The 114587-nt window shown below is 64.2% G+C and carries 112 protein-coding genes, 1 tRNA gene and 1 pseudogene (2 of these 114 cut by a window edge); 39 read left to right on the forward strand and 75 right to left on the reverse strand.

The window, feature by feature from the left end:
* The 8 genes from leuC to PTE31013_RS08405 all read right to left on the reverse strand — a co-directional run.
* On the reverse strand, window positions 1–458 hold the beginning of the coding sequence (gene leuC / locus PTE31013_RS08370) for a 3-isopropylmalate dehydratase large subunit (protein WP_150612359.1). Its footprint begins 952 nt before the window's first position; 458 of the gene's 1410 nt are visible here — the first part of the coding sequence; its start codon is at window positions 456–458; its stop codon lies beyond the left edge, outside the window.
* 281 nt (window positions 459–739) lie between these two features.
* The gene (gltA, locus tag PTE31013_RS08375) at window positions 740–2041 is read right to left on the reverse strand and encodes a citrate synthase (protein ID WP_150612360.1); all 1302 of its coding nucleotides are present in this window, start codon (window positions 2039–2041) and stop codon (window positions 740–742) included.
* A 29-nt stretch (window positions 2042–2070) separates the two neighbouring features.
* Entirely contained in the window at window positions 2071–2343 is a 273-nt protein-coding gene (locus PTE31013_RS08380; RefSeq protein WP_150563035.1) for an FAD assembly factor SdhE, read from the reverse strand.
* A gap of 10 nt (window positions 2344–2353) precedes the next feature.
* Window positions 2354–3058, reverse strand: coding sequence for a succinate dehydrogenase iron-sulfur subunit (locus tag PTE31013_RS08385; RefSeq protein ID WP_150612361.1), 705 nt, complete (start codon window positions 3056–3058; stop codon window positions 2354–2356).
* A 12-nt stretch (window positions 3059–3070) separates the two neighbouring features.
* Window positions 3071–4846 (reverse strand): succinate dehydrogenase flavoprotein subunit, encoded by a 1776-nt coding sequence (gene sdhA, locus PTE31013_RS08390; protein ID WP_150612362.1) that lies wholly within the window; start codon window positions 4844–4846, stop codon window positions 3071–3073.
* A 3-nt stretch (window positions 4847–4849) separates the two neighbouring features.
* Window positions 4850–5215, reverse strand: coding sequence for a succinate dehydrogenase, hydrophobic membrane anchor protein (gene sdhD, locus PTE31013_RS08395; RefSeq protein WP_150612363.1), 366 nt, complete (start codon window positions 5213–5215; stop codon window positions 4850–4852).
* A 1-nt stretch (window position 5216) separates the two neighbouring features.
* Window positions 5217–5630 carry a succinate dehydrogenase, cytochrome b556 subunit gene (sdhC, locus tag PTE31013_RS08400; RefSeq protein WP_150612364.1) on the reverse strand — a complete coding sequence of 138 codons (414 nt, stop codon included), beginning with the start codon at window positions 5628–5630 and terminating at the stop codon, window positions 5217–5219.
* 187 nt (window positions 5631–5817) lie between these two features.
* Entirely contained in the window at window positions 5818–6660 is an 843-nt protein-coding gene (locus PTE31013_RS08405) for a GntR family transcriptional regulator (protein WP_150612365.1), read from the reverse strand.
* 340 nt (window positions 6661–7000) lie between these two features.
* On the opposite strand from PTE31013_RS08405, the gene PTE31013_RS08410 reads away from it, so the two are divergent.
* The 7 genes from PTE31013_RS08410 to PTE31013_RS08440 all read left to right on the forward strand — a co-directional run bounded on the left by PTE31013_RS08410 (window position 7001) and on the right by PTE31013_RS08440 (window position 15548).
* Window positions 7001–7984: a malate dehydrogenase gene (locus tag PTE31013_RS08410; protein ID WP_150612366.1), complete on the forward strand. Its 984-nt coding sequence runs from the start codon at window positions 7001–7003 to the stop codon at window positions 7982–7984.
* Window positions 7985–8203: 219 nt separating this feature from the next.
* Window positions 8204–8512 carry a hypothetical protein gene (locus PTE31013_RS08415; protein WP_150612367.1) on the forward strand — a complete coding sequence of 103 codons (309 nt, stop codon included), beginning with the start codon at window positions 8204–8206 and terminating at the stop codon, window positions 8510–8512.
* A gap of 43 nt (window positions 8513–8555) precedes the next feature.
* A complete protein-coding gene (locus PTE31013_RS08420; RefSeq protein WP_150612368.1) occupies window positions 8556–9053 on the forward strand; it encodes a hypothetical protein in 498 nt (165 codons plus the stop codon).
* Between the two features lie 213 nt (window positions 9054–9266).
* The gene (gene acnA, locus PTE31013_RS08425; protein ID WP_150612369.1) at window positions 9267–11975 is read left to right on the forward strand and encodes an aconitate hydratase AcnA; all 2709 of its coding nucleotides are present in this window, start codon (window positions 9267–9269) and stop codon (window positions 11973–11975) included.
* 212 nt (window positions 11976–12187) lie between these two features.
* The gene (locus PTE31013_RS08430; RefSeq protein WP_246174256.1) at window positions 12188–13675 is read left to right on the forward strand and encodes a DNA-3-methyladenine glycosylase 2; all 1488 of its coding nucleotides are present in this window, start codon (window positions 12188–12190) and stop codon (window positions 13673–13675) included.
* A complete protein-coding gene (locus PTE31013_RS08435) occupies window positions 13672–14235 on the forward strand; it encodes a methylated-DNA--[protein]-cysteine S-methyltransferase (protein ID WP_150612371.1) in 564 nt (187 codons plus the stop codon). Before PTE31013_RS08430 ends, PTE31013_RS08435 begins: the two co-directional genes overlap by 4 nt.
* Before the next feature lie 134 nt (window positions 14236–14369).
* Entirely contained in the window at window positions 14370–15548 is a 1179-nt protein-coding gene (locus tag PTE31013_RS08440; RefSeq protein ID WP_150612372.1) for a DUF2863 family protein, read from the forward strand.
* Between the two features lie 122 nt (window positions 15549–15670).
* Here PTE31013_RS08440 and trmB read toward each other — a convergent pair whose 3' ends face one another.
* Window positions 15671–16381 carry a tRNA (guanine(46)-N(7))-methyltransferase TrmB gene (gene trmB / locus PTE31013_RS08445; RefSeq protein WP_150612373.1) on the reverse strand — a complete coding sequence of 237 codons (711 nt, stop codon included), beginning with the start codon at window positions 16379–16381 and terminating at the stop codon, window positions 15671–15673.
* A 431-nt stretch (window positions 16382–16812) separates the two neighbouring features.
* Between trmB and PTE31013_RS08450 the strand changes: the two genes are divergently transcribed.
* Window positions 16813–17487 (forward strand): BspC domain-containing protein, encoded by a 675-nt coding sequence (locus PTE31013_RS08450; RefSeq protein WP_150612374.1) that lies wholly within the window; start codon window positions 16813–16815, stop codon window positions 17485–17487.
* Between the two features lie 32 nt (window positions 17488–17519).
* On the opposite strand, the gene PTE31013_RS08455 is transcribed toward PTE31013_RS08450, so the two are convergent.
* Together PTE31013_RS08455 and yaaA are read right to left on the reverse strand one after the other, a co-directional pair.
* Window positions 17520–18668, reverse strand: a complete 1149-nt coding sequence (locus tag PTE31013_RS08455; protein ID WP_150612375.1) for a M14 family metallopeptidase — start codon at window positions 18666–18668, stop codon at window positions 17520–17522.
* 66 nt (window positions 18669–18734) lie between these two features.
* Window positions 18735–19514, reverse strand: coding sequence for a peroxide stress protein YaaA (yaaA, locus tag PTE31013_RS08460; RefSeq protein WP_150612376.1), 780 nt, complete (start codon window positions 19512–19514; stop codon window positions 18735–18737).
* Between the two features lie 47 nt (window positions 19515–19561).
* On the opposite strand from yaaA, the gene PTE31013_RS08465 reads away from it, so the two are divergent.
* Window positions 19562–20074: a putative toxin-antitoxin system toxin component, PIN family gene (locus tag PTE31013_RS08465; RefSeq protein ID WP_150612377.1), complete on the forward strand. Its 513-nt coding sequence runs from the start codon at window positions 19562–19564 to the stop codon at window positions 20072–20074.
* Window positions 20075–20214: 140 nt separating this feature from the next.
* On the forward strand, window positions 20215–21411 hold the full coding sequence (locus PTE31013_RS08470; protein WP_281351799.1) for a pyridoxal phosphate-dependent aminotransferase: 1197 nt from the start codon (window positions 20215–20217) through the stop codon (window positions 21409–21411).
* Window positions 21412–21542: 131 nt separating this feature from the next.
* Here PTE31013_RS08470 and PTE31013_RS08475 read toward each other — a convergent pair whose 3' ends face one another.
* Entirely contained in the window at window positions 21543–22199 is a 657-nt protein-coding gene (locus PTE31013_RS08475; protein WP_150612378.1) for a glutathione S-transferase family protein, read from the reverse strand.
* A gap of 547 nt (window positions 22200–22746) precedes the next feature.
* Here PTE31013_RS08475 and PTE31013_RS08480 point away from each other — a divergent pair.
* From PTE31013_RS08480 to PTE31013_RS08510, 7 genes are all read left to right on the forward strand, one after another.
* On the forward strand, window positions 22747–24303 hold the full coding sequence (locus PTE31013_RS08480; RefSeq protein ID WP_150612379.1) for a 3-hydroxyacyl-CoA dehydrogenase: 1557 nt from the start codon (window positions 22747–22749) through the stop codon (window positions 24301–24303).
* A 16-nt stretch (window positions 24304–24319) separates the two neighbouring features.
* Entirely contained in the window at window positions 24320–25099 is a 780-nt protein-coding gene (locus tag PTE31013_RS08485; protein ID WP_150612380.1) for an oxepin-CoA hydrolase, alternative type, read from the forward strand.
* Window positions 25100–25206: 107 nt separating this feature from the next.
* The gene (locus tag PTE31013_RS08490; RefSeq protein WP_150612381.1) at window positions 25207–25965 is read left to right on the forward strand and encodes a histidine phosphatase family protein; all 759 of its coding nucleotides are present in this window, start codon (window positions 25207–25209) and stop codon (window positions 25963–25965) included.
* 128 nt (window positions 25966–26093) lie between these two features.
* Window positions 26094–27188, forward strand: a complete 1095-nt coding sequence (locus tag PTE31013_RS08495; RefSeq protein WP_150612382.1) for a phosphotransferase — start codon at window positions 26094–26096, stop codon at window positions 27186–27188.
* A 42-nt stretch (window positions 27189–27230) separates the two neighbouring features.
* A complete protein-coding gene (locus tag PTE31013_RS08500; RefSeq protein ID WP_150612383.1) occupies window positions 27231–28496 on the forward strand; it encodes an acyl-CoA dehydrogenase family protein in 1266 nt (421 codons plus the stop codon).
* Window positions 28493–29185 (forward strand): glutathione S-transferase C-terminal domain-containing protein, encoded by a 693-nt coding sequence (locus PTE31013_RS08505; protein WP_150612384.1) that lies wholly within the window; start codon window positions 28493–28495, stop codon window positions 29183–29185. The genes PTE31013_RS08500 and PTE31013_RS08505 overlap by 4 nt, the downstream gene beginning before the upstream one ends.
* 307 nt (window positions 29186–29492) lie before the next feature.
* The gene (locus tag PTE31013_RS08510; protein ID WP_150612385.1) at window positions 29493–29828 is read left to right on the forward strand and encodes a YegP family protein; all 336 of its coding nucleotides are present in this window, start codon (window positions 29493–29495) and stop codon (window positions 29826–29828) included.
* Between the two features lie 56 nt (window positions 29829–29884).
* Here PTE31013_RS08510 and PTE31013_RS08515 read toward each other — a convergent pair whose 3' ends face one another.
* From PTE31013_RS08515 to PTE31013_RS08635, 25 genes and pseudogenes are all read right to left on the reverse strand, one after another.
* A complete protein-coding gene (locus PTE31013_RS08515) occupies window positions 29885–30340 on the reverse strand; it encodes a MaoC family dehydratase (protein ID WP_150612386.1) in 456 nt (151 codons plus the stop codon).
* Between the two features lie 140 nt (window positions 30341–30480).
* The gene (locus tag PTE31013_RS08520; RefSeq protein ID WP_150612387.1) at window positions 30481–30954 is read right to left on the reverse strand and encodes a DUF1178 family protein; all 474 of its coding nucleotides are present in this window, start codon (window positions 30952–30954) and stop codon (window positions 30481–30483) included.
* Window positions 30955–31018: 64 nt separating this feature from the next.
* Entirely contained in the window at window positions 31019–31612 is a 594-nt protein-coding gene (locus tag PTE31013_RS08525; RefSeq protein ID WP_150612388.1) for an NUDIX domain-containing protein, read from the reverse strand.
* Window positions 31613–31688: 76 nt separating this feature from the next.
* On the reverse strand, window positions 31689–32000 hold the full coding sequence (locus PTE31013_RS08530; protein ID WP_150612676.1) for a DUF2818 family protein: 312 nt from the start codon (window positions 31998–32000) through the stop codon (window positions 31689–31691).
* Window positions 32001–32108: 108 nt separating this feature from the next.
* Window positions 32109–33578, reverse strand: coding sequence for an NADH-quinone oxidoreductase subunit NuoN (nuoN, locus tag PTE31013_RS08535; protein WP_150612389.1), 1470 nt, complete (start codon window positions 33576–33578; stop codon window positions 32109–32111).
* 20 nt (window positions 33579–33598) lie between these two features.
* Window positions 33599–35080, reverse strand: coding sequence for an NADH-quinone oxidoreductase subunit M (locus PTE31013_RS08540; RefSeq protein WP_150612390.1), 1482 nt, complete (start codon window positions 35078–35080; stop codon window positions 33599–33601).
* An 18-nt stretch (window positions 35081–35098) separates the two neighbouring features.
* Window positions 35099–37144: an NADH-quinone oxidoreductase subunit L gene (gene nuoL, locus PTE31013_RS08545; RefSeq protein WP_150612391.1), complete on the reverse strand. Its 2046-nt coding sequence runs from the start codon at window positions 37142–37144 to the stop codon at window positions 35099–35101.
* 17 nt (window positions 37145–37161) lie between these two features.
* Window positions 37162–37473: an NADH-quinone oxidoreductase subunit NuoK gene (nuoK, locus tag PTE31013_RS08550; protein ID WP_023596640.1), complete on the reverse strand. Its 312-nt coding sequence runs from the start codon at window positions 37471–37473 to the stop codon at window positions 37162–37164.
* Between the two features lie 9 nt (window positions 37474–37482).
* Window positions 37483–38118 (reverse strand): NADH-quinone oxidoreductase subunit J, encoded by a 636-nt coding sequence (locus PTE31013_RS08555; protein ID WP_150612392.1) that lies wholly within the window; start codon window positions 38116–38118, stop codon window positions 37483–37485.
* Window positions 38119–38197: 79 nt separating this feature from the next.
* Entirely contained in the window at window positions 38198–38689 is a 492-nt protein-coding gene (nuoI, locus tag PTE31013_RS08560) for an NADH-quinone oxidoreductase subunit NuoI (protein WP_150612393.1), read from the reverse strand.
* A 23-nt stretch (window positions 38690–38712) separates the two neighbouring features.
* Window positions 38713–39777 (reverse strand): NADH-quinone oxidoreductase subunit NuoH, encoded by a 1065-nt coding sequence (gene nuoH / locus PTE31013_RS08565; protein WP_150612394.1) that lies wholly within the window; start codon window positions 39775–39777, stop codon window positions 38713–38715.
* Window positions 39778–42090, reverse strand: coding sequence for an NADH-quinone oxidoreductase subunit NuoG (gene nuoG, locus PTE31013_RS08570; protein ID WP_150612395.1), 2313 nt, complete (start codon window positions 42088–42090; stop codon window positions 39778–39780). It lies immediately after the preceding gene.
* 29 nt (window positions 42091–42119) lie between these two features.
* Window positions 42120–43412 carry an NADH-quinone oxidoreductase subunit NuoF gene (gene nuoF, locus PTE31013_RS08575; protein ID WP_150612396.1) on the reverse strand — a complete coding sequence of 431 codons (1293 nt, stop codon included), beginning with the start codon at window positions 43410–43412 and terminating at the stop codon, window positions 42120–42122.
* Window positions 43409–43909 carry an NADH-quinone oxidoreductase subunit NuoE gene (gene nuoE, locus PTE31013_RS08580; RefSeq protein ID WP_150612397.1) on the reverse strand — a complete coding sequence of 167 codons (501 nt, stop codon included), beginning with the start codon at window positions 43907–43909 and terminating at the stop codon, window positions 43409–43411. The genes nuoF and nuoE overlap by 4 nt, the downstream gene beginning before the upstream one ends.
* Window positions 43910–44080: 171 nt before the next feature.
* Window positions 44081–45334 carry an NADH-quinone oxidoreductase subunit D gene (locus PTE31013_RS08585; protein ID WP_150612398.1) on the reverse strand — a complete coding sequence of 418 codons (1254 nt, stop codon included), beginning with the start codon at window positions 45332–45334 and terminating at the stop codon, window positions 44081–44083.
* Between the two features lie 9 nt (window positions 45335–45343).
* Window positions 45344–45943 (reverse strand): NADH-quinone oxidoreductase subunit C, encoded by a 600-nt coding sequence (locus tag PTE31013_RS08590; RefSeq protein WP_150612399.1) that lies wholly within the window; start codon window positions 45941–45943, stop codon window positions 45344–45346.
* A 12-nt stretch (window positions 45944–45955) separates the two neighbouring features.
* A complete protein-coding gene (locus PTE31013_RS08595) occupies window positions 45956–46435 on the reverse strand; it encodes a NuoB/complex I 20 kDa subunit family protein (protein WP_010807413.1) in 480 nt (159 codons plus the stop codon).
* 48 nt (window positions 46436–46483) lie between these two features.
* Window positions 46484–46843, reverse strand: coding sequence for an NADH-quinone oxidoreductase subunit A (locus PTE31013_RS08600; RefSeq protein WP_150589685.1), 360 nt, complete (start codon window positions 46841–46843; stop codon window positions 46484–46486).
* Window positions 46844–46973: 130 nt separating this feature from the next.
* Window positions 46974–47058 (reverse strand) — tRNA-Leu (locus PTE31013_RS08605).
* 143 nt (window positions 47059–47201) lie between these two features.
* Complete coding sequence (gene secG, locus PTE31013_RS08610; RefSeq protein ID WP_150612400.1) at window positions 47202–47570, reverse strand: preprotein translocase subunit SecG; 369 nt, start codon at window positions 47568–47570, stop codon at window positions 47202–47204.
* A 92-nt stretch (window positions 47571–47662) separates the two neighbouring features.
* On the reverse strand, window positions 47663–48457 hold the full coding sequence (gene tpiA / locus PTE31013_RS08615; protein WP_150612677.1) for a triose-phosphate isomerase: 795 nt from the start codon (window positions 48455–48457) through the stop codon (window positions 47663–47665).
* Between the two features lie 154 nt (window positions 48458–48611).
* The gene (locus PTE31013_RS08620; RefSeq protein ID WP_150612401.1) at window positions 48612–49616 is read right to left on the reverse strand and encodes an NAD(P)H-quinone oxidoreductase; all 1005 of its coding nucleotides are present in this window, start codon (window positions 49614–49616) and stop codon (window positions 48612–48614) included.
* Between the two features lie 418 nt (window positions 49617–50034).
* The gene (locus PTE31013_RS08625) at window positions 50035–50406 is read right to left on the reverse strand and encodes a response regulator transcription factor (RefSeq protein ID WP_150612402.1); all 372 of its coding nucleotides are present in this window, start codon (window positions 50404–50406) and stop codon (window positions 50035–50037) included.
* A 148-nt stretch (window positions 50407–50554) separates the two neighbouring features.
* Window positions 50555–50974, reverse strand: a pseudogene (locus PTE31013_RS08630) (diguanylate cyclase domain-containing protein); the annotation flags it as partial.
* A 24-nt stretch (window positions 50975–50998) separates the two neighbouring features.
* A complete protein-coding gene (locus tag PTE31013_RS08635; protein WP_150612404.1) occupies window positions 50999–52525 on the reverse strand; it encodes a PAS domain-containing protein in 1527 nt (508 codons plus the stop codon).
* Window positions 52526–52836: 311 nt separating this feature from the next.
* Here PTE31013_RS08635 and mutS point away from each other — a divergent pair, with 311 nt between their 5' ends.
* Window positions 52837–55557, forward strand: coding sequence for a DNA mismatch repair protein MutS (gene mutS, locus PTE31013_RS08640; protein WP_150612405.1), 2721 nt, complete (start codon window positions 52837–52839; stop codon window positions 55555–55557).
* Window positions 55558–55571: 14 nt separating this feature from the next.
* A complete protein-coding gene (locus PTE31013_RS08645) occupies window positions 55572–56918 on the forward strand; it encodes a hypothetical protein (protein ID WP_150612406.1) in 1347 nt (448 codons plus the stop codon).
* A gap of 152 nt (window positions 56919–57070) precedes the next feature.
* Here PTE31013_RS08645 and PTE31013_RS08650 read toward each other — a convergent pair whose 3' ends face one another.
* Window positions 57071–57604, reverse strand: a complete 534-nt coding sequence (locus tag PTE31013_RS08650) for an FKBP-type peptidyl-prolyl cis-trans isomerase (RefSeq protein ID WP_150612407.1) — start codon at window positions 57602–57604, stop codon at window positions 57071–57073.
* Window positions 57605–57857: 253 nt separating this feature from the next.
* Here PTE31013_RS08650 and PTE31013_RS08655 point away from each other — a divergent pair, with 253 nt between their 5' ends.
* A complete protein-coding gene (locus PTE31013_RS08655) occupies window positions 57858–59081 on the forward strand; it encodes a ribosomal protein uL16 3-hydroxylase (RefSeq protein WP_150612408.1) in 1224 nt (407 codons plus the stop codon).
* Window positions 59082–59256: 175 nt separating this feature from the next.
* The gene (locus PTE31013_RS24760) at window positions 59257–59493 is read left to right on the forward strand and encodes a hypothetical protein (RefSeq protein ID WP_174978493.1); all 237 of its coding nucleotides are present in this window, start codon (window positions 59257–59259) and stop codon (window positions 59491–59493) included.
* Between the two features lie 145 nt (window positions 59494–59638).
* Here PTE31013_RS24760 and PTE31013_RS08665 read toward each other — a convergent pair whose 3' ends face one another.
* The 10 genes from PTE31013_RS08665 to PTE31013_RS08710 all read right to left on the reverse strand — a co-directional run bounded on the left by PTE31013_RS08665 (window position 59639) and on the right by PTE31013_RS08710 (window position 68674).
* Window positions 59639–60430, reverse strand: a complete 792-nt coding sequence (locus PTE31013_RS08665; RefSeq protein ID WP_150612410.1) for an MBL fold metallo-hydrolase — start codon at window positions 60428–60430, stop codon at window positions 59639–59641.
* Between the two features lie 8 nt (window positions 60431–60438).
* Window positions 60439–61581, reverse strand: coding sequence for an outer membrane protein assembly factor BamC (gene bamC, locus PTE31013_RS08670; protein WP_150612411.1), 1143 nt, complete (start codon window positions 61579–61581; stop codon window positions 60439–60441).
* A 51-nt stretch (window positions 61582–61632) separates the two neighbouring features.
* Window positions 61633–62550, reverse strand: a complete 918-nt coding sequence (gene dapA, locus PTE31013_RS08675) for a 4-hydroxy-tetrahydrodipicolinate synthase (protein ID WP_150612412.1) — start codon at window positions 62548–62550, stop codon at window positions 61633–61635.
* Window positions 62551–62592: 42 nt separating this feature from the next.
* Window positions 62593–63201: a class I SAM-dependent methyltransferase gene (locus tag PTE31013_RS08680; protein WP_150612413.1), complete on the reverse strand. Its 609-nt coding sequence runs from the start codon at window positions 63199–63201 to the stop codon at window positions 62593–62595.
* Window positions 63198–64400 (reverse strand): tryptophan--tRNA ligase, encoded by a 1203-nt coding sequence (locus PTE31013_RS08685; protein ID WP_150612414.1) that lies wholly within the window; start codon window positions 64398–64400, stop codon window positions 63198–63200. The genes PTE31013_RS08680 and PTE31013_RS08685 overlap by 4 nt, the downstream gene beginning before the upstream one ends.
* 25 nt (window positions 64401–64425) lie before the next feature.
* Window positions 64426–65091, reverse strand: coding sequence for a site-2 protease family protein (locus PTE31013_RS08690; RefSeq protein WP_150612415.1), 666 nt, complete (start codon window positions 65089–65091; stop codon window positions 64426–64428).
* A 76-nt stretch (window positions 65092–65167) separates the two neighbouring features.
* Window positions 65168–65794 (reverse strand): L-threonylcarbamoyladenylate synthase, encoded by a 627-nt coding sequence (locus tag PTE31013_RS08695; protein ID WP_150589565.1) that lies wholly within the window; start codon window positions 65792–65794, stop codon window positions 65168–65170.
* A gap of 12 nt (window positions 65795–65806) precedes the next feature.
* On the reverse strand, window positions 65807–66640 hold the full coding sequence (locus tag PTE31013_RS08700; RefSeq protein WP_150612416.1) for a 3',5'-nucleoside bisphosphate phosphatase: 834 nt from the start codon (window positions 66638–66640) through the stop codon (window positions 65807–65809).
* Between the two features lie 111 nt (window positions 66641–66751).
* A complete protein-coding gene (locus PTE31013_RS08705) occupies window positions 66752–67669 on the reverse strand; it encodes an alpha/beta fold hydrolase (RefSeq protein ID WP_150612417.1) in 918 nt (305 codons plus the stop codon).
* A gap of 81 nt (window positions 67670–67750) precedes the next feature.
* Complete coding sequence (locus tag PTE31013_RS08710; protein ID WP_150612418.1) at window positions 67751–68674, reverse strand: ferritin-like domain-containing protein; 924 nt, start codon at window positions 68672–68674, stop codon at window positions 67751–67753.
* Between the two features lie 49 nt (window positions 68675–68723).
* On the opposite strand from PTE31013_RS08710, the gene PTE31013_RS08715 reads away from it, so the two are divergent.
* From PTE31013_RS08715 to PTE31013_RS08725, 3 genes are all read left to right on the forward strand, one after another.
* Window positions 68724–69248, forward strand: a complete 525-nt coding sequence (locus PTE31013_RS08715) for a gamma carbonic anhydrase family protein (protein WP_150612419.1) — start codon at window positions 68724–68726, stop codon at window positions 69246–69248.
* 211 nt (window positions 69249–69459) lie between these two features.
* A complete protein-coding gene (gene hslO / locus PTE31013_RS08720; RefSeq protein ID WP_150612420.1) occupies window positions 69460–70395 on the forward strand; it encodes an Hsp33 family molecular chaperone HslO in 936 nt (311 codons plus the stop codon).
* 120 nt (window positions 70396–70515) lie between these two features.
* Window positions 70516–70956 (forward strand): hypothetical protein, encoded by a 441-nt coding sequence (locus PTE31013_RS08725; RefSeq protein WP_150612421.1) that lies wholly within the window; start codon window positions 70516–70518, stop codon window positions 70954–70956.
* 89 nt (window positions 70957–71045) lie between these two features.
* On the opposite strand, the gene ftsB is transcribed toward PTE31013_RS08725, so the two are convergent.
* The 9 genes from ftsB to PTE31013_RS08770 all read right to left on the reverse strand — a co-directional run bounded on the left by ftsB (window position 71046) and on the right by PTE31013_RS08770 (window position 83188).
* Window positions 71046–71477 carry a cell division protein FtsB gene (gene ftsB, locus PTE31013_RS08730; protein ID WP_150612422.1) on the reverse strand — a complete coding sequence of 144 codons (432 nt, stop codon included), beginning with the start codon at window positions 71475–71477 and terminating at the stop codon, window positions 71046–71048.
* Window positions 71478–71548: 71 nt separating this feature from the next.
* Window positions 71549–72832 (reverse strand): phosphopyruvate hydratase, encoded by a 1284-nt coding sequence (gene eno / locus PTE31013_RS08735; RefSeq protein ID WP_150612423.1) that lies wholly within the window; start codon window positions 72830–72832, stop codon window positions 71549–71551.
* A 400-nt stretch (window positions 72833–73232) separates the two neighbouring features.
* Window positions 73233–74087 (reverse strand): 3-deoxy-8-phosphooctulonate synthase, encoded by an 855-nt coding sequence (gene kdsA, locus PTE31013_RS08740; protein ID WP_150612424.1) that lies wholly within the window; start codon window positions 74085–74087, stop codon window positions 73233–73235.
* A gap of 37 nt (window positions 74088–74124) precedes the next feature.
* Complete coding sequence (pyrG, locus tag PTE31013_RS08745; RefSeq protein ID WP_150612425.1) at window positions 74125–75783, reverse strand: CTP synthase; 1659 nt, start codon at window positions 75781–75783, stop codon at window positions 74125–74127.
* A 186-nt stretch (window positions 75784–75969) separates the two neighbouring features.
* Window positions 75970–76800: an alpha/beta hydrolase gene (locus tag PTE31013_RS08750; RefSeq protein WP_150612426.1), complete on the reverse strand. Its 831-nt coding sequence runs from the start codon at window positions 76798–76800 to the stop codon at window positions 75970–75972.
* 340 nt (window positions 76801–77140) lie between these two features.
* Entirely contained in the window at window positions 77141–80047 is a 2907-nt protein-coding gene (locus PTE31013_RS08755) for a DNA internalization-related competence protein ComEC/Rec2 (RefSeq protein WP_150612427.1), read from the reverse strand.
* A gap of 44 nt (window positions 80048–80091) precedes the next feature.
* Window positions 80092–80976: a TatD family hydrolase gene (locus tag PTE31013_RS08760; protein ID WP_150612428.1), complete on the reverse strand. Its 885-nt coding sequence runs from the start codon at window positions 80974–80976 to the stop codon at window positions 80092–80094.
* A 228-nt stretch (window positions 80977–81204) separates the two neighbouring features.
* Window positions 81205–81909, reverse strand: a complete 705-nt coding sequence (lolD, locus tag PTE31013_RS08765) for a lipoprotein-releasing ABC transporter ATP-binding protein LolD (RefSeq protein WP_484555852.1) — start codon at window positions 81907–81909, stop codon at window positions 81205–81207.
* Window positions 81910–81934: 25 nt separating this feature from the next.
* Window positions 81935–83188, reverse strand: coding sequence for a lipoprotein-releasing ABC transporter permease subunit (locus PTE31013_RS08770; protein ID WP_150612429.1), 1254 nt, complete (start codon window positions 83186–83188; stop codon window positions 81935–81937).
* 207 nt (window positions 83189–83395) lie between these two features.
* On the opposite strand from PTE31013_RS08770, the gene PTE31013_RS08775 reads away from it, so the two are divergent.
* Entirely contained in the window at window positions 83396–84475 is a 1080-nt protein-coding gene (locus tag PTE31013_RS08775; protein ID WP_150612430.1) for a regulator, read from the forward strand.
* Window positions 84472–86169, forward strand: coding sequence for a single-stranded-DNA-specific exonuclease RecJ (recJ, locus tag PTE31013_RS08780; RefSeq protein ID WP_150612431.1), 1698 nt, complete (start codon window positions 84472–84474; stop codon window positions 86167–86169). The genes PTE31013_RS08775 and recJ overlap by 4 nt, the downstream gene beginning before the upstream one ends.
* A 56-nt stretch (window positions 86170–86225) precedes the next feature.
* Here recJ and PTE31013_RS08785 read toward each other — a convergent pair whose 3' ends face one another.
* Complete coding sequence (locus PTE31013_RS08785; RefSeq protein WP_150612432.1) at window positions 86226–87122, reverse strand: LysR family transcriptional regulator; 897 nt, start codon at window positions 87120–87122, stop codon at window positions 86226–86228.
* A 226-nt stretch (window positions 87123–87348) separates the two neighbouring features.
* Here PTE31013_RS08785 and PTE31013_RS08790 point away from each other — a divergent pair, with 226 nt between their 5' ends.
* From PTE31013_RS08790 to lysS, 4 genes are all read left to right on the forward strand, one after another.
* The gene (locus tag PTE31013_RS08790; protein WP_150612433.1) at window positions 87349–87570 is read left to right on the forward strand and encodes a hypothetical protein; all 222 of its coding nucleotides are present in this window, start codon (window positions 87349–87351) and stop codon (window positions 87568–87570) included.
* Between the two features lie 80 nt (window positions 87571–87650).
* Window positions 87651–88755, forward strand: a protein-coding gene (gene prfB / locus PTE31013_RS08795; RefSeq protein WP_150612434.1) for a peptide chain release factor 2 whose coding sequence is annotated in 2 segments (ribosomal slippage) — window positions 87651–87731 and window positions 87733–88755 — 1104 coding nt in all. Because the reading frame shifts where the segments join, the coding sequence is not laid out codon by codon here.
* A 3-nt stretch (window positions 88756–88758) separates the two neighbouring features.
* Window positions 88759–89238 (forward strand): Ivy family c-type lysozyme inhibitor, encoded by a 480-nt coding sequence (locus PTE31013_RS08800; RefSeq protein WP_150612435.1) that lies wholly within the window; start codon window positions 88759–88761, stop codon window positions 89236–89238.
* Window positions 89239–89254: 16 nt separating this feature from the next.
* Window positions 89255–90799, forward strand: coding sequence for a lysine--tRNA ligase (gene lysS, locus PTE31013_RS08805; RefSeq protein ID WP_150612436.1), 1545 nt, complete (start codon window positions 89255–89257; stop codon window positions 90797–90799).
* 36 nt (window positions 90800–90835) lie between these two features.
* Here the strand turns inward: lysS and PTE31013_RS08810 are convergent, their stop codons facing one another.
* Window positions 90836–91438, reverse strand: coding sequence for a hypothetical protein (locus PTE31013_RS08810; protein ID WP_150612437.1), 603 nt, complete (start codon window positions 91436–91438; stop codon window positions 90836–90838).
* Between the two features lie 373 nt (window positions 91439–91811).
* On the opposite strand from PTE31013_RS08810, the gene PTE31013_RS08815 reads away from it, so the two are divergent.
* Complete coding sequence (locus PTE31013_RS08815; protein ID WP_150612438.1) at window positions 91812–92522, forward strand: glycine zipper 2TM domain-containing protein; 711 nt, start codon at window positions 91812–91814, stop codon at window positions 92520–92522.
* A gap of 108 nt (window positions 92523–92630) precedes the next feature.
* Here PTE31013_RS08815 and iscX read toward each other — a convergent pair whose 3' ends face one another.
* The 12 genes from iscX to uvrB form a co-directional block, all read right to left on the reverse strand.
* Window positions 92631–92822: a Fe-S cluster assembly protein IscX gene (gene iscX / locus PTE31013_RS08820; RefSeq protein ID WP_017234969.1), complete on the reverse strand. Its 192-nt coding sequence runs from the start codon at window positions 92820–92822 to the stop codon at window positions 92631–92633.
* 53 nt (window positions 92823–92875) lie between these two features.
* On the reverse strand, window positions 92876–93217 hold the full coding sequence (gene fdx / locus PTE31013_RS08825; RefSeq protein ID WP_017234968.1) for an ISC system 2Fe-2S type ferredoxin: 342 nt from the start codon (window positions 93215–93217) through the stop codon (window positions 92876–92878).
* A gap of 23 nt (window positions 93218–93240) precedes the next feature.
* Window positions 93241–95118 (reverse strand): Fe-S protein assembly chaperone HscA, encoded by a 1878-nt coding sequence (gene hscA, locus PTE31013_RS08830; protein WP_150612439.1) that lies wholly within the window; start codon window positions 95116–95118, stop codon window positions 93241–93243.
* Between the two features lie 86 nt (window positions 95119–95204).
* Window positions 95205–95735, reverse strand: a complete 531-nt coding sequence (hscB, locus tag PTE31013_RS08835) for a Fe-S protein assembly co-chaperone HscB (protein WP_150612440.1) — start codon at window positions 95733–95735, stop codon at window positions 95205–95207.
* Between the two features lie 198 nt (window positions 95736–95933).
* The gene (locus tag PTE31013_RS08840; protein WP_150612441.1) at window positions 95934–96179 is read right to left on the reverse strand and encodes a DUF3565 domain-containing protein; all 246 of its coding nucleotides are present in this window, start codon (window positions 96177–96179) and stop codon (window positions 95934–95936) included.
* Window positions 96145–96468, reverse strand: coding sequence for an iron-sulfur cluster assembly protein IscA (gene iscA / locus PTE31013_RS08845; protein WP_150589542.1), 324 nt, complete (start codon window positions 96466–96468; stop codon window positions 96145–96147). Before iscA ends, PTE31013_RS08840 begins: the two co-directional genes overlap by 35 nt.
* Before the next feature lie 31 nt (window positions 96469–96499).
* Entirely contained in the window at window positions 96500–96907 is a 408-nt protein-coding gene (iscU, locus tag PTE31013_RS08850) for a Fe-S cluster assembly scaffold IscU (RefSeq protein WP_150612442.1), read from the reverse strand.
* 18 nt (window positions 96908–96925) lie between these two features.
* Window positions 96926–98149 carry an IscS subfamily cysteine desulfurase gene (locus PTE31013_RS08855; protein WP_150612443.1) on the reverse strand — a complete coding sequence of 408 codons (1224 nt, stop codon included), beginning with the start codon at window positions 98147–98149 and terminating at the stop codon, window positions 96926–96928.
* Between the two features lie 31 nt (window positions 98150–98180).
* Window positions 98181–98708 (reverse strand): Fe-S cluster assembly transcriptional regulator IscR, encoded by a 528-nt coding sequence (gene iscR, locus PTE31013_RS08860; protein ID WP_150612444.1) that lies wholly within the window; start codon window positions 98706–98708, stop codon window positions 98181–98183.
* Between the two features lie 116 nt (window positions 98709–98824).
* Window positions 98825–100933, reverse strand: a complete 2109-nt coding sequence (locus PTE31013_RS08865; RefSeq protein WP_150612445.1) for a site-specific recombinase — start codon at window positions 100931–100933, stop codon at window positions 98825–98827.
* 205 nt (window positions 100934–101138) lie between these two features.
* The gene (locus PTE31013_RS08870) at window positions 101139–101615 is read right to left on the reverse strand and encodes a low molecular weight protein-tyrosine-phosphatase (RefSeq protein WP_174978494.1); all 477 of its coding nucleotides are present in this window, start codon (window positions 101613–101615) and stop codon (window positions 101139–101141) included.
* Window positions 101612–103699 carry an excinuclease ABC subunit UvrB gene (uvrB, locus tag PTE31013_RS08875; RefSeq protein WP_150612680.1) on the reverse strand — a complete coding sequence of 696 codons (2088 nt, stop codon included), beginning with the start codon at window positions 103697–103699 and terminating at the stop codon, window positions 101612–101614. Before uvrB ends, PTE31013_RS08870 begins: the two co-directional genes overlap by 4 nt.
* A 320-nt stretch (window positions 103700–104019) precedes the next feature.
* Here uvrB and PTE31013_RS08880 point away from each other — a divergent pair, with 320 nt between their 5' ends.
* From PTE31013_RS08880 to PTE31013_RS08905, 5 genes are all read left to right on the forward strand, one after another.
* Window positions 104020–105219, forward strand: coding sequence for an amino acid aminotransferase (locus PTE31013_RS08880; protein WP_150612446.1), 1200 nt, complete (start codon window positions 104020–104022; stop codon window positions 105217–105219).
* A 396-nt stretch (window positions 105220–105615) separates the two neighbouring features.
* The gene (locus tag PTE31013_RS08885) at window positions 105616–106389 is read left to right on the forward strand and encodes an SDR family oxidoreductase (protein ID WP_150612447.1); all 774 of its coding nucleotides are present in this window, start codon (window positions 105616–105618) and stop codon (window positions 106387–106389) included.
* Between the two features lie 158 nt (window positions 106390–106547).
* On the forward strand, window positions 106548–106832 hold the full coding sequence (locus tag PTE31013_RS08895) for a DUF924 family protein (RefSeq protein ID WP_150612448.1): 285 nt from the start codon (window positions 106548–106550) through the stop codon (window positions 106830–106832).
* A gap of 27 nt (window positions 106833–106859) precedes the next feature.
* On the forward strand, window positions 106860–107825 hold the full coding sequence (locus PTE31013_RS08900; RefSeq protein WP_150612449.1) for a LysR family transcriptional regulator: 966 nt from the start codon (window positions 106860–106862) through the stop codon (window positions 107823–107825).
* A 295-nt stretch (window positions 107826–108120) separates the two neighbouring features.
* Window positions 108121–109362, forward strand: a complete 1242-nt coding sequence (locus tag PTE31013_RS08905) for a polyhydroxyalkanoate depolymerase (RefSeq protein WP_150612450.1) — start codon at window positions 108121–108123, stop codon at window positions 109360–109362.
* A 111-nt stretch (window positions 109363–109473) separates the two neighbouring features.
* On the opposite strand, the gene PTE31013_RS08910 is transcribed toward PTE31013_RS08905, so the two are convergent.
* Complete coding sequence (locus PTE31013_RS08910; RefSeq protein ID WP_150612451.1) at window positions 109474–110112, reverse strand: TetR/AcrR family transcriptional regulator; 639 nt, start codon at window positions 110110–110112, stop codon at window positions 109474–109476.
* Window positions 110113–110216: 104 nt separating this feature from the next.
* Between PTE31013_RS08910 and rsxB the strand changes: the two genes are divergently transcribed.
* The gene (gene rsxB / locus PTE31013_RS08915) at window positions 110217–111110 is read left to right on the forward strand and encodes an electron transport complex subunit RsxB (protein ID WP_150612452.1); all 894 of its coding nucleotides are present in this window, start codon (window positions 110217–110219) and stop codon (window positions 111108–111110) included.
* A gap of 55 nt (window positions 111111–111165) precedes the next feature.
* Window positions 111166–111810: an endonuclease III gene (gene nth / locus PTE31013_RS08920; protein WP_150612453.1), complete on the forward strand. Its 645-nt coding sequence runs from the start codon at window positions 111166–111168 to the stop codon at window positions 111808–111810.
* A 123-nt stretch (window positions 111811–111933) separates the two neighbouring features.
* On the opposite strand, the gene PTE31013_RS08925 is transcribed toward nth, so the two are convergent.
* Together PTE31013_RS08925 and PTE31013_RS08930 are read right to left on the reverse strand one after the other, a co-directional pair.
* Window positions 111934–112527 (reverse strand): malonic semialdehyde reductase, encoded by a 594-nt coding sequence (locus PTE31013_RS08925; RefSeq protein WP_150612454.1) that lies wholly within the window; start codon window positions 112525–112527, stop codon window positions 111934–111936.
* A 91-nt stretch (window positions 112528–112618) separates the two neighbouring features.
* Window positions 112619–113515, reverse strand: coding sequence for a DMT family transporter (locus tag PTE31013_RS08930; protein WP_150612455.1), 897 nt, complete (start codon window positions 113513–113515; stop codon window positions 112619–112621).
* Window positions 113516–113718: 203 nt separating this feature from the next.
* Here PTE31013_RS08930 and PTE31013_RS08935 point away from each other — a divergent pair, with 203 nt between their 5' ends.
* Window positions 113719–114150, forward strand: a complete 432-nt coding sequence (locus PTE31013_RS08935) for a DUF1841 family protein (RefSeq protein WP_150612456.1) — start codon at window positions 113719–113721, stop codon at window positions 114148–114150.
* A 132-nt stretch (window positions 114151–114282) separates the two neighbouring features.
* Here the strand turns inward: PTE31013_RS08935 and PTE31013_RS08940 are convergent, their stop codons facing one another.
* Window positions 114283–114587 carry the 3' portion of a c-type cytochrome gene (locus PTE31013_RS08940; protein ID WP_150612457.1) on the reverse strand. It continues 109 nt past the right edge of the window, so 305 of the gene's 414 nt are visible here — the last part of the coding sequence; the start codon falls outside the window, past its right edge; it ends in the stop codon at window positions 114283–114285.

Genomic DNA, 114587 nt, shown 5'->3' on the forward strand with positions numbered 1-114587 from the left:
AGCGCGTGCTCGACCTCGGACGTGCCGATGCCGAAGGCCAGCGCGCCGAACGCGCCGTGCGTGGACGTATGCGAGTCGCCGCAGACCACCGTCATGCCGGGCAGCGTGGCGCCCTGCTCCGGGCCGATCACGTGCACGATGCCCTGACGCAGGTCGTTCATCTTGAATTGCGTGATGCCGAAGCTGTCGCAGTTCGCATCGAGCGTGTCGACCTGCAGACGCGAAATCGGATCGACGATGCCTTCCGAACGGTCGGTGGTCGGCACGTTGTGGTCCGACACCGCAAGGTTGGCAGACAGTCGCCAGACCGGCCGCTGCGCGAGTTTTAGCCCCTCAAACGCCTGCGGACTGGTCACCTCGTGCAACAGATGACGGTCGATGTAGAGCACCGTGGTGCCATCGTCCTCGGTATGCACGACATGTGCATCCCACAATTTGTCATACAGCGTCTTGGCCATGATAAAAACGCGGGGCTAGATATCGTTGTAGGAACAGACTTCGTTCCGTGAACTTTTGATTATGCCATAGCGCTTTCGCGCCGGCGGAATACGAAATCCCCGGAAAACCGGGCGGTAAACGCACGATCAACCGGGGATTTGTGCGAATCACGGCAGCTTGTGCCGTGGATTCGAATATAGCGCAACGAGGGCTCGTTGCGGCACCGCATCGCCTTGCCGTTTCGGCAAGGTTGCGGTGCCGGCACGGCAAGCAGGGGCCGTGCCGAACGCCTCCGACAGGCTTAGCGCTTGTCGATCGTCGCGACGTCGCGCGGCGTGTGGCCGATGAACAACTGACGCGGACGGCCAATCTTCTGGTCCGTCTCGCCGATCATTTCGTTCCACTGCGCGATCCAGCCCACGGTACGAGCCAGCGCGAAGATGCAGGTGAACATCGACGTCGGGATGCCCAGCGCACGCTGGACGATACCCGAGTAGAAATCGACGTTCGGGTACAGCTTGCGCGACACGAAGTATTCGTCTTCCAGCGCGATCTTCTCGAGCTGCATGGCCAGCTTGAACAGCGGGTCGTCGTGCAGGCCAAGCTCGTTGAGCACTTCGTAGCACGTCTCGCGCATCAGCTTGGCACGCGGATCGTAGTTCTTGTACACGCGGTGACCGAAGCCCATGAGCTTCACGCCCGAGTTCTTGTCCTTCACCTGCCTGATGAATTCGGGGATATTGTCCGGCGAACCGATCTGCTCGAGCATGGTCAGCGCGGCTTCGTTCGCACCACCGTGCGCCGGGCCCCACAGACACGCGATACCGGCAGCGATACAGGCGAACGGGTTGGCACCCGACGAACCGGCCAGACGCACGGTCGAGGTCGAGGCGTTCTGCTCGTGATCGGCGTGCAGGATCAGGATACGGTCAAGCGCGCGCACCAGCACGTCGTTGACCTTATAGTCTTCGCACGGGTTGGCGAACATCATGCGCATGAAGTTCGCGCTGTACGACAGGTCGTTGCGCGGATACACGAACGGCTGGCCGATGCTGTACTTGTACGCCATCGCGACGAGCGTCGGCAGCTTGGCGATCAGGCGGATGGCCGAGACTTCGCGGTGCGTCGGATCGTTGATGTCCAGCGAGTCGTGGTAGAACGCCGACAGAGCACCGACCGAACCGGTCAGCACGGCCATCGGGTGCGCGTCACGACGGAAACCGCGGAAGAAGAAGTTCATCTGCTCGTGCACCATCGTGTGACGGGTCACGGTCTTGACGAATTCGTCCTTCTGCTGTGCGTTCGGCAGTTCGCCCTTGAGCAACAGGTAGGAACTCTCGAGGAAGTCGCAGTGGGTGGCCAACTGCTCGATCGGGTAGCCGCGATACAGCAGCTCGCCCTTGTCGCCATCGATGTAGGTGATGGCGGAATTGCACGACGCCGTCGACATGAAGCCCGGGTCATACGTGAACTTGCCGGTCTGGCCGTACAGCTTGCGGATGTCGATTACATCCGGGCCCATCGTTCCCTGGTAGATCGGCAGTTCGACGCTGGGCGAACCGTCAGAGAAAGATAGGGTGGCTTTAACATCAGACGGAGTCATATCGCTTCCTCAAAAAAAATCTTAAACCCCTACACGGCACGCAAGAGCGCCAGCAGGCGCTGCACGTCCGGCCCGTCCAGATCCGCGTCGGGCTCTTTGCGCGCTAGCAGCAGATCCATCAAATCGTTGTCGCTCAAATCGAGCAACCGGGTGAGCGCGCCCACATCCTCGTCGGTCATCGAGGCTTCGTACTTCGCGAAGAAGCGTTCGAGAATGAGGTCGTTTTCCAGCAAACCGCGGCGTGCCCGCCAACGCAGGCGGGCACGTTTGACCGGATCGGACTGGTGATTGGTATCCGGCATGATCACTAGGTCAGACGGCGCGACGCACCATCAGCTCCTTGATCTTGCCGATGGCCTTCGTCGGGTTCAGACCCTTCGGGCACACATCCACACAGTTCATGATCGTGTGGCAGCGGAACAGGCGGTACGGATCTTCCAAGTTGTCCAGGCGCTCGCCGGTTGCCATGTCGCGGCTGTCCGCGATGAAGCGGTAAGCCTGCAGCAGACCTGCCGGGCCGACAAACTTGTCCGGATTCCACCAGAAGCTCGGGCATGACGTGGAGCACGACGCGCACAGAATGCATTCGTACAGGCCATCCAGCTCATCGCGCTGCTCGGGCGACTGCAGACGCTCCTTCTCCGGTGCCGGCTCGGCGTTGATCAGGTACGGCTTGATCGAGTGGTACTGGTTGAAGAAGTGTGTCATGTCGACGATCAGATCGCGAATGACGGGCAGCCCCGGCAGCGGCTTCAGAACGATCTTGTTCGGCAGGTCGTTCATGTTGGTCAGGCAGGCCAGACCGTTCTTGCCGTTGATGTTCATCGCGTCCGAGCCGCACACGCCCTCGCGGCACGAGCGACGGAACGCGATGCCTTCGTCGAGCTTCTTGAGCTTGACCAGAGCGTCGAGCAGCATGCGCTCATGTCCGTCGAGTTCGACCTCGTAGGTCTGCATGTACGGCGCGGCGTCCTTGTCCGGATCGTAGCGATAGACTTCAAAAATACGTTTCATGATCTTGCGAATCCCTTAGAACGTCCGCGCCTTCGGCGGAACCGAGTCGACGGTCAGCGGCTTCAGCTGCACCGGCTTGTAATCCAGACGGTTGCCTTCGCTGAAGAACAGCGAGTGGCGCATCCAGTTGGCGTCGTCGCGCTCCGGATAATCGCTGTGCGCGTGCGCGCCGCGGCTTTCCTTGCGGGCTTCGGCTGCGATCATGGTGGCCTTGGCCACTTCGATCAGGTTGTCGACTTCCAGCGCTTCCATGCGCGCCGTGTTGAACACCTTCGACTTGTCCTTCAGGTGAACGTGCGACACGCGCTCGGCCACTTGCTTGATCTCGTCCACGCCTTCCTTGAGCAGGTCCGACGTACGGAACACGCCAGCGTGCTTCTGCATCGTTGCGCGGATGTCGTTGGCGATGTCCTGTGCGTACTCGCCCGAACTGGAACCGTCCAGACGGCCCAGACGCGCCATGGCGTTATCACCGGCATCGGCAGGCAGCGGCTTGTGGTCGCCGTGGTGCTTCACGAAGTCGACGATGTGGTTACCGGCCGCGCGGCCAAACACCACGAGGTCGAGCAGCGAGTTCGTACCCAGACGGTTGGCACCATGGACCGACACGCAGGAGCACTCGCCTACGGCGTAGAAACCGTTGACCGGCGTCGATTCGCCCTGCTTCTGCACGACGACCTGGCCGTTGTAGTTCGTCGGAATACCGCCCATCTGATAGTGAATGGTCGGCACGACAGGGATCGGTTCCTTGATCGCGTCCACGTTGGCGAACTTCAGGGCGATTTCGCGAATCGACGGCAGGCGCTTCATGATCGTCTCGGCACCGATGTGCGAGAGGTCGAGCAGCACGTAGTCGCCGTTCGGGCCGCAGCCACGGCCTTCCTTGATTTCCTGGTCCATCGAACGCGACACGAAGTCACGCGGCGCCAGATCCTTCAGCGTCGGGGCATAGCGCTCCATGAAACGCTCGCCGTTCGAGTTACGCAGAATACCGCCCTCGCCGCGCACACCTTCGGTAATCAGCACGCCCGCGCCGGCCACGCCGGTCGGGTGGAATTGCCAGAATTCCATGTCTTCGAGCGGAATGCCCGCACGCGCGGCCATGCCAAGCCCGTCACCGGTGTTGATGAACGCGTTGGTCGAAGCGGCGTACACACGCCCGGCACCGCCAGTCGCGAACAGCGTGCACTTGGCTTCGAGCAGGTAGACGTCGCCGGTTTCGAGTTCGAGCGCCGACACGCCGAGCACATCGCCGTCTTCGTTGCGGATCAGGTCGAGCGCCATCCACTCCACGAAGAAGTGGGTCTTGGCGGCCACGTTCTGTTGATACAGCGTGTGCAGCAGCGCGTGTCCGGTACGGTCGGCGGCCGCGCAGGCGCGCTGGACCGGCTTCTCGCCGTAGTTGGCCGTGTGACCGCCGAACGGACGCTGGTAGATCGTGCCGTCCGGGTTACGGTCGAACGGCATGCCGAAGTGTTCCAGTTCGTAGACGGCGTTCGGCGCCTGACGGCACATGAACTCGATCGCGTCCTGGTCGCCGAGCCAGTCGGAGCCCTTGATGGTGTCGTAGAAGTGGTAATGCCAGTTGTCTTCGCTCATGTTGCCGAGCGAAGCACCAATGCCGCCCTGAGCAGCCACGGTATGCGAACGGGTGGGGAACACCTTGGACAGCACCGCCACCGACAGACCGGCCTTGGCCAGTTGCAGCGACGCGCGCATGCCCGAACCACCTGCGCCCACGATGACCACGTCAAAGCGGCGGCGCGGCAGCGAATTTTTAATTGCAGCCATTCTTTACACTCTCCACAGAATCTGCGCGGCATAGCCGGCACAAGCCAGCAGCCAGACGATCGTCAGCGCGTACAGCGCCAGTCGCACACCGACCGGCTTGACGTAGTCCATCCAGATATCGCGCACACCGACCCACGCGTGATAGAACACCGCGAGCAGCGTGACGAACGTGGCGAGCTTCATCCACTGATGCGAGAAGATGCTTGCCCAACCTTCGTAGGAGAAATCCTTGGCGGCGAAGAACCACACCAGCAGGATCACGGTGTACACGGCCATGATGACCGCGGTCATGCGCTGCGCCATCCAGTCGCGCAAGCCATAGTGGGCGCCGACGACCAGGCGCTTCGAACCGATATTGTTCTGTGCCATCTTAGAACGCTCCGAACAGCTTGAGGGCGACGGCCAGCGTCAACAGCAGCGACACGGCCAGGACGACCACCGCCGAATTCTTGCCAGCTTCCTTGCTCACGGCGTCATGATTGAAGTCCATGCGCAGATGGCGCACGCCAGCGCAGAAGTGCTGCAGGAAGCCCCACGACAAAGCCAGGATGACGAGTTTGACAAACCAGTGGGAGGCGATGCTTCGCAGAACGTCGAAGCTGAGTTCCGACGTGAGGCTCTGTTCGAACAAGTAAAGCGCGAACGGCAACAGAAGGAACAAGATCACACCGCTAATACGGTGCAGGATGGACACGATACCAGCCGGCGGGAGACGGTACGAGACAATCTGTCCGATACCGATATTCCTGTAGACTGGCCGCTCTTTTTTTACCACTTCAGCCATGCTAGACCCCATGTAGTTACATCAGCCCCAGATTTTAGCGCCGATTCTAGTGCGTTGCACCATACCGGTTCTAATGCTCCGGAAATTCCTGCTGGCAGCGCGCCCTCCGCCACCCCTCATACCGGCACTCTTTCAGGCACGTGCCGGCCACGACGCCGGCTCGCCCCCTGGGAAGTCACCCACCCTCTCAACTCAATTCGTTCTGGTAATGATGTTCCGTCGTCACGTACCAGCCGCGGCGCACTTCCACCGGCTTGTCGCCATAGGTGTAGGAAACGCGCTCGACGCTCAGCAGCGGAAACCCCTTCGGCACCTTGAGCAGTTCCGCGGTCATGTCGTCCGCGGCCACCGCGCGGACTTTTTCCACAGCGCGAATCATGCGCGTGCCGAATTCGTCTTCGAAGAGGCCATACATCGGCCCCGTGTATTCATTGAGCCTCTCGGCCGTCAGCCCGCGGAACAGGGCGCCCGGCAACCAAATTTCGTCGAGCACCGTCGGACGGTCCGAGAAATCCAGCATGCGGCGGATCAGAATGACGCCATCGCCCGCGCGCAGGTCAAGCTGGCGCGCAATTTCCGCCGGTGCGCGCATACGGCGACACTCGATCAGTCGACTGGGCGGGTGATGGGGTTCGCCCGAGTCGGGCGCAAGACGCAGGAACCGGAACTGCACCCGGTCCTCATGATGGGTCGCGACGAACGTGCCGCGCCCCTGGCGGCGCACGAGCAGGTTCTCGGCGGCCAGCTCGTCGATGGCTTTGCGCACCGTTCCCTGGCTGACCTTGTAGCGGGCTGCCAGATCGACTTCACTGGGAATGATTTCGCCGGGCTTCCATTCGCCGGCTTGCAGACCCTGGGTAATGAGCCCCTTGATCTGCTGGTAGAGCGGGCTGAAGGTCGGCGACGCCCCCACAGCTGCCGCACCCTGCGTGGCCTGGGGGGCCGGTACGGCATCGCGCGCGCTGTCCGGTCGCTGCGGAGCATCGACAGTCGGCGTAGGGTTGGATGTGTCGCGAACATTCGCATTCATGGCGGCGATTTGACCACAAATCAAGGCCTTCGTCTATCGAATAACAGCAATAATCCTATGTCTTATATAAGACATAAGATAGAGTTGACATTCGGTGTGGCGACTCCTACACTGGCGCGGGCTAACAGGGGCCTGCAGCCGCGGCACGGCTATCTTATAAGAGAGTCCGGCGCTTCGCACTCATTGACAGCAGTTCACCCCGCAGCCCGCAAGCTTCCGTAGGTCAAGGAATTTTAGGAGCTTCGTGTGACGCGGCGCTGTCAGCCTGGCAAAAAAGCCACCCGGACGGCGAGCTTACCCCGAGCTTCGCAGGAATTTGTACACGTCTGGAGAGATTCTCATGGCAAAACCCGCAATGCGTGTCGCCGTCACCGGCGCCGCTGGCCAAATCGGCTACTCCCTGCTGTTCCGCATCGCCAACGGCGACATGCTCGGCAAGGACCAGCCCGTCATCCTGCAACTGCTCGACCTCCCGCAAGCTCAAGCCGCCGTCAAGGGCGTTGTGATGGAGCTGGAAGACTGCGCGTTCCCGCTGCTCGCCGGCGTGGTCATCACCGACGACCCGAAGGTCGCTTTCAAGGATGCCGACGTCGCCCTGCTGGTTGGCGCCCGTCCGCGCTCGAAAGGCATGGAGCGCAAGGATCTGCTCGAAGCCAACGGCGCGATCTTCACGGTGCAGGGCAAGGCCCTGGACGACGTCGCCAAGCGTGACGTCAAGGTGCTGGTCGTCGGCAACCCGGCCAACACCAACGCCTATATCGCCATGAAGTCGGCACCGAACCTGCCGAAGGAAAACTTCACCGCGATGCTGCGCCTGGATCACAACCGCGCCCTGTCGCAACTCGCCGCCAAGACCGGCAAGCCGGTCGCCAGCATCGAAAAGCTGGCCGTGTGGGGCAACCACTCGCCGACCATGTACGCCGACTACCGCTTCGCCACGATCGACGGCCAGGGCGTGAAGGCGATGATCAACGACGACGTGTGGAACAACGACGTGTTCCTGCCGACCGTCGGCAAGCGCGGCGCCGCCATCATCGAAGCCCGTGGCCTGTCGTCGGCCGCTTCGGCCGCCAACGCCGCCATCGACCACATCCATGACTGGGTGCTGGGCTCGAATGGCAAGTGGGTCACGATGGGTATCCCGTCGGACGGCTCGTACGGCATTCCGCAAGACGTGATCTACGGCGTGCCGGTGATCTGCGAAAATGGCAAGTACAAGCGCGTGGAAGGCCTCGAGATCGATGCTTACTCGCGCGAAAAGATGAACTTCACGCTCAACGAACTCGAAGAAGAGCGCGCTGGCGTGGCACATCTGCTGGGCTAACCCCCAGGGAACCGGCCCCATGCGACGCCACAAGCGTCGTCGGGGGCCGAAACTGCGCCGGCGGCTTACCCCCAGTGCCGGCGCAACTCCCGTCATCGAGGGAAAAGTTTCAACGTTCGCAGCCCCAGTGACGACATGTTGCGCAGAAGACCGCGCCAGCCATCGCGCTATGATCCGGCACGACGTCACGCAACACCGAGCGATTTCTTGGCCAAGCAAATGCAACGCCTGACTGCCGCAACCCGCGCGTTGTACCAGATGACCGGCGAGCGCGCAATGTCCGCAGCGACCGCGCCGCATGATGCCCTGCGTTTGCTTCGCCAAGCCTCCCGCCCGTCGCCCGTCATGTTCTCGCTCGACAACGACTTCACGCGTGAGCGCAGTCTGGCCCCGCGCCCCCTCGAATTCCGCACCGCAACACCCCACCCAGTGCCGCCGGACCGTACCGCCGGCGCCTGGGGCGCCTGGCGCGAAGGAATTGAAAAAATTTGTATGGTGACGCTGATCAACGCAGACTTCGTAAGATAATCTGCGCTTTTGTCGGCCCTTATCCATTGTTTGGAGATTCACCATGAAGAAGCTTTGTCTGACCGTGCTGGTTGCCCTCTGCTCCGCCGCCGTCGTGCCGGCCGCAATTGCCGCTGAACCGGCCGGCAAGACAACGGTCAAGAAGGCCGCACCGAAGAAGAAGGTGAAGAAGGCGTCGACCAAGAAGAAGGCTGCCGTTACCGCTGCGGCAGTCCAACCGGCCGACGGTTCGGAGCTGTGGAGCTGCAAGGAAAACGAAAAGCTCTACATCAAGGGCAACATGAAGCGCGACCAGGTCCTCACCATGTTCTGGGAAGGCCGCAACTACAAGCTCCCGCGCGAGCAGACGACGACGGGCGCTGACCGTTTCTACGACGCCGCCAGCGGTTTGGATCTAGTGGTGATTCCGGCCAAGGCCATGCTGTTCACGCACCGCGATGGCGGCAGCCGACTGGCTGACGAATGCATGACGTACGAGATGTCGGAGCATGACAAACTGGCCCCGACGCAATCGGTCCAACTGATCAAGGTGACCAACTGAGCCGCGCCCGGTTGACACCGGCTTCGATCGCATGACGCGCCAGCCGCTTTCCTGGCGCCGCCTCGGCATGATATGCAGTCCCCGGCGCTTCTGTCGCCGGACACTCGACGTAACGGCATCGACACGGGCACCCACGTAGTGCCCGTGCAATGCCGGCCTCCATTGAATTGCACTACCACCGCTTCGTTTTTCTGTATCACTCAAGGAAAGATCATGGCCCACAACCTCCACAAAACGCTTAAAGAGTTCAAGCTCAGCGGCGACAAGAAAGGCAAGTTCTACTCGCTGCCCCAACTGGGTAAAGCCCTGGGTGTGAACGTCGAACGCCTGCCGGTGTCGATCCGACTCGTCCTTGAGTCGGTGCTGCGCAACTGCGACGGCAAGAAGGTCACCGAAGCCCACGTCCAGCAACTGGCCAACTGGAAGCCGAATGCCGAGCGCGTCGACGAAATCCCGTTCGTCGTGGCACGCGTCGTGCTGCAGGACTTCACCGGCGTGCCGCTGCTGGCCGACCTGGCCGCCATGCGCAACGTCGCCGAGCGCCAGGGCAAGAACCCGAAGCGCATCGAGCCGCTCGTGCCGGTGGATCTGGTGGTCGACCACTCGGTCCAGATCGATCACTTCCGCGAAAAGAAGGCGCTCGACCTGAACATGAAGCTGGAATTCAAGCGCAACAACGAGCGCTATCAGTTCATGAAGTGGGGCATGCAGGCGTTCGACACGTTCGGCGTCGTACAGCCCGGCTACGGCATCGTGCACCAGGTGAACCTGGAATATCTGGCACGTGGCGTGCACAAGAAGGACAACGTGTTCTACCCGGATACCCTGGTGGGGACCGACAGCCACACGACCATGATCAACGGTATCGGCGTGGTGGGCTGGGGCGTCGGCGGCATCGAAGCCGAAGCCGGCATGCTGGGGCAACCGGTGTACTTCCTGACGCCTGACGTCGTTGGCGTGGAACTGACCGGCCGCCTGCGCGAAGGTGTGACCGCCACCGACCTGGTGCTGACCATCACGGAAATGCTGCGCCGCGAGAAGGTCGTCGGCAAGTTCGTCGAGTTCTTCGGCGAAGGCACGACCAGCCTGGCGCTGCCGGACCGCGCCACCATCGCGAACATGGCCCCGGAATACGGCGCCACGATGGGCTTCTTCCCGGTTGACGAAAAGACGATCGACTACTTCAAGGGTACGGGCCGCACGAAGTCCGAAATCGACGCCTTCGAATCGTACTTCAAGGCCCAGAAGATGTTCGGCGTTCCGAAGACGAACGAGATCGACTACACGAAGACGGTTTCGCTGGATCTGGGCACGGTTGCACCGTCGCTGGCCGGCCCGAAGCGTCCGCAGGACCGTATCGAAATCGGCAACGTGAAGTCGACATTCAATGACCTGTTCACGAAGCCCGTCGCCGAGAACGGTTTCAACAAGACCGAAGCGCAGCTCGACACGACCTACCAGACGGCCAGCGGCATCGATGTGGACAACGGCGACGTGCTGATCGCCGCGATCACGTCGTGCACGAACACGTCGAACCCGAGCGTGCTGCTCGCCGCCGGCCTGCTGGCCAAGAAGGCCGTGGAAGCGGGCCTGAAGGTGGCGCCGCACATCAAGACCTCGCTCGCCCCGGGAAGCCGTGTGGTGACCGAGTACCTCGAAGCGGCTGGCCTGCTGCCGTACCTCGAGAAGCTGGGCTTCGGCGTGACGGCCTACGGCTGCACGACCTGTATCGGCAATGCCGGCGATCTGACGGCCGAGCTGAACGACACCATCGTGAAGAACGACATGGTCGTCGCCGCGGTGCTCTCGGGCAACCGTAACTTCGAAGCGCGTATTCACCCGAACATTCGCGCCAACTTCCTGGCGTCGCCGCCGCTGGTCGTGGCCTACGCCATCGCCGGCAATGTGACGCGCGACCTGATGACCGAGCCGGTCGGCAAGGGCCGTGGCGGCCGCGAGATCTTCCTGGGCGACATCTGGCCGACCAGCGAGGAAGTCCACAAGCTGATGAAGTTCGCGATGAACGCGAAGACCTTCAAGACGAATTACGACACGGTGAAGGATCCGAGCCCGCTGTGGGCCAAGATCAAGGGTTCGAAGGGCCAGGTCTACGATTGGCCGGGTTCGACGTACATTGCCGAGCCGCCGTTCTTCGAAGGCTTCACGATGGAACCGAACGCCGACATCAAGCCGATCCATGGCGCACGTGCCCTGGGCGTGTTTGGCGACTCGGTCACCACCGACCACATCAGCCCGGCCGGTTCCATCAAGGAAACCTCTCCGGCAGGCAAGTGGCTGCTCGACAATGGCGTGCTCAAGGCCGACTTCAACAGCTACGGCTCGCGTCGTGGCAACCATGAAGTGATGATGCGCGGCACGTTCGCCAACGTGCGTATCAAGAACCTGATGATCCCGGCGAAAGCTGACGGTTCGCGCGTGGAAGGCGGCCTGACGATTCACCAGCCGAGCGGCGAAACGCTGTCGATCTACGACGCCGCGATGAAGTATGTCGGCGAGAACACCCCGACGGTGGTGTTTGGCGGTGAAGAGTACGGCACGGGTTCGTCGCGTGACTGGGCGGCCAAGGGCACGCAACTGCTGGGCGTGAAGGCGGTCATCGCGCGCTCGTTCGAACGTATCCACCGCTCGAACCTGGTCGGCATGGGCGTGCTGCCCCTGCAGTTCAAGGGGTCGGACAGCGCACAGTCGCTGGGCATCACGGGCGAAGAGACGTATGACATCGAAGGGCTGACGGCCGACATCAAGCCGCAACAGGATGTCACGCTGGTGATCCACCGCAAGAACGGCGAGACGCAAAAGGTGCAAGTCCTGCTGCGCATCGACACGCCGATCGAAGTGGATTACTACAAGCACGGCGGTATCCTGCCGTTCGTGCTGCGCCAGTTGCTCGCGGCTGCCTGATCAGCCGATCAGCAACGCAGCAATGACGCACGCCGCCGGATGACGATTTGTCGTCCGGCGGCCTGCAAAACCCGGCTTCGCGCCGGGTTTTGTCGTTTTGAGCGACGCATCGCTGTCATGTCCGAAAATGGCTAGCGCCTAGTGGGCGTCGCGCGTAGAGTGACGTGCATAGTCTCCGCTCTCGTTGCCGGACCACCCACGCCCCCATGTCCATGCCCCTCGATCCCGAAGTCTGCTACAAGGCCGTCAGCGCCCGCGACCGGCGCTTCGACGGCTGGTTTTTCGTCGGTGTGTCGTCCACCGGCATCTACTGCCGGCCGGTGTGCAACGTGCGCACGCCCCGCTTCGAAAACTGCTCGTTCTATGGCAGCGCCGCCGCCGCGGAGAAGGCCGGTTTTCGTCCGTGCCTGAAATGCCGCCCCGAACTCGCGCCTGGCCTCGCCCGTTTCGACGCCACCCGCGAACTCGCCGACGCCGCGGCCGCCATGATCGACGAAGGCTTTCTCAATCACGCCGACCTCCCCGCCCTCGCGGCCCGTATCGGCATCACCGAACGCCATCTGCGCCGCATCTTCGCGGACGAATTCGGCGTCTCCCCCATCGAGTACGCGCAGACGCAACGACTCCTGCTGGCCAAGCGTCTGCTCACCGATACGGCCATGCCCGTGACGGAAGTCGCCCTCGCGGCCGGCTTCGGCAGCGTTCGACGCTTCAACGGACTCTTCAAGACGCGCTACGGCTTCGCCCCCGGCCGCCTCCGTCTGAACGCCCTGCACGATGCCCTGCCCGACAGCCATCTCGTGTTCCAGCTCGCGTATCGGCCGCCCTTCGCCTGGCACGCCCTGCTCGACTTCCTCGGCGACCGGGCCATCGATGGGGTCGAGCGGCGCGATGGAGACGTCTACACACGCACGCTGAGCCTCGAGCAGCAGGACGGGCAAACGGTCACAGGCTGGTGTCGCGTCGCGCCGCTACCGGATCGCCACGCGCTACAAGTGACGCTACCGCTCGCCCTGGCCGGCAGCGTGCCGCAGGTGCTGGGCAAGCTGCGGCATCTGTTCGATCTCGGCGCGCGTCCGGACGTGATCGATGCGCACCTCGGCCCGCTCGCCGCGCCGACGCCCGGCCTGCGCGTCCCGGGGGCGGTCGACGGTTTCGAAATCGCCGTGCGCGCCATCGTCGGCCAGCAGATTACGGTCAAAGGCGCCCGACGTTTGCTCGGCCGGCTCGCGCAACGCTTCGGCACACCCCTGCCCGCCCCCGCGCACGCACTGACACATACGTTCCCGAGTGCCGCGCAACTCCTCGCCGTGCCCCCCGACGGACTCGGCCAAGCCGGTATCATTCGAAGTCGCATCGCCGCCATCCACGGGGTGGCGCAGGCGCTCGTCGACGTCCGCTTGCGGCTGGATCCCCTGGCGCCGCTCGAAGCCACGATGGCGGGTCTGCTTGCGATCAAGGGTATCGGCCCCTGGACGGCGCAGTACATCGCCATGCGCGCGCTCGGCTCGCCCGATGCGATGCCCGTCGACGATCTGGTGCTGCGCCAGGCGCTCGGCGCGGTCGACGGACGTGCCGTCGCCACGCGGGCCGCGCAATGGGCACCCTGGCGCGCGTACGCGGCGCTGCATGTCTGGCGGGCGGCGGCGCAGGGGCCGGCAGGCCAGCCGGTCGAGACTTTGCAGGAGGTATGCGCATGACCCGCTATGAAACGTTTTACGACAGCCCACTCGGCGACATGCTGCTCGTCGCGAACGGCGACGCGCTCACCGGCGTGTATTTCTCACATCAGAAGTATTTTCCGCAGGACGGCGACGCCCGCCGCGATGGCGCCGGCCTCGCCATCCTCGATGACGCGAAGCGGCAGCTCGATGCTTATTTTCACGAACGGCGACGCACCTTCGACTTGGCACTGGCGCCCGAAGGCACGCCCTTTCAGCAACGCGTCTGGGCCGAACTGCGACGTATTCCGTTCGGCGAGACGCGCAGCTACGGCGACCTCGCGCACGCGTTGGGCGATCTCAATAAATCGCGCGCGGTCGGTGCCGCCAACGGGCGAAATCCCATCGCGATCATCGTGCCCTGCCACCGCGTAATCGGCGCTGACGGCACCCTCACCGGCTACGCCAGCGGCGTCGAGCGCAAGCTTGCCCTGCTCGCGCTCGAAGGGGCCGCGCTGGCCCCGGCCACGGGCGCCGCCATGGCGGCCACGCGTCGAACCCGACTCTCGGCCCCCGCCAATCTCGCGTTTGATTTCTGACGCCCCGGGGGGCCGAGGGGGCCGCATGTCGTCATTTTCAGGACCGGGGCGACGCGATAGGTGCGCGCGTCCCATCAATCGCGTTCACGCATGCCGTACAATCGTGAGTCCATGTATTTCTGCTTTGCACGACTATGCGCCCACGCACCGCCAAACGACTGACTCCCGACGCTGAAAAGCTGGTCGGCCACGCGCTCGCGCTCGCTGCCTCGGGCAGCCGTATCGAAGACCGTTTCTGGGAAGCCCAGCTCGACACGCTGCTCACGCGCGTGCTGCGCACCGGCAACCAACCGGCGATCGACGCCGCACTCGACCACCTTCAGGCCAACCACAGCGAAGCCTATGGCGCGCTCGCCGATCTGATCGAGTCGCAAAGCGAATCCGCCGAACCGGAAGTCGAAGGCCTGGTGTGGGACGGTCTGCTCGTCGCCATCCCGATCCTCGCCTGGACCCGTTACGCGATCCCGTCGGGCCCGGTGAAAGCCGATGCCCTTATGCCCATTCGCGCGCACCTGCATGCCCACGTGCTGGCCGAACCGGCGCGCGTGGCCATTTCGCCCTACCTCTACAGCATCGACCAACTGCCGCGCACGCATTGCGAATCGTGGAAGGTGACGCAGCAACTGGTACGCGCGGCGGTCGACGGCACCGACGTCAAACACCCCGGGAACGACCTGCCGGAAACGGCCCCGATTCTCGCCGACCCGCGCTTCCTGCTCGCGGCCGTCAGCGTGCCCAAGGGGGCGCCGATGTTCCGCTGGCAGGAAGAGGGCGCGCGCCACGCCGAACGCGGCCAGTGCCAGGAGGCATGGTCGGCGCAGGGCGGCCCGAATCTCAATGCGCTGCTGCCGGGCTGCGAAATCGAGTGCCTGCTGCCCGACGCGTATTACGCGAGCTGCCGGGAAGCCGACGAGCGCATCCGTCCGCACACAATCCGCACGGCACTGCGCTATCTCGAAGACGTGCTCACGCTCACGCCGCCCGAGTTGCGCGCGGTCGTGGCCGGCTTCGGCGAGCAGAACATCGACGAATACCGCATCGGCTTCACACAGCGCGGCAGCAACGATGTCATCTATGGGGTGGTGTGGCCGCTGTACGGTCGTGAGAACGGCGAAGTCGAGGGCGGCGCGCTCGAGGAAGTCACCGACCTGCTCAAGGCCTGTGGCGTGACCGAGATTCGCAAGCATCCGGGGCGCTTCGATCCAGAGTATTGCGACGATTGCGGCGTGCCCCTGTATCCGGACCCCGTGGGCGAAGTCGTCCACGCGGAGATGCCGGAAGACGCCGAACCGAGCCGCCCGCACTTCCACTGATTGGCAGCGCGTCGCATCGACGCATTGCTCGATGCGCAACGACAATCAGGCAATGGCCGTGCGGTATCCGCGCACGGCCATTGTCATTTGTGCGACGTGTGCGGCGCCCCTCGCCCACGCACTCACCGACCCGCCCATGGCGCTGCCAAGGGCGACGGCAACGTCACGACACATCGATGCAGCCCATGCCCGGAGGCCAGGTACTTGCGCTCGAACGGTGTCATGGGTTCTACGCCTGCTTCGGGCGACCAGGCCTCCACGACCGGACGCACACCGCATAGCCATTCAACGGCCAACGCAAATTCCTCGATGTAGAGATCCCAGTTGCTGCGGCACTCCAGCACGCCACCGAGCGCCACCACGGTCGGAAACACCGCATGGGCGTGCCAGCGCCGTGCGAGTTGCCCGATCTTCGGCCACGGATTCGGGTACAGAAGGTAATGGCGTGCCGGGCGGATACCGGCCTCGAACAGTTGCCGCCAGAAGTCGACCAGATCGGCCCGCACCCACACGAAATTCCCGGGCCACTCGCCGTCCCACCAGTCTTTGCCGCGCACGATGCGACTCTCCGACTGATCGATGCCCATCACAAAGTGATCGGGAAATTGTGTCGCCAGCCGCAACGTGCTTTCGCCGACACCGCATCCCGCATCGATGATCAGCGGTGCAGCGCCGGCGTTGCGCCACGCGACGATGGCGGCGTCGAACGCGCCCGCGCTGTAGGCCGCGAGCGGCTTGCGATAGACCGCGTCGCGATGACGATCGACGAGCGCCGCCAGTTTGTCGTGAGGGCCGGTTTGGGCACTGGCCACCGTGCGTGAATTTGCGAACATGCCGAAATGAAAAAAGTGCCGGGCGAACGAAAGGCATCCCCGAACGCGCATCGCGAAAAAGCCCCGAAATTCGCCGTTGTTCGAGCGATCGCGGCGTTGATGCCGATGACAGAATTCGCCCCCTGCGCGTGCCGGACCGTTGGCGTGCCCGTCGCATGCGCGAGGGCATCCGCGCAGCCGCACTTCGCGCGTCGGGCGGGCCCGCATTGTAGCGCGCTGTAACTTTCGTGGCCTGCGCTGTTACGTCTGAGGGCTTACCCGGCGGGCGTCAGCGACATCTTTTCGGTTAAGATGGGAGCCGCTTTGCCGTTGTCTATCAAAATGCGGTCAAGCCTCTTCGCGAGCGGCGCGTGCTGAAGACACCCACGATGGGTCATCGCATGCCCGCATTGCTCTGCAATGCCTTAGCGCCCCCGAGAATACATCAAGCAATGTCGAATCGATTTTTTCAACGCGCCGCAGGCGTCCTGATGCGGGCCGTGCGGCAAGTTGCCGCTGCCGCGAGTGCCGCCCCCGTCGCGGCCATCATGGCGGCGGCGCCCCCCCTCGGCCTGTCTGTCGTCCCGGCCCCTGCACAGGCCTTCACGCTCGAACAGCATCGCGCGCTGGTCGACCAATTCGTCAACACCCGTCACGCCGATCCGCTGGTGGCCGATTGCGCCGCACACGCCAGTTTTGTCGTCGCCACGCTGCCCGGCTACGAGCGCGTCGAGTACGCCGACGACGCGCTCGATGCAGAGCACGCCAAGGTCTTGCCGTGGTCCGGTCCGTTCGACGACCACAAGCAACGTGTGGACGTCACGCAGATGGTCGAACTCGACGGCATCGGCAAACGTACCAACGGTCAGACGGACAACATTCATATTCGCTGCGGCTACGCGGACGGCCGCATGATGGGCTTCAACTATACGTCGCCGCTGTCGCAGGTCGAGCGACCAGTGACGCGGGCCAAACGCGGCTCGCATGGCAAAGCGACGCACGCGTCCGCGAAGTCGGGCAGGCACGGCACCAGGACCCAGTCGTCGCGCAGCAAGTCGTCGGCGAAAACGTCATCGCAGAAGGCGAGCAGCACCAAGAAGAGCGCGACGAAAAAGAAATCGCATTGATCGTTCGGTGACGGGCACCCACGCCCCCCACCTTACGCGTTATCGGCCTGCATCTGTGCCCAGATGGCGGCGAGCATCGACGCGCCCAATGCGGCGCTTCGGGCGCCGCTCCAGCCGACGTGCGGATCAGGACGGTTCGCATTGTCCTTGAACGGCATCTCGAGCGTGAGCGACAAGCAGCCGAAGCGCCGGGCGACCCACTTCGACGCGAGCTTGAACGACTCCGGCCCGTGCTTGCCCGGCGGATAGCCGAACTTGTCCTGAAAATCGAGGCTCGCCGCCTTCAGACGCTCACCAAACGCCTTCTCGCGCGCGAGCATCGCGTCGGTCGCCCCTTCCACGCCGTCGTTGCCGGCGAGAAATACGTAAGGCAGCGCCTCGTCGCCGTGAATGTCGAAGAACATATCGCAGCCGAGCGCCTCGATGGCCGTACGCACGTGATACACCTCGGGGCTGCGCGCCACGTCCGGCGCCAACCACTCGCGATTGAGATTCGCGCCCACTGCGTTGGTGCGCAGATTGCCCCGCGCCGACCCGTCGGGATTCATGTTCGGCACAATGTGCAACACCGCTTCGTCGAGTACCGCCGTCGCAAGCGGATCGCCGGCCCAATCCCCCGCGCCGAGCAGGCGGCGCAACAGCCCTTCCACGAACCACTCCGCCATCGTCTCGCCGGGATGCTGACGTGCGATCACCCAGAGGTTGCGCTTGCCCGCGCGCGACTCGCCGACCGTCAGCAGCGTCATATCCCGACCGTCGACGGTCTGCCCCAGTGAGCGCGAATGCACCCGCGGCGAATTCTGCGCCGTGCCGAGCAGCGCCAGATGACGCTCCTCCGCATACGGCTCGAAATACGCCAGATACACGCTGTCGTGTGCCGGCGTAAACGACACCGTCATGACCTTCGTGTCGTAGGAGGTGGGCACGCGGAACCAGGTCACGCGATCGTACGATGCTACCGCGCTGTAGTTCTCCCAGCCCCGCGGATACGACGTCTGCCCTGCGTTATCGAACACGATACGGCACGGCACACCGCCCACGCCCTGCACACGGAAATGGAACCACTGCGCAAACGCGGCGGCACCGTCCTGTGCAATGCGAACGTGAATATCGTCGGCATGCTCGGCACTCACCACCTCGATGGCACCGCTGTCGAACTTGCTGCTGATCTGGACGGTCATGACTTGTCTCGCAGGCGGAAATCAGAAACCCCGGGGCACATGCTCGGGGTCGAAAGTTGGCGAACGTCAGGCCACGCGACGGCGGAAGACCCAGAGCGCATCGTTCGAGACACTGTTGTCGAACGCATAACCTTCGCTGTCGAAGGCCTTGAGCTGCTGCACGTCGGTCACGCCGCGCTCGATGGCGTAACGCGCCATCAGACCGCGCGCCCGCTTGGCGTAAAAGCTGATGATCTTGTACTTGCCGCTCTTCCAGTCCTCGAACACCGGCGTAATCACTGGCGCGGCCACCAAACGGCGCTTGATGACCTTGAAATACTCCTCCGACGCCAGGTTCACGAGTACGCGACGCGTTTCGGCGTGCTCCGCGAGCGACGCATTGATCGTCTGCGTTACACGCTCGCCCCAGAACGCGTACAAATCACGCCCGCGCTTGTTGGAAAAGCGCGTGCCCATCTCCAGACGATACGGTTGGAGCAGATCGAGCGGACGCAGCACGCCATAAAGGCCGGACAGAATTCTCAGATGCTTCTGCGCGAAATCGAGCTGCGTGGCGCTCAGGGTGCGGGCGGCGAGGCCTTCGTAGACGTCGCCGTTGAAGGCAAGCACGGCCTGCTTGGCATTGCGCGTGTCGAAGCGGGCATTCCAGTCGGCGTAGCGGGTGACGTTCAGCGCGGCCAGTTGATCGGAAATGCTCATGAGCGAGCCCACCTGTGCCGGGCTTAGTTCGCGCAGGCCTTCGATCAGTTCGGCCGCGTCGTCGACGAACTGCGGCACGGTGTGCGTGCTCACGTGCGGCGGCGTTTCGTAGTCGAGTGATTTGGCCGGCGAAAGAACAATTATCATATTGGCTGCAGCGTTCCTGCGAAAACGAGAAACCGACATTCTATCCAATGCTTCAAAACGCCGTCGCCACTCCCGCCGAGCGAGCCTTCGCCGAGCATCTCGATACGCTCGCCACGCCGCCGCGCGTAGTCCTCGATACCAATGTCTGGATCGACCTGCTCGTCTTCGACGATCCCATCGTGCGCCCGGTAAGAGATGCGCTCGTCGAGCGGCGACTCATCGCACTCATGGCGACGCGCTGCCGTGACGAACTCGCCGTCGTACTCACTTACCCGCAATTTTCGTCGCGCGAGATCGACAACGACGCCGCGCTCGCCTGGGTAGATGCCCACACGCACCGCATCGTCGTGCCCGACGATGCCGCGCCGGGCGCCCCGCTGCCATTGTGCCGCGATCGCGACGATCAGAAGTTTCTAGAGGCCGCGCGAGACGGCCATGCGCACTGGCTGGTCAGCAAGGACAAGGCCGTGCTCAAGCTGCGTAGCCGGGTGGCCCGCCAGTTCGCCTTTCGTATCGTGACGGCGAGCGCTTTTGTATCGCTGCTGGACACGAGCGGGTAATGCCCGAAGGGCCGATCGAAATCGGCCGAGGTCTGGCCTCGGCGTCTCTGAAAATACAGCCAGACTTCGCGGCGCCGCCCGCATGCCGGACGCCGCAGCGTTAGAATGTCCGCCTGATCACTGCATCGTCCATTGCCTACATGAACGCGCCTCACTCCGCATCTGTCGCGCCCGCCGCCCCGGCGTTGGTCGCCCCACCGCTCGTGTCACGTCTGCCGAACGTCGGCACCACCATTTTCACCGTGATGTCCGCACTCGCCGCCGAGAAGCAGGCGGTGAACCTCGGGCAGGGCTTCCCTGATTTCGCGTGCGATCCGAAGATCGTCGACGCGGTCTCACGCGCCATGCGCGACGGCCACAACCAGTACCCGCCGATGGCCGGCGTCCCGGCACTGCGTCAGGCCATCGCCGACAAGATCGGCAAGCGCTACGGGCAACATTACGACTGGAACACGGAGATCACGGTGACGGCCGGTGCCACACAGGCCCTGCTCACGGCGATTCTCGCGTGCGTGCATCCGGGCGACGAAGTGATCGTGTTCGAACCGACGTACGACAGTTATGTCCCCTCGATCGAGCTGGCCGGCGGCAAGCCGGTGTTCATCACGCTCGACGCGCCCGACTTCCGCATTCCGTTCGACAAGCTCGCGGCAGCGATCACGCCGCGCACGCGTCTCATCCTGTTCAATACGCCGCACAATCCGAGCGGTACCGTGTGGCACGAGCAGGATCTCGCAAAGCTGGCCGAGATCGTCGCCGGCACCGATATCCTGTTGATCTCGGACGAGGTCTACGAACACATGGTGTACGACGGCAAGCGGCATGAGAGCGTCGCGCGCCATCCCGAACTCGCGCGCCGCAGCTTCATCGTGTCGAGTTTCGGCAAGACGTATCACGTCACGGGCTGGAAGGTCGGGTTCGTGGCGGCACCGGCGTCCCTGTCCGCCGAATTCCGCAAGGTGCATCAGTTCAACGTGTTCACGGTCAACACACCGATGCAGGTCGGTCTGGCCGACTACATGCGCGACCCCGCGCCGTATCTCGAACTCGCGGGCTTCTATCAGAAGAAGCGCGACCTGTTCCGCGAGGGGCTTGCGGGTACGCGCTTCAAGCTGCTGCCGTGTGAAGGCACTTACTTCCAGTGCGTGGATTACAGCGCGATCAGCGACATGAGCGAAGCCGACTTTGCGCTGTGGCTGACCGGCGAGATCGGCGTGGCGGCCATTCCCGTCTCGGCGTTTTACCACGCACCGCACGAATCGGGGGTGGTGCGCTTCTGCTTCGCCAAGCAGGACGACACCCTGCGTGAGGCGTTGGCACGACTCGCAAAGATCTGACACCAATCACGTCGGCAAGCCGCAAAAAAGGGCCGCATTTTTTCAAATTGCGGCCCTTTCGTATTGACCGCCCCTCCACACCTGTTCGGGCTTGGTCGTGCTTATCCGTGCGTATTCTTGCTTATCCTTGCTTACCCCGCCTTCTTCGCCTGCTGCGCCTGCTGGTATGCCTTCTGCTCCGCACGCATCCGCTGGAACGACCCACGTTCGGCGAGCCCCTTGCCATAGGCCTTCCAGTCGATGCCGGCCGCCTGCAGGAAATCCTCGCCGTACACGGCTTGCGTGGCCATGCCCAGGATCGGCAGGTGGATGCCGGCGACGATGTCGGCCATCGAGAACGTTTCCCCGGCCAGGTGAGGCGCAAACTTCGCCAGTCGCTTGAACGCCGCGATGTTCCGACGCAGCAGCTTTTCGGTGCGGTGACGCGTGCCCTCCGACGCCGCCGCGCCGAAAAACGCCTGCCCGTAGATATCGCGCACGACCAACTCGAGATGCAACTCCACCATCGTGAGCAATTCGCGCTCCTTCGCCCGCTGCCACGGATCGTTCGAGAACAGCGCCGGCGACGGATGCGTCGCTTCGAGGAAATCGCAGATCACCTGCGACTCGGACAGGAATCCGTGCTCCGTCTCCAGGTACGGCACCTTGCCGAGCGGTGAGCATTGCAGCACCGATTCGTCCTGACACGGGATCGACTCGGACTCCTCGAAGGGCAAGCCCTTCTCGTACAGCACGACCTTGACCTTGTTGTAGTAGTTGCTGATGGGAAAACCGTACAGCTTCAACATATTCTCTCCGAGGCATCACGGCCAGCGCCTCGGCTGTCGTCGAGGCGGCGGGGCGTGCGCGGTTTCATGATGCGTCCCTGGTGCGCTGCCGCCAGTGGGCGGCGGCGTCTCGTTAGCGGCCCGCCGCGCGACGGTTGTAGCGCCAGAGTCGATCCACAGGCTCACGATGCCATGCGGCGTGGGTGACGTGTACAACCGGTGCGATAGGCGGCCACCCGCAGTGTAACGGCATCGCATGATCGCTCGCGAGACACGTGCGCCGGAAGACGTCCCGAAATCCGTCTCTGGACGCCACGGCAGCCCCGCGATCGCCCGCCCTGCGTTCGACCGCCCAGCGGAACAAGCGCTGGCAGCCGCAGCAAGATCGGCGACAATAGCGGCAACGTGACTTGGGCACCGGTTTGCATTATCCGACGAGTCGCCAGGAAATTTATTTCCAGACCGACCGGTCGGACGATAAAATGACACCTCACGGCCATGCCCGCCCGCCGGCGCTACCCGCGTCCCCTGATCGACGATTACCGATATCCATTTCGAGACACTTCGTATGACTGCATCTTCCTCCCAGGCCTGCGCGACCTCCCCCGGCAAGGCTATCGACGTTCTGGGCATCGTCGGCGCCGGCGCCATGGGCCGTGGCATCGCCCAGATCGCCGCGCAGGCCGGCCTGCGTGTGAAGCTATACGACACCAACGCCAGCGCCGTGCAAGCCGCAATGGGCACGCTGCGCGAAACGCTGGACAAGCTCGCCGCGAAGGGCAAGATCGACGCGTCGAGTGTCGAAGCAACGATGGGCCGTCTGCACGCATGCGGCGCGCTCGAGGATCTGGCCGATTGCCAACTCGTCGTCGAAGCCATCATCGAGAGGCTCGACATCAAGCGCGATCTGTTTCGTTCGCTCGAGGGCATCGTTGCCGCCGACGCGATTCTCGCGTCGAACACGTCGTCGCTGTCGATTACGGCGATTGCGGCCGCGTGCGAGCGCCCGGCGCGCGTGGCCGGCTACCACTTCTTCAATCCGGTGCCGCTCATGAAGGTCGTGGAGGTCATCGACGGCCTGCGCACCGCCCCCGAGGTCGGTGACGCCCTGCTCGCGCTGGGGCAGCGCATGGGGCACACGGCCGTGCGCTGCAAGGACATGCCGGGCTTCATCGTCAACCACGCCGGGCGCGGCATGAACACCGAAGGCTTGCGCGTGGCGAGCGAAGGCGTGGCGAGCTTTGCCGATATCGACCGCATCCTGCGCGAACAAGCGGGCTTCCGCCTGGGGACGTTCGAACTGCTCGATCTCACGGCGCTCGACGTCTCGCATCCCGTGATGGAGTCGATCTACCATCAGTTCTACGAGGAAGCGCGCTTTCGTCCGTCGCCGATCACGGCCGTGCGCTTCGCGGGCGGCCTGCTGGGCCGCAAGGTCGGTGAAGGCTTCTATCGCTACGTCGACGGCAAACCGCAGGTGCCGCCCGAAGCCCCGGTGCCCGATACACTGCCCGCAAGCGTCTGGGTGAGCCGGGCCGATACGCGCGGCTTCGCCGCCGTGATCGAACTGCTGGGGGCGACAGGTGTGACCATCGAAAGCGGCGACAAGCCCTCGGCGACGGCGCTGATCGTTGTCACGCCGCTCGGCCTCGACGCCACGACCTGTGCCGTCGAACAAGGGCTCGACGCGGCGCGCACCGTGGCCGTCGACACGCTGCTGCCGCTCGCCGGCGCGAAGCGTCATACGTTGATGACCACGCCGATCACGACGCCCGAGGCGCGCAACGCCGCGCACGCCCTGTTTGCGCACGGCGGCACGCCGGTGACGGTAATTCGAGACTCGGCGGGCTTTGTCGCCCAGCGGGTGATCGCTACCATCGTGAATATCGGCGCGGACATCGCGCAGCAACGCATCGCCGCGCCGGGCGACATCGATCGCGCCGTGACGCTGGGTCTGGGCTATGCCAAAGGCCCGCTCGCGCTTGGCGACGCCGTCGGCGCGCGCCAACTGCTCGCCGTCCTGCGCAACCTGCAATCGTTCTACGGCGATCAACGCTATCGTCCGTCGCCGTGGCTTACGCGCCGCGCGCAACTGGGTGTGTCGCTGCTGACCGAAGAACAGTGAACCGGAGACTCGCTTCATGTGCGCCGAACTGCTTGCCGAACGCGTCGACCACACCCTGGTGCTGACGCTGTCGAACCCCGGGGCGCGCAATGCGCTGCATCCCGACATGTACGCCGCCGGGGTCGAAGCGCTGGCCACCGCCGAGCGCGATCCGTCCGTGCGGGCCGTGGTGCTCACCGGCGCCGACAACTTCTTTTGCGCGGGCGGCAACCTGAACCGGCTGCTGGAGAATCGCCAGAAGGATCCGTCGGTGCAGGCGGCGAGCATCGACGCGCTGGCCGAATGGATCGAGGCGCTGCGCGCGTGTCCGAAGCCGATCATCGCGGCGGTCGAAGGCGCCGCCGCCGGGGCGGGCTTCTCGCTCGCGCTCGCGTGCGACCTTCTCGTCGCGGCCGACAACGCCAAGTTCGTGATGGCCTACGTCAAGGTCGGTCTTACGCCCGACGGCGGCGGCTCGTGGTTCCTCTCGCAAGCCCTGCCCCGCCCGCTCGCCACCGAGATCCTGCTCGAAGGCAAGCCGGTGGCCGCCGGGCGTCTGGCCGCCGCCGGTCTCGTGAACCGGGTGGTCGCACCGGGCCAAGCCCGTGCCGAGGCGCTGAACTGGGCGACCGATCTCGCGCAGCTCTCGCCAAACGCCGTCGGCCGAATCAAGTCGCTCGTCGAGAGCGGCGCCAGCCAGACGCTCACCTCGCAGTTGGGGGCCGAGCGCGATAGCTTCGTCGCGTCGCTTCACCATGCGGACGGCCTGGAAGGTATCAGCGCCTTCCTCGAGAAACGTGCGGCAAAATACGCCTGATCGCCCCTGATTGACGGCGCGCGCGAACGTCAGACGCGCGCCGCTGGCCAATGCCTTGCCGCCGCGCGTCGACCGACTGCCGGCACCCCGCTCAGGAGAATTACCCCATGCGCGCCTCACCTGACCAGCCTGGTCCCGACGCCGGTCCCTTGGTGTTCACGCCGCCGCAGCGCCGCCGCATCTATCTGATGCGTCATGGCGACGTGACCTATTTCGACGACAGCGGCAAACCCATCGACGCCGACACCGTCACGCTCAACGACCTGGGACGCTCGCAAGCCAGCGCCGCCGGACGCGCCTTTGCCGCCGAGAACATCCGCTTCGACCGCGTGATCGTGAGCGGCCTGCCGCGCACCCGCGAGACGGCCGAGCACGTGCTGGCCGAGACGGGCCAACAGATCGGCATCGAGACGTGGACATGCTGGCAGGAAATTCGCGCCGGCAGTATTTCCGACATGCCGCCCGGCGAAATCGCGCAGGCGTTTCTCGGCGCGTTCGACGGCCTTGTGCCTGAGAGCACCCGCTTCATGAACGGCGAGTCGGTGCGCGAGTTGCTCGACCGCGTGGTGCCGCCCCTGGCGGAGTTGCGGGCCGATACGTCGTGGGACACAGTGCTGCTGGTGTTGCATGGCGGCGTGAATCGCGCGATTCTCTCGCATGCCATGCATCCGCTCGGGCGTCTCTTCCTGGGCCAGCTCGCCCAGACACCCGCCTGCATCAACGCGCTCGATGTGGGTGACAAACCCGAAGACTGGGTCGTGCGCCTGATGAACTTCGCGCCGCCGCAACTGCTGCATCGCGACAACCGGCTGACGGTCATGGAAAAGATCTTCGCGTCGTTCGTGCGCACGCGAGCGCGAAGATGAACACGTCGCGCGATCGCATGAAGTGAAGCGGCTGCGCCGGCATCCGGCAAGACCGTCGAAACGGTCAAACCGGTCAAAGCGGTCGAAATCGTCAAAATCAACGTAGCACCGGAAATGCAGGAGACAGCATGGCCGAGGAGCTTGCGCAGGACTATTCCACATTCGCCGGCGAACGCCCGCTGGACGCTCGCGTGCCCTTCGATACCGCCGCGCTCGAAGGCTGGCTCGCCGCGCAGGTCGACGGCTTCGCCGGGCCGCTGACAATCACGCAGTTCAACGGCGGCCAATCCAATCCCACCTATCGCCTGACCACGCCCGGCGCCGCCTATGTGCTGCGCACCAAACCCGCCCCGGCGGCCAAACTGCTCCCATCCGCCCACGCCATCGAGCGCGAATATCGCGTGATGGATGCCCTCGCCGGCACCGACGTCCCCGTCGCCCGTATGCGCGGCCTGTGCGTGGACGAAAGCGTGATCGGGCTGGCGTTCTACGTCATGGACTTCGTACCGGGACGCGTGTTGTGGGATCCCTCGCTGCCCGGCATGTCGCCGGCCGAGCGCGCTGCCATCTACGACGAGATGAACCGTGTCATCTCGGCCTTGCACCGGGTCGACTACCACGCCATCGGCCTTGGGTCCTACGGCAAGCCGGGCGACTACATCGCGCGCCAGATCGCCCGGTGGAGCCGGCAATACCGCGCCTCACAGACGCAGGCCATCGACGCGATGGACCGACTCATCGAGTGGCTGCCCGCGCATCTGCCAAGCGGCGTGCCCGAGCGCACGAGCGTCGTGCATGGCGACTTCCGCCTGGACAACCTGATCTTCCATCCGAGCGAGCCACGCGTGCTCGCCGTGCTCGACTGGGAACTGTCCACGCTCGGCGACCCGCTCGCCGACTTCAGTTATCACTGCATGGCATGGCACGTCAGCCCCGGCGTCTTTCGCGGAATTGCCGGTCTCGACTGGAAAGCCCTCGGCATCCCGGACGAGAACGCCTACGTCGCCCGCTACAGCGAGCGCACGGGGATCACCCGGCCCGCGCAGTGGAATTTCTATCTCGCGTATAACATGTTCCGTATTGCTGCGATTCTGCAAGGCATCATGAAGCGTGTCGCCGATGGCACCGCCGTCAGCCAGCAGGCGCTCGATGCGGGCAAGCGCGCGCGGCCGATGGCCGAACTGGCCTGGGCGTACGCGCAGCGCAGTACGGACCCCGTGTAACAACAATCGCGATCACGCAGGCAGTCACGGAACGGAGATCTCATGGATTTCAGCTACAGCCCGAAAGTCGAGGCATTGCGAACGCGCCTCGCCGCGTTCTTCGACGAGCACATCTTCCCGAACGAACACCGCTATCTCGACGCGATCGAGGTGGCCCGGCGCCAAGGGGACGCGTGGCAGCCGTCGCCGGTCATCGAGCGCCTCAAGCCGCTCGCGCAGCAGGCGGGACTGTGGAACCTGTTCCTGCCCGACTCGGGGCGCGGCGCGGGCCTGACCAACGTCGAATACGCGCCGCTGTGCGAGATCATGGGGCAAGTGCCCTGGGCGCCGGAGGTCTTCAATTGCAATGCCCCCGACACCGGCAACATGGAAACGCTCGAGCGTTATGCCACCGACGCGCAAAAGACCCAGTGGCTCGAACCGCTGCTGCGCGGTGAGATCCGTTCCGCCTTCCTGATGACGGAGCCGGACGTGGCGTCGTCCGATGCCACCAACGTGCAATGCCGCATTCGACGCGACGGTGACGACTACGTCATCAATGGCCGCAAGTGGTGGTCGACGGGCGCGGGCGACCCGCGTTGCGCGCTCTACATCGTGATGGGCAAGACCGATCCGGACGCACCGAAGCACGCGCAACAGTCGATGATGCTCGTGCCAGCCGACGCCAAGGGTGTGACGCGCGTACGCCCGCTCACCGTCTTCGGCTACGACGATGCCCCGCACGGCCACATGGATATCGTGCTCGACGAGGTTCGCGTGCCGGCCAGCAGCCTGCTGCTGGGCGAGGGTCGCGGATTCGAGATTGCGCAGGGGCGTCTCGGTCCCGGCCGCATTCACCACTGCATGCGGCTCATCGGGCTGGCCGAGCGCGCGCTCTCACTGATGTGCCAGCGCACGCTCTCGCGCGTGGCGTTCGGCAAACCGATTGCGGCGCAGGGCGTCACGCGCGAGCGCATCGCCGAAGCCCGATGCCTGATCGAACAGGCGCGCCTGCTCACGCTCAAGGCGGCCTATATGATGGATACGGTCGGCAACAAGGCCGCGCGGGCTGAAATCGCCATGATCAAGGTCGTTGCGCCGAACATGGCGTGTCAGGTACTCGATTGGGCAATGCAGGCACATGGCGCGGCGGGCCTGTCCGGGGACTTTCCGCTGGCCTACGCGTACGCGAGCGCGCGTACGTTGCGCTTCGCTGACGGTCCCGACGAAGTCCATCGCAATGCCATCGCCAAGCTGGAACTGGCGCGTTACCCGAGCGCACCGAGCGCCCCGCCATCATCCGACACCCCAACGAGGAGCCGAAATTGATTCAGGTCTATTCCTGGGCCACGCCCAACGGCCACAAGGTCCACATCATGCTTGAAGAGTGCGAGTTGCCCTACCACGCACATCCCGTCGATATCGGGGCGGGCGATCAGTTCAAGGACGCCTTTCTCGCGATCTCGCCGAACAACAAGATTCCGGCCATCGTCGACGAGGAGGGCCCCGACGGCAAGCCGATCTCGCTGTTCGAGTCGGGGGCGATCCTGCTATATCTGGCGGGCAAGACCGGGCGCTTTCTGCCCGAGGACGTGCGCGGCAAGTACGAGACACTCGAATGGCTGATGTTCCAGATGGGCGGGGTCGGCCCGATGCTCGGTCAGGCGCACCATTTCCGGATCTACGCGCCCGAGAAGATCGATTACGCGATCAGGCGCTATACCAATGAGGCCCGGCGCCTGTACGGCGTGCTCGACAAGCAGCTCGGCCACCATCCGTATGTCGCTGGCGACATGTACACCATCGCGGACATCGCGATCTGGCCGTGGCTGCGCTCGTGGAAGAATCAAGGCGTGGTGATGTCGGAGTTCCCCAATGTGCAGCGCTGGTTCGAGGCCATCGAGGCGCGTCCGGCGGTGCAGCGCGGCATCAAGGTACTGGCCGAAGCGCGCCAGCCGTTCCAGGACGCCAAGGCGCGCGAAATACTGTTCGGCGCGACGCAATACACGCGCCACTAGGCCGCTCGCCCATCCACTGGGCGGGCCAGCCCCTGACTCGCCCCGCAACCTCGCCGCGCGCCGTTGGCCACGGATCGGCAGGAGGCGGGGCGAAGTGGTTTACACTTCACAACAGTCTGCGGTTCCGCCGCGACGCTGGCGGTGCTAATCTAGGCGCATCACGCTCGGCGCGTCCGGCGCAACGAATATGCCGAACACGTGCTTGCAGACGTTTTTCCAGATGTCTTTGACGCGGCTGGCAGCCGTCGTCCCCTTGCAGTTCGCAGTCCCTCGCCGCTGGCTTTTGGAAGATCCGGGAGATCCACATATGTCAGGCAAGTTCGAACTCAAGCGCAGCCCCAACGGTGAATTCCACTTTCATCTGCTGGCCGACAGCGGGCACATCATTCTCTCGTCCGAGACTTACAAGGCGCGTGCCTCTGCGCAGAACGGCATCGAGTCCGTTCGCAAGAACTCAGCCGAGGACCATCGTTTCGAGCGCAAGACATCGACGTCCGGCCGTCCGTATTTCGTGCTCAAGGCGCGCAACGGCGAGATCATCGGTCAAAGCCAGATGTTCTCCAGCGCCGAGCAAATGGAAGACGGCATCACGCAGGTCAAGCGCGACGCCCCGGCCGCTGCGGTGAGCGACTTGTCGCACTGAGCGAGATCGTCGCGGCAGGCCGACGCGTGTGCCGGAAGGCCTCGCGGTCGCGTGATTCAGGCGGGCCGCTTCAGATAGAGCCCGGTTCCCCGAAACCGGCACACTTCTTCGCCGTGCTGGTTGGTGGCTGTCCAGAGCTGGCGCACGATGCCCCGGTCGGGACGGCTCTTTGACGCGCGCACTTCCAGCGTGCTGCTCGTCACCGTGATCGTGTCTCCCGGACGCACCGGCTTGAGCCATTCGATCTGCTCGACCCCGGGCGACCCCATGCTCGACGAGCGCGAGAGCAGCTTGTCGACGTTCATCCGCATCATGATGCTGCACGTGTGCCAGCCGCTGGCCACCAGTCCGCCGAAATGCGACTCGCGCCCGGCCGCTTCGTCGATGTGGAACGGCTGCGGATCGAATTGCCGGGCAAAGTGCACGATCTCGTCGGCCGTGAACGTATATTCGCCCAGATCGAACGTGTCGCCCACTGCGAAGTCTTCGAAGTAGTACTCGAGCGTTGCCATCGCTACCTCCTGCGTGCGGCGCGCCGGTGTCATCTGCCAGGCGCGCACGAATGGAAAGGCGGGGAGATGGCCAGGGGAACGGGTGACGGGAAGAAAGCGATGACGCCTTCCGTCCCCAAAGGCCCCAGGCCGTTCCGGGGTTACTGTAACGTGTCCTTGAGGCCGTCGGGAATCGGTAGCGGCATGATGTCGATGCCCTCCTCCGCCAGCGCTTCGCCCTCTTCGCGCGACACGGTGCCGCGAATATTGCGTTCCGGGGCTTCCTGGTAGTGGATCTTGCGCGCCTCCTCGGCGAACTTGCTGCCCACGTCTTCCGTGTTCGCCATCACGTGGCGCACCGCCTTCATCCAGAGGGTCTGCAGTTCGCTTTTCGCCTTGGCGACGTCGCGCGAGGCGAAGTCGCCCCGCGATTGCGCCACCGGGGCGCCGTCAGCCGGCGACACGGCCCCCGACAGGTTCAGCCGCGGCGCAGACGGCATGCGGGCAATCTGCGCGTCGCCGCAGACGGGGCATGTCACCAGGCCCCGCGCTTGCTGCGACAGATAATCGTCCTCCGAGCCGAACCAGCCCTCGAAGGTGTGCTCATGCGCACAACGTAAATCAAAAACCTTCATGACGCGATGGATGTGTCCCGGCCCCGTCGGTCACGAGACCCGGGGTCGACAAGTTGACGGTGGCTCAACGCTGCGGCGACCGCTCGTTCGGCTGCCACACGCCTGATAATATCTTTTCCAGCCAAAACGCGCCGATGATCGATTTGACGTCCGTGATACGCCCGTCCCGCACCCATTGCAGCAGTTCGGTCGCCGGCATCTTGAACACGTCGAGAAACTCACCGTCGTCGAGGCGTTGCTCGCCAAGCGTCAGGTCGCGCGCGAGCCAGATGTCGATGAACTCGGTCGAATACGAAATCACCGGGTGAATGCGCGTGAGGTAATCCCAGCGCTCGGCGCGATACCCCGTCTCTTCCAGCAGTTCACGCTGCCCGCACGCCAGACCGCCTTCGGCGTCGTCGAGCTTGCCGGCCGGCAGCTCCGTCATCACACGCTCGAGCGGGTAGCGATACTGACGCTCCATGAGCACCTGACCGTCCTCGAACAGGGGAATCACCATGACAGCCCCCGGATGGGTGGTGTATTCGCGGGTTGCCGTCTTGCCATCGGGCAGGCGCACCCGGTCGCGCTTGATGGTCAGGAACGAACCGTCGTAGACCGTATCGCTCTCGAGACGCGTCTCAATCAGATGCCGATCGTCGAATTGTTGCTCGGCCATAAGCCCTCCACGGCTGAAAATTGCCAAACCCAAAACAAAACGCCGCCCAAAGGCGGCGTCTTGCAAAGCCCACATCTCAGACGACAGCCGCCGGTCGATGACGCCACAAATACCGGTACACGAAGCCGGGAAACGCGAACACGACGAACAGGCTCGCCGTCACCGCATAGAACTCCCAGCCCTGCGAAAACACGTTGCCGATGCTTGACTCGACCAGATAACCGAGCGCACCTGCCACGAAGTACGCCACCACCATCTCGGCGAGACGCAACCACAGCGGCTTGACCGCTCGCTTGAGCGCGATAACGCCGAACAGACGCTGGTTCACGAACGGCAGGTTCGCGCCCAGCAGGGCCAGCAGAATCACCAGCGTACTCCCCGCCTGCATCCCCATCGATATGTCCTCCGCCTGTTCGATTTTCAAGCGCCGGGCCGGTCATGTCGACCCGCCCGGCATGGATCCCCGGCACCTTCTTATGGTTTCGCGCGGAGTCGCTTAGCTGGCCAACGTCAGCTTGATGGTGCGCAGGCACCAGTCCATCAGCCAGCCGGGCATCAGGCCCAGGTACAGCAGCACCAAACCGTTGAGCGACAGCACGAAGCGCATCGTACCGCTGCCCTGCAACGCGTTCTGGTCGTCGGCCTTGTCGAAGTACATCAGTTTGACGACACGCAGGTAGTAGAACGCGCCGATCAGCGACGCGGCCACCGCCACGACGGCCAGCCACACCATGCCCGCGTTCACCACCGCTTGCAGCACGGCCAGCTTGGCATAGAAGCCCGCGAGCGGCGGAATGCCTGCCAGCGAGAACATCAACATCAGCATCACGAACGCGAACCACGGACTACGCTGGTTCAGGCCCTTCAGATCCGAGAGATTCTCGGCTTCGAAGCCCTGGCGCGAGAGCAACAGCACGATACCGAACGTGCCCAGCGTCGTGAGCAGGTAGATCACGCTGTAGAACAGCGACGAACCGTAGGCGTCGGCGATCCCGTCGATCTTGCCGCCCACCACGCCCGAGAGCATGCCCAGCAGCACGAAACCCATGTGCGAGATCGTCGAATAGGCCAGCAGGCGCTTGACGTTGGTCTGCACGATGGCCGTCAGGTTACCGATCACCAGCGAGAGCACCGCCATGATGATCAGCATCTGCTGCCAGTCGATCGCCAGCGGCAACATACCTTCGACGAGCAAGCGCAGCAGCAGCGCAAAGGCGCCCAGCTTCGGCGCACCGCCGATGAGCAGCGTGACCGGGGTCGGCGCGCCCTGGTAGACGTCGGGCACCCACATGTGGAACGGCGCGGCGCCGAGCTTGAACGCCAGGCCGGCCACCACGAACACGACACCGAACACCAGCACGACCTTGTTCACGGCGCCCGAGGCGATCACTTCGAAGACCTTGGACAGTTCGAGCGAACCGGTTGCGCCATACATCATCGACATGCCGTACAGCAGGAAGCCCGAGGCAAGCGCGCCCAGCACGTAGTACTTCATGGCCGACTCGGTCGCGTTCGCCGAATCGCGCCAGACGGCGGCGAGGGCGTACAGCGACAACGACATCAGTTCCAGACCCAGGTACAGCGTCAGGAAGTTGTTGCCCGAGATCATCACCGACAGGCCCAGCAGCGAGAACAGGCTGAGGACGTAGAAGTCGCCACGGGCGAGACCGCGGGCTTCCAGATACTTCTGGCCGTAGACGAACGTGACGAACGTGGCCAGGCCACCGAATGCCTTGAGCAGGCTCGACATCGGATCGGCGACAAACGCGTTGCCGAACAGGTAGTGCGACGCCGGATCGCTGGCGTTGCACGCCCACAGCACGGACACGGCCGCGGACGTGATGAGCGCCAGGACGTAATTGAGCTTGCGCGTCTGGCCGAGGAACGCGTCGCACATCATGATCACGAGGATCATGAGCAGCAGGATGGCCTCCGGCAACGCAGGCAGCAGATTAATGTTTTGCATGATCTAGATTTCCTCCCCGATTAAGGCAGCTTGGTCTGCGCCACATGGGCGAGGAGGTTAACCACGGAGGTTTGCATCAGGTCGGTGAAGGGCTTCGGATAGATACCCATGAACAGCGTGAGCGCCGCCAGCACCGCCAGCATGAAGAACTCGCGCTTGTTGATATCGACCAACTCGCGCACGTGATCGTTGGCGATCGCGCCGAAAATCACGCGCTTGTACATCCACAGCGAGTAAGCCGCACCGGTGATCAGCGAGGTGGCAGCGAGCAGGCCCACCCAGAAGTTCAGCTTCACGGCGCCCAGGATCACCAGGAACTCGCCCACGAAGCCCGACGTTGCCGGCAGGCCGCTGTTGGCCATGGCGAACAACATGAACAGCGCCGCGAACTTCGGCATCGTGTTCACCACACCGCCGTAATCGGCGATGTTGCGCGAGTGCATGCGGTCGTACAGCACACCGATACACAGGAACATGGCGCCCGAGACGAAGCCGTGCGAGATCATCTGCACCAGCGCGCCCTGCATGCCGATTTCGCTGAACATGAAGAAGCCGAGGATCACGAAGCCCATGTGCGCGATCGACGAATACGCCACCAGCTTCTTCATGTCGGTCTGCACCAATGCCACGAGGCCGATGTAGACGACGGCGATCAGCGCGAGCGCAATCATGAAGCCCGACAGGTAATGACTGGCATCCGGGGCGATCGGCAGCGAGAAGCGCAGGAAACCGTAGGCCCCCAGCTTGAGCATGATCGCGGCCAGCACGACCGAGCCACCGGTCGGCGCTTCCACGTGAGCGTCCGGCAGCCAGGTGTGCACCGGCCACATCGGCACCTTCACGGCGAAGGCCATGAAGAACGCCGCGAACAGCAGTATCTGCGCGTTCATCGGCAGCTTCGCCGCGTACCAGTCGGTCAGCGTGAACGAATGCGTCACGTTGTACAGATAGATCAGCGCGACGAGCATCAGCAGTGAGCCGAACAGCGTGTACAGGAAGAACTTGAACGCGGCGTACACCCGGTTCGGGCCGCCCCAGATCCCGATGATCAGGTACATCGGGATCAGCGTGGCTTCGAAGAAGACGTAGAACAGCAGGCCGTCTTGCGCCGAGAACACACCGATCATCAGACCCGAGAGGATCAGGAACGCGGCCATGTACTGCGCGACGCGCTCGGTGATCACTTCCCAGCCAGCGATCACCACGATCACCGTGATGAGCGCGGTCAGCACGATCAGCCACAGCGAGATGCCGTCGATGCCGAGGAAGTAGTTGATGTGGAAGCGGTCGATCCAGCTCGATTTCTCGACGAACTGGAACGCCGACGTATTGGCATCGAAGTTCGAGATCAACGGCAGCGTGGCCAGGAAGCTCACCAGCGACCCGATGAGCGACAGCACGCGTGCGCCCCCCGGGTTGCGGTCGTTACCCACCGCGAGGACAACGATCCCCGAGACGATGGGCAGCCAGATGGCCAGACTCAGAAGCGGTAGCGATTGCATTATTGTTGGCTCCCCCTATTACTTGCCGTTCAACGTCACAAACAGCGTCAGGAGCCCGAGCATGCCGAGGATCATGGCGAACGCGTAGTGGTAGATGTAACCGGATTGGACGAAGCGGATGACGCCGGCGAACCAGCCCACCAGACGCGCGCTGCCATTTACGACGGCGCCGTCGATGAGACCTTGATCGCCCGCCTTCCAGAGGCCGCGCCCGATCTTGAGCGCGCCCTTGGCGAAGACCACTTCGTTGATCTTGTCCATGTAGTACTTGTTGTCGAGCAGGTTGTAGATGCCCGAGAACCGGTTTTTCAGCGCTTCCGGAATATCCGGGCGCTTCAGGTAGAAGAACGCCGCCAGCACGATACCCAGTGCCGACAGGGCGATCGGCAGCGTGCCGAACGAGTGCAGCGCCATCGCCAGCCAGCCGTGGAAATCGTGGCTCAGCTCTTCCATCGCCGGATGGTTTTCGCCGACGTAGATCACGTCCTTGAACGCCACGCCTTGCTTGAAGAAGTTGCTGAACAACATCGGGGCAATCGCGATGGCACCGATGATGACCGACGGGATCGCCAGCAGGATCAACGGAATCGTGACAACCGCCGGCGATTCGTGCGGCTTCTGACCCGGTGCCAGACCGTGATGGTGATCGACCGTTTCCTCTTCTTCCTCGTGATGGTCGTCATGGTCGTGATGCACCTGACCAAAACGCTCCTTGCCGTGGAAGACCATGAAGTACATGCGGAACGAGTAGAACGCCGTGACGAACACACTGGCGACCACGGCGAAGTACGCGAAGCCCGAGCCCGGCAAATGCGAGGCAGCGACGGCTTCGATGATCGAGTCCTTCGAGTAGAAGCCGGCGAAGAACGGCGTACCGATCAGGGCGAGCGAACCCAGCAGCGACGTGATCCACGTGATCGGCATGTATTTCCACAGGCCGCCCATGTTGCGCATGTCCTGATCGTGATGCATGCCCATGATGACCGAGCCCGCACCGAGGAACAGCAACGCCTTGAAGAACGCGTGCGTCATCAGGTGGAAGATGGCGACCGGGTAGGCCGACACGCCGAGCGCGACCGTCATGTAACCGAGTTGCGAGAGCGTCGAGTAGGCCACGACACGCTTGATGTCGTTCTGGATCATGCCCAGGAAGCCCATGAACAACGCCGTGATCGCCCCGATGATCGTGATGAACGACAGCGCGGTGTCCGAGAGTTCGAACAGCGGCGACATGCGGCTTACCATGAAGATCCCCGCGGTCACCATCGTGGCCGCGTGAATCAGTGCCGAGATTGGCGTCGGGCCTTCCATCGAATCCGGCAGCCAGACGTGCAGCGGGAACTGCGCCGACTTGCCCATCGCGCCGATGAACAGGCAGATACAGGCCACGGTGATCAGGCGCCAGTCGGTACCCGGGAACGACAGGGCCGCCACCTCGTTGGCCTTGGCGAACACTTCACCGTAGTTCAGCGTGCCGGTGAACGCCAGCAGCAGGCCGATACCGAGCAGGAAGCCGAAGTCGCCGACACGGTTGACCAGGAACGCCTTCATGTTGGCGTAGATCGCGGTCGGACGCGTGTACCAGAAACCGATCAGCAGGTACGAGACCAGACCCACCGCTTCCCAGCCGAAGAACAGTTGCAGGAAGTTGTTGCTCATCACAAGCATCAACATCGAGAACGTGAACAGCGAGATGTACGAGAAGAAGCGCTGGTAGCCGGGATCTTCCGCCATGTAGCCAATGGTGTAGATGTGCACCATCAGCGAGACGGAAGTGACCACGCACATCATTGTGACGGTGAGCGTGTCGACGAGGAAACCGATCTCGAGCTTGAGGTCGCCGATGCGGGCCCATTCATAGACGGTAGCGTTGAAGCTCGCCCCGTTCATGACGTCGATGAAAGTCATCACCGACAGGACAAATGCGACCAGCACGCCGAGGATCGTGACCGTGTGGGCGCCCGCGCGTCCGACTTGCTTGCCGAACAGGCCGGCGATGATGGAGCCGACGAGCGGCGCCAGCGGGATCGCGAGCAGCAGGTTGGGATTCAATGTGGATGCCATAACAGCGTTCGCTTTTGTTAACCCTTGAGGCGGTCGAGATCTTCGACGTTGACCGTTTCGAGCTTACGGAACAGCGTGACCAGAATGGCCAGCCCGATCGCGGCTTCCGCCGCGGCCACCGTAAGAATGAAGAACACGAATACCTGACCGGCAATGTCGCCCAGGTAATGCGAAAACGCGACGAAGTTCAGATTGACCGCGAGCAACATCAGCTCGATGGCCATGAGCAGCACAATCACATTTCTGCGGTTGAGGAAGATACCGGTAATGCTGATCGCGAAGAGAATCGCGCCCAACACCAGGTAATGCGCTAGCGACAACGACATCATGCTGTCTCCTTATTCCGCCGCCGGCGTGTCAGTGCCGGTGGATTGCTGCCGGGCTTCGGCGGGCATCGACACCAGACGCACGCGGTCGCGCGCCTTCACGCGCACCTGCTGGCTCGGGTCGGTCTGTTTGTGGTCCTTACGGGTACGCATCGTGAGCGCGACGGCCGCCACGACAGCCACCAGCAGGATCAGACCTGCCACTTCGAAGGCGAAGATATAGTCGGTGTACAGCGCGATACCAAGCGCCTTGGTGTTCGGCACGTCCGGGGCCGAGACGGCCTTGACCGGGGTGCGCGTGGCGCCATAGCCGCGCATGAGCACCAGCGCCGCTTCGACGATCATGATCGCGCCGACGGCACTCGCCAGCGGAATGAACTTGCCGAAACCGCGCCGCAGTTCGTCGAGATTGATGTCGATCATCATCACCACGAACAGGAACAGCACCATCACCGCGCCGACATACACGAGCACGAGCATGATGGCCAGGAACTCGGCCTGGAGCAGCATCCAGATCGCCGCGGCGTTGAAGAACGCCAGCACCAGGAACAGGGCCGACTGCACGGGGTTGCGCGAGGTCACGACCTTCAGGCCGGAGACCACGAGGATCAGCGCAAACACGTAGAAAAGAAAGGTTGTGAATTCCATAATCACCGGGTGTTGCGAAAATTAGCCAACGTCACTTGCCGTACCAGGCGCACCGTCGATGCGCTGCGCCCTGCCCTGCTTAACGGTACGGCGCATCGGCCGCCTTGGCCGCCGCGATTTCGTTTTCGTAACGATCGCCCACCGCGAGCAACATGTCCTTGGTGAAGTAAAGATCGCCACGCTTCTCGCCGTGATACTCGAGGATGTGCGTCTCGACGATCGAGTCCACCGGGCAGCTTTCTTCGCAGAAGCCGCAGAAAATGCACTTGGTCAGATCGATGTCGTAGCGCGTGGTGCGGCGGGTGCCGTCTTCGCGCACATCCGACTCGATCGTGATGGCCATTGCAGGGCACACTGCTTCGCAAAGCTTGCAGGCGATGCAGCGCTCTTCACCGTTCGGATAACGACGCAGCGCGTGCAAGCCGCGAAAACGCGGCGACATCGGCGTCTTCTCTTCCGGAAACTGCACCGTCACCTTGCGTGCGAACGTATAGCGCCCTGTGAGCGCCATGCCCTTGAGCAGTTCCAACAACAGGAAACTGCCGAAAAAGTCCTTGATTGCCCTTACCATGGGATTCCTCTACTCCGTTCGCCTCAGCCCCAGATGTTCCAGGGGGACATGATCCAGACACCCACCACGATCACCCAGATGATCGTCAGCGGCAGGAACACTTTCCAGCCCAGACGCATGATCTGGTCATAGCGGTAGCGCGGGAACGTCGCACGCACCCAGATGAACACCGACAGCAGCAGGAACACCTTGAACGCCAGCCAGAACACACCCGGGATGAACGACAGGAAGCCGAACGGCGCACTCCAGCCCCCGAGGAACAACACCGAGGCAAGCGCCGAGATGATGATCATGTTGATGTACTCGGCGAGGAAGAACAGCGCGAAGCCCATGCCCGAGTATTCGATCATGTGACCGGCCACGATTTCCGATTCGCCTTCCACCACGTCGAACGGGTGGCGGTTCGTCTCCGCAATGCCCGACACGAAGTAGACGACGAACATCGGCAGCAGCGGCAGCCAGTTCCACGACAGCAGGTTCAGCCCCAAGCCCGCGAACATGCCGTGCTCTTGCGAGCGCACGATGTCCGACATGTTGAGCGAGCCGGCCGTCATCAGCACCGTCACCAGCGCGAAGCCCATGGCGATTTCGTACGAAATCATCTGGGCCGACGCGCGCATGGCGCCGAGGAACGCGTATTTCGAGTTCGAGGCCCAACCGGCGAGGATCACACCGTACACCCCGATCGACGAAATCGCGATGGCGTAGAGCAGACCGGCATTCACGTCGGCCAGCACCGCGCCCGGCTGGAACGGAATCACCGCCCAGATCGCAAAGGCCGGCAGCACGGCCATCACCGGCGCAATGGCATAAATGCCCTTGCTGACCTGCGACGGCGTAATGACTTCCTTGAGCAGGAGCTTCAACACGTCGGCGATCGGCTGAAGCAAACCGGCCGGACCCACGCGATTCGGCCCCAGACGCACGTGCATCCAGCCGATGAGCTTGCGCTCCCACAGAATCAGGTACGCCACGCAGAGCAGCAGGATCACGGCCACGACGAGGATGCGGACCAGCGCCCACACCGTCGGCCAGGCCACGCCCAGCAGTTGCGTGCCGTATTGATTGATGACTTCGTTCAGGCTCATTTACGCCTTCTCCACCGAAATTTCACCGAACATCGCGCCAAGCGCGGCGGATGCCGGCGTGGCTGCCGGCACGCGCACCACGTTGGCGGGCAGCGTTGCCGAGCGCGCCGCCGGCAGCGTGACCACCGCGTCGCCCTGACGCACGCGCACGGCATCACCCACGGCGAGGCCCAGGCTATCGAACAGCGCGGCCGGCAGCGTGGCACGCAAAGCCGCCTTGGCGTCATTGGTCAGTTGCAGCGACGGGGCGCGGCGCACCAGCGCGTCGGCCGCGTAGATCGGCACGTCGGCCAGACGCTCCAGCCCTTGCCCCGCTGCCGTCGGTGCGGCCAGCGCAGCCTTGGCGCGGTTGTCGAGCGAGGCGGCCGAGAAACCGGCGAGCGCTTCGTCGCGCACCTGTTCCGCGGTGTCCTGCGAGAAACCTTGCAGCTTGAGCAGATTGCCCAGCACGCGCAGGACCTTCCAGCCCGGACGCGTCTCGCCCAGCGCACGCACCACACCATTAAAGTGTTGCGGCAGGCCTTCGGCGTTGACGAACGTACCGGCCGTCTCCGTGAACGGCGCGATCGGCAGCAACACGTCGGCGTATTCGAGGCCGTGCTTGAACGGCGAAAGCGAAACGACCATCTTCGCGGCGTTCAGTGCCGTGAGCGCTTGCTTCGCATTGGCCGCGTCATACTCCGGCTCGGCGTTGAGCAACAGGTATGCCTGGCGCGGTTGCGCAAACAGCGCGGCGGCGCCCTTCGCATTCGTGGCCTTGACCGCGTACGCGCCGACCGTGTTGGCGCCTTCGGTCAGGAAGCCCAGCGTGGCGCCGGTGATGTCAGCGATCACTTGCGCGATGGCGTGCAGTTGTGCGAATTGCGGATGCTGCACAACAGCGTTACCCAGCAGGATGGCTCGACGCTCGCCGCTCACCAGTGAAGCGGCAATGGCCCTGGCGACATCGCTGGCGCTCACGCCGGCGAGTTCGGCCGGGGCGGAAACGCCCTTGGCTGCCGCGGCGGCGACCGCGATACCGGCCAGTTCGCTCACCCAGGCGCTCGGTGCGGCGATGACTTTGTTGGCGAGCTTCACCAGCAGATCGTCGTCCGAGCCATGCAGCACATGCAGTTGACCACCAGCCTTCACGGCAGCGCGCAGACGCGCGGCGAACAGCGGATGATCCTTGCGCAGGAACGAGCCCACGACCAGCGCGCTTTGCAGCTTGTCGAGATCCGCGATCGGCAGGCCGAGCCACGGGGCACCCTGCGTGCCGCCCGACACGTCCGCCTGACGCAGGCGGAAGTCGACGTTCTCGCTACCCAAGGCGCGCACGAACTTCTGCAGCAGGTGCAGTTCTTCGATCGTGGCGTGCGGCGAGGCCAGCCCGGCGACGGCATCGGCGCCGTGATCGCGGATGATGTCCGTCAGGCCGTGACCGACATACTCGAGCGCCGTCTGCCAGTCGACTTCGTGCCACTCACCGCCTTGCTTGAGCATCGGCTTGGTGAGGCGCTCGTCACTGTTCAGGCCCTCGTACGAGAAGCGATCCTTGTCCGAGATCCAGCATTCGTTGAGCGCTTCGTTCTCGAGCGGCACAACGCGCATGACCTTGTTGTTCTTCACTTGCACCACGAGATTCGCACCCACGCCATCGTGAGGGCTCACTGACTTGCGACGCGACAGCTCCCATGTGCGGGCGCTGTAGCGGAACGGCTTCGACGTCAGGGCACCCACCGGGCACAGGTCGATCATGTTGCCCGAGAGTTCGGAGTCGACCGTCTTGCCGACGAACGACGTGATTTCCGAGTGCTCGCCGCGCCCCAGCATGCCGAATTCCATGACGCCAGCCACTTCCTGGCCGAAACGTACACAGCGGGTGCAGTGGATGCAGCGCGACATCTCTTCCATCGAGATGAGCGGGCCCACGTTCTTGTGGAACACCACGCGCTTCTCTTCCTGATAGCGCGAGGCCGACTTGCCGTAACCGACGGCCAGGTCCTGCAGTTGGCACTCGCCCCCCTGATCGCAGATCGGACAATCGAGCGGGTGGTTGATCAGCAGGAATTCCATCACCGATTGCTGCGCCTTCACAGCCTTCTCGGAGTTGGTTCGCACGATCATGCCATTGGCCACCGGCGTTGCGCAGGCCGGCACGGCCTTCGGGGCCTTCTCGACCTCGACCAGGCACATGCGGCAGTTCGCGGCGATGGACAGCTTCTTGTGGTAACAGAAGTGGGGAATATAGGTGCCGTTCTTCTTGGCAGCCTGGATCACCATGCTGCCTTCGGGCACCTCGACCTTTTGGCCGTCAATTTCGATTTCAACCATAGCGGTTCAATGCCAAGCGTCAAAAGGGATTAGTGAGCGCCGACCAAGCAATGCTTGTGCTCGACGTGGTAGGCGAACTCGTCCCAGAAGTGTTTGAGCATGCCGCGCACTGGCATCGCTGCGGCGTCGCCCAGCGCGCAAATGGTGCGGCCCATGATGTTCTCGGCCACCGAGTTGAGCAGGTCCAGGTCTTCCTGGCGGCCTTCACCGTGTTCGATACGATTGACCACGCGCCACAGCCAGCCCGTGCCCTCACGGCACGGCGTGCACTGACCGCACGATTCTTCGTAGTAGAAGTACGACAGGCGCAGCAGCGAGCGCACCATGCAGCGCGTCTCGTCCATCACGATCACGGCGCCCGAGCCCAGCATCGATCCAGCCTTGGCGATACTGTCGTAGTCCATCGTGGTTTCCATCATCAGCCCGGCCGGCACGACCGGTGCCGACGAGCCCCCCGGAATCACGGCCTTGAGCGGCTTGCCGCCACGCATACCACCAGCGAGTTCCAGCAGTTCGGGGAACGGCGTGCCGAGCGGCACTTCGTAGTTACCCGGCAGCGCGACGTCGCCCGACACCGAGAAGATCTTGGTGCCGCCGTTGTTCGGCTTGCCCATCTCCAGGTACTGCTGCGGGCCGGTAGCCAGCAGGAACGGGACAGCAGCGAACGTCTCGGTGTTGTTGATGGTCGTGGGCTTGCCGTACAGACCGAAGCTCGCCGGGAACGGCGGCTTGAAGCGCGGCTGGCCTTTCTTGCCTTCGAGCGATTCGAGCAGCGCGGTCTCTTCGCCACAGATGTACGCGCCATAGCCATGGTGAGCGTGCAACTCGAACGAGAAGTCCGTGCCGAGGATGTTCTCGCCCAGATAACCGGCCGCGCGCGCTTCCTCCAGCGCCTCTTCGAAGCGTTCGTACACTTCGTAGATCTCGCCGTGGATGTAGTTGTAACCGACGGTGATGCCCATGGCGAAACCGCCGATGGCCATGCCTTCGATCAGCGCATGCGGGTTGTAGCGCAGGATGTCGCGATCCTTGAACGTGCCGGGTTCGCCTTCGTCCGAGTTACAGACGAGATACTTCTGCCCCGGGAACGCACGCGGCATGAAGCTCCACTTCAGGCCGGTCGGAAAGCCTGCGCCGCCACGGCCACGCAGACCCGACGCCTTGACGTCGGCGATGACCTGCTCCGGCGTGAGGCCCTCTTTCAGGATACGGGCAAGCTGCTGGTAACCGCCGCGCTTGACGTAATCTTCAAGGTGCCAGTTCTCGCCATTGAGATCGGCGAGGATCAGCGGTTTGATGTGACGATTGTGCAGCGACGTCATGCTTTCTCTCCCGCGGCGCCCTTGGCCTTCAGCTCGTCGATGAGCGCGTCGACCTTGTCTTCGTTCATGAAGCCGCACATGCGATGGTTATTCACCAGCATGACGGGAGCGTCGCCGCAAGCCCCCATGCACTCGCCTTCCTTGACCGTGAAGAGACCATCTGGCGTGACGTCGTTGTAGTCGACGCCCAGCTTCTCCTTCAGGTACTTGGCCATCTCTTCGCCGCGCGTGAGCTGGCAAGGCAGGTTCGTGCACACGGTCAACTTGAACTTGCCCACGGGGCTCGTGTTGAACATGGTGTAGAAGGTTGCGACCTCTTGCACCGCGACTGCGGGCATCTCGAGGTAGTCCGCCACGAATTGCATCACTTCGGGCGACAACCAGCCTTTCTCGACCTGCGCGACGGCAAGGGCGTGCATCACCGCCGACTGTTTCTGGTCGGCAGGGTATTTGGCAACGGCACGGTCGATTTTCTTCAGGGCTTCGGGAGAAAGCATTTCCGATCCGACGGTTCTCTAAAACGTTATCCCCGCTCGCGCCAGCGCGGGTGAGCCGGTTTTTTCGGCCACCCGCGACTCACAGGCACGGCAACTGGAACGGCAATGGCATCGACCTGCGAAACCCTGCCGAATCAAAACTTGCGGGCGCCAGAGGCGCCCGCTGCGCATTTAGCGATCGATCTCGCCAAACACGATGTCCTGGGTCCCGATGATCGCGACAGCATCGGCAATCATGTGACCCTTCGCCATCTCGTCGAGCGCGGAAAGATGGGCAAAGCCCGGCGCACGAATCTTCAGGCGGTACGGCTTGTTCGCGCCGTCCGACACCAGGTAGATGCCGAACTCGCCCTTCGGGTGCTCGACAGCGGCATACGTCTCGCCGGCGGGCACGTGGAAGCCTTCGGTGAAGAGCTTGAAGTGGTGAATCAGCTCTTCCATGTTCGACTTCATTTCCACTCGCGAGGGCGGCGCCACCTTGTGATTGTCCGTAATCACCGGACCTTCATTGGCACGCAGCCAGGTCACGCACTGACGAATCAGGCGGACCGACTGGCGCATCTCTTCCACGCGCACCAGATAGCGGTCGTAGCAGTCGCCTTCCTTGCCTACCGGAATGTCGAAATCGAGGCGGTCGTACACTTCGTACGGCTGCTTCTTGCGCAGATCCCAGGCAATGCCCGAACCGCGCAGCATCGCGCCGGAGAAGCCGAGCTGCATCGCACGCTCGGGCGACACCACGCCGATGCCCACCAGACGCTGCTTCCAGATACGGTTGTCGGTGAGCAGCGTTTCATACTCGTCGACACACTTCGGGAAGCGGTTGACAAAATCTTCGATGAAGTCGAGCAGCGAGCCTTCGCGCGCTTCGTTCATCTTCTTGATGGCGCGCTCGTTGTGCATCTTCGACGCACGATATTTCGGCATCGCGTCCGGCAGATCGCGGTACACACCGCCCGGACGGTAGTACGCCGCGTGCATGCGCGCCCCCGAGACGGCTTCGTACACGTCGAACAGATCTTCGCGCTCACGGAAGGCGTACAGGAACACCGCCATCGCACCCACGTCGAGCGCGTGGGAACCAATCCACATCAGGTGATTCAGAATTCGCGTGATTTCGTCGAACATCACGCGAATGTATTGTGCGCGGATCGGCACTTCGACGCCGAGCAGCTTCTCGATCGCCATCACATAGGCGTGCTCGTTGCACATCATCGAGACGTAGTCCAGACGATCCATGTACGGCACGGATTGCAGGAACGTCTTCGACTCGGCGAGCTTTTCGGTCGCACGGTGCAACAGGCCGATGTGCGGATCGGCACGCTGGATCACTTCGCCGTCCAGCTCGAGCACCAGGCGCAGCACGCCGTGCGCTGCCGGGTGCTGCGGACCGAAGTTCAGAGTGTAGTTCTTGATGTCTGCCACAAGGCCACCTTAATGTTTCAGACCGGCGTAATGCGATTCGCGGATGATGCGCGGCGTGATTTCGCGCGGCTCGATCGTCACCGGCTGGTAGATCACCCGCTTCTGCTCGGGGTCGTAACGCATCTCGACATAACCCGAGGTCGGGAAGTCCTTGCGGAACGGGTGACCGATAAAGCCGTAGTCCGTCAGAATCCGGCGCAGATCCGGGTGACCTTCGAACACGATGCCAACCAGGTCGAACGCTTCGCGCTCGAACCAGTTGGCCGAACTCCACAGATCGATCAGCGACGCCACGACCGGCAGATCGTCGTCCGGTGCGAACACGCGCACACGCAGACGCCAGTTGTGGGTCAGCGAGAGCAGATGCGAGACCGCGGCGTAACGCGGGCCGTCGTAGGCACCGTCGCCATAGGCCGAGTAGTCCAGGCCAGCAACGTCCATCAACTGCTCGAACTTCAGCTCGGGATGATCGCGCAGCGTGCGCGCCACCTCGAGATAGTCGCTCGCCTTGACGGTCAGCGTCAGCTCGTCGAGGGCTTCCACCAACAGCTCGGCGCGGGCGCCAAGCACGTTTTGCAGGGTGGTCTTGAGTTGTTGTAGTGTAGACATGGGCGGGGGCGGTTATTTGCGCGCGATCGTCGCAGTCCGCTTGATCTTCGACTGCAACTGGATGATGCCGTAGACGAGCGCCTCGGCCGTCGGCGGACAGCCCGGCACGTAGACGTCGACCGGCACGATGCGATCGCAACCGCGCACCACCGAGTAGGAATAGTGATAGTAGCCGCCGCCATTGGCGCATGACCCCATCGAGATCACCCAGCGCGGCTCGGCCATCTGGTCGTACACCTTGCGCAGCGCAGGTGCCATCTTGTTGCACAGCGTACCGGCCACGATCATCACGTCCGACTGACGCGGGCTCGGGCGGAACACCACGCCAAACCGGTCCAGATCGTAACGCGCCGCGCCGGCGTGCATCATTTCGACGGCACAGCAGGCCAGACCGAATGTCATCGGCCACAGCGACCCCGTGCGCGTCCAGTTGATGAGTTTGTCAGCCGTCGTGGTGACGAACCCTTCGCGCAAAACCCCTTCGATGCTCATATGCTTACCCTGAATCCTTCTGCAATGCAGCCAACAACGTTGACGGTTTTATTCCCAGTCAAGCGCACCGCGCTTCCACAGGAACACGAAACCGACCAGCAGCTCAAGCAGGAAACCCATCATGGAGATAAAGCCCACCCAGCCGATATCGCGCAGGGCGACGCCCCACGGAAACAGAAATGCCGTTTCAAGATCGAACAGGATGAAAAGGATGGCGACGAGATAGTAGCGCACATCAAACTTCATGCGCGCGTCTTCGAATGCCTCGAAGCCACACTCGTATGGAGAGAGTTTTGCGCTGTCGGGTTTGTTGGGGCCGAGGAATTTACCGACCCCAATCAGCAGCGCCCCAAGACCGCCACCTACCAGAAGAAACAGCAGGACGGGATAATAGGTTCCGAGGTTCAACTCTACCCTCTTTTTGGTTAGTCCAAAAACCGCTCTCGTCATTGGCGTGGGGGCCAAAAAGCGGATGAACAGTGAGCACAAAATAAAATGCCAGCCAAAGCATAAACGCAAGGCTGGCATCGGAGAACTGTGGTGCCGACGGCGAGACTCGAACTCGCACAGCTTTCGCCACTACCCCCTCAAGATAGCGTGTCTACCAATTTCACCACGTCGGCATTCAAATTCTGCAATCCGCCGTCACTTACGAATCGCTTCAAGACCGCTATATTAGCGCTCTTCAGCATTTTGTTCAACGCACAAATCGATTTTTTTTCGATTTTCTTTACAGCTTATTACACGTCACAAAGCATGCCGCGAATCACTTCGGCACGTCTTGCGGATTGGCCACCGAAGCGGGCGCCGGGGCACTTGCTGCGGCCACGCCCGACGTCGTCATCGGCGATGTCGCCGCCGGCAAATTACCAAGGACACCGATGTTTGCCGCCGGCTTGTACGAACCGAGATACGTGAGACCCAGCGTGCTCGCGAAGAACACGGCCGCCAGGACAGCCGTGGTGCGCGACAGGAAGTTTGCGGAACCCGACGCACCGAAGAGACTGCCCGACGAACCGCTACCGAACGCAGCGCCCATGTCGGCACCCTTGCCATGCTGGAGCAACACCAGACCGATGATGCCCAGCGCGGAAAGCACCTGCACCACGATCAACAACGTTTTCAACAACCCCATCTCATCACCCGTATAGAAGAATCCAATTTGCCGTGCATTTTGGTGCACTGCATCATGACTATTTCATGCCGTTACCATGCCCGGCATTGACGTCAGCGCGGCAGACCCGCCTCGCAAATCGCCAGAAAATCTGCCGCCTTCAATGCCGCGCCGCCGATCAACCCGCCATCGACGTCCGCCATCGAAAACAGCTCCGCCGCGTTATCCGGCTTCACACTGCCGCCGTACAACACCGCCACATCCGTGACCGACTCACCCTTCGCGCGCAACAACGAGCGCAGGTGCGCATGCACTTCCTGTGCCTCGGCCGACGTCGCCGTCTTGCCCGTGCCGATCGCCCAGACCGGTTCATAGGCCACGACGATCCGCACGGCTTGCGCCACAGTCAGCGCTGCGAGCACCGCATCGAGCTGACGCGCCACGACGGCCTTCGTCTCGCCGGCCTCGCGCTCGGCAAGCGTCTCGCCGACGCACACGATCGGTGTCATGCCCGCGTCGAGCACACGCACGGTCTTTGCCGCGACGCCCGCATCGGTCTCGCCGTGATAAGTGCGGCGCTCCGAGTGACCCACGATCACGAACTGCGCGCCGAACTCGGCAATCATCGGGGCAGAGACTTCGCCCGTGTAGGCACCGCCCACCTGAGCCGAGACATCCTGCGCACCGAAGCCCAGCACCTGCCCTGAGAGACGAACCTGGCATTGGGCGAGATAGGGGAACGGCACACACACGGCCGCCGTCACGCCTGGGGCGCTCAACACCGGCGACGCCAGCAGGTCGCCCAGCAGCGCCTCATTGCCGGCCAGACTGCCATGCAGTTTCCAATTGCCCACGACGAGCTTGCCAGCCTTGCGGCCAAGGGTGCGAGCCGAAGCCGCAGTACCGATTGTCACGCCTGATCCCCCAATGCATAAGGACGAAAAACCTCTCATTCTAGTGCGTCAGGGGCATGGGGGTCAATTTCGACGGCCGTCAAACGCGAGAATCCGCATGAAATGAGGCTTTCACGCAGATGCGCCTCGTCGGCCGACGTGAGTTGCCTTACCAGGTCAGCACGATCTTCCCGACGTGCGTACTCGTTTCCATCAACGCATGGGCTTTGTCCGCTTGTTCGGCCGGGAACGTCTGATAAATCACGGGCCGGATCTTGCCTGCCGCGAACAACGGCCAGACCTTTTCGTAGAGGTTCTGTGCGATCGCCGCCTTGAAAGCCACCGAGCGCGGGCGCAGCGTCGAGCCGGTGACCGTCAGGCGGCGGCGCAGCAGCGCGCCCATGTCCAGCGTCGCCTTGCTGCCGCCGAGCAACGCGATGACCGCGATGCGCCCGTCGAACGCCAGCGCCTGCACTTCACGCGGCAGGTAGTCGCCGCCCACCATGTCAAGCACGACATCCACGCCGCGATCGCCGGTGAGCGCCTTCGTCACGGCGACGAAGTCTTCGGTCTTGTAATTGATGCCCCGCTCCGCGCCGAGCGCTTCGCACGCGCGAGCCTTCTCGTCGGAGCCGGCGGTTGCGAACACGCGATGGCCCAGCGCCACGCCGAGCTGGATCGCCGTCACGCCGATACCGCTCGTGCCCCCTTGCACCAGGAGCGTCTCCTTTTCGCCCGACTCGGTCTCACCAAGGCGAGCGCGATCGAACACGTTGCTCCACACGGTGAAGAAAGTCTCCGGCAGCGACGCCGCCTCCACGTCCGACAGCCCTTGCGGCACCGGCAGCACCTGCGCGAGCGGCGCCGCGCAATACTCGGCATAGCCACCACCCTGCACGAGCGCGCACACGCGCGAGCCGACTTTCAATCCCCAGCGGTTGTCCGGGCCGTCGAGCACGCCGTCGACGATCTCGCCCGCCACTTCAAGCCCGGGCAAGTCCGACGCGCCCGGCGGCACGGGGTACTGACCGATGCGCTGAAGCACATCGGGACGGTTCACGCCCGACGCCGTCACCTTGATGAGCACCTCGCCCGGCTTGAGTTCGGGGCGCGGCCGCTCGGCGCGCTTGAGCACGTCCGGTGCACCATATTGGGTAATCTCGATCGCCTTCATCGTGTCTGTCCTCGGTTGTCTGGGCGACGCCCCCGCATCCACGCGGGCCGCCTGTCTCATTAGGGTCGCGACGGTCATGCGGCCGCGATGCGAGCCGAGCGCTGCGCACCTGCCATACCACAGACCTTGCGTGAAAATTGTGCCGAGCCGGTACCTTATCACCGACGGCGTGATCGCGTTGGCCGTCGACGCGGGCCTCGGTAGCATTCGGAATCAAACAGGCTTATTCGGGACAATTGGCGGCGTAGTGCTGGAGCCGCTGGGGCCGTTGGAGCAATGCTGGAGCAGAGCGAGGGACTTGCAGGACGCGGGCGCGTCGCGTGCGATCGCGAGACCGCGCGCGACGCGCCGGGTTATCCCCAAAAGCGGGGCGCCAACGACCCGCAGGCCCGTCGGCGCCCCCCTCGCCCAGACGCCGTCAGGCGACGCCTTCCGATCCTTCGTCGATCAGCCCGTGCCGTATGGCGTAGTCGATCAATTCCGCATGATCGTCGAGTCCGAGCTTGTGCTGGATATGTGCAACGTGTGATGCGATCGTCCGCTCGCTCAAATGCATCGCGTGCGCGACTTCATTGACGGCCAGACCGTCGACCAGCATGTGAAACACTTCATTTTCGCGAATCGACAAGCTCAAGTGCCTCGACTTGTCGTCATGCGCATCGGCGTCGTGCCGCGCGCGCGGCCGCCGATGCGAAGCCTGCGGTGGCTCACGGCGCGCCCCGGGTTCGCGCCACCCTGCGTCGGAAGCCGCCCGCGTTGCTGCCCGGCTTCGTCCGCCTTCGACTTTCATGCCTGCCTCCTGTGAAGAAAGGTCCCACGCCCGAGCACCGTGCGCCGCACGTCGAGGCGAACGGATGGCGTCGCCTATTGTGCGTCAGACAATTCACGCCCGTATCGTCAGGGAAGCTGATCGCCGTCGCGCAATTGATTGGTTGTCCCTAATGCGCGACGCTCGCGCCGTCGCCGAGCACGAAGCGTCCGCGTCCGCCATGCTTCGCTTCGTACAGCGCGCGGTCCGCCGTTTCGAACATCTCGCCGGGCGTCTTGACCTCACCGCACGCCACCATCGCCACGCCCACGCACGCACCGACCGTGACCGGGCCGACCGACAGCGTCATCGGTCGCGACGCCGCGTCAAGAATCGCCATGGCCGTGCGCTCGACGTGGAGAACGTCCTGAACGTTGCGCATGATGACGGCGAACTCGTCCCCGCCGAAGCGCGCGACGGCGTCGCCCTCTGCCACGCACGTAACGAGCCGTTTCGCCAGGCGTCGCAACAACTCGTCGCCGAGCGCGTGCCCCCACGTGTCGTTGACGAGCTTGAAGCGATCCAGATCGACGAACAGCAACGCCTGCGCCTCGCCCCCGTCACGCGCGACGCGCTACGCGCCCGCCAGCGCCTGGTCGAAGCCCTTGCGATTGAGCAGTCCCGTGAGGTGATCGGTGTGCGATTCGCGCCGCCAGCGGCGCTCGTTCGATCGCTCGACAGTGATATCGCGCACGAACACGTGAACGCCGGCAAGCACGTTGTGCATGGCCCATTCGGGCTGATAACTGACTTCGAAGCAACGATACGCCACGTCCTCGCCGAAATCCCAGATGAACGTGGTGGCCTCCCCCGCGAACGCCCGGGCGAGATGCGGCGCAAATTCGCGGTGTAGCGATGGACCGAGCAGTTCGCTCACCGTCGCCCCGAGAATGCGTTCGCGCGGATGGCGCAACCGCATCTCACAAGCCCGATTCACGAACGCGAAGCGCTCTGCGCTGTCGAGAAACGCTACGAGATACGGCACGCGATCCGCAATTTCCTGCATGCGGCGCACGTTCGCACGCGCCGCCTCTCGCGAGCCCTCGAGCGCCTCGGTGCGATCGCGCAGTTGCTCCATCATGTCGCGAAACGCATTCGCGAGGGCCCCGATCTCGTCCGCACGCTGCACAGGCAGCGATTGCACAGCGTGCATATCGCTGGCGCTGCGCTGCACGAGGTCGCGCAGTGTATCGAGCGGGCGCAACATGTGGCGCGCCATCCACCACATCGCGAACGCGGCCAGTCCGATCACGGCGATGGCCAGCAGGGTCACCCGGCGCCGCACACGCGCGAGCGGATCGAACGCTTCGGTGCCCGGCAGTACCGCCATCACCGACCAGCCCGTCGTGGCCATGCTCGCCCGCGCCACGAGCGGATGCATGTGCAAGAGGTGTTCCGGGCCGGGATCGCGCACGCCGCACAACGTCTGGGCCGGGCCAACCGGCGAGAGAATCTTGGTCACGTCCGCCTGGATCACGTAACGTGCCGGATCTTCGTTCGTCGTCACGCAGTAGCGGCCGGTCGCGCCGATCGCATTGCTGGCCAGATCCACCATGAAGTTCTGCCGCAACAGATTGACCGCGCCGCCGATCACGGCGATCGTCTTGCCGTGCGCGTCCACCACGGGTACCGCAAGGATGATGCCTGGCGAGCGCGTGATCCTGCCCGCGATCAGCCCCGATGCCGCCTGAGGCGCACCCGCGAGCAATTGCCGGAAATAATCGCGGTCGGCAATATTGATCGCCGTGGCCGGGAACGTCGAGTCGTAGAGCATGCGGCCATCGGGGGCGGCCACGAAGAACGTGTTGAAGGTCTCGGGCATCGACACCGACATAGTGGCGAAGGCGTCGAACTGCGCGATCGTCATCGCGTACGGATTTCCCATGTGCCGCGCCATGCGGTGCAAGGCGAGAAACTTCCCGCGCAACTTGTCGTCAAGCTGCTCGGCCACGAGCTTGACCTGGGTGTCGAGCTGCGCCTGCATCGCGCTTCGCAATTCCCCATAGACGAAAAACTCGATGCCGACGGCCACGCCGACGATCAATATCATCGAGACGAGAGCCGTCGTGGCCGCGACCCGTCCCTTCAATGACTTCACCATATGGCCCGTGCGAGAGTAGCTTGTGATGCTTTTGGTATTTTTTGCGGGAGCTTACCCACCGAAACGGCACATTTTTGGGAAACTTGAGTAGAATTCGCCGCCTTCGCGTAACAGACGCATCGACACTCGCATGCGACATTCCGGGTAGCCCGATAACGATGGGTGCCGAACCCGTCGTAAAATTGCGCATCCAACGCGCCACGAAGGGGCGAAACGGCATGCGTCACACCGGATCGCCGCGACATCGCACCTCGGCCGGCATCCGCTGCCGCGATGCCTCCTGGCCCGACCTGTCCGACCCGACTGAATTCATGACGAGCACACAAGCCCAAGCCACACCCGCCCCCACCGCACCGATGACGCCGATGATGCAGCAGTACACGCGCATCAAGGCCGACCATCCGAACATGCTCGTCTTCTATCGCATGGGCGATTTCTACGAGCTGTTTCACGACGACGCGGCCAAGGCGGCGCGCCTGCTCGACCTGACGCTCACCGCACGCGGCCAGTCGGGCGGGCAACCGATTCGCATGGCCGGCGTGCCGCATCACGCCGTGGAGCAATACCTCGGCAAGCTGGTCAAGCTCGGCGAGTCAGTGGCCATCTGCGAGCAGATCGGCGATCCGGCCACCGCCAAGGGGCCGGTCGAGCGCAAGGTCGTGCGCATCGTCACGCCCGGCACGCTGACCGACGCCGCCTTGCTCAGCGACAAGGTCGACCAGTATCTGCTCGCCGTGCAAATGCCCCCGGCGCGCCGCGCGAGCGAGCGTGTCGCCGGCCTTGCCTGGCTTTCGCTTGCCAGCGGCGAGCTGCGCCTGATGGAAGTGGCTGCCGACAAGCTGCCGCGCGAACTGGAGCGCATCCGCCCGGCCGAGACGCTCGTGCCGGACAGTGCCGCCGAGGCATTCGCGGAATTCTCCCTCGGCACCACGACGCGCGTGCCCGACTGGCATTTCGACACGGCCGCCGGGACACAACGTCTTCGCGATCAACTGGGCGTCGCGAGCCTGACGGCGTTCGGCTGCGACGGCCTGAACCCGGCGCTGGGCGCGGCCGGTGCGCTACTGCAGTACGCAGCCGCCACGCAGGGCCAGTCCTTGCGTCATGTGCAAAATCTGAACGTCGAACGGGAAGCCGCCTATATTGGTCTCGACGCCGCCACGCGTCGCAACCTGGAACTCACCGAGACGCTGCGCGGCACCGAGTCGCCGACGCTGCTCTCGCTGCTCGATACCTGCGGCACCACGATGGGCAGCCGTCTGATGCGCCATTGGTTGCATCACCCGATGCGCGATCAGCAGGTGCCGCAGTCGCGCCAACTGGCCATTGCCACGCTGCTCGAGGGCCCGGGCACGTGGCGCGCGCTGAACAGCGAATTGCGGCACGTGGCGGACGTCGAGCGAATCACGGCGCGCCTGGCCCTGCTCACCGCACGGCCACGCGACTTGTCGAGCCTGCGCGACGCATTGCGCCGCCTGCCCGAACTGCACACCACGCTGCGCGCCGTCGAAGCGCGCTCGCCGCTGCTCGCGATGTTGCATGAGGACCTCGCGATTCCCGAGACCGCGCTCGCGCTGCTCACGCGCGCCATCGCCGAAGAGCCGGCGGCCATGCTGCGCGACGGCGGGGTGATCGCGCGCGGTCACGACGCCGATCTCGACGAGTTGCGCGACATCTCGGAGAACTGCGGCCAGTTCCTCGTCGATCTGGAGACGCGCGAGCGTGCGCGCACGGGCATCAACAATCTACGGGTCGAGTTCAACAAGGTGCACGGCTTCTACATCGAAGTCACGCGCGGCCAGACCGACAAGGTGCCCGACGACTATCGCCGCCGCCAGACGCTCAAGAATGCCGAGCGCTATATCACGCCGGAGCTGAAAACGTTCGAGGACAAGGCGCTGTCGGCGCAGGAGCGCTCGCTCGCACGGGAGAAGCTGCTGTATGACGCACTGCTGCAAGCGCTGCTGCCCCACATTACCGAGTTCAAGCGCATTGCACAGGCGCTCGCCCAGTTGGACGTTCTCGCCGCACTGGCCGAGCGCGCCGAAACGCTGGGGTGGGTCAAGCCCGAGTTGGTGGAAGATCGTGTGGTCGACATTCGCCAGGGTCGCCACCCGGTCGTCGAACAGCAAGTGGAGCGCTTCATCGCCAACGACTGCTCGCTGGGCGACGCACGCCGCCTGCTGCTCATCACCGGCCCGAACATGGGCGGCAAGTCGACGTTCATGCGTCAGACCGCCCTCATCGCCCTGCTCGCATACGTCGGCTGCTATGTGCCCGCCGAGGCCGTACGCCTCGGCCCGCTCGATGCCATCTTCACGCGGATCGGCGCATCGGACGATCTCGCCGGCGGACGTTCGACATTCATGGTCGAGATGACCGAGTCGGCAGCGATTCTGCACACGGCGACCGACCAGAGCCTGGTGCTCATGGATGAAATCGGGCGCGGTACGTCGACGTTCGACGGTCTCGCGCTGGCCTGGGCGATCGCACGGCATCTGCTTGGACACAACCGCAGCTACACCCTGTTCGCCACCCACTATTTCGAGCTGACGCAACTGCCCGACGAGTTCGCGCAGTGCGCGAACGTACACCTGTCGGCCGTCGAGCATGGCGAAGGGATCGTGTTCCTGCACGCGGTACAGGACGGCCCGGCAAGCCAGAGCTACGGATTGCAGGTCGCGCAACTCGCCGGGGTGCCAATGCCGGTCATTCGCGCGGCACGCAAGCATCTCGCGTTGCTCGAACAACAGGCCCTCGATCCCGCCGCGCCGCAGCTCGATCTGTTTGCACCGCGCGCCCCGCTCGAACACGAAATCGATGACGCATCGACGGGGGCATCGGATAGCGCGTCAATCGGCCGACTGGCGATGCCAGACGGCCATCGCTCGGGGCACGGTGCCGCCCTCGATCCGGCCGCGCAAGCCACGCTGGCGCGCCTGTCGCAGATCGATCCCGACGACCTGCGGCCGCGCGACGCGCTCGACCTGCTGTACGAACTGCGAGGCCTGCTGGACGGCCGCGCTAACTGACGTCACCGCCTCTCATGCCGAGCCTGCCTCGCCTTCGCGGACTTCGTCACACATGCCACGGCCTGCGCACCGTGTGCCTGGTGGCGCTCGCGTTCGCGCTCGTGGCCGGGACAGCGCCGGCGACAGCGATATCGGCGAGCGCCCGGACTGCCACGACCAAGCCCAGCGCCAAAGGCCCGCGCAAGCTGCCGCCGTTCGAATTCGCGGTGCTGGGTAACACACCGTTCAGCAACACCGACGTGCCGGTCGTGCGCAGCGTGCTGGCCAGCATCGGTGACAGCCAGGCCGCGTTCGTCGTGCATGCGGGCAATCTCAAGAGCGTTGCGGAGTCATGCCACGACGAACTCGTCACGGAGCGCCTGAGTCTCCTTGCCAGCTCGCCCAAGCCGCTTGTCTACGTGCCAGGCGCGAACGACTGGGCCGATTGCCAGCGCGCAAACGAGGGCGGCTACAACGCCGTGGAGCGGCTCGACTTCCTGCGCGATCACGCGTTCAACGACGACGCGATGCTTGGCCCGGGCCCCGCGGGACACGCACCGTTCGATCTCACGCGTCAGAGCGATATGGCGCGCTTTCGTCAATATCACGAGAACGTGCGGTGGTTCTATGGCGGGGTGGTTTTCGTCGGCCTGAATCTGCCGGGCAACAACAACAATTACCGCTCGGCCGGGGGACGTAACGGCGAGTTCGAGGATCGGGCCGTGGCGACGCGCGTCTGGCTGCAGCATGCCATCGTGTACGCGAAGCAAAAGGGGGCCATCGGGATGGTCATTATCGCCCAGGCCGATCCAGCATTCGAGCCGGCGCGAGGCGGCGGGCTGCGGGGCCTTTTCTCGGATCGTGCAGGACGCCGCGGTGTCGACGGCTACAAGGAATTCCGGCTGCAGTTGCTACGGCTCACGAATCGCTTCAGGGAACCGGTTCTGCTCATCGACAGCGGCAAGACAATGCGCCACGTACAGCCCCTGCGCGATGCCCGCGGCGCACTGGTGAAATCGTTCACACAACTGAGCACCTACGGCTCGCCGACCACGAATCAATGGGTACGCGTGCGGGTCGAACCGGGCACGTCGTCACTGTTCCACTTCGAGGCGGTGACGCTACCGTCCAATCGCGCGGCGGCACCGAACGCGCCGCGTGCCAGCGGCATGAGCCCGGTGCCAGCAGCAGCCTCGGCCGGTGCGGCACCGTCCGCCCCCGGCAGTTTGCCCTACGCGGCGCCATACTCGGCACTCTACCCGTCGTCCGGCACGTCGAACGACCTGGATCCGTCCGCGTCCGATCCCAATCAGGGCGTCATGCCCATCGGGCCCGCGCTCCGCCCGAACATGGACGCACGCCCGACCCGGCACGCTCACTGAATACGCGCCACAAACGCAAACGCCGAGTCAGACGCGCTGCATTACGCAATGCGTCTGACTCGGCGTTTGCTCGAATGCGGCGGGTGCGTCGTACTTCGCCTGCCCTGCCGTGCAACGGCAGCACGGCGTTACGGCAACGCGACGGCGCAGCCTCAGTGCAGCGTGGGAGCGCCGTCCTCGTCCTCGTCTTCGTCGACGACTTCAAGCCCCGACGCGCCATGCGCGTGCTGGTGCTCGATTTCCTCTTCCGTCGCCTGACGCACGTCCGCCACCTTCAAATCGAAACGCAATGCCATGCCGGCGAGCGGGTGATTACCGTCGAGCACGACCTTGTCTTCGGCGACATCCGTTACCGTATAGATCAGCGTGTCAGACTCATCGTCATCGTCCTCCGGCGTGCCTTCGAACTGCATGCCGACCTCGAGCGGATCCGGGAAACGGCCACGCGCTTCGATCTTGATCATCTCGGGATCGTAATCGCCGAACGCATCGGACGGCTCCAGTTGCAGTTGCGTCTCATAGCCGACGTCCTGGCCGTCGAGCGCTTCCTCGATCTTGGGGAACGTGCCATCATAGCCGCCGTGCAGGTAAACCATCGGCTCGGCGCCGCTTTCTTCGATCAGGTTGCCCTGAGCGTCCGACAACTTGTAAGTCACCGAGACGACGGTATTCTTTTCGATCTTCATCAAACTCTCCGAAAAACAGCCCGCATTATACGCGCAGCCACATGACAGTGCCCCGAGCGCGCCCCGGCACCCCATCCAATCGCCGGAATGCGTGCGTGGCGCGGCCGCGTCGCGCGCGTTACCGCATCATCATGGGGTGTCGTCGCAGGCTACGATGGCGCGACCGGACACGCCACGCTTCGCGGATGCCGGCCCCTGTGCCCTCATCGTTGCCCGCCGTGACGCTGAACTCCCTTAATGCATCGAACCACTCATGACGACAGCCCGCACCCCCTCGCCCCTGCTCGGCGGCCTCGCGCCGGACGCATTCATGAAGCGCTACTGGCACAAGCGCCCGCTCCTCATTCGCCAGGCCATCCCCGGCTTCACCGCACCGCTCTCGCGTGATGCGCTGTTTGCGATGGCGGCGCAGGACGACGTCGAATCCCGCCTGATCAGCCACGCCCGCAAGCGTTGGCAACTCGAGCATGGACCGTTCGATGCCGACGATCTGCCGCCGCTGAGTCGCAAACAATGGACGCTGCTCGTGCAAGGCGTGAATCTTCACTCGCCGGCCGTCGACGCGCTCATGCAACAGTTTCGCTTCATTCCCGACGCGCGTCTCGACGACGTGATGATCAGCTACGCCACCGATGGAGGTGGCGTCGGCCCGCACCTCGATTCCTACGACGTCTTTCTGTTGCAAGCGCATGGCAAGCGGCGCTGGCGCATCGGCCCACAGCGCGACACCACATGGCTCGATGACGTGCCGCTTCGCATCCTCAAGCACTTCGAGGCCGAAGAGGAGTGGATACTGGAACCCGGCGACATGCTGTATTTGCCGCCGGGCTATGCACACGATGGCGTTGCGCAAGGCGAGTGCATGACTTACTCGATCGGCTTTCGCGCGCCGCTTGAGCAGGAAATGCTCCAGAACTTCCTGTACTACCTGGCGGAAAACGCCCCGGCGTTGCCGTTCGCGCGCCATTTCGCGGGGCGTTACGCCGACCCCGGGCAATCAGCCGTCAAACATCCGGCCGCGCTGCCCGACGCCATGATCGAGACGCTGGTCTCGCAACTCGAAAAAGTGCGTTGGGGCCAAAAGGAGGTGGAGGATTTCCTCGGACGCTGGCTGAGCGAGCCGAAATCGCATGTGTTCTTCGATCCGCCCGAATCCCCGCTTTCAGTGACGCGATTCGTGCGCGAAGCCGCCGAGCGCGGCCTGGCGCTCTCGCCCAAGACCCAATTGTTGTATCGGCGCAACCAATATTACGTCAATGGTGAGCCGCTCGACGTCCCGGCGAGCGCGCGCTCGACGTTGCGGCAACTCGCCGATCGCCGTCGACTAAATGCAGGGGAATGCGCGAATTTCGAGCAAAAAGATCAGGAAATCGTCGAAATTCTGTACGATTGGTATGCTTCGGGGTGGCTGCAGCTGGAAACCGACCCGAAGCCCCCGCTAAAGTTGCGCGCCGTAAGGAAAAAAGCCAAGAAATGACGTGAGATTGACGTGACGGGTTGGGGAAAACCCAATATAATTTCTCGCCAAGCAGCTTGCATGACCAAGGGTAATCCTTAATTGCCAACGTCTCGCAATCGGCTTTGCGCTGGCAAGAGCGTATTACCGTAGTTAATATTCATTCGCTTGTCATCTACCATAAAAGGACGTGATCATGAAGAAGTCTCTCCTCGTCGCTTCGTTGTTGGCTATCGCCCTGACCGCCTGCGGCAAGAAGGAAGAAGCTGCCGCTCCGGCTGCTGACACGGCGGCTTCGGCTGCTGCTGCGGTTGCTGACACGGCGGCTTCGGCGGCTTCGGCTGTCGGCGCTGCTGCTGACACGGCGGCTTCGGCTGCCGGCGCTGCTGCTGAAGCTGTCGCTTCGGCTGCTGACGCTGCTGCCAGCAAGTAAGCTCTCGCTGCCGCAAGGCAGTTGAGTAAAAAAAGCCGGTCTTACGACCGGCTTTTTTATTGCCCGTGCGCTGATCGCGATGCATGGCGTACGGCCTCGGCCCCCGCGCCGGCTCAGGCGTTCCCCGACCCGCCGCCCTGCACCGTCAGCACGTCAGCCAATCGAATCCGCCCGCCTGCGTCGCCACCAGGATCTCCGTCGCCTGCGTGCCGATAACGGCCGACATCGCCGCCATCGCCAGCTCGGGCGTATTGTTCTGCTCGCTCAAATGCGCACAGATCACACGCTGCAGCTTCATGCGGTCGATCGCCCCGAGAATCTCCGCCGCCGAGTCGTTCGCGAGATGGCCGTAGGCGCCGCCAATGCGCGCCTTGAGCGACGGTGGATACTTGCTGTTCGCCAGCATGTCGCGGTCGTGGTTGCATTCGAGCACCAGGGCATCGCAGCCGCCGAGCGCGGCAACCAGATGCGCCGTTGCACATCCTGCATCTGTCAGCACGCCCAAACGGCGCGCACCGTCGGAGAACACAAACTGCAGCGGTTCGCGCGCGTCGTGAGGCACGGTGTAGGGCCGAAGCTCGATATCGCCCACGGCGAGGCGCTCATCGGCGCGGCACCAGCGCACGAGGGCCGCGTCATCCTCTGCCTTGAGCGTGGCATGTACCTTGACGGCCTGCCCCGTTCCCCAGCTCATGATGAGGGGAATCCGGTACTTGCGAGCAAGGGAAAGGGCGCTGCCAATGTGGTCGGCGTGCTCGTGGGTGATGACGATGGCGTCGAGCGACCCCACGTCGACCGCGCGTGCCGTCAGGCGACGCTCGACCTCCCGCATCGAGAAACCGCAATCGAGGAGAATACGGGTCGTGGAGGCGCCGTTCGACGCCTCCACCAGCAGGGCATTACCTTCGCTGCCGCTGCCTAGACTGGCGAACCGCACGCCCCGCCTTAACGGAGCTGGTTGCCGATCACACTGATGATCGTCTGCGCGATCTGCGAGTTGTCGACGTTACCCTTGTCGTCGAGCACCTGCACACGGGTCTGGCTATCGCCGCGCCCCTGCACGTTCACGCTAAACTTCTTCGCCTTCTTGCTGTCCTGCACTTCCTTCGCGTGGAACAGGCTGTAGAAGAAGCCATTGTCCTTCGCCAGCGATGCCGGATCGACGTAGCTCACGAAGTAAAGGCCCTTGGCGCGGTCGCGATCGTCCACGGTGAAGTTACCGCGATCGAGCGCCACACCGACGCGACGCCAAGCGCGATCGAACGGCTCGTTGATATCGAGATATGCCGCGTCGGCCGTCTTCACGACCTGGCTGGACGGCCCGCCGGCCTTGGCGCTTTCGACTTGCGCCTGGGCTTGATCGGCCTGCACACCGAAGCGCTGCATCAACTTGGTCAGGAAGATCGCCTCGAGACCCGGATCGTTCGGCGCCGGCTCCCACTTGGTCGTGTCCTTCTGCGAGTTCGTGAACACTTCCACCATGCGGCGGTGCGTAATGTAGACGTCCGTGCCGCCATTCGGATCACGTTCCACGCGCGTGCGGAAGCGGTCACGTTCGCCGGTCGAATACAGTCCGTCGAGCACCTTGCCAAGCAGATCGCGAATGATGTCCTGGTTCAGCTTGGCGCGATTTTCCGCCCAGTCGGTTTCCATCACCCCCGTGTCCGGCGAATCGATCGTCAGCACGAACCCGTTCTCTTGCCAGAATTCGCGCAGCGTCGGCCACAGGTCGCCCGGGGCCTTCTGAATCACCAGCCAGCGCTCGTTGCCGTCACGCACGACCTTCATGCCCGGCACCGCCGGCAGTACCGTGTCGGCCGGGTTCGCCGCGACGACCTTCTGCTGGTTCTCGTAGGTCGACAGCGTGGCCGTGCCACCCGGCGACACATACTTTCGGTCGGACGCCTGAACGTTCGTCAGATCCGGCGGAACGTCGAGCGAGGGGCCGGTCTTCGAGCTTTTGTAATCGACCTTGTCGGAGGACAAGGCGCTCGAGAGCGAACTGCATCCGCCGACGAGGACCAACGAGGCAATAGCGGCCCATGCCAGCACGGGACGAGCTACGGAATTACTGACGATTCGTTTCATGAGTCGCAAAAAAAGGGGTGGGCAATCGAACCCGGGTGCCTGAACGACAGGTTAGACAACGGCGATGTTGGCCGACTTGAGGGCACCAAGCACCGTATCGCGGCATTCCTGCGCCAGCGGCGTGAGCGGCAGGCGGATGCCCGACGCGATCATGCCCATCTGTTGCAGCGCCCACTTCACGGGGATCGGATTGGCTTCGACGAACATGGCACGGTGCAGTTCGAACAACTGGAATTGCAGCTCCCGTGCCTTGGCCACATTGCCGGCCAGCGCAGCCACGCACAGCTCGTGCATCGCACGCGGTGCCACGTTGGCAGTGACCGAGATATTACCCTGACCGCCCATGAGGATGAGCGCAACAGCCGTCAGGTCGTCGCCGCTGTAGACGGCGAAGCTCTTCGGGGCACGACGGATCAGGTCCATGCCGCGATCCAGATTGCCCGTGGCGTCTTTCACGCCAACAATGCCAGGCACTTGCGCCAGCCGCAGCAGCGTCTCATTGCTGGCGTCCGCCACCGTACGACCGGGCACATTATAAAGAATGACCGGCAGCTCGACGGCTTCCGCAATGGCGCGGAAGTGCTGGTACTGGCCTTCCTGCGTGGGCTTGTTGTAGTACGGCACGACCTGCAGCGACGCGTCGGCGCCCACCTGCTTCGCATGCTTCGTGAGTTCGATGGCTTCCGCCGTCGAGTTGCCGCCCGTGCCCGCGATCACCGGCAGTTTGCGGCCGCGCGATTCGCCGGCTTGCGCGGCTTGCTGCACCGCGATCTCGATGAGTTCGCAATGCTCTTGGACGTTGACCGTCGGCGATTCGCCCGACGTGCCGACGATGACGATACCGTCGGTGCCTTCGTCGGCATGCCAGTTGATCAGGTTACGCAGGGCTTCACGGTCAAGGCTGCCGTCCTCTGCCATCGGCGTGACAATCGCAACGATACTGCCTTGAATCGGGGTTTGGGTAGTCATGATTGATCGAACAATTCAGCAATAAGGGTGGATTGTAGCGGATTACGCCGCCGCCTCGTACAGCGCGGCATCGCCGGGGTTTTCCCCGGGGGCGGCACGCGTGGCGCACAAGCGCTGCACGCACGCCGCGCGCGGCGCCGCCAACGTGACATCCTCGAAGCCCGCCACGCGCAGACCGGCCTCGCGCGCCACGTCGAGCAATTCTCCAGGCGCCAGCAGAAACTGCGGATTAGACGGCTTTCCGTACCGTTCGTTTCCCCGCGCAAAGGTTTCGTAAATCAGCACGCCGCCCGGCGCGACACTGGCCGCAATACGCGAGAAGAGCGGTCGGTGCAGATAGTTCGTGACGATGACGGCATCGAAGCGCTTGCCCTCGGCCAACGGCCACGGCGCGCCTTCCAGGTCCGCCGTGAGCGTCGTGACATTCGCCAGCGTTGACATCGTAGCAAGCGCCGCCTCATCCCGGTCAACCGCAACGACGTTCACCCCTCGTGACGCGAGCCAACGCGCGTGGCGCCCTTGACCGCACGCCAGGTCGAGCACGCGCGCGCCTGGCGCGATCAAATGCGCCCAGCGCAACACCCACGACGACGGCGCGCCGGTGCCGTGCGCCACGCCTGGCGCCAAGCCGGGAATGGCCTCGTCCGTCATGAATATTGCAGCCCCATCGCTTCTCGCACTTCGCGCATGACCTCTTGCGCGGACTTTCGGGCTTTCTCACATCCGTCGGCCACGATGGCGCGCAGCAGCGACGGGTCGTCCACGTACTTCTGCGCGCGTTCGAGCATCGGTTGCTGCTCGCGCAGAATGCCTTCGATGACAGGCTGCTTGCACTCGATACAGCCGATCCCGGCACTGCGGCAGCCCTTCTGCACCCAGTCGCGCGTATCGTCGTCGCTATAGACCTGATGCAGTTGCCACACCGGACACTTCTCGGGATCGCCCGGATCGGTACGTCGCACGCGCGCCGGATCCGTCGGCATCGTGCGCACCTTCCGGGTGATCGACTCCACGTCTTCTCTCAGGCCAATGGTGTTGTTGTAAGACTTCGACATCTTCTGGCCGTCGAGTCCCGGCATGCGCGACGCCGGCGTGAGCAACGCCTGCGGCTCGACCAAAATCAGCTTGCGCGCGCCTTCGAGATAGCCGAAAAGCCGCTCGCGGTCGCCCATGGATAGCGACTGCGACTCGGAGAGCATCGCGCGCGCCTGCTCAAGCGCCTCGTCGTCGCCCTGCTCCTGGTACCCGGTGCGTAGTTCGAGATACAGCTTAGCGCGCTTGCCGCCAAGCTTGCGGGCCGCCGCCAGCGCCTTCTCCTCGAAGCCGGTTTCGCGACCATAGAGATAGTTGAAGCGACGCGCAATTTCGCGCGTCATTTCGACGTGTGGCACCTGGTCCTCTCCCACCGGCACGTGCAACGCGCGATAGAGCAGGATGTCGGCCGCCATCAGCACCGGATACCCCAGGAAGCCGTACGTCGACAGGTCCTTTTCCCTGAGCTTCTCGATCTGCTCCTTGTACGTCGGCACGCGTTCGAGCCAGCCTAGCGGCGTGCTCATGCCGATGAGCAGCGCCAACTCGGCGTGCTCAGGCACCTTGCTCTGAATGAAGAGCGTGGCCTGATTCGGATCGATCCCTGCGGCAAGCCAGTCGATCAGCACGTCCCATACGTTCTGCTCGATGACTTCCGGCGTCTCGTAGTGCGTGGTGAGCGCGTGCCAGTCAACCACGCAGAAATAGCACGGGTACTCCGACTGAAGTTGAATCCAGTTCTTGAGCACACCATGGTAATGGCCGAGGTGCAAACGACCGGTCGGTCGCATGCCGGAGAAAACGCGTTCGGGGTACATGGTCTCGTTATGTTCTGCAAAAACGTCAGGAAATCAGCGACAACATCGGCGTGAGCATCCAGACAATGAAGTCACGCCCCCACTGAATCAGCGGCCACAACCACACGCGGCCAAGCACGCCGCTCACCACCAGGGCCATCACGATGAAAAAACCGTAGGGCTCGAGGCGCGACAAGTGGTAGGCCGCGCGCGCCGGCAGCAGCGACACGAGCACGCGCCCGCCATCGAGCGGCGGCACCGGAAACAGGTTGAACATGCACATGACGAGGTTCACGAGAAGACCGGCCTGCGCCATCATCATGAAGAACGGCTCGTGCACGCCGACGATTTGCAGCCCGACAGCGAACAGGGCCCACAGAATCGCCTGGACGAAGTTGCACAGCGGACCGGCCAGCGCCACCCAGATCGTATCGACGCGCGGATTTCGCAGGCTGCCGAAGGCGACCGGCACCGGCTTGGCGTAGCCGAACAGGAACGCCCCGCTGGTCATGAAATAGAGCGCGAGCGGCACGAGCACCGTGCCGATCGGGTCGATGTGCTTGAGGGGATTGAGCGTCACGCGCCCCATCAGATACGCGGTAGGGTCGCCAAAATACTTGGCGACGTAGCCGTGCGCGGCCTCGTGCAGCGTAATCGCAAAGAGGACGGGGAGCGCGTAGACCGCAACGGTCTGGATCAGGTCTGCATTCATAGCCGGGTATTGTAGCAAGCCGACCGGCGCGCCAGTATTACCGCGTATTGCAGCGCGAGCGGCACGCGCCCGACCGTCACGACAGGCCGAACGGCGCGAGCGAGCCGCGCCCGCGGCGCAGCACCTCGGGCGGCGTCACCGTCAGATCGACCACCGTGGACGGTTCTTTAGGACAGGCCCCGCCGTCGATCACCAGGTCCAGTTGCTTTTCCAGGCGCTCACGAATCTCCTCGGGGTCGTTCAGCGGCTCGGTTTCGCCCGGCAGAATCAGCGTCGTGGCGAGCAACGGCTGGCCCAGCGCCTCGAGCAATGCCAGCGTGATGGCATGCTCCGGCACCCTCAGGCCGATCGTCTTTCGCGAAGGATGCGAGAGCCGGCGCGGTACTTCCTTCGTCGCTTCGAGAATGAACACGTACGGTCCCGGCGTCGTCGCCTTGATCAACCGGTACTGCCGGTTGTCGACGATGGCGAACTCGGCCAGTTCCGACAGATCTCGCACCAGCAGCGAGAGCAGTTGCTTGTCGTCGAGACCGCGAATACGACGCAGGCGCTCGACGGCCTGCCGGTCATCGATGTGACAGGCAATCGCATAGCTTGAATCGGTCGGCAACGCCACGATGCCGCCCTTGTCGATGATCTGGGCCGCCTGCTTGATGAGTCGTGACTGAGGATTTTCCGGATGAATCTGGAAGAATTGCGACATAGCGTCGAAAGGTTACTGCCAGCGGCTCCAGACCGGGGTGAGATCGTCGGGCAGCGCAGGCAGCTTGCCGAGCAGCGAACGGCTCTCGGTCGGTCCATGGAAATCCGAGCCGCGCGACGCCAGGAAATCGTAGCGGCGCGCAACGTCGGCATACTCGCGATACTGGTCCGGCGTGTGACTGCCAGTCACCACTTCGATCGCCTCACCGCCCAACTCGCGAAACTGATCGAACAGTACCCCAAACTCGAGCGGTGTGAATTTGTAACGCCCCGGGTGTGCCACGACGGCAATACCGCCCGCCCCCCGTATCCATGCCACGGCATTCTCGAGCGTGGCCCAGCGGTGCGGCACGTAGCCCGGACGCCCCTCCGCGAGATATTTCGAGAACACGTCCGAGACCGACGCACACTTGCCGATCTCCACCAGGAACCGGGCAAAGTGCGTACGCGAAATCAGATCGGGATTGCCGACGAAGCGCAGCGCGCCCTCGTAGGCGTGCGGAATGCCGGCGGCCGCCAGTTGCTCGCTCATCTGCTGTGCCCGCGCCGCACGGCCGCCACGCGTGGCCGCCAGGCCATCGATCAGCGTGGGGTTATCGGGGTCGAGATTCAGCCCGACGATATGCACCGTGCGATTGGCCCACGTAATGGAAATCTCCACGCCGCTCACGTAACGCATGCCGAGTGCTTCGGCTGCCGCGCGCGCTTCGCGCTGGCCGCCGATCTCGTCGTGGTCGGTCAGCGACCACAGGTCGACGCCGGCCTCGAACGCCAACTGCGCCACTTCGGCGGGCGCAAGCGTGCCGTCCGATACCCGGGAATGACAATGAAGATCCGCGTTAAGCATGATGAGCCGCCGGGCAATGACACGTCTGGTCCATCCAGCACCGGCGTGTGACGTGGTAATAACATCGTCATTCTACCGCTCAAGTGCCCGCGGCGCGAGTGACCTCCGGCCTCAATCCCGGCAGAAGTCGTCAATCAGCCGGGCCACGGCCTCGGGTTGGTCGTGATGCAGCATATGCCCCGCATCGTCCACGAAGGCTTCCGTCAAATTCGGAAAGACCTCGAAGCGCTCCCGGAACGCCGCCGTTCCCTGCGCCCCGACGAAGTGTTGCAGCACGTCCGAGTCGGTCGCCTCCACATGCAGCAGGGGTGCGCTCACGTTGCCCCATACCGCCATCGATTCGTCGAGCCGGTACGGATAGGGATTGGCGATCTTGTGCGCCGCATCGGCAAGCAAATGCCATTGACCGTCGGCCGCCTGGCGTGCCCAGCGCGGTGCCAGCCAATCCGCGCGCGCCTGCGTGAGGCGCGGGTTGGTCTTGCGCAGCCGCGCAGCCACTGCGTCGAGCGTGGCGTAGGGGCGCAACGTCGGTCCATGCTGCAAGTCGTCGAGCCAACGGCCGAGCTGACGGATCGCCGCGATGGGCTGCGTGGGCGGCAAGCCGAAGCCCTCCAGATTCACGAGACGTCGAACCCGCGCGGGGCGCACGCCGGCATACAGGCACGCGACGTTGCCGCCCATGCTGTGGCCGATCAGGTGGACGGCTTCGCCGGGCTCGGTGTAGACGTCGAGCAAGGCGTCGAGATCGGCGAGGTAGTCAGGAAACCAATAGCTGCCGCAGCGGCCGTCCGCGACCGGCCAGTCGGTGAGGCCGAATCCGCGCCAATCCGGCGCAAGCACATGCCAGCGTTGCGCCAGCGTTTGCGCGACGAACTGGAATGACGCCGAGACGTCCATCCAGCCATGCAGCGCGAACAGCTTTGGCGCGCCGGGCGTGCCCCACTGCCGGACATGGTGGCGCAGGCCGCGCACCGTCAGAAATTCGGATCGCGAATCGGGCAGATCAAGCGGATCGAGCGAATCTTTCATGGCCCTGGCAGATAGTGAAGATCGAAACGATTGAGGAACGCCGAGTCTATCAGCGTCAAAAATGACGGTTCGGCCGCACCATTAGTCGAGCGCCTGCAGCGCCGCGAGTTCATCGTCGCCGAAGCCCGCCGCGCGGCGGGCCGCCAGGTTGAACGGCCCGCGCAGACGCGGTGCGCCATATTGCGACGCGAGCCGCGCATAGGTTTCGATGGGGTCGCATCCAGCGCGCGCGCAGCCCCAGCGATACCAGCGGTTTCCGACGGCGACATGCCCGATTTCATCACGCAGGATGATGTCGAGAATGGCGGCACCGGCGGCATCACCCGCGCTCGCCAGCTTGGCCTTGATCGGCGGGCTGGCGTCGAGCCCGCGCGCTTCCAGGGTGCGGGGCACCAGCGCCAGACGCGCGAGCCAATCGCCGGATGTCCTGCGCGCCATCTCCCACAGGCCATCGTGCGCCGGGAAACAGCCGTAACCATATGGCTCGCCGAGCGTTGTCAGATGGGCGGCGAGCAGCGAGAAGTGATACGCCTCCTCCGCCGCGACCTGAAGCCAATCGTCGTAATACTCGGCGGGCAGCCCATCGAAGCGCCACAGCGCGTCGAGCGCAAGATTGATGGCATTGAATTCGATGTGGGCGAGCGCATGCAGCAACGCGGCCCGGCCCTCGACGGACGTCACGGCGCGATGCTTCAGCTCGCGAGGCGACACCAGCCGAGGCACCGCGGGACGCCCGGGAATGCCCGCGTCGCGGGCGTGCGCATCGCCTCCCTCGTCAACGTCCAGGCGCCGCTCGGGGTGCCAGCGCGCAAGGCCGTCGCGGACGGCGTCGCGAAGCGCCGTCACCCCGTCGGCCTTCTCATACGGATCGCACCGTCGCAGGAGCGCGAGTGCGCGCGCGCGGGCACAATCGGCCCCGGCAAGCGCGGGACGCACGCGGCCCGACGGGTCAACCGCGGTGGAATTGCCGGAGGCGGCGTTGGGTGCAGAAGTGGAATCGGCCATGACGTTACAATAGCTAATTCAACGATTTTAACCGCGAACTGACGCCGCCATGCCGATCTATAAACTTGGAGACAAGACCCCCCAGATCCACGAGAGTGCTTTCGTGGCCGACACCGCCAGCATCATCGGCGACGTGAGCCTCGCCGAGAACAGCAGCGTGTGGCCGGGGGTCGCAATTCGCGGCGACAACGAGCCGATCAAGGTCGGTGTCGGTACCAACGTACAGGAAGGGGCCGTACTGCATGCCGATCCGGGCTATCCGCTCACACTGGCCAACGGCGTAAGCATCGGCCATCAGGCGATGCTGCACGGTTGCACGGTGGGTGAAAACTCGCTCATCGGCATTCAGGCGGTGTTGCTCAACGGCGCAGTCATTGGCCGCGACAGCCTGGTTGGCGCGGGGGCACTGGTCACCGAGCGCAAGACGTTCCCGGACCGCTCCCTGATCCTGGGGGTGCCCGCCAAGGTCGTGCGCGAACTGACCGACGAGGAAGTCGCCAATCTCAAGCGCAATGCCGAGGGCTATGCGTCGCGTCGCCAGGTCTTCAAGGAACAGCTGGTGCGCATCGGCTGATCGCGCCACTGGCGGCGGCGCGTGCGGCGAGTCCGGTGCGCGCGCCTGCGTCCGGTGTGTTGAAAATGCGGCGCGCGCCCCCAGATTGCGCAGTATTGACGCGCCAATGGCTCGCGTTTGCACAGCATTCGGCTTGTTTCCGCAGTGTTGTTACCGCGCACCGCCGTCCGCCACGATGACCGCCGCTGCCGCATTTTTCAGGAATTCAACTGTGTCCGATCAACTTCAGAAGTTCATGTTCGACGCCGCTCCGGTGCGTGGCGAGTACGTCAGTCTCGACGCCACCTGGCGCGCCGTGCTCGAGCGTCACGACTACCCGGCGCCGGTGCGTCATTTGCTCGGCGAAATGATGGCCGCCGCCGCACTGCTCACGGCGAACGTCAAATTCGACGGCGCCCTGATCCTGCAACTGCACGGCGATGGCCCCGTTGCCATGATCGTCGTCGAATGCAACGCCGACCTGACGATGCGCGCCACGGCAAAGTACAGCGGCGAGATCCCCGACGATGCCACGCTCGAATCGCTCGTCAACGTCAACGGCCATGCGCGCTTCGCCATCACGCTCGATCCGCGCGTGAAGCAGCCGGGCCAACAGCCTTACCAGGGCGTGGTGCCGCTGTCCGACGAACACGGCCCCCTGCCCGATCTGGCATCGGTGCTCGAGCACTACATGCATCACTCGGAACAGCTCGACACGCGCCTGTGGCTCGCATCGGACGACCGCCACGCCGTGGGCATGCTGTTGCAGAAGTTGCCCGGCCATGGCGGCACGGCCGGCGCCGGTGCCGAGCGCGCGCCCGAGCAAGACGACGACATGTGGAATCGCGCCTGCCTGCTTGGCAACACGCTGAAGCGAGACGAAATGCTGAACACCGACCGGGAAACCCTGCTGCAACGCCTGTTCTGGGAAGAGACGGTGCGCGTGTTCGAACCGATGGTCACCGCGTTTCGCTGCACATGCTCGCGCGAGCGGGTCACCAACATGCTTCGCACGCTCGGCGAAGCGGAAGTCATGAGCGTGTTCGACGAACGCCCCGATCTGGAGGTGGCGTGCGAGTTCTGCCGCCAGACCTATCGCTTCGACAAGGTGGATGCAGCGCAGCTCTTCACGGAGCCATCGCACATCGCCCCATCGGCGCAACATTGAGAGACGTCGAGATCACGGGCTCGCGCCGCAACCGGCGCGCCCGCGAATCTCGTGCGAGACGCGGCGTGCAGTCGTCGAGCGCTCCACGCCACATCGCTGCCCATCCACGGAGAATCGCTCATGTCGCGACGCGCTCCCAACGCCAGTGCCGCACGCTCACCGCGTGGGCGGCGCAATCTGCCGGGTTTCAACACCCTCGGTGCACTTGTCTTGACGCTCGCCGCCGGCTGCACACCACTGCAACTGCCGCCGCCCGACGCGCCCGCTGCGCGCCTGCCGCAGGCACAGGGCATCACCGCGATGACCGAGTCCCAGAAGCAAGACCTGACTCGCCTGAACAAACGCATCTACGACGAGCAGGAAGCGACCATCGAGCGCGAACGTGCGCAACGCGCCATCGAGGATGCGCTGCGCAGCAACGCCTATTTCTACGACGGCTGGGGTGGCCCCGGGTGGTATGGCCCCGGCCCCGGGGGGTGGTATGGTCCGGGAGGGTTCGGACCCGGCGGATATGGCGGATATGGCCCGCGTTCCTCGGTGGGCGTCGGCATCGGCTTCTAGCGTGAGACACCGCGAGATGGCATGAAAAAAAAGGCGTTCCCGTGGGAACGCCTTTTCGTTGTACTGTCTGCGCGTCTTACCGGCGGCACTCAATGATGCTGGGCTTTGTGCGCAGCCCGTGCCCCACGCTTCGTCTGCGACGAAGACGGCGGCGGCGGCGGTGCCGCGGCGACCGACTTGTGGGCGGGTTCGGTCGACGACACGAGCGGCGCACCGGCAGCGGAAGCCGCCTGCGGACCGCCAGAGCCATCTGGCGCCACGAACTGGACGAACACTTCGCCGTCCTTGACCATCCCCAGCTCGAAACGAGCGCGCTCCTCGATCGCCGATGTGCCTTCCTGCAAGTCCTGCACTTCGCCGGCTAGACGATCGTTACGTTCCTTCAACTGCTCGTTCTTCTGCTGTTCGGCGCTCAGTTCGTCGCGCAGTTCGTGCACGTACAACCAACCGCCGTGGCCGAACCAGAGCGGATACTGGATCGCCGCCAGAAGCAGCACCAGCACCAAGGTCACCATTCGCATGCTTTCGCCTGGCAAGAATGCCGGGAAGCATGCCTCGACGAGCGTCGGGGCGCACCTCCCGGGAAACGGAATTAGCGCAGATTGTAGAACGTTTCCTTGCCCGGGTACGACGCGATATCGCCGAGATCTTCTTCGATGCGCAGAAGCTGGTTGTACTTGGCGATACGGTCGCTGCGCGAGAGCGAGCCCGTCTTGATCTGACCTGCGTTCGTGCCGACGGCGATGTCGGCAATCGTCGAGTCTTCGGTTTCGCCCGAACGATGCGACACGACGGCGGTATAGCCGGCGCGCTTGGCCATTTCGATGGCGGCGAACGTTTCGGTGAGCGTACCGATCTGGTTGATCTTGATGAGGATCGAGTTGGCGACGCCCTGCTCGATGCCTTGCTTAAGGATCTTCGTGTTGGTCACGAACAGGTCGTCACCGACCAGTTGCACCTTGTCGCCGAGCTTCTCGGTCAGGATCTTCCAGCCGGCCCAGTCGTCCTCCGACATGCCGTCTTCGATCGAGACGATCGGGAACTTGTCGCACAGGTTGGCAAGGTAATCGGCGAACCCTTCCGAGGTCAGCGACAGGCCTTCGCCGGCCAGCTCGTACTTGCCGTCCTTGAAGAATTCCGTCGAGGCGCAGTCCAGCGCCAGCAGCACGTCCTCGCCCATGCGATAGCCGGCGTTCTCGACCGCCTGCTGAATGGTCGTCAGACACTCTTCGTTCGACGCGAAGTTCGGTGCGAAGCCGCCCTCGTCGCCCACGGCCGTGCTCATCCCCTTCTCGGCGATGAGTTTCTTCAGCGCATGGAAGATTTCGGCGCCACAACGCAGGGCTTCACGGAAGCTCGACTGGCCGACGGGCATCACCATGAATTCCTGGATGTCCAGGCTGTTGTTGGCATGCGCGCCGCCGTTGACGATGTTCATCATCGGCACCGGCATCTGCATCGCCCCCGAACCGCCGAAGTAGCGGTACAGCGGCAGGCCGGCTTCTTCCGCCGCCGCCTTGGCCACGGCCATCGACACGGCCAGCATGGCGTTCGCACCGAGGCGCGACTTGTTGTCCGTGCCGTCGAGTTCGATCAGGGTCTTGTCCAGGAAGGCCTGTTCCGCGGCATCCAGACCCATGATCGCTTCCGAAATTTCGGTGTTGATGTGCTCGACCGCCGTCTGCACGCCCTTGCCGAGATAGCGACCCTTGTCGCCATCACGCAACTCGATCGCTTCGCGCGAACCGGTCGATGCACCCGACGGCACTGCCGCACGGCCCATCACGCCCGACTCCAGCAGCACGTCGCACTCGACCGTCGGGTTACCGCGCGAGTCCAGCACTTCGCGCCCGATGATATCTACGATTGCACTCATGTATTCCTCGGTATCTGTATGACAAAAACGCTAAAGGGAACCTGCTTCGCGCCACGGCCCGTCACCTGTCGTCCTCAGTCCTCACGTCGGGCGCTCGCGCCGAACCCTGACGTGGACGCCGATGCGGTGCTCACGCGCGCAACGGCGGGGAACGGCATGGACGGGGAAACAGCGGCGCCTCGAAATGAGACACGGCGGCCTGCGCGATGACGTCGATGTCGACGGTGCGCTCGGCGTATGGCACGCGGGCATCTCCTTGTGGGCTTGCCCTCTGCGCGGCGGCCACTGACGAACGCTGCGCGACAAGCTTAACGACTCGACGCCGTGCTGCCAAGGCATCCGAGCGCTATACCCGTCCTGTGGGCGGACTGATAGTGGCCCCAGGACGGTGTGTCTCATTTCAGTTGAAGTGATTTTCCAGGAACTCGCCCTGCTTCACCGCCGCATCGAGCGTCTTGAGCGTGGTGAGCAGTTCGCGCATGCGCGCAAGCGGCACGGCGTTGGGACCGTCCGAGAGGGCGCACGCCGGATCCGGGTGCGTCTCCATGAACAGGCCCGACACGCCCACGGCCACGGCGGCACGCGAGAGGACCGGCACGAATTCGCGCTGGCCGCCCGAGCTGGTGCCCTGACCGCCCGGCAATTGCACCGAGTGCGTCGCGTCGAACACGACCGGCGCACGGGTCTCTCGCATGATCGCCAGCGAGCGCATGTCCGAGACCAGATTGTTGTAGCCGAACGAGACGCCGCGCTCGCAAGCCATGAAGACGTCATCGGGCAGGCCGGCTTCGCGTGCCGCGTCGCGGGCCTTGTCGATGACGTTGATCATGTCGTGCGGTGCAAGAAACTGCCCCTTCTTGATGTTCACCGGCTTGCCCGACTGGGCGCAGGCACGGATGAAATCGGTCTGGCGGCACAGGAACGCCGGCGTTTGCAGCACATCGACGATGGGCGCGGCCACGGCCACGTCCTCTTCGGTATGCACGTCGGTGAGCACGGGCACGCCGAGCTGGCGGCGCACTTCCTCGAGGATCTTCAGGCCCGCCTCGCGCCCGGGGCCGCGAAACGACTTGCCCGAGCTACGATTCGCCTTGTCGAACGACGACTTGTAAATGAACGGAATGCCCAGCGCGCCGGTCATTTCCTTGAGCTGCCCCGCGACGTCGATCGTCATTTGCTCCGATTCGACGACGCAGGTACCCGCGATCAGGAAAAACGGCTTGTCCAGGCCAACCTCGAAACCGCACAGTTTCATGGGGACTCCTTGTGTCTCACTCGCTGCGGGCGGGGTCTCAGGCGGCCTTCTTGCGCGCCTGCTGACCAGCCAGTGCCGCCTCGACGTATGCCTTGAAGAGCGGATGGCCGTCGCGCGGCGTCGAGGTGAACTCGGGGTGGAACTGAACGCCCACAAACCACGGGTGCACCTGCTGCGGCAACTCCATCATCTCCGGCAGGTTCTCGGTCGGCGTGCGTGCCGAGATCACCATGCCGGCGGCTTCAAGCTGCGGGACATAATGATTGTTGACTTCGTAACGATGGCGGTGACGCTCATTGACCGTGTCGCCATAGATGCGCGAAGCGAGCGTGCCGGTCCTGACGGGCACGCGCTGCGAGCCCAGGCGCATGGTGCCGCCCAGATCCGAATTTTCGGTACGCTGCTCGATCTTGCCGTCGCGGTCCTGCCACTCGGTGATGAGCGCGACAACCGGATGCGGTGTCGACGGCTCGAATTCCGTGCTGTTGGCCTCGGACAGATTGGCGACGTCACGCGCGAATTCGATCACGGCGAGCTGCATGCCCAGGCAGATGCCGAGGTAGGGCACGCGATTCTCGCGAGCGTAACGAATCGCCTTGATCTTGCCTTCCGTACCGCGTCGACCGAAACCACCCGGCACGAGAATGGCGTCCAGATGCTTGAGCGCGTCCGTGCCGTCCTTCTCGATCTGTTCGGAATCGATGTACTCGATATTCACGCGCGTTTCCGTGTGGATCGCCGCGTGGCGCAACGCTTCGATCAGCGACTTGTACGACTCGGTCAGATCGACATACTTGCCGACCATGCCGATGGTCACGTCGTGCTTCGGGTTCTCGACGGCATGTACCAGGCGTGTCCACATGGACAGGTCGGCCGGCTTGGCTTCGATCTTGAGTTCGTCGCAGATGATCTTGTCCATGCCCTGGTCATGCAGCATCTGCGGAATCTTGTAGATCGTATCGACGTCCCAGACCGAAATCACGGCGTCCTGCGGAATGTTCGCGAACAGCGAAATCTTGGCGCACTCGTCTTCTGGAATCTGACGGTCGGCGCGGCACAACAGCACGTCCGGCGAAATGCCGATCTCGCGCAGCTTCTGCACGCTGTGCTGCGTCGGCTTGGTCTTGAGTTCGCCGGCCGTCGCGATGTACGGCACGAGCGTCAGGTGCACGAAGGCCACGCTGTTGCGGCCCAGGCGCAGGTTCATCTGACGCGCGGCCTCGAGGAACGGCAGCGATTCGATATCGCCGACCGTGCCGCCGATTTCGACGATGGCGACGTCCGGATGGCCGTCCCAGGTCGAACGCGCGCCGCGCTCGACGAACGCCTGAATTTCGTTGGTGATGTGCGGAATGACCTGAACGGTCTTGCCGAGATACTCGCCACGGCGCTCCTTGCGGATCACCGACTCGTAGATCTGGCCCGTCGTGAAGTTGTTCGCACGACGCATCTTGGCGCTGATAAAGCGCTCATAGTGCCCCAGATCGAGGTCGGTTTCCGCACCGTCCTCGGTCACGAACACCTCGCCGTGCTGGAACGGGCTCATCGTGCCAGGATCGACGTTGATGTAGGGGTCAAGCTTGAGGAGGGTGACTTTGAGGCCACGCGATTCGAGAATCGCGGCCAGAGATGCGGCAGCAATTCCCTTACCAAGAGAGGAAACCACGCCGCCCGTGACAAAAACAAATTTGGTCATCGCAGTAATTGCTCGCGGGAAAGCCGGATTATACCCGAAAGCCGCCCTGCCCTCGACGTGCGGCGCGGCAAATTTTGGCCTTGACAGGCACCCTGCGCACCGCTCCGCAGGGTCGGCGCGTCCCGCACGCCCGGGACGAATGCACCCGGCCCGGGCGGTGTGCGGCGCGAACGCCGTCCGGGTGTCTCAGGCGGCCAGCGAACGCCGGCGCTCGCCGCGCAGTTCCGCCAACATGTCGCGCACGGCGTTGGCCGTCTCCAGCGGCCGCTCCATCGGGAAGAGATGGGTTCCCCGCAGGTAGCGCAGATGCGTGCCGACGATGCGGCGCGTCGCCCCGATCCCGGCCTGCCGCAACTCGCGCGACTCGGTGCCGGCGAGAAAGCCGACCGGCACCGGCACGCCACGCATAGCGCGCACGGCGAGCCGCGGCGGCAGGGTCAGATAGATCCGATACTCGATGTCACGCGCAAACGCCAGGCGCCGGGCCTCGCCCTCGCCGGTCGGCATCGTGCCGCAGTCGATGTAGTCGCGCAGCACGTCCGGATCCCAGCCGGCGAATGCCGGCTTGCCGGCGAAATGTTGCCAGGCGGTTTCCCAGTCGGGCCAGTGATCGCGGCGCCGCTTGGTCACGCCCGCGGGCGACATGCGTTCGTACAGACCGGTGAGCAAGCCCAGGCGGAGCATTTGCGTACGCCAGCCAGGTGTGACGATGGGCGAATCGATCAAGACCACGCCGCGCACGGACTGCGGCGCCTTGAGCGCGGCCATGAGGCTCAGGAAGCCGCCCAGCGAATGCCCCACGAGCCAGACCGGCTCACCGCGATACTGGCGCGTGAGGGTATCGACCAGTTCGTCGCGCAGATAGCGCCAGCCCGGCGTGACAGGATAGTGCGGATCGTGACCGATGCGGTCGATGGCGCGAACGTCGTACTCGTCGGCCAACGCGCCCAGCAGCTTGCGGTACACGCCTGCGGGAAAGCCGTTGCCGTGCGAAAAATGAAGGATGTCTCTTGTCATGGCATTCGTTGTCTTGGCGAACCGGCCTTGTGCACAATGCCGTGACGCTGCCCGCCCGGCGGCTAAAGGGGACGACCGGAGGCAGCCAGCGGCCATCGCCGGGCATCGCCGCCCACCGGTGGCGATCGAGGGCAACCGGGGATTCGCCAGGCCCGCACAGCCCATGGTTGCCCTGACCCGCATCCAGCGGGTCGAGCCATGGGTCGCTCGCCGGACCATTCTAGCGAACCGCTCGTCGAGTGCCCGTAGAGGTTTCCATCGAATCGCGAAGGCCGCGACAGCCCCGCGAGCGCCGCCTGAAGCCCCGGAAAGCCGGGACGCCGGCCCGACCCCATCGTTTTCAGGACGTATCGGGACCTTGCGCGTGCCAGTAGCGTCGATGCTGCTCGCGGTACGACTGCGCCTCGATGCCGTCGCGCTTAACGGAAAACCGGACGCCCCCGTGCGTCACGCTTTGCCAGATCCGCGCGCCTGTTGCCCGATAGCGGGCCACGACCCCGGGCCTCGGATGTCCGAAGCGATTGCGGTAGCCCGCCTGGAACACCACGTGGCCCGGTGATACCGCCTCGATGAAGGCTGGCGTCGACGACGTCAGGCTGCCGTGATGGGGCGCCAACAGGATGTCCGACCGCAAGTCGGAACCGAATCGCGCCAGCATGCCTCGCTCCTGCGGTGCCTCGGCATCCGCCGCGAGCAGCGCGCTGTGCCGGGCGTTCGCGATGCTCAGCACACAACTGACGCTGTTCGGCCCGGCGCGGCCGCCCCAGCCGTCGCGCAATGCCGCCTGATCGGGGTGCAGGAAACGGAACGTAATGCCGTCCCATGTCCATTGCTGTCCGGCCAGGCACGTTCGATGTGTCGCCGCTGCGCGCCGCACGCCGTGCGGCGCCGGCAACGACGAGAACACCTGCGTCGACGGATACGCCCTCAGCACGCTCAACGCCCCGCCGAAATGATCATCGTGCGCGTGACTGACCACGAAACGATCCAGCCGCGCGACGCCATGCGCGCGCAGATAGGGAACGATCACGCGGCGCCCAGCATCGCTGTGACGCCCCAACGGCGGCCCGGCGTCGAAGAGCAGCGTACGTGTCGCCGTCTCGACGAGCACCGCATTGCCCTGCCCGATATCAAGCAGCGTGACGCGAAACTCCCCGGCCCCCGGGCGCGGCGACGACGCGAACAATGCCGGCCCGAGCAACGCGAAACCGGCGACGCGCACACCAGCGCGCCACGCCCTCGGTCGGCGCATCGCGGCAGGCAAAGGCATCAGGCAGGCCAACACGCCGCCGACGGCTGCCGCCTGCGCCCAGGCCGGCGCGACGGCGGCCCGCCACACGGCCCACGGCCACGCCGCCAGTGCGCCGAGCCAATCGGCCAGCCAGACCACCACGGTATGCGCTATCGCCAGTGCCCAATGCGCCAACGGCGCGGGCAACAACAGGCTCACCAGTGCCAGCGGGGTCACGATCAGCGTCATCACCGGGATGGCGATCGCATTCGCCAGCGGCCCCAGTAACGGCACCGCCCCAAACCATGCCAAGGTCAATGGCACGAGGCCTATCGTGACCGCATATTGTGCCCGCACCGCAGGTCCCAGACGGGCCAGGATCGCCGCTCGCCAGCGGCGGATCACGCCAGACTGATGCTCACGGCCCTGACGCTTGCCGTCCTGGCGCTCACGGCGCCGATGCCCACCGTCCTGACGTTCGCCCGGCTTGCGCTCACCGCCCCGACGTTCGCCAGACGGATACTCCTCCGGCAACGCGCGCCGAACGTCGCGCGATGCCGGTGGCGAACGCGTCGCCTCAGGCACACCGCGCCCAGGTGCCGTCGGCGGCGTCGCCCTCCGCCTGGCGGCCAGGACAAGCGCAGCGACCGCGCCAAACGAGAGCCATAGACCCGGCGTCACCACCGCCCAGGGATCCACGGCGACGACGATGGCCAATGCCCACGCCAGCCCATACGACGGCGCCGCCATACGGCCATTGAGCAAGGCGAAGACCAGAATCGCCACCATGCCGACGGCGCGCCGCACCGGAACCCCCCATCCCGCCACGGCCCCATACGCCACCGCCGCCAGCAGACCAGCGACCGCCGCAGCCTTTGGCGCAGGCCACCAAAGTGGCAAGCTGAAGTTCCGGCCGCAAGCGCGTCGCCACAGCGCGCCGACCAGCGCTGCAAACGCGCCCGCCACGAGCGACACATGCAATCCGGAGATCGCCAGCAAGTGACTCACACCGGTATCGGCAAAGACTTGCCAGTCATCGTCCGCGATATCGCCGCGCTCCCCCAGCGCCAGCGCGATCAAGACCCCGCCATATCGCGCCGACGGCCCCAGTCCAGCCCGAAAGTCGTCGCGCAGCCGTTCTCGCCACGCCACGAATCGATACCCCGGCATCGCCTCGGCCCGCAGACGAAGCGCGCCCTTCGCCCCCGCCCCACCCTCTCTGCCACCCGACGCCCGCACGTATCCCGTCGCGCGAATTCCACGCACCAGCGCCGCCAATTCGGCATCGGCGCCATGCCAATTCGCAAAACCTCTCGGCGCCTTGAGCCGCACCGGCAATCGCCACCGCTCACCCGCGCGCGGACGGTCAGCCACGCCCGCCTTCCCGCCCCGGTTCCGTTCGCCCCCCAATGGCGCGCGTCCCTGCCACACCAACTCGATGTGCTTCGGCACATGCCCCTGAGGGCAAGGCGCCGCGCTGGCTTCGGCATCGCGTCGCCTGCCGCGCACGTCAGACATCGAGCGCGCCATCGCCCTTACCGGCACCTCACATCCCGCGTGCATGACGTACGCGCGCTCCACATCGAACGCGAACCGCCATCCATCACCGGTCGAAGCGGGCAGCCCGGCAACAACGCCGATCACCGTCACATCGCGCCCTTCCAGTTCGACGCCCAGGCGATCGCTCAATCGCGCCTCCGCCCGAAGCGCCGCCCATGAGTATCCGAGGACGCCCGCACAAAGCGCCAGTACCGCCACCCCACCTCGGTGACGCCAGCGCTCGCCGGCGCGCGCGGCACCACGTGCAAGGCGAGTGCCGCCGTGGCGCGCCGTCACGCTTGCCCATGCCGCACCGGAATCGCGCCTTGCCACAAGCCAGATCGCGCAACCGGCGCACACGGCAAACACGCTCGCGACGACGCCGAGCGCCACACCGAACCCTCGCCCCCCAGGCAATACGGACGCCTGCTGCAACCACCAGACGCCAGCGACCCACGCGAGCAGCACAAGTCTCATGACGTCACCACGTCATGTATTCGCAACCGCGCAACGCCGCGCTGTCAGCGCGCGCGAAGGCCAGCGCTGTCGAAGATGTCGGGGATATCGGAGATAAGGGAGATAAGGGAGAGAGCGCCAGCCGGCCCGTCGTCAGGTGTCATGGCCATAGCGCCCGACAGACGCGGCAGCACCCGCCACGCGTTATGGCAAGTCGCTTGCGCCAGCGCCTCAGGCGTGAGACCGCGCAGATCCGCCAGCACCTGTGCAATGCGCGGCAACTCGACCGGGCTATTGCGCTGCTTGTAGCGCCACTGCGGCGCAATGTCGGGCGCGTCGGTCTCCAGCACGAGCGCCTCGAGCGGCATCTCCGCAGCGAGACGTCGAATCTGCAAGGCACGCTCGAAGGTCATCTGTCCGCCAAATCCCAGGCAGAAACCCCGCTCGACGAACTTGTCCGCCTGCTGACGGCTACCATTGAACGCGTGCGCGATGCCGCCGCGCGGCGTGAAGATGCGCAGTTGCTTGAGCAAAGCATCCTGCGAGCGGCGCACGTGAAGGATGACGGGCAAATCGAAGTCGCGTGCGATCTTCAACTGCTCGACATAGAAGAATTGCTGGCGTTCGGGGTCAAGCGTCGTGACGAAGAAATCGAGACCGATCTCGCCGATGCCAACGAAACGTGGATCACCCATCGCCCGCTCGACGGCACGGCGCAACGTGGCGATGTCCGCGTCGCGCGCACGCGGCGTGTAGAGCGGATGAATACCGAGCGCATAGGCGCCCCCGGGGATTGCGCGAGCCGCGGCCCGCGCCGCGTCGAACGTTGCACACGCAACGGCAGGCACCACGAGCCCCGACACACCGGCAGCAACGGCGTCAGCAATCACGGTCGCACGGTCGGCGTCGAACTCGGCCGCATCGAGATGGCAATGGGTATCGATCCACATGGTCAAAGGTCCTTGAACGTCAATTCTACGGGTCGATGACAAGGCTCGCACGTCGCTCTCGCCATGACCATCGGACGACACCGCGTTACGGTCTAGGACGTTGCCGAAATCGACACCGGCCGGCGCCTCGCGAAATGCGAAACGCCGGGGAAAACCCCGGCGTTTCGCTCACCTCGCCTTCATCTCACCGACCGCTCGCGCCAGCGCGCGAACACGCTCGCCCAACGGTCACGCTGGCTCCAGCACCCCTTCGCGCAGTCGCAAGGCGCGATCGCAGCGCTTCGCCAGATCGATATCGTGCGTCACGATCACGAAACTGGTCTTCAGCGTCTCCGACAATTCGAGCATCAGTTCGAACACGGTTTCGGCGGTATGCCCGTCGAGGTTGCCGGTCGGCTCGTCGGCCAGCACGCACGCCGGCTGCGTGACCAGGGCCCGCGCCATCGCCACGCGCTGGCGCTCGCCCCCCGACAGCTCCGACGGACGGTGCTTCATGCGCGAGCCGAGCCCGACACGCTCGAGCATGGCCTGCGCCACCGCGCGCGCCTGCTCGGTCGGCAACCGGCGAATGCGCAACGGCATTGCCACGTTATCGAGCGCCGTGAACTCGGCCAGCAGATGATGGAACTGATAAACGAAGCCGAGCGACTGGTTGCGCTGCGTCGTCTTCTCGCGCTCGCGCAACGACGAAAACGGCTTGCCGAGCAGCGACACCTCCCCGCGCGACGGATCGTCGAGCCCGCCCAACACGTGCAGCAACGTACTCTTGCCCGATCCGGACGCGCCGACGATGGCCACCTTTTCGCCGGGGGCCACCTCGAGGCTGGCGCCGTTCAGCACCGTCACATTGAGCTGGCCCTGACGGAACGTCTTGTGAAGATCGCGTGCGCGCAGCACCGGACCGTCATAAGCGAGGTTCGGCACACCGGCCAACGATGCTTTAGCGTGACTTTTAGCGTTACTCATAGCGCAGGGCCTCTGCCGGTTTGACGCGCGAGGCACGCCAGCTCGGATAGAGCGTCGCCAGTGCCGAGAGGATGAACGAAATCACCCCGATGCGGATCACGTCCGACGATTGCAGATCCGAGGGCAATTCGGAGATGAAATAGATGTCTTGCGGCAGGAAGTGAACGCCCAGCAAGTGCTCGATGAACGGCACGATGGTGCCGATGTTGACCGAGATCAGGCAGCCCAGCGCCACGCCGAGCAGCGCCCCGGCAAAGCCGATCGTCACGCCCTGAACGATGAATATCTTCATGATCGAGCCGGGCTGTGCGCCCAGCGTGCGCAGAATGGCGATGTCCGCATACTTGTCGGTCACCGTCATCACCAGCGAGGACACCAGGTTGAAGGCCGCCACGGCGATGATCAGCGTCAGGATGATGAACATCATGCGCTTTTCGGTCTGCACCGCGATGAACCAGTTCTTGTTCTGCTGCGTCCAGTCGCGCACCCACATATTGCCGGACAGTGTCTTGGCCAGCTCGCGCGCCACGAGCGGCGCCTGCTCCATGTCCTGGAGCTTCAGGCGCACGCCGGTCGGGCCATCGAGACGGAAGAGCGTCTCGGCATCGTGTAGATCGATGAGGGCCAGCGAGCTGTCGTATTCATAGTGCCCCGCAGTGAAGACGGCCACCACCGTGAACTGCTTTACGCGCGGCAGTACACCGGCAGGCGTGATCGTCCCCTGAGGGGCGACGAGCGTGATCTTGTCGCCGATGGTGACGCCGAGCGCCCGGGCCAGTTCGCGACCGAGCACGATGCCGAAGCTGCCCGGCGTGAGATTGGCGAGCGAGCCCGCGGTGATCTGCTTGCCGAGATCGGACACCTTGGCTTCCTCGCTCGGGACAATACCGCGCAACACTACGCCGCGCACGTTATCCTCGCGCGTGAGCATGGCCTGCTCGCCCACGTAGGGCGCGGCCGCGATCACATTCTTGTTCTGCAATGCTTCGGCCGCCGTGCGGTGCCAGTCGGGCAGATTGCCGTCGACCGCGAAGACCTCGATGTGCGCGAGCACGGAGAGCATGCGGTCCCGAACTTCCTTCTGAAAGCCGTTCATCACCGAGAGCACCACGATGAGCGCCGCCACGCCCAGCGCAATGCCGGCCATGGAGATGAAGGAAATGAAGGAAATGAAGCCGTTGCCGGATGATCGCTTGCCGGTGCGCGTATAGCGCCAGCCGATCTGCCATTCGTATGGGAATTTCAAACGGATTCCTGATTCTTGATAAGGATCGATCGGAGCCTACCGGCGCCAGTCTGCACCGGCGTCCAGCCCCCTTGGCACGACGCCGCCACCTGACCAGCCCGCGGCCTCCAGCCAGCCGCGGCCCGGCTCGACACACGGTACGTTCGGCGCCTGATGTCAGGGTCACCCAACTGCCAGCGCGAAGTTTGCCATACAATTCGCCTCGACATGGATACACCTGCCCTACACTTCCTCTTGCCGTTCGCGCTGCCCGCGTCGGCCCATTTGCCCGCACTGCTGGCTGAGTTGGAGTTGCCTGCGCTCGAAAAGTTGCTCGCGCGCGGCATCCAGACGGCGCAGGACGTACCGGCCGACCCGTTTGTCCCCACCCTGCCACATGAGCGCTGGCTGACCGAGGCGTTCGGCCTGCCCGGCGGGCCGTCGCGCGCCCCGCTCGCGCCGTTCATGCTGCTTGAGGACAGCGGCATGCTCGACACCCGGTTCTGGTACTGCGCGCAACCCGCGCACATCCACATCGCCACCGATCATCTGGTGCTGACCGATCCCGCCGAACTCGCGTTGAGCCCCGAGGCATCTGCGGCCCTGTTCGTCACCGCGCACGCCCTGTTCGCGGAAGTCGGCGGCGACTTGATCGCCCCGCGTCCGGACCGGTGGTACCTGAGCGCGTCGGCGCTGGGCGACCTGCTGAGCGCGTCTCCCGCACGCGCGGCGGGCCGCAACGTCGATATCTGGCTGCCGCAGGGCAAGGCCGAGCTGACGTGGCGCAAATGGCAGAACGAAGTCCAGATGGCCTGGTACGACCATCCGGCCAATCAGGCGCGCGAAGCCCGCGGCCTGCCGCCGGTCAATGCCATCTGGCTGTATGGCGGTGGCCAACGCATCGCCGCGCCGCGCCTGAACCGGCCTTGCGTGACGATCCTGGCCGACGCCCCCGCCACCCGCGGCCTGGCGAACCATCTGCAAATCGCGTTGCACGGCACGGACGCGGGCCTGGCCGCCGCGAACGGCCGGACATGCGTGCAGATCGACACGCTGACGCCTTATTTCCTGACGGAAGACTGGGCACGCTGGCGCGATGCCCTCGTCGAGATCGACCGCACGTGGCTGGCGCCAGCGCTCGCGCGCGTGGCCAAGGGCCAGGCCCGCGAAGTCTCGCTCACCCTGTGCGGCGACAGCCACAGCGTGACGATCCGCACGGGCGCCGCCGACCTGCGCAAGTTCTGGCGCCGACAAGCGCTCGCGGCCCGCATGGTGCCGCTCGCCCGGCTTGGCGAGGACGTCGCATGACCGACATCGTCACCCGCCATGTCGACGACGCGACGGCCGACGCCCTCTCGCGCGACGGCGTCCATCCGGTGCTCGCCCGCCTGTTCGCGTCTCGCGGCGTGGCCGAGAGCGCCGAGACTGAAACGGCGCTGGCACGTCTGATCCCCCCGACCCAATTGAAGGGTGCGCAGGACGCCGCCGCCTTCCTGGCCGACAGCATCGCCGCCGGCAAGCGCATGCTCGTGGTGGCCGACTACGATTGCGACGGCGCGACCGCCTGCGCCGTTGCCGTGCGCGGCCTGCGCATGTTCGGCGCCACGGTCGAGTACCTGGTGCCGAACCGCTTCGAGTACGGCTACGGCCTGACGCCTGAAATCGTGGCCCTGGCCGCGCAGGCCAAGGCCGGGCCGCCCGACGTGCTGATCACCGTCGACAACGGCATCGCCAGCCTCGACGGCGTGGCCGCCGCGCAGGCGCTCGGCATCGAAGTCGTGGTGACCGACCACCATCTGCCCGGCAGCGACTTGCCCAGCGCGCGCTGCATCGTCAATCCCAACCAGCCGGGCTGTGAATTCCCGAGCAAGCACCTGGCCGGTGTCGGTGTGATGTTCTACGTCCTGCTCGCGCTGCGCGCCGAGCTGCGCACACGCGGGGCGTTCGACGCGCGCGAGCAGCCGCGGCTCGACACGCTGCTCGACCTGGTCGCACTGGGCACGGTCGCGGACGTGGTCAAGCTCGATGCCAACAATCGCATCCTCGTTGCCCAGGGTCTCTCGCGCATGCGCGCCGGGCGCATGCATCCCGGCATCAACGCGCTCTTTCGCGCGGCCGCCCGCAATGCGCGACAAGCGGGCAGTTTCGATCTGGGCTTCGGCCTCGGTCCGCGCCTGAACGCCGCCGGACGCCTCGCCGACATGTCGCTCGGCATCGAATGCCTGCTGACGGACGACGACGCGCGCGCCTGGACGCTCGCGCAAGAACTCGATGCGATGAATCGCGAGCGCCGTGAGATCGAAGCGGGGATGCAGCAGGAAGCGCTGGCCGACCTGGCTCGCTTCGACCCTCGCTCCGCCACCACGCTTTGCGCGTTCAACGAGACGTGGCATCAGGGCGTGATTGGTATCGTGGCCGCGCGGCTCAAAGAGAAATTCTACCGTCCGACGATCGTGTTCGCCCCGGGCGACGACGGCCAGATCAAGGGCTCCGGCCGCTCGATCCCCGGCTTTCACCTGCGCGACGCGCTCGATCTCGTCACCAAGCGCGAACCGGGACTCATCGCCAAGTTCGGCGGTCATGCGATGGCTGCGGGCCTCACGATCGCACCCGACGCCCTGCCGCGGTTCCAGGCGGCGTTCGAAGCCGTGGGACAGGCATGGCTCGACGAGAAGACGCTCTCACGCGTGATCGAAACCGATGGCGATATCGGCGACGAATGCTTCGTGCCGCCGTTCGTCGCCCTGCTCGACGCGCAGGTGTGGGGACAGGGGTTCCCGCCGCCCGTGTTCTCGGGCGAGTTCGATGTACTCTCGCAAGCCATCCTCAAGGACAAGCACCTGAAGTTGCAGCTCGGTCGCGGGCGCATGCGCTTCAATGCCATCTGGTTCAATCACGCCGATACCTTGCCGAGCCGTGCACGATTTGCCTATCGACTGGCGGCTGACACGTTCAACGGGGTATCGCGGGTGCAGATGATCGTCGAGCACGCCCACGGCTGAGCGTCCGCAGTGGTATTCGCGGATGGCCGTGCCCGCTCGCATGGCATGCCCATCGACTACGTGGGCTGCGCCTCAGCGACGTATTCGTGCATCACGCGCAGGAAAGCTTCGCGCGCCGGATGCACATCCACAGCGCGATGGCGCACGAAGAAGTTGGGCACCGCGGCGAGATCCTCCATCGCGTGGCCGACGATGTTCGCCTCCTGCCGATAGCGCAGATAGATGCCGCGCGGCACGAGCGAGTAGCCGACGCCCGCGCCGACACACGCGACGATGGTCGCGTAGCTGCCATAGCTCAGGATCCGCCCCGGCGTCACGGCGTTCGCCGCCAGCCACTGCTCCATCGTGGCGCGATACGGGCACCCCGGCGGCCACATCAGCAGCGTGGCGCCCGACAGATCTGACGCGTCGTGCACCCGACCGGCCCGGGCCGGCGCGACCAGCACGATCGGCTCCCGATAAATCTCGTCGGCCACGACAGACGTCTGCGCCTGCGCTTCGAGACACGCCGTACCCGCAATCAACGCCGCGTCGACGCGGCCGTGCTGGATCTCGTCGAGCAGATTGAGCGACGTGTCGGTCACCAGGTTCAGACGCACCTTCGGATAAGCCGCATGAAACCGCGCGAGTACCGCAGGCAGGCGCGACGTCGCCGACGATTCGATGGCACCGAGCGAGAAGTCGCCGGACGGTTCGTTCTCCGGGTTGAGCGCCGCACCGGCCTCGCGCGCGAGGGCCAGGATCCGGTCCGCATAGCCGAGCAGCGTACGCCCGCTGGGCGTGAGTTGCAGGCGGCGTCCCTGCCGGTGGAACAGCTTGACGCCCACCGTGTGTTCGAGCGCCCGGATGCGTGCCGTCACATTCGACTGGACACAGTGCAGCGCCTCGGCGGCGCCGAGTACGCTGCCCTCATCGACAATGGCCTTGAAGGTCTGAAGTTGCAGAAAGTCCATACGCGTCTCCCTGGGGCCGGTCGTGGGAAGCAAGGGGGCAAGGGCGAATTCCGAACATGCTACGCGACGTGCGGCATCACTTCAATAATAGTGAACAGAACGGCCTCAATATTTCACTTTTTTAGTGCTTACGAACCGCATAAACTTCGGGTTATCCCTAGTGCGACGTCCGCCACGGCATCCCGCCCCCGGTCAGTACGCCGCCACTCCCGAAGGAAGTCACATCATGTCCCGCCCTCTGTCCGCCGCAGTCCACGTCAATGCCTCCGCGTCGGTGGTTGCCGCGTCGGTCACGCCGCTCGGCCTGTTCTTCCGCGCCATGGATCAATGGCGCCAGCATTACGAACAGACGCTTCAGGCGGAAGCCCTCGCCTCGTTCGACGACACCTCGCTCGCCGATGCCGGCTATGCGCGCGACGCCTTCGGCCTGCGTCACGCAGCACGCTGAGGGAACCCTGAAATGTAGGGGAATGGGGGCTTCGCTGCGCTATAATTGCGGTTTTCCCGAATTCGCAACCGTCATAGCTCATGGAAGCCGAACGCCTCAACGCACTTGAATCCCTGCTCGCCGACCTGCGCACCCGCGTTGGCGAGCTCAGGGGGTATCTTTGACTTCGATGTCAAGCAAGCCCGCCTGACTGACGTCAACAAAGAACTCGAGGACCCCAACATCTGGAACGATTCCAAGCGTGCGCAGGCGCTGGGCAAGGAAAAGAAGGCGCTCGACAGCATCGTCACCAACCTGACCGCCCTCGACGCCGGCCTTTCCGACACGCAGGAACTGTTCGAGATGTCGCGCGACGAGGGCGATGAAGACTCGTTGCTGGCGCTCGAAAGCGACACGCAGGGTCTCGCGGCTCGCGTGGGCGAGATGGAGTTCCGCCGGATGTTCAACAACCCGGCCGACCCGAACAACTGCTTCATCGACATCCAGGCCGGCGCCGGCGGCACCGAGGCCAACGACTGGGCCGGCATGTTGCTGCGCCAATACCTGCGCTATTGCGAACGCAAGGGCTTCAAGGCCGAAGTGCTCGAAGTGTCGGACGGCGATGTCGCCGGCATCAAGAGCGCCTCGCTGAAGGTCACTGGCGACTATGCCTACGGCTATCTGCGTACGGAAACCGGCGTGCATCGTTTGGTGCGCAAGTCGCCGTTCGACTCGTCGGGTGGCCGCCACACATCGTTCGCCAGCCTGTTCGTCTACCCGGAAGTGGATGATTCGATCGAGATCGATATCAATCCGGCTGACGTGCGCACCGACACGTATCGCGCCTCCGGTGCGGGTGGACAGCACATCAACAAGACCGACTCCGCCGTCCGTCTGACGCACATCCCGACGGGCATCGTCGTCGCGTGCCAGAACGACCGATCGCAGCACCGCAACCGCGCCGAAGCATGGGACATGCTCCGCTCGCGCCTGTTCGAACACGAGATGCGCAAGCGGCGTGCCGAGCAGGACAAGCTGGAGTCGAGCAAGACCGATGTGGGCTGGGGCCATCAGATCCGCTCGTACGTGCTCGACCAGTCACGCGTCAAGGACCTGCGCACCAGCGTGGAAACCGGCAATACCGGCAAGGTACTCGACGGCGACCTGGACGACTTCATCTCCGCGAGTCTCAAGCAGGGAGTGTAAGGAATGGCGTTTGTCCGCACGCTTGCCGTGTGGGTGGTGAGCGCGCTGTGCCTGCAGCGCGCCGCCGCTGCTGCGCCGGCCAGTACACCGGGCGCGCCGGGGGCAAGTCCCGAGACGGGACCGTACCTGCACGAATTGCTCAAGCGCCCGGATTTCTCGGGGGCCTATGCACGCATCATCGCGCCACGCAATATTCCCGCGTGGGTGCGTCAGGGCGGGACATCGACGCCGTCGCAACGCGTGAGCGTCGCCGGCAAGCCCTGGTTGCTGGTGCAAAGCTGCAAGCCGCACGATTGCCCGAGCGAGTATGTCCACATTTTGTATGAGCCGCGCTCACAGGCGATCGCGGCGCTGTTCGTGCGAGACCCAAGTGCAGCGGCCAATGCCGGACCGCATCGGGACCGCACCGAACTGATCTGGCTGGGCGCGCCCGACGGCGCGCTCAAGAATGCCCTGCTGCACACGCTGCGTTTTACCGAATAACCTCATCGCTCGCATCATGACCGATCAAAATACTCCGGCCCATACGGGCACCCCGGCTGGCGACCTGCCGCACGACGACAACAAGCTCATCGCGGAGCGTCGAGACAAGTTGCAGGCACTGCGTGCCAATGGCGTGGCGTTCCCGAACGACTTCCGTCCCGAGCAGCACGCCGGTGACCTGCAGGCGCGCTACCAGGACGTGGACAACGAAGCGCTCGAAGCCGAGCCCGTCCCCGTGTCGGTGGCCGGTCGCATGATGCTCAAGCGTGTGATGGGCAAGGCCGCCTTCGCCACCGTGCAGGACGGCAGTGGCCAGATCCAGTTCTTCATCGGTCGCGACGACGTCGGCGCCGAGGCCATGACCGCCTTCAAGGGCTGGGACATCGGCGACATCATCGCCGCCCACGGCAATTTGTTCCGAACGCGCACCGGCGAACTGTCGGTCAAGGTGACGGAACTGCGCCTGCTCGCCAAGGCGCTGCGCCCGCTGCCGGACAAGTTCCACGGCCTGTCCGACCAGGAAACGAAGTACCGCCAGCGCTACGTCGACCTGATCACCTCGCCCGAGACGCGCAGCACGTTCCGCGCCCGTGCGAAGGCCATCGCCTCGATGCGCAAGTACATGACGGACGCCGACTTCATGGAAGTCGAGACACCGATGCTGCACCCGATTCCGGGCGGCGCCGCAGCCAAGCCGTTCATCACGCACCACAATGCGCTCGACATGCAGATGTATCTGCGTATCGCCCCGGAGCTGTACCTCAAGCGCCTGATCGTCGGCGGCTTCGAGCGTGTGTTCGAGATCAACCGTAACTTCCGCAATGAAGGCGTGTCGCCGCGCCACAATCCGGAGTTCACGATGATGGAGTTCTACGCGGCCTACACGGACTACCGTTGGCTGATGGACTTCACCGAAGCGCTGATCCGCAACGCCGCGGTCGACGCGCGCGGCACCGCGACCATCGAGTACCAGGGCCGCGAACTGGATCTGGCCAAGCCGTTCCACCGCCTGACGATCGTCGAAGCGATTCGCAAGTACGCCCCCGAGTACACCGACGCGCAACTGGCCGATATCGAATTCGTGCGCGGCGCGCTGGGCAAGTACGGCGTGAAGGTCGACGCACCGCAGTTCAAGAACGCCGGCCTTGGCGCGCTGCAACTGGCCCTGTTTGAAGAGACGGCCGAAAGCCAGCTGTGGGAGCCGACCTTCATCGTCGACTATCCGGTGGAAGTCTCGCCGCTCGCGCGCGAGTCCGACACCGTGCCGGGCATCACCGAGCGCTTCGAGCTGTTCATCACGGGCCGCGAGATCGCGAACGGCTTCTCTGAGCTGAACGATCCGGAAGACCAGGCCGCACGTTTTCGTGCGCAGGTCGAACAGAAGGACGCGGGCGACGAAGAGGCCATGTACTACGACGCCGATTACATTCGCGCGCTCGAATACGGCATGCCCCCGACGGGCGGCTGCGGTATCGGCATCGACCGTCTGATCATGCTGCTCACCGACAGCCCGAACATTCGCGACGTACTGCTGTTCCCGCACCTGCGCCGCGAAGACTGAGCTGATTAGAACGCTTGAAAGGCCGGCCTGGAACGCTCAGAAGGCCGGAACGCCGCGATAGGCGGACGGCCACTCCCCATCGAGCCGCAACCAGGTGCGGGCGATGGGGAGAATCGCACCGCTCGCCGCCCCCTCGACCAATTGCCGCAACGCGAGCGATGACAACGTTTTGGCGTCGGTCGGAAACGCAAGCAACAACGTGCGATTGACGGCGACGGCCGCAAAGTCCGTCACCTCGAAATGCTCGACCATCGACTGGTAGAGATTCCCCAGCACCAGGCCGCCGGCCGGTGCCATCCAATTGCCACGACAGCCGCCGACCGGCGTGCCGTCGTCGAGCCGCGCAATACCAAACTCGAAGTGACGCGCCGTCCATGCGCGCGAGAGGTTGGAGGCGGCTTGCGCAAATGCCACCTCGAACGTCAAGCCGGCCGCACCTAAATCCTCGCCCTGCAGTCGACGCAGCCCCGCCGGGCCATCGAGCACGAGCGTCACGAAGACGTCGTCGGAAAACGGCTCACTGACCTGCCCTTGCGGATCATGCACGTCGACCCACGCGCGTTGCACTACGTACGGATAGAGGTACCGGTGGCTCGCGGCGTCGAGCGGAGTGTCCAGCGGCGGCAGCGTATCGATCATGGCGTTGGGGCGAGTCGGCAAGAAGGACGTTGACGGGCAGTGCGTGCCATTATGCCCGCGTCATCCCTGCGTGCCCAGCACACGCATCGCGCCCTCCGCCGTCCTGCGCAACTTGTTTCATTTGTTAGGACAACCCCGCGCGAGCGTGACGCAGCGCGCCATCAAACGACAAAAATCGTCATATTTTTCATTGACTTACACAAAAACCAACGGCGCCCCGTCCAGCGCCGGTGCGGTGCACATCTTACATCGCGTTACACAATGAAACGGATGCCACGCTTGCCATGACGGAAACTTTGCTCATGCGAAACCTCCCGTGCATGTCCGCACGCAGAAAGGGGGTCGCGACAACCGCACGATGGAGAAAAACCACATGGATAACGATCTTCAACCGCGCCGCATGCATCCGCTGGTCGCTGCCGCCGCCGGCAGTATCGTGGTCGTCAGCCTGCTAGGCGTTGCCGCCATCACGGGCGTGCTCCCTGTCGCCAAGAGCACCGACGGCCCCACACCGACCGTCGATCATTCGCAATACGCGCTGACGTCGACGCAGGCGCCATCGTCCAATGCAATGCGCAGTCCACAGGCGCCAGAGGGACAACAAACCTCGCCGCAGGCCCAGCAGGCGCAATACGCTGCGCAGCAAACGCAATACGCACCGCAACGCCCCCCGGCGCAACGGGCCCCTGCCCCGCAGCCGTCGTATGCACAATCCTCGGCACCCCCGGCTCAGCGCCAGGCCGCAACGTGCTCGACGTGCGGCACCGTGCAGTCGGTGGAGCCGATCAGCACACAAGGCCAGGCCTCAGGCCTGGGCGCCGTCGGCGGTGCCGTCGCGGGCGGGCTGCTCGGCAACCAGTTCGGCGCCGGTAACGGCCGCACGGCGATGACTGTGGTCGGCGCACTGGGCGGCGGCCTGGCCGGTAATGAAGTCGAGAAGCGCGTTCGCTCCGAGACGGTTTATCGCGTCTATGTGCGCATGGATACTGGCAAGACGCGCTACTGGACGTATCAGTCGGCACCGGGCGTGCAACCGGGCGATCGCGTGAGGCTTGAGAACAACGGGCTGGTGCGCGCGGGATAAGCGCCACCCCGCCGGTGCTGCGACTGACCTCGCGTTAACGAAAAAGCCGCTCTTCACGAGCGGCTTTTTCGTCTGCCGAATCGCCGCGCGCCATGCGCGATCGCCAGGTCAGACCTCGTCGATCCATGCCATCTGAATCGCTTCGAGCACCTTCTCACCCGCACGGTCGGGCGCATCGTCGAAGCCGTCTAGCGCCATCACCCACTGATGCAGGTCGGTAAAGCGCACATATTGCGGGTCGATGTCGGGATGTGCCTCGGTAAGGGCAATCGCGATGTCCTGAATGTCGGTCCATTTCATGGGCAGGCTCCTCTTCTTCTGACGTGTCACCACGCAACGCCACACGGCGTCGCTCAGTGACTTTCCTTGGCGTGGTTGATCGTGTACTTCGGAATCTCGACGACCAGATCGGTGTCGGCGGGCATCTTCGTCTGGCACGACAGGCGCGACGTCGGCTCCAGGCCCCAGGCCTTGTCGAGCAGATCCTCTTCCTCGTCTTCGGCCGGCTCCAGCGCCTCGAAGCCCTCGCGCACGATCACGTGACACGTGGTGCACGCGCACGACAACTCGCACGCGTGCTCGATTTCAATGCCATTGTCCAATAACGCTCTGCACACGGTGGTACCCGTCGGAACGTCCAGCACCGCGCCCTCTGGGCACAGCTCGACGTGAGGCAATACAACGATTTGAGGCATGGCTTTGGCTTTCCGTGTGTGTTTTACAGTTTGTCGATGTCCGCCACGCGCCGGCCTGCCAGCGCTGCGCGGATGCTCTTGTCCATGCGGCGTGCGGCAAACGCATCGGTCGCGTGCGAGAGCGTTTCGGTCGCCGTCTTGATGGCGAGCTGATCGTCGCCGGACGCCTTCTGGCGCAAGTCGGCCAACAAGCCGTCGATCTGCGCGCGCTCGTCGGCATCGAGCAGTTCCGGGTCGGCCTGCAAGGCGCTGTCGATGGCCACCAGCAGACGCTCGGCTTCCACTTGCTGCTCGCGCAGCGCGCGCGCTCGCATATCCGCCTCGGCCGAGCCGAAGCTGTCCTGCAGCATCCGCGAAATATCGTCGTCCGCCAGACCGTACGACGGCTTGACTTCGATGGAGGCTGCCACGCCCGAGTGCAGTTCCTGCGCGGAGACGGAGAGCAGCCCGTCCGCGTCGACCTGGTACGTCACGCGAATACGCGCCGCGCCGGCCGTCATCGGCGGAATGCCGCGCAACTCGAACCGGGCCAGCGACCGGCAATCGGATGCCAGCTCGCGCTCGCCTTGCAGCACGTGAACGGCCATCGCCGTCTGGCCGTCCTTGAACGTGGTGAACTCCTGCGCACGCGCCACGGGAATCGTGGCGTTGCGCGGAATGATTTTCTCGACGAGGCCGCCCATCGTCTCGACGCCGAGCGACAGCGGGATCACGTCGAGCAGCAGCCAGTCGCCACCTTCGGCCTGGTTGCCGGCCAGCAGGTTGGCCTGTATGGCGGCGCCGAGTGCCACCACCTGATCCGGGTCGAGATCGGTCAGCGGTTCGCGCCCGAAGAAGCTCGCCACGGCCGCGCGCACTTGCGGCATGCGCGTGGCCCCGCCGACGAGCACAACGCCCTTGACGTCTTCCGGGCCCATGCCCGCGTCGCGCAGCGCCTTGCGCATCGGGCCGATCGTGCGTTGCACGAGCGGTGCGCCCAGCGCCGTGAATTGCTCGCGCGTGAGGGCCAACGCGAAATTGCGTCCACCGGACAGCGGGAGTGCGATCGTTGTTTGCGCGGCGTCGGTCAACGCTTCCTTGGCGGTGCGCGCGTGATCGAGCAAGCCGCGCACGTCCTCAGGCGTGAGCGAGGCCGCGTCGAGACCGGCCGCCGCCACCGCCCAGCGGTAGATCGCCTGATCGAAGTCGTCGCCGCCGAGCGCGGAATCGCCCCCCGCCGCGAGCACTTCGAACACGCCCTTCGTCAGGCGCAGGATCGAAATATCGAACGTACCGCCGCCCAGATCGTAGACCGCGTAAAGCCCTTCCGCCGCATTGTCGAGACCGTAGGCAATCGCCGCCGCCGTCGGCTCATTGAGCAGGCGCAGCACGTTCAGGCCGGCCAGACGCGCGGCGTCCTTCGTGGCCTGACGCTGCGCGTCGTCGAAGTAAGCGGGCACGGTAATCACCGCGCCCACCAGATCGTCGCCGAGCGTATCTTCGGCGCGCTGACGCAACGTGGCGAGAATTTCGGCGGACACTTCCACCGGGCTCTTGACGCCACCGGCGGTCGTCATCTGCACCATCCCTGGCGCATCGACGAAATCGTATGGCGCGTTGTCGGCATGGGCGACATCGGCCAAGCCCCGGCCCATGAAGCGCTTGACGGAGACGATCGTGTTGCGCGGATCGCTGGCGGCGGCGGCACGGGCGTCGTAGCCGATCTGGGTGCGGGGACCGCCCAGATAGCGCACGACGGACGGCAGCAGCACGCGGCCCTGTTCGTCCGGGAGCACTTCGGCCACGCCGCTACGTACGGAGGCCACGAGCGAATGCGTCGTGCCCAGGTCGATGCCCACGGCGAGCCGCCGCTGGTGCGGCGCGGGGGACATGCCGGGTTCGGAAATTTGCAGAAGGGCCATGACTTTGCAATGCGGGCGACGCGCTCGCGCGCGCACCCTGTTCTCAAGCAGTTCTCAATGACATGTGACGGCGCCGCACCGGGCCGTCACGCGTTTTCCAGCATTTCGATGCGCTGCGCGATGTCGTCGTCGGCGCGCGCAATGAACATCAGTTGCCGCACGGCTTCGGCCGCCGGCTGCCACGCGTGGCTCTCCAGCCAGTCGCCCAGCTTGGCGAGCCGCACACGCCGATCGTCGCGCAACGACGTGGCAAGCGCCTCCAGAGCGCCAATATTGCGCGCGGCAACGGCGTCGTCGATGGCTTCACGCCACTCCATCTGCTGCATCAGGAAATCGGGGGCCATCGCAGTGTTGTTCTCCGCGCCCACATCGATGCCTTGCAGCGTGAGCAGGTACGTCGCGCGTTGCAGCGGGTCGCGCAGCGTGCGGTAGGCCGCGTTCGCCTGCGCGGCCCATTGCATGGCCACGCGGCGCTCGGCATCGCTCGCACTCGCGAATCGATCCGGATGCACGCGTGATTGCACGGCCCGGTACGCGGCGTCGAGCGCCTCGCTGTCGAGCGCAAAGCGCTGCGGCAGATCGAACAGCGTGAAGTAGTTGTCAGTCAATGCACTCATCGCGCACTCATCATCCATCTCGGGCGTCGATGGCATGGCGCGTCGCGTGCTTCGCGCCATGCCATCCGCCTTCGGCCCGTAAAAAAAGCGGCTCGCGCCGCCTGGTTGCCTACGCTGCTGCTGTGCTGCCGAACCGTTCGCGTATCCGGCGACCGATCCAACGGCCACGTCTGCCGCCGCCGTACGGAGGCGCCCGCCTCATGCATCGGGCGGCTCACCACGCTCGCATTTGCGGCAGCGCAACTGGCGACCGACCATCGCGTCGCGGCCCGCCGCGCTTTGCGTCCACGTCCGGATCTGCCACGGGGGAAGATGCCGGACATGTTGCCCGTGCCCGCACGCCAGCCGCGCGACCCATTGGCCTTCGTCGTCCTGCCGGAACCCGACGATCTCACGCAACGGCGCGGCGTCAGATGCGGAACGACTCGCCGCAGCCGCACTCATCCTTGACGTTCGGATTGTTGAAGCGGAACCCTTCGTTCAAGCCTTCGCGCGCGAAGTCCAGCTCGGTGCCGTCAATGTACGGCAGGCTCTTCGGATCGACGATCACCTTCACGCCGTGGCTCTCGAAGACCGTATCCTCGCCCGCCACTTCGTCGGCGTATTCCAGCTTGTAGGCCAGGCCCGAGCAGCCGGTCGTCTTCACGCCCAGCCGCAGGCCCACGCCCTTGCCGCGCCGCGTCAGATAACGCGAAACGTGCTGCGCGGCCTTCTCGGTCAATGTAATGGCCATGGTTGCCTGATTCCTTTATCCGTCGTGCCGCTCAGGCAGCCTTGGCCGGCTCGGCCGCCTGGCCGTGCTTCTGCTTGTAGTCGGCCACGGCGGCCTTGATGGCGTCTTCGGCCAGGATCGAGCAGTGAATCTTCACCGGCGGCAGCGCCAGTTCCTGCGCGATCTGCGTGTTCTTGATATCGAGCGCCTGATCGAGCGTCTTGCCCTTGACCCACTCGGTAACCAGCGACGACGACGCAATCGCCGATCCGCAGCCGTAGGTCTTGAACTTGGCGTCTTCAATCACGCCGGCTTCGTTTACGCGAATCTGCAGCTTCATGACGTCGCCGCAGGCCGGTGCGCCGACCATGCCCGTGCCGACGGCATCATCGCCCTTTTCGAATGAACCGACGTTGCGCGGGTTCTCGTAGTGATCCAGAACTTCCTTGCTATAAGACATGGCTAACTCCTTGAATGCTCAGTGTGCGGCCCACTGGATCGAATTCAGATCGACCCCGTCCTTGTACATTTCCCACAGCGGCGACAGATCGCGCAGCTTGCCGATCTTGGCCTTGAGCAGTTCGACCACGTAGTCGACTTCCTGCTCGGTCGTGAAACGCCCCACGGTGAAGCGAATCGAGCTGTGCGCCAGTTCGTCGTTGCGACCCAGCGCACGCAATACGTACGAAGGCTCGAGCGAGGCGGACGTGCACGCCGAACCCGACGACACCGCCACATCCTTGATCGCCATGATCAGCGACTCGCCTTCGACAAAATTGAAGCTGATGTTCAGGTTGTGCGGCACACGCTGTTCCATGTCGCCGTTCACATACACTTCTTCCATTTCCGTCAGACCGCGCAGCAGGCGGTCGCGCAGCATGCGCACGCGCTCGTTTTCCGTCGCCATCTCTTCGCGCGCCAGGCGAAACGCCTCGCCCATGCCCACGATCTGGTGCGTGGCGAGCGTGCCCGAACGCATGCCGCGCTCGTGACCGCCGCCGTGAATCTGTGCCTCGATGCGCACACGCGGCTTGCGACGCACGTACAGCGCGCCGATGCCCTTCGGGCCATACGTCTTGTGCGCCGAGAACGACATCAGGTCGACCTTCAGCCGGGCCAGGTCGATCGGCATCTTGCCGGTGGCCTGTGCGGCGTCCACGTGGAAGATGATGCCCTTCTCGCGGCAGATCTCACCGATCGTCTCGATGTCCTGGATCACACCGATCTCGTTGTTCACGGCCATGACCGACACGAGGATCGTGTCCGGACGCAGGGCGGCCTTGAAGACGTCCAGATCGAGCAGACCGTCGTCCTTGACGTCCAGATACGTGACTTCGAAGCCTTCGCGCTCCAGCTCACGCGTCGTGTCGAGTACCGCCTTGTGCTCGGTCTTCACCGTGACGATGTGCTTGCCCTTGCCCTGGTAAAAGTGTGCCGCGCCCTTGATGGCGAGGTTGTTCGACTCGGTCGCGCCCGACGTCCAGACGATTTCTCGCGGATCGGCGTTCACCAGCTTGGCAACTTCCTCGCGCGCCTCTTCCACGGCTTGCTCGGCGGCCCAGCCAAACGAGTGGCTGCGCGATGCCGGGTTGCCGAATTGCTCGCGCAGGTACGGCAACATCTTGTCCACGACGCGCGGGTCAATCGGCGTCGTGGCGCTGTAATCCATGTAGATGGGGAGGTTGAGGGTGTCGTTTTTCATGGGGTGCTCCAGGATCGTGCCGTGGCGCCAGTTAGGACCGGGCCATATCGAAGACCGAATTGGGAATGCGCGCGGCAATGGTCTGGTTGGACGTGCCGGACTCGCGCGTGTCGCGCAGCACGGCCTGCTGGGCCTGCTTGCTGCGCTGCTGCTCGACGAGGTCGCGCAGCGAAACCGAATCGAGATACTCGACCATTTTCTGGTTGAGCGTCGCCCACAACTCATGCGTCATGCAGTGGCCGCGATGGCCGTCTTCGCCTTTTTCGCAATTGCCCTTGCTGCCGCACTGCGTGGCGTCGAGCGGCTCGTCGACCGCGATGATGATGTCCGCGACCGTCACCTCTTCCGCGCGCCGCGCCAGGCTGTATCCGCCGCCCGGCCCGCGCACGCTTTCCACGATCTCGTGGCGGCGCAGCTTGCCGAACAACTGTTCCAGGTAAGAGAGGGAAATCCGCTGACGCTGACTAATGCCCGCAAGCGTCACGGGACCCGCGTCCTGGCGCATGGCCAGGTCGATCATCGCCGTAACGGCGAAACGGCCTTTCGTGGTAAGTCTCATGATGATGCTGGGGATTAATCTCGACTATTTTCGTCAAGTATAAATTCCCTACGAATTCAGTCAAGTACTTCTGGCCCATTTTTTGCGAAAGTTCCTTCGCTCGCTTGGGAATTTTGCTAATTTTCGGGACGCGCTTCCGCCTGCGGGGGGCGCAGGGGGAATAGCAGCACCAGAGGATTGCGCAGCACGGCGCGCCAGAGGGCGCGGTGGATTTGCCGGCGGTCGCCCAGTCGCAGGGGACGCGATCTGAGCGCCATGTGGAAGGCTAACGCAAAACTCACGCCGACGTTGAGCAGCGCCATCGACCCGACACCGGCCACGGCCAGCCAGAGCACCGGATCGCGCAGCACCGGCATGCCCAGCACGCCGATCGACGTTGCGATCGCGCCGGTCGACAGCGTCACGTGACGCACCTCGAACGGCAGCGCGAACGCCGTCAGCACCGCCGGCACGAGCCCCAGCATGAAGCCGAGCGTCAGATTCCCGAGCACCGGCGCGATGTGACGGCGGCACGCCTCCGCCAGCCGCGCCGCCCCGTTACGACCGAGGACGAAGCGCAGACGCCGGTTGTAGGCCAGGACATCCCCGATGCCGTGCAGCGCAAACCAGTTGTCGGCCCAGCCCGAAATCAGGCTGGAGAACCATAACAGCACCGCCGTCATGGCCGCAAACACGGGGGTGATGCCCAGAATCGAGAACGAATTGAGCGTCGCCTGCGCCTTTTCCGGCGGGATCGTGTTCATGCCGAGCGCCGCCGACACCGTCCACTGCACCAGCAGGCAGAATGGGAACACCACCGCCAGATTGCCGAAGATGGCGGCCGCTTGCGTACGCACGAGAGCGATGACCTCGCCCACGAAGGCATCCATGCCGGCGGGTGTGTCGACATCGTCGAGCTTGCGGGCAATGGCCGGCGCCGTCATGGCCGGCTGTTTGGTCGCGAGCGTGAAATGGCAGAAGTGCATGAACAGGAAGCAGAGCGCGTAGTTGGCCCCGGCCAGAAAGCCTTCGACGACGGTCGGCAGGTGCGCGCTCGCGATCAGGAACTTGGCGTAGACGGTCACGACCGTCACCAGCCCGCCGCCGCAAGCCATCTTCAGCATGGTGAAGTACTCGCTGCGGTTGCGGGCGATGTAATGCTCCCCCGTCTCGGCGCTGCGCTCGACGACCTTGCGCGCGAGCAACCCGAACGAAGTGCGCGCCAGTTCGCCCACGCTTTGGCTGGCCCGGTTCGCACGCACCAGGTCGGCGAGGAGCTGCACCTGCGCCGCGGCGCGATCGCCACGCTCGCCGCGCGTCAGCCACGCTTCGAGCAGCCGTTCGAGCCGACGGATCCGCGTCTTGGTGCGTTCGACCTGGAACACGATATCCACGCTCACGCCATTCTCGTCCAGGTGGGCGTAGACCTGGCGTGCCGCGCGCGAGCAGTCGTCGATCAGCGCGCGAAACACGTTGATCTGCTGTACGAAGTGCTGTGACGGTGGAGCGCCGCGCGCGAACGCCTGCCCGGCCGATTCAAGCGACTGCATGGCGCGCCCAAGCTGGTAAAACGGCGATTCGGTGGCGCGCGGATACGTCAGGCGCGAGCGCACCGCCTGCGACAGCCCGGTCGAGGCAATCTGATCGACGAGATGATGCATGGCGACGAGCAGATCTTCGCCGAACGGATTCCAGTCGGCGTCGCCCGCCTCGTCTTCGCCCTCATGCAGCAGGGCGATGAGATCGGCCAGCAGGTCCGGCGGCATCGCGGCGATCCAGTCGGCAGCGTCGCCATCGGGGAACATCAACGTGCACAACGCCGAGAGATCGCGTCGCGTCGGCGGTGGCGGGATCAGCGCCGTCTCGATGCGCTCGACCAACGCGCCCCAGAATCCCGGACGCACCGGCATGCCGGTATCGCACAACAGCGAAATGGCATCACTCTCGGCGACGACGCTACGCAGCGTGCGCGCCACCGGGAGTCGCCATGCGGGGTTGCGCTCGAGCATCTGCAGCAGATAGCGCAGCCGCGTGTGCGGACGGTAGCGTGCCGCTTCGCCCGCCCCGCGCGCCACGTTGACGAGCGCGCCGCGCTTTTGCACCCAGTGCGCCAATTCGATCAGCCATTGGTTTCGGACGGCCAGCGGCGCCGCCGGATCGGCATGCGCGAGCAGTTCGTCGAGCTGATGGCCGGCATGACGCGAGGCGCGCCACTTACGCCAGTACGAAATGAGCGAGTTGAACATCGATGGCAGACGGGGAAAGAGAGAGGAGAAAAGTCCAGGACTACAGGACATACCGCGCAAACCAGTCTTGCGGCCGAATCGGCGAGAGTGACTCGGTTGTGGGGCGAATGATAGCGCCAACGGCGCCTCCCGCGGCACGAGGCGACACCGTGCGGCGCGGTGCGATCGAGCGTATCGCGTCCGCCATGGCCTGCGCCCTCGAGGGTCAGGCGTGCTTTTCCAGATGCGCGAGCAGGCCGTCGAGCCCGTCTTCAATATAGTCGAGCACGGTCTCGAAGCCTTGCGCGCCGCCGTAATACGGGTCGGGCACTTCGGTGGCGTCATGCCGCGTCGCGAAGTCCATCAGACGCACAATCTTGTGGCGATACTCAGCCGGGCAGCGCGTCATGAGTTCGGCAGCGTTGGCATCATCCATCGCCACGATCCATTCGAAGCGCTCGAAGTCGCCGGCTTCGACGCGGCGCGCGCGCAGTGCGCTCAGATCGTAGCCACGCCGCTCGGCGGCGGCCTGCGTGCGCTCGTCGGGCGCGTGACCGAGGTGATAACTGTGCGTCCCCGCCGAATCGACGACGACCGCGTCAGTGAGCCTGGCCGCGGCCAGCCGGTGACGAAAGATGCCGTCGGCGCTGGGGGAGCGGCAAATGTTGCCCATGCAGACGAATAAAACAGACGTGCTTCTCATACCTTTGGCCCCAACTCCGCTTCGCTCGCTCCATCGGTCCCGAACACCAGCGCCTTGACGTGCAGCAACTGGTCGCGCACCTTCGCGGCCTTTTCGAACTCCAGGTTGCGGGCATGCTCCTGCATCTGCTTCTCGAGCTTCTTGATCTCGCGCGCCAGTTGTTTTTCCGACATGTCCTGGTAATGCGCCTGCTCCTTGGCCTCGGCCAGTTCCGCCTTGGCATCCTGCGGATCGTAGACACCGTCGATGATGTCCTTGATACGCTTCTTCACCCCCTGCGGCACGATACCGTGCGCCTCGTTGTGCGCCGCCTGCTTGACACGGCGGCGCTCCGTTTCGCTGATGGCCCGCTTCATCGAATCGGTCATCTTGTCGCCGTAGAGGATGGCCATCCCGTTGACGTTGCGCGCCGCGCGCCCGATGGTCTGGATCAACGACCGCTCGGCACGCAGGAAACCTTCCTTGTCCGCATCGAGGATCGCCACGAGCGACACCTCCGGAATATCCAGCCCCTCGCGCAGCAAGTTGATCCCCACCAGCACGTCGAACGCGCCCAGACGCAGATCGCGAATGATCTCCACGCGCTCGACGGTATCGATGTCGCTGTGCAGATAACGGACCTTCACGCCGTTATCCGATAGATACTCGGTCAACTGCTCGGCCATGCGCTTCGTGAGCGTGGTCACGAGCACGCGCTCTTGCACGGCCACGCGCTTGTTGATTTCGGTGAGGACGTCATCGACCTGCGTTTGCGCCGGACGCACGATGATGATCGGGTCGATCAACCCGGTCGGACGCACCACCTGCTCCACCACCTGCCCGGTGCGCTTCGCCTCGTAATCGGCCGGGGTCGCCGACACGAAGATCGCCTGGCGCATCTTGCGTTCATACTCCGCAAACTTGAGCGGACGGTTGTCGAGCGCCGACGGCAGGCGGAAGCCGTAGTTGACGAGGTTCTCCTTGCGCGCCCGGTCGCCGTTGTACATGCCGTTGAACTGCCCGATGAGCACGTGCGATTCGTCGAGGAACATCAACGCATCGGGCGGCAGGTAGTCGACGAGGGTCGGCGGCGGCTCGCCCGGCGCCGCGCCGGACAAATGCCGCGAATAGTTCTCGATGCCCTTGCAGAAACCCAGCTCCTGCAACATCTCAAGATCGAAACGCGTGCGCTGCTCAAGGCGCTGCGCCTCGACCAGCTTGCCTTCCTTATAGAAGAAGTCGAGACGCTCGCGCAGTTCGTCCTTGATCGTCTCGATGGCGCGCAGCACCGTATCGCGCGGCGTCACGTAGTGAGACGACGGGTAGACCGTGAAGCGCGGCACCTTCTGCCGCACCCGCCCCGTGAGCGGATCGAAGAGTTGCAGCGTGTCGACTTCGTCGTCGAACAGGTCCACGCGCAACGCCAGTTCGGCATGTTCCGCGGGGAAGATGTCGATGGTGTCGCCACGCACGCGGAACGTGCCGCGACCGAAGTCGGTTTCGTTGCGGGTGTACTGCATCGCGATCAGGCGCGCGATGATCTCGCGCTGGCCCAGCTTGTCGCCCTGCCGAACCGTCAGAATCATCCGATGGTATTCGCTCGGATTGCCAATACCGTAGATCGCCGAGACGGTCGCCACGATCACCACGTCCCGCCGCTCCAGCAAACTCTTCGTCGCCGACAGACGCATCTGCTCGATGTGCTCGTTGACGGACGAATCCTTCTCGATGAAGAGATCACGCTGTGGAACGTACGCTTCCGGCTGGTAATAATCGTAGTACGAGACGAAGTACTCGACCGCGTTACGTGGGAAGAACTCGCGGAATTCCGAGTAAAGCTGGGCGGCGAGCGTCTTGTTGGGCGCGAAGACGATGGCCGGGCGGCCAAGGCGTGCCATGACATTCGCCATCGTGAACGTCTTGCCGGAGCCGGTCACGCCGAGCAATGTCTGGAAGGCAAGCCCGTCCTCCACCCCCTCGGTCAACTGGGCGATGGCCGTCGGCTGATCGCCGGCCGGCGGAAACGGGCAGTAGAGCTGATAGGGCGAGTCCGGAAACGTCAGGAACTTGCTTTCGTCGAAATCGTTGTCAGCCGCAGGAGTCATGGCGAGCGCGCACGCATGGGGGACGTAATCGAGCATTCTAGCGCGTCGGAGGATTCCCTGAGTCCCATGGGTGACAGCGGAAGAGATAAGCGCGACGGTCGCGGCCGATGCGCCGGCCATCCGGCCCACGCCGCGGCAATGTCGTCAATTTCTGGCAATCCGTGGCAGTTTTCGTGCCGAAATGGCACGATTTCGCGTGGCGCGCGCCGGTGTTTCCCACAAGCGTGGGTAATCTTCGCTAAAATGGCACGTTGAGCGGATCGCGCGTCAACTGCCACCGACCCGCCGCGTTTTTCTACCACCTGCCTCGAGCCGTCGAAATGACCCTGTTCTCCGCTGTCGAACTCGCCCCGCGCGACCCTATCCTTGGCCTGAACGAAGCCTACAACGCCGATCACCGCACCGAGAAGGTGAACCTGGGTGTGGGCGTGTATTTCAACGCGGAAGGCAAACTGCCCCTGCTCAAGGCCGTGAAGGCAGCCGAAGAACAACGCGTCGCCGCCGGACTGCCGCGCGGCTATCTGCCAATCGAAGGCATTGCCGCCTATGACAAGGCCGTGCAGGAAATGCTGTTCGGCAAGGAATCGCCCGTGCTGGCCGAAGGCCGCGTGGTCACCGCGCAAGCCCTGGGCGGCACCGGTGCCCTCAAGATCGGCGCCGACTTCCTGAAGCAACTGAACCCGAACGCCACCGTCGCCATCAGCGACCCGAGCTGGGAAAACCATCGTGCGCTGTTCATGCAGGCTGGCTTCAACGTGGTCTCGTACCCGTACTACGACGCCGAAACGCATGGCGTGAACCTTTCGGGCATGCTCGACATGCTCGGCAAGGAACCCGAAGGCACGATCGTCGTGCTGCACGCGTGCTGCCACAACCCGACCGGCGTCGACCTGTCAATGGACCAGTGGGCACAAGTCGTCGAGGTCGTAAAGGCCCGCAAGCTGGTGCCGTTCCTCGACATCGCGTATCAGGGTTTCGGTGACGGCATCGACGCCGACGCCGCCGTGGTGCGTCTGTTCGCCGCCGCCGGCCTGGACTTCTTCGTGTCCAGCTCATTCTCGAAGTCGTTCTCGCTGTACGGTGAGCGCGTGGGCGCCCTGTCGATCGTGACCGGCAACAAGGACGAGTCGGCCCGCGTGCTCTCGCAGCTCAAGCGCGTGATCCGCACCAACTACTCAAACCCGCCGACGCACGGTGGCTCGGTCGTCGCCGCCGTGCTGGGCAGCGCCGAACTGCGCGCCCTGTGGGAAGAGGAACTGGCTGAAATGCGTGAGCGCATCCGCGCAATGCGTCTCGCACTGGTCGAGAAGCTGCGTGCGCATGGCGTGGAGCGCGATTTCTCGTTCGTGATCAAGCAACGCGGCATGTTCTCGTACTCGGGCCTCACGGCCGACCAAGTCGAACGCCTGCGTGAAGAGTTCGGCATCTACGCCGTGAGCACGGGCCGCATTTGCGTGGCTGCGCTCAACGACAAGAACATCGATCGCGTCGCCTCGGCCATCGCTCAAGTGATGCGCTAAGCGCATCAAGCGCCATCGATGACAAGCCCGCCATCCGGCGGGCTTTTTTGTTTCACGATGACGCCGGTACCGCATGTCGCTCGACTACGCCGAGGCCAGATACCGCAGGTTTATCAATTACGCAGGTTTATCAATCACTCAGGCGCGTCCGTCCTATATCGGTGCTTTCCGAAACGTGCCCCGGCTTCCCCTCGTGTGGTCCAGCGACGAGGCCCTCAATCGAGTGAACCTGACCATTCGAGCGTCATTCATGCCGTCATGAATTGCATGCGCCGTCTCTCCGGATAGTCATGATTGGGCTGTTTTTCTGGATTATCCATCCAGTCACTGCCAGTTTATCGCCAGGACGAAGCGCCTTAAGCTCGATTCTCCCCCGATTCATGAAGGAGAATTCCCATGGCAGACCATTCCATTCGAGGCAAGGTCGTTCTCATCGCCGGCGGCGCCAAGAACCTCGGCGGCCTGATTGCCCGGGATCTGGCCGCCCAAGGCGCCAAAGCCATTGCGATCCACTACAACAGCGCTGGCTCCAGGGCCGATGCCGATGCGACCGTGGCCGCCATCCAGGCCAGCGGTGCGCAGGCGGTCGCCCTTCAGGGTGACCTGACGACAGCCGGTGCCGTCGAGACGCTGTTCGCCGACGCCATCGCCGCGCTCGGCAAGCCGGACATCGCCATCAACACGGTGGGCAAGGTGCTCAAGAAGCCGATGACTGAGATCAGCGAAGCCGAGTACGACGAGATGACGGCCGTCAACGCCAAGACCGCTTTCTTCTTTCTCAAGGAAGCCGGCAAGCATCTCAACGACAACGGCAAGATCTGCACCCTGGTGACATCGCTGCTGGGTGCCTTCACCCCGTTCTATGCCGCCTATGCCGGCACCAAGGCGCCCGTGGAGCACTACACGCGCGCGGCATCCAAGGAATTCGGTGCACGCGGCATTTCGGTGACGGCGGTCGGGCCCGGTCCGATGGATACGCCTTTCTTCTATCCGGCCGAAGGTGCCGATGCAGTGGCGTACCACAAGACAGCCGCTGCGCTCTCGCCGTTCAGCAAGACCGGCCTGACCGATATCGAGGATGTGGTGCCCTTCATTCGCCATCTGGTCAGCGACGGCTGGTGGATCACAGGGCAAACGATTCTGATCAACGGCGGCTACACGACCAAGTGAGACCCTCATTCGGACCGTGATCTTTATCGCAGTGGGGCTAGGGTTCGCAACGCTGCCGGTTCGGCTGACACCAGCCGCGCACCGCACCATCGCTGCGGGCCTGTTCCCGGTCGCCTGGCTGGCGGTGTCGGCGTGGAACCTGCGTACCGGCATGCCGCATGGCTATCGCCTCGCCGAGGAACTGCCGATCCCTGGACTGGCAGGTGGAACCGCGATTGCGGCTATTCTTCTACCTGCCATTCGCGCACTCGAAGGACCTGGGCGACCAATGCCGCTCCGTGGATTTGCATCGGACATTGGGGCACCCCTGGGTCGATCATGCGCTGGGGCACAAGGCCATCATTGAGCGCTTCGGCCGATTCCCTCACCGCAATCCGCTGCAGGGGCGAAGGACGACCGAGGCCGAACAAGCCTTCCTGGACCAAGGAGGGTTTGCAGGCTGACTTCTCGATCCTCGACAGACTAAAGACATGGACCGATTCGACCAGTACCGCGTATTCGCCAAGGTCGCCGAGATGGGTAGCTTCATCAAGGCAGCCCACGCGTTGAACGTGCCGCGCGCCTCGGTGTCTGCGGCCATCCAGCAGTTGGAGACGCAATTGGGCGTCCGCTTGCTGAACCGGACAACGCGCCAGGTACGCCTGACGCCCGATGGAGAGCAGTTGCTGGATCGCGTGCGTCCCCTGCTGGCCGAAGTGGAAGATATCGACCAGTTGTTCCAGGCCAACCAGCGCCAAGTCTCCGGCCGGCTCATCATCGATGCGCCCAGTCGTATCGCTCGCCGCGTGATCGCGCCTGCGCTGCCCGGCCTGCTGCGTCGCCACCCGAGGCTTCAACTGATTCTGGGTTCGTCTGACCGCGCCATCGATCTGGTGCAGGAAGGCGTGGACTGCGCGGTACGCATCGGCGCACTGCATGACAGTAGCCTCGTGGTGCGGCCGCTGGGCCACATCGCCTTGATCAATTGTGCGAGTCCGGCCTATTTGCACGAGCATGGGGAACCCATGCAGCCCGGGGACCTGCCTGATGGGCACTGGGCCGTGGGGTATGCGTCTCCCAAAACTGGCCGGGAGTTGCCTTGGGAGTCCCCGTCGGGCGACGGCAGCACGCAATGGCTCGAGGTGCCGAGCCGGGTGATCGCGAACAATGCCGAAAGCTACATCGCCTGCTGCCTGGCAGGGCTGGGGCTGATTCAGATCCCGCGCTTCGACGTCCAGCACCTGTTGGACTCAGGGCAGTTGGTGGAGGTCATGCCAGCCTGTCGCGCCGCCGCCATGCCGGTGTCCTTGCTCTACCCGCACCGCCGCCAGCGTTCGCGACGACTGGCTGTCTTCCATGAGTGGTTCGCGGCGTTGATGCAGTCGCATCTGGAGATACCGAGCGATCTCGTGCGCGCGCAACGCCAGGTGATCGGGCATGCCGCCAACACGAACTGATCGCTTATGTGGCGCCCGGCCCATCCAGCGGCTCTGCAAAGCGGCGCCGCAAAGACCCTCCCATCGTCCCGCATAAGGTTTCAGGTCAACCGTGATACGCACGAACGGCTTGACGCCGGGGTTGCGTTGCCTCCGAATTTGTTGCGGCGCAGCAACGATAATCGATAACAATCGTCAAAATAGGCAACAGCTATCGCCATGATGCGGAAATGCCATATATCAGGGTTATGCTGCGTTGCACCGCCACGATAAACGGTTGCATAATTCCCCCATCCTCCGCGTCAGGGCACACAACATGCTGTATCAGATTCATGAGTACAATCGTGCGTGGTTGAATCCCCTTACCACCTGGGCCAAGGCCGCAGCGACCACGTTCGTCAACCCGGGCAGCCTGCTGGCCATGATGCCGGGCGCCCCACGTATTGCCGCGGGATACGAGTTGCTCTACCGGCTCGGCAAGGACTACGAAAAGCCAGAGTTCAACATCAAGGCGGTCAACGTCGACGGCCATAACATTCCGGTCGTGGAAATGACCGCGATGGAAAAGCCGTTCTGTCGCCTGCTGCGCTTCAAGCGTTACGCCGACGACGCCAGCGCCGTCGGGCAACTCAAGGACGACCCGGTCGTGCTCGTGGTCGCCCCGCTCTCCGGCCACCACGCCACGCTGCTGCGCGACACGGTCACCACGCTGCTCAAGGATCACAAGGTCTACATCACCGACTGGGTCGATGCCCGCATGGTGCCGCTCGAGGACGGCACGTTTCATCTGGACGACTACGTTGCGTACATCCAGGAGTTCATTCGCCACATCGGCGCGGAAAACCTGCATGTCATTTCGGTGTGCCAGCCAACCGTGCCGGTGCTCGGCGCGATCTCGCTGATGGCATCGAACGGTGAAACGACGCCCAAGACCATGACGATGATGGGCGGCCCGATCGACGCGCGTAAATGCCCGACGTCGGTCAACTCGCTTGCGACAAACAAGTCGTACGAGTGGTTCGAGAACCACGTCATCCATCCGGTGCCCGCCAACTATCCTGGCTCGGGCCGGTTGGTCTACCCGGGCTTCCTGCAGCATGCCGGGTTCGTGGCGATGAATCCCGACCGTCATCTGAAGTCGCACTGGGATTTCTATCTGGATCTGATGCGTGGCGACAATGACGATGCCGACTCGCATCGTCGTTTCTACGATGAGTACAACGCGGTGCTCGACATGGCCGCCGAATACTACCTCGACACGATCAAGACCGTTTTCCAGGACTTCAGCCTCGCGCGCGGTACGTGGGATGTGGCCGGCCAGCGGGTTCGCCCACAAGACATCAAGACCACGGCGCTCTTCACCATCGAAGGCGAGCTTGACGACATCTCCGGCAGCGGTCAGACGCAAGCCGCGCATGAGCTGTGCGTCGGCATCCCCGCCAAGCAACGCGCGCATTTCACCGCCCCGGCGTGCGGCCATTACGGTATTTTCTCCGGCAGCCGCTGGCGCAACGTGATCTATCCGCAGATTCGCGACTTCATCGCCAAGCACGCCTGAACCAGCCGCCGGTGACCCGAACGGCCAATGCAAAACCGCCGCGGGGCGTCAGCCCTCGCGGCGGTTTTGTTTTGACGGGCGGTGTGCGTGGCACCGTACGCACTCAACCGATCATCGCGTACGCAACGAATCCAGCAGCATTTGCGTGTTGAAAGACGAATACGACGTGCGCGCGTCGCTCGCCATGAAGTCGCGTCCCATCACGATCGACAGCGTATGGCGGTTCGACATCACGTAATACCCCATGGCCGAGATCGTCACGTACAGGTCGACCGGATCGACCCCCGGCCGGATTTCCCCACTGACCTCGCCCCGCTTGAGCGTCTGCGCGAGCAGTTCGACAATCGGCGAGACCTGCTGGCGAATCTCGGTCGACTGACGCATCGACTTCGCGTCGTGCAGATTCTCGTTGTTGATCAATCGAATCAGCTCCGGATGGTCGGCGTAATAGTCCCATACGAAGTGCGCCAGTGCGGCCACGGCGTCGAGCGGCGCCAGCACCTCGAGCCTGAGTGCGTGTTCGGCACGGTTGAACTCGCCATAGACCTCTTCGAGCACCGCCAGGTAGAGCTGGTCCTTGTTGCCGAAGTAGTAATACAACATGCGTTCATTGATATCGGCTCGGCGTGCGATGCTGTCCACGCGCGCACCGCTTGAACCCCGTTCCGCAAACTCCTCGATCGCCGCGGCAAGAATGCGCTGGCGAGTGCGTTCGGGGTCGCGTTTGATCTTGGTTTGAGGTGTTGTCATGATCGGCCGATCGTTCTCATCGGGCGGAATTATGGCACATCGGTTTCAGTGTTTCCGGAAAATGCAGGATAATTCGACTTTCCGCCGAATCCCCCTCAAACGACGTGTCCGAAGTTAGCGCGCTCGCCCAGCGCATCGATGCCCTTTTGCCCCAGACGCAGTGCACCAAGTGCGGTTACGCCGGGTGCCGCCCCTATGCCGACGCCATCGCCAGCGGGCAAGCCAGCTACAACCAGTGCCCGCCGGGCGGCGCCGAGGGCGTCGCGCGTCTGGCCAAGCTGCTGGATCGCCCCATCATTGCGCTGAATCCGGACAATGGTGCAGAGCGACCCCGCCCTCGCGCCATCATCGACGAGTCGCTATGCATCGGCTGCACGCTCTGCGTGCAGGCATGCCCTGTCGACGCCATTGTCGGCGCCGCCAAGCTGATGCATACCGTGATCGAAGACCGCTGCACCGGCTGCGATCTCTGCGTACCGCCCTGCCCCGTCGACTGTATCGACATGGTGCCGGTCACCGGCGAGCGCACCGGCTGGGACGCCTGGTCCCAGACGCAAGCCGATGACGCGCGCTCGCATTTCGAGGCACACCAGGCCCGTCTCGCGAAGGACCGGGCGGCGCGCGAAGCGCGTCTGGCCGCGCGGGCCGCACGCGTAGCGCCCGGCGGCCCTACCGCAAGCGCCATCGAGAGCGACGCGCCGCCAGCGGCGCAGACGGCGCCAGCGGTGTCGGCGTCTTCCCCGGTGGCCGATGAAGCCGCCGCGGCGGCGGCCCGCAAGCAGGCCATCATTCAGGCGGCCCTGGCACGCGCGAGGGAGAAGAAGGCCGCACTGGCGGCCGAAGGGCTCGGGCCGAAGAACACGGAGCATGTCTCCGCCGCCGTGCAGGCGCAGATCGATGAAGCGCAAGCCCGGCGCAAGCGCCTGGGCCTTACGGCGGACGACGACGCGCCCTCACGTGCCGACAACGCCCCGCCTGAAGACCAGACAGGCGGCTGAACACGCCGTCGCCAAATCACAAGACAGACACGCCACAACCCACGCGCCACCTGCCATGAATGACGCCAAACGCCGCGCTCTGTTCGAGACCCTGCAACAGTTGAATCCGCATCCGACGACGGAGCTGGAGTACACGTCGCCATTCGAGTTGTTGATCGCGGTGCTGCTCTCGGCCCAGGCGACCGACGTCTCCGTGAACAAGGCCACCCGCAAGCTTTATGCGGTGGCCAACACCCCGGCGAAGATGCTCGCGCTGGGCGAGGCCGGTGTCGCCGACTACATCAAGACCATCGGGTTGTACCGCACCAAGGCCAAGAACGTCATCGCGACCTGCCGGTTGCTGCTCGATGCACATGGCGGCGAAGTACCCCGCTCGCGCGAAGCGCTCGAAACGCTGCCGGGCGTCGGTCGCAAGACGGCCAACGTGGTGCTCAACACCGCGTTTGGCGAGGACACGATTGCCGTCGATACGCACATCTTCCGCGTGGCGAATCGTACGGGTCTCGCGCCCGGCAAGGACCCGCTGGCCGTGGAACTGGCGCTGGAGCGCGTCATCCCACGCGAGTTCAAGCACGACGCCCATCACTGGCTCATCCTGCACGGCCGCTATGTCTGCAAGGCGCGCAAGCCCGAGTGCTGGCATTGCGCCATCGAACCGCTGTGCGACTTCCGTCCCAAGACGCCCGCACCGAAGGCCTGACTGGCGCCCTCGGCAACGACGTCCTCCCCCCATGCCCCGAACGACAACGGGCGGCCCCGATTCCGGAACCGCCCGTTTATTTCGTGCGCGCCGAGACGCGTCTCTGCGCGCGGCAAATCCCGCTCAGATGATGCGGGCTGCCTCGTCGAACGACAGGCGCGGATTGCGCGGGAACAACTTGCCGTGATCGCCGTAGCCCAGATTGCAGATGAAGTTCACACGCCACTCGGTGCCAGCGAAGAAGGTGTCGTTGACCTTCTGGGCGTCGAAGCCGGCCATCGGCCCGCAGTCGAGGCCCAGCGCGCGGGCGGCGAGGATGAAGTAGCCGCCTTGCAGCGAGCTGTTCATGTGCGCGGCAGCCGCGGCCTTGGCCGGGTCGCTCGAGAACATCGGCACCATCTTGTCGGCACCGTTCGGGAACAGCTTGGGCAGGTGTTCGTAGAACTTCAGGTCGTACGCGATGATGGCGGTCACGGGGGCGGACCGGGTCTTGTCGACATTGCCCGGCGCCATGCATTCGAGCAGTTGGTTCTTCGCTTCCGGGCTCTTCACGAAGACCACGCGCGCGGGCGTGGTATTGGCCGACGTCGGGCCCCATTTGACGAGGTCGTACAGCTCACGCAGCGTTGCATCGCTGACCGGCGTGTCGAGCCACACGTTGTGCGTGCGGGCATCGGTGAAGAGTTGGGCGATGGCTTCTTTGGCGATGATGCTCATGACGATGGACCTCAGGAGGTGAATGGCAAACGATCGGCGATTGTACCGTTGCCGCACGACACGCGCTGGCGCGGAATAAATGCCCGCGAGATCAGGGAGTTGCGGCGGCGCCGCGCGCCGACAACCAGACCACGCCCGCCAGAATCAGCACGCCGCCGCCCAGTTGCGCCGCCGTGAGCGTTTCGCCCAGCAGCATCGCCGCGAGGCATACGGTGACCACCGGTTCGAGCGTCGAGAGCATGGACGCGCGCCCCGCCCCCAGGCGCTGCAAACCGGCGAAGAAGGTCAGAATGGCGACGACTGTCGAACAGACCGCAATGGCGGCGAGCGCCGCCCAGCCTCCGGCAGCTTCGGGCCATTGCAGCGACCGCCCTTGCATGGCGCGCACCGCCGCCATCCCCCCGAAGGAGACCGTGGCGGCCAGACAGACGAGCGTGGCGGTCGCGCGGGCATCGACCCCTCGCGTCAGCCGTGCGCCGATCACGATATAGCCTGAATAGATCAACGCCGCCGCCACGGCCAGCGCCATGCCCAGTGGCTGCCCCTGCCCGCCCCCGACGGTGAGCGCCGTGCCCAGCGAGCAGAGCACGAGCGCGCCGAGCGTCACGGGCGTGAGGCGTTCATGCAGAAAGATCGCCGCGAGGATCGTCACAAAGACCGGGTAGAGATAGAGCAGCAGCGCGACGAGCGACGCCTGCGCGTATTGCAGCGCCCCGAAATAGCAAAGTGACTGGCCGACGTAACCGATGCCGCCCATCAGCGCAATGCCGAGCGCCTGACGGCGCGACGGGAAGCGCACCCGCTGCAACCGGCACCAGGCCAGCAATAGGATCGCGGCGACGAAAAAGCGAAACAACAGCATCGCGAAGATGTCGGCACCGGATGCCGCGGCCGCCCGAGCGAAGATGGCCATGGCGCCAAACGCGGACGCCGACACGGCAATCAGCGCGACGCCGGCCCAGGCCGAAGGACGGGGGGCGGGCGGCATGACGGCGACGTCGCCGCAGGGGGCGTGGGCGTGAGGGCTTTGCGACATGAGTAGGCGAATTGAGCGACAATACGGCGTGATTTTCAGGCATTACCGACGCGTTTCGCCTGCGCCGAGCCCGACGCACGGTGACTATCGATTCGCCATTGTAGTCAAGGCACGGCACGCCGCAAGCGGCGACATCAGAACCCCACGGAGTCCCCATGTTCAATCCGAGCCGCGACGAAGTTCGGCAATTCTTCTGCACCACCTGGCACAAGCAGCGCAGCGGCGGCATTCTTACGCCGCTCGAGACCATGGCCGCCGACTGGATCCAAGCCCATCCCGAGTATCACGACGCGCTGTCCGACACCGAAGACGCCAGCGCCCGCGACTACTCGCCCGAGGCCGGACAGACCAACCCGTTCCTGCATCTGTCGATGCACCTGGCGATCAGCGAGCAGGTCTCGATCGACCAGCCGCCGGGCATTCGTGCCGCCTACGAGAAACTGAGCCAGCGGCTTGACTCGCCGCACGAGGCGCAGCACCGCATCATGGAGTGCCTGGGGCAAACGCTTTGGGAAGCGCAACGCAGCGGCCAGCCGCCCGACTCGGACGCCTACTTGCAGCGCATCGAGCAGGAAGCGTCGCGCTGACGCCCCAGTTCGGCGAACTGGCGCACCGGCGCACCGGCCTGCGGCATCGATGAAAGCAACGACGGTCGCCCCTGTGGGCCACCGTCGCTCCTGGTGCCGACGCCGGACATCGCCGGCGGACCGCTTGACCGCTTACTTCTTCGTGACGAGATCGCCGGGCAGCGATTCGATATACACCGAAATGTCCCTCAGCTCCTGCGAGGTGAACGGACGCGGCTTGCCGCCCTTGTCGAGCGCGGCGGGATTGGACATGACCTGCGCCTTCATGATCGCGTTGCTGCGACCATAAATCAGGCTGGTTTCGTTCTGATAAGCCCGCAGCGCGTTATACACGTAGTCTGCGTACTGGCCAGCCAGCTTCGGATACTCGGGGCTGATCGGCGCGTTCAGATTGGCGCCATGGCAGCTTGCGCACATGCCTTTCTCGACGAGCGCAC

It is taken from the genome of Pandoraea terrigena (assembly GCF_902459705.1).
Classification (GTDB): Bacteria; Pseudomonadota; Gammaproteobacteria; order Burkholderiales; family Burkholderiaceae; genus Pandoraea; species Pandoraea terrigena.

Bases quoted from the DNA above. Each gene is read 5' to 3' on its own strand.
- PTE31013_RS08555 (WP_150612392.1), bottom strand. From the start codon at position 38,118: ATGGAATTCACAACCTTTCTTTTCTACGTGTTTGCGCTGATCCTCGTG.
- nuoK (WP_023596640.1), bottom strand. From the start codon at position 37,473: ATGATGTCGTTGTCGCTAGCGCATTACCTGGTGTTGGGCGCGATTCTC.
- PTE31013_RS08840 (WP_150612441.1), bottom strand. From the start codon at position 96,179: ATGAGTGCGGCTGCGGCGAGTCGTTCCGCATCTGACGCCGCGCCGTTG.
- yaaA (WP_150612376.1), bottom strand. From the start codon at position 19,514: ATGATAATTGTTCTTTCGCCGGCCAAATCACTCGACTACGAAACGCCG.
- nuoG (WP_150612395.1), bottom strand. From the start codon at position 42,090: ATGGTTGAAATCGAAATTGACGGCCAAAAGGTCGAGGTGCCCGAAGGC.
- sdhC (WP_150612364.1), bottom strand. From the start codon at position 5,630: ATGGCTGAAGTGGTAAAAAAAGAGCGGCCAGTCTACAGGAATATCGGT.
- recJ (WP_150612431.1), top strand. From the start codon at position 84,472: ATGACCGACATCGTCACCCGCCATGTCGACGACGCGACGGCCGACGCC.
- PTE31013_RS08480 (WP_150612379.1), top strand. From the start codon at position 22,747: ATGACTGCATCTTCCTCCCAGGCCTGCGCGACCTCCCCCGGCAAGGCT.
- lysS (WP_150612436.1), top strand. From the start codon at position 89,255: ATGACCGATCAAAATACTCCGGCCCATACGGGCACCCCGGCTGGCGAC.
- PTE31013_RS08485 (WP_150612380.1), top strand. From the start codon at position 24,320: ATGTGCGCCGAACTGCTTGCCGAACGCGTCGACCACACCCTGGTGCTG.
- PTE31013_RS08645 (WP_150612406.1), top strand. From the start codon at position 55,572: ATGCCGAGCCTGCCTCGCCTTCGCGGACTTCGTCACACATGCCACGGC.
- eno (WP_150612423.1), bottom strand. From the start codon at position 72,832: ATGAGTGCAATCGTAGATATCATCGGGCGCGAAGTGCTGGACTCGCGC.
- PTE31013_RS08525 (WP_150612388.1), bottom strand. From the start codon at position 31,612: ATGGCCGAGCAACAATTCGACGATCGGCATCTGATTGAGACGCGTCTC.
- gltA (WP_150612360.1), bottom strand. From the start codon at position 2,041: ATGACTCCGTCTGATGTTAAAGCCACCCTATCTTTCTCTGACGGTTCG.
- PTE31013_RS08880 (WP_150612446.1), top strand. From the start codon at position 104,020: ATGACCCTGTTCTCCGCTGTCGAACTCGCCCCGCGCGACCCTATCCTT.
- PTE31013_RS08530 (WP_150612676.1), bottom strand. From the start codon at position 32,000: ATGCAGGCGGGGAGTACGCTGGTGATTCTGCTGGCCCTGCTGGGCGCG.
- nuoE (WP_150612397.1), bottom strand. From the start codon at position 43,909: ATGCTTTCTCCCGAAGCCCTGAAGAAAATCGACCGTGCCGTTGCCAAA.
- iscU (WP_150612442.1), bottom strand. From the start codon at position 96,907: ATGTCTTATAGCAAGGAAGTTCTGGATCACTACGAGAACCCGCGCAAC.
- PTE31013_RS08755 (WP_150612427.1), bottom strand. From the start codon at position 80,047: ATGAGACTTGTGCTGCTCGCGTGGGTCGCTGGCGTCTGGTGGTTGCAG.
- acnA (WP_150612369.1), top strand. From the start codon at position 9,267: ATGGCCCACAACCTCCACAAAACGCTTAAAGAGTTCAAGCTCAGCGGC.
- nuoF (WP_150612396.1), bottom strand. From the start codon at position 43,412: ATGACGTCGCTGCACAATCGTCACATCAAACCGCTGATCCTCGCCGAT.
- PTE31013_RS08380 (WP_150563035.1), bottom strand. From the start codon at position 2,343: ATGCCGGATACCAATCACCAGTCCGATCCGGTCAAACGTGCCCGCCTG.
- iscX (WP_017234969.1), bottom strand. From the start codon at position 92,822: ATGAAATGGACCGACATTCAGGACATCGCGATTGCCCTTACCGAGGCA.
- PTE31013_RS08490 (WP_150612381.1), top strand. From the start codon at position 25,207: ATGCGCGCCTCACCTGACCAGCCTGGTCCCGACGCCGGTCCCTTGGTG.
- fdx (WP_017234968.1), bottom strand. From the start codon at position 93,217: ATGCCTCAAATCGTTGTATTGCCTCACGTCGAGCTGTGCCCAGAGGGC.
- PTE31013_RS08690 (WP_150612415.1), bottom strand. From the start codon at position 65,091: ATGAATGCAGACCTGATCCAGACCGTTGCGGTCTACGCGCTCCCCGTC.
- sdhA (WP_150612362.1), bottom strand. From the start codon at position 4,846: ATGGCTGCAATTAAAAATTCGCTGCCGCGCCGCCGCTTTGACGTGGTC.
- nuoN (WP_150612389.1), bottom strand. From the start codon at position 33,578: ATGCAAAACATTAATCTGCTGCCTGCGTTGCCGGAGGCCATCCTGCTG.
- PTE31013_RS08680 (WP_150612413.1), bottom strand. From the start codon at position 63,201: ATGACGGACGAGGCCATTCCCGGCTTGGCGCCAGGCGTGGCGCACGGC.
- PTE31013_RS08775 (WP_150612430.1), top strand. From the start codon at position 83,396: ATGGATACACCTGCCCTACACTTCCTCTTGCCGTTCGCGCTGCCCGCG.
- PTE31013_RS08540 (WP_150612390.1), bottom strand. From the start codon at position 35,080: ATGCAATCGCTACCGCTTCTGAGTCTGGCCATCTGGCTGCCCATCGTC.
- PTE31013_RS08785 (WP_150612432.1), bottom strand. From the start codon at position 87,122: ATGGACTTTCTGCAACTTCAGACCTTCAAGGCCATTGTCGATGAGGGC.
- PTE31013_RS08710 (WP_150612418.1), bottom strand. From the start codon at position 68,674: ATGGCCGATTCCACTTCTGCACCCAACGCCGCCTCCGGCAATTCCACC.
- PTE31013_RS08635 (WP_150612404.1), bottom strand. From the start codon at position 52,525: ATGGTGAAGTCATTGAAGGGACGGGTCGCGGCCACGACGGCTCTCGTC.
- PTE31013_RS08515 (WP_150612386.1), bottom strand. From the start codon at position 30,340: ATGGCAACGCTCGAGTACTACTTCGAAGACTTCGCAGTGGGCGACACG.
- PTE31013_RS08930 (WP_150612455.1), bottom strand. From the start codon at position 113,515: ATGCCGCCCGCCCCCCGTCCTTCGGCCTGGGCCGGCGTCGCGCTGATT.
- secG (WP_150612400.1), bottom strand. From the start codon at position 47,570: ATGGGGTTGTTGAAAACGTTGTTGATCGTGGTGCAGGTGCTTTCCGCG.
- PTE31013_RS08705 (WP_150612417.1), bottom strand. From the start codon at position 67,669: ATGAAAGATTCGCTCGATCCGCTTGATCTGCCCGATTCGCGATCCGAA.
- PTE31013_RS08470 (WP_281351799.1), top strand. From the start codon at position 20,215: ATGAACGCGCCTCACTCCGCATCTGTCGCGCCCGCCGCCCCGGCGTTG.
- PTE31013_RS08500 (WP_150612383.1), top strand. From the start codon at position 27,231: ATGGATTTCAGCTACAGCCCGAAAGTCGAGGCATTGCGAACGCGCCTC.
- pyrG (WP_150612425.1), bottom strand. From the start codon at position 75,783: ATGACCAAATTTGTTTTTGTCACGGGCGGCGTGGTTTCCTCTCTTGGT.
- nuoH (WP_150612394.1), bottom strand. From the start codon at position 39,777: ATGAGCCTGAACGAAGTCATCAATCAATACGGCACGCAACTGCTGGGC.
- PTE31013_RS08510 (WP_150612385.1), top strand. From the start codon at position 29,493: ATGTCAGGCAAGTTCGAACTCAAGCGCAGCCCCAACGGTGAATTCCAC.
- PTE31013_RS08595 (WP_010807413.1), bottom strand. From the start codon at position 46,435: ATGAGCATCGAAGGGGTTTTGCGCGAAGGGTTCGTCACCACGACGGCT.
- PTE31013_RS08435 (WP_150612371.1), top strand. From the start codon at position 13,672: ATGACCCGCTATGAAACGTTTTACGACAGCCCACTCGGCGACATGCTG.
- hscA (WP_150612439.1), bottom strand. From the start codon at position 95,118: ATGGCCCTTCTGCAAATTTCCGAACCCGGCATGTCCCCCGCGCCGCAC.
- PTE31013_RS08865 (WP_150612445.1), bottom strand. From the start codon at position 100,933: ATGTTCAACTCGCTCATTTCGTACTGGCGTAAGTGGCGCGCCTCGCGT.
- PTE31013_RS08885 (WP_150612447.1), top strand. From the start codon at position 105,616: ATGGCAGACCATTCCATTCGAGGCAAGGTCGTTCTCATCGCCGGCGGC.
- iscR (WP_150612444.1), bottom strand. From the start codon at position 98,708: ATGAGACTTACCACGAAAGGCCGTTTCGCCGTTACGGCGATGATCGAC.
- hscB (WP_150612440.1), bottom strand. From the start codon at position 95,735: ATGAGTGCATTGACTGACAACTACTTCACGCTGTTCGATCTGCCGCAG.
- PTE31013_RS08760 (WP_150612428.1), bottom strand. From the start codon at position 80,976: ATGTGGATCGATACCCATTGCCATCTCGATGCGGCCGAGTTCGACGCC.
- PTE31013_RS08725 (WP_150612421.1), top strand. From the start codon at position 70,516: ATGTCGCGACGCGCTCCCAACGCCAGTGCCGCACGCTCACCGCGTGGG.
- PTE31013_RS08410 (WP_150612366.1), top strand. From the start codon at position 7,001: ATGGCAAAACCCGCAATGCGTGTCGCCGTCACCGGCGCCGCTGGCCAA.
- PTE31013_RS08590 (WP_150612399.1), bottom strand. From the start codon at position 45,943: ATGTCTACACTACAACAACTCAAGACCACCCTGCAAAACGTGCTTGGC.
- PTE31013_RS08415 (WP_150612367.1), top strand. From the start codon at position 8,204: ATGCAACGCCTGACTGCCGCAACCCGCGCGTTGTACCAGATGACCGGC.
- bamC (WP_150612411.1), bottom strand. From the start codon at position 61,581: ATGAAACGAATCGTCAGTAATTCCGTAGCTCGTCCCGTGCTGGCATGG.
- PTE31013_RS08430 (WP_246174256.1), top strand. From the start codon at position 12,188: ATGCCCCTCGATCCCGAAGTCTGCTACAAGGCCGTCAGCGCCCGCGAC.
- PTE31013_RS24760 (WP_174978493.1), top strand. From the start codon at position 59,257: ATGAAGAAGTCTCTCCTCGTCGCTTCGTTGTTGGCTATCGCCCTGACC.
- PTE31013_RS08475 (WP_150612378.1), bottom strand. From the start codon at position 22,199: ATGTTGAAGCTGTACGGTTTTCCCATCAGCAACTACTACAACAAGGTC.
- PTE31013_RS08910 (WP_150612451.1), bottom strand. From the start codon at position 110,112: ATGACAACACCTCAAACCAAGATCAAACGCGACCCCGAACGCACTCGC.
- PTE31013_RS08810 (WP_150612437.1), bottom strand. From the start codon at position 91,438: ATGATCGATACGCTGCCGCCGCTGGACACTCCGCTCGACGCCGCGAGC.
- trmB (WP_150612373.1), bottom strand. From the start codon at position 16,381: ATGTTCGCAAATTCACGCACGGTGGCCAGTGCCCAAACCGGCCCTCAC.
- sdhD (WP_150612363.1), bottom strand. From the start codon at position 5,215: ATGGCACAGAACAATATCGGTTCGAAGCGCCTGGTCGTCGGCGCCCAC.
- PTE31013_RS08685 (WP_150612414.1), bottom strand. From the start codon at position 64,400: ATGTACCCCGAACGCGTTTTCTCCGGCATGCGACCGACCGGTCGTTTG.
- dapA (WP_150612412.1), bottom strand. From the start codon at position 62,550: ATGACTACCCAAACCCCGATTCAAGGCAGTATCGTTGCGATTGTCACG.
- PTE31013_RS08790 (WP_150612433.1), top strand. From the start codon at position 87,349: ATGTCCCGCCCTCTGTCCGCCGCAGTCCACGTCAATGCCTCCGCGTCG.
- PTE31013_RS08855 (WP_150612443.1), bottom strand. From the start codon at position 98,149: ATGAAAAACGACACCCTCAACCTCCCCATCTACATGGATTACAGCGCC.
- iscA (WP_150589542.1), bottom strand. From the start codon at position 96,468: ATGGCCATTACATTGACCGAGAAGGCCGCGCAGCACGTTTCGCGTTAT.
- PTE31013_RS08900 (WP_150612449.1), top strand. From the start codon at position 106,860: ATGGACCGATTCGACCAGTACCGCGTATTCGCCAAGGTCGCCGAGATG.
- PTE31013_RS08695 (WP_150589565.1), bottom strand. From the start codon at position 65,794: ATGTCGCAATTCTTCCAGATTCATCCGGAAAATCCTCAGTCACGACTC.
- uvrB (WP_150612680.1), bottom strand. From the start codon at position 103,699: ATGACTCCTGCGGCTGACAACGATTTCGACGAAAGCAAGTTCCTGACG.
- PTE31013_RS08520 (WP_150612387.1), bottom strand. From the start codon at position 30,954: ATGAAGGTTTTTGATTTACGTTGTGCGCATGAGCACACCTTCGAGGGC.
- PTE31013_RS08495 (WP_150612382.1), top strand. From the start codon at position 26,094: ATGGCCGAGGAGCTTGCGCAGGACTATTCCACATTCGCCGGCGAACGC.
- ftsB (WP_150612422.1), bottom strand. From the start codon at position 71,477: ATGCGAATGGTGACCTTGGTGCTGGTGCTGCTTCTGGCGGCGATCCAG.
- nuoI (WP_150612393.1), bottom strand. From the start codon at position 38,689: ATGGTAAGGGCAATCAAGGACTTTTTCGGCAGTTTCCTGTTGTTGGAA.
- PTE31013_RS08625 (WP_150612402.1), bottom strand. From the start codon at position 50,406: ATGAAAGTCGAAGGCGGACGAAGCCGGGCAGCAACGCGGGCGGCTTCC.
- PTE31013_RS08620 (WP_150612401.1), bottom strand. From the start codon at position 49,616: ATGAAGGCGATCGAGATTACCCAATATGGTGCACCGGACGTGCTCAAG.
- nth (WP_150612453.1), top strand. From the start codon at position 111,166: ATGAATGACGCCAAACGCCGCGCTCTGTTCGAGACCCTGCAACAGTTG.
- PTE31013_RS08455 (WP_150612375.1), bottom strand. From the start codon at position 18,668: ATGACCGTCCAGATCAGCAGCAAGTTCGACAGCGGTGCCATCGAGGTG.
- PTE31013_RS08715 (WP_150612419.1), top strand. From the start codon at position 68,724: ATGCCGATCTATAAACTTGGAGACAAGACCCCCCAGATCCACGAGAGT.
- PTE31013_RS08655 (WP_150612408.1), top strand. From the start codon at position 57,858: ATGACGACAGCCCGCACCCCCTCGCCCCTGCTCGGCGGCCTCGCGCCG.
- PTE31013_RS08700 (WP_150612416.1), bottom strand. From the start codon at position 66,640: ATGCTTAACGCGGATCTTCATTGTCATTCCCGGGTATCGGACGGCACG.
- PTE31013_RS08815 (WP_150612438.1), top strand. From the start codon at position 91,812: ATGGATAACGATCTTCAACCGCGCCGCATGCATCCGCTGGTCGCTGCC.
- PTE31013_RS08925 (WP_150612454.1), bottom strand. From the start codon at position 112,527: ATGAGCATCATCGCCAAAGAAGCCATCGCCCAACTCTTCACCGATGCC.
- nuoL (WP_150612391.1), bottom strand. From the start codon at position 37,144: ATGGCATCCACATTGAATCCCAACCTGCTGCTCGCGATCCCGCTGGCG.
- PTE31013_RS08650 (WP_150612407.1), bottom strand. From the start codon at position 57,604: ATGAAGATCGAAAAGAATACCGTCGTCTCGGTGACTTACAAGTTGTCG.
- kdsA (WP_150612424.1), bottom strand. From the start codon at position 74,087: ATGAAACTGTGCGGTTTCGAGGTTGGCCTGGACAAGCCGTTTTTCCTG.
- PTE31013_RS08905 (WP_150612450.1), top strand. From the start codon at position 108,121: ATGCTGTATCAGATTCATGAGTACAATCGTGCGTGGTTGAATCCCCTT.
- mutS (WP_150612405.1), top strand. From the start codon at position 52,837: ATGACGAGCACACAAGCCCAAGCCACACCCGCCCCCACCGCACCGATG.
- PTE31013_RS08465 (WP_150612377.1), top strand. From the start codon at position 19,562: ATGCTTCAAAACGCCGTCGCCACTCCCGCCGAGCGAGCCTTCGCCGAG.
- PTE31013_RS08800 (WP_150612435.1), top strand. From the start codon at position 88,759: ATGGCGTTTGTCCGCACGCTTGCCGTGTGGGTGGTGAGCGCGCTGTGC.
- PTE31013_RS08440 (WP_150612372.1), top strand. From the start codon at position 14,370: ATGCGCCCACGCACCGCCAAACGACTGACTCCCGACGCTGAAAAGCTG.
- PTE31013_RS08750 (WP_150612426.1), bottom strand. From the start codon at position 76,800: ATGACAAGAGACATCCTTCATTTTTCGCACGGCAACGGCTTTCCCGCA.
- PTE31013_RS08935 (WP_150612456.1), top strand. From the start codon at position 113,719: ATGTTCAATCCGAGCCGCGACGAAGTTCGGCAATTCTTCTGCACCACC.
- PTE31013_RS08870 (WP_174978494.1), bottom strand. From the start codon at position 101,615: ATGAGAAGCACGTCTGTTTTATTCGTCTGCATGGGCAACATTTGCCGC.
- PTE31013_RS08450 (WP_150612374.1), top strand. From the start codon at position 16,813: ATGTCGAATCGATTTTTTCAACGCGCCGCAGGCGTCCTGATGCGGGCC.
- PTE31013_RS08895 (WP_150612448.1), top strand. From the start codon at position 106,548: ATGGCTATCGCCTCGCCGAGGAACTGCCGATCCCTGGACTGGCAGGTG.
- PTE31013_RS08420 (WP_150612368.1), top strand. From the start codon at position 8,556: ATGAAGAAGCTTTGTCTGACCGTGCTGGTTGCCCTCTGCTCCGCCGCC.
- PTE31013_RS08405 (WP_150612365.1), bottom strand. From the start codon at position 6,660: ATGAATGCGAATGTTCGCGACACATCCAACCCTACGCCGACTGTCGAT.